This is a genomic window from Ruegeria sp. K11 (assembly GCF_056531905.1).
Genome location: NZ_JBQFMP010000011.1, coordinates 1 through 113,381, shown reverse-complemented (window position 1 = coordinate 113,381; position 113,381 = coordinate 1). Strand labels below are relative to the sequence as shown.

General features: G+C 58.2%; 112 protein-coding genes (1 of these 112 running past the window's edge). 77 read left to right on the top strand and 35 right to left on the bottom strand.

Annotated features, from left to right (window positions below):
- The 8 genes from ACR0K4_RS17600 to ACR0K4_RS17565 form a co-directional block, all read left to right on the top strand.
- Positions 1–1,008 carry the 3' portion of a hypothetical protein gene (locus ACR0K4_RS17600; protein ID WP_480855012.1) on the top strand. The gene continues 117 nt to the left of window position 1, outside the view, so only the last 1,008 of its 1,125 coding nucleotides appear in the window; its start codon lies off the left edge, out of view; it ends in the stop codon at positions 1,006–1,008.
- On the top strand, positions 1,009–1,329 hold the full coding sequence (locus ACR0K4_RS17595; RefSeq protein WP_480855011.1) for a hypothetical protein: 321 nt from the start codon (positions 1,009–1,011) through the stop codon (positions 1,327–1,329).
- 4 nt (positions 1,330–1,333) lie between these two features.
- Positions 1,334–3,265 (top strand): AAA family ATPase, encoded by a 1,932-nt coding sequence (locus ACR0K4_RS17590; protein ID WP_480855010.1) that lies wholly within the window; start codon positions 1,334–1,336, stop codon positions 3,263–3,265.
- Positions 3,262–3,597 (top strand): hypothetical protein, encoded by a 336-nt coding sequence (locus ACR0K4_RS17585; protein ID WP_480855008.1) that lies wholly within the window; start codon positions 3,262–3,264, stop codon positions 3,595–3,597. Before ACR0K4_RS17590 ends, ACR0K4_RS17585 begins: the two co-directional genes overlap by 4 nt.
- Positions 3,594–3,887, top strand: a complete 294-nt coding sequence (locus ACR0K4_RS17580; RefSeq protein WP_480855007.1) for a hypothetical protein — start codon at positions 3,594–3,596, stop codon at positions 3,885–3,887. The genes ACR0K4_RS17585 and ACR0K4_RS17580 overlap by 4 nt, the downstream gene beginning before the upstream one ends.
- Positions 3,888–4,219: 332 nt before the next feature.
- Positions 4,220–5,557: a DUF6638 family protein gene (locus ACR0K4_RS17575; RefSeq protein ID WP_480855006.1), complete on the top strand. Its 1,338-nt coding sequence runs from the start codon at positions 4,220–4,222 to the stop codon at positions 5,555–5,557.
- Positions 5,558–5,824: a hypothetical protein gene (locus ACR0K4_RS17570; protein WP_480855005.1), complete on the top strand. Its 267-nt coding sequence runs from the start codon at positions 5,558–5,560 to the stop codon at positions 5,822–5,824.
- Between the two features lie 11 nt (positions 5,825–5,835).
- On the top strand, positions 5,836–6,480 hold the full coding sequence (locus ACR0K4_RS17565) for a DUF1523 family protein (RefSeq protein ID WP_480521691.1): 645 nt from the start codon (positions 5,836–5,838) through the stop codon (positions 6,478–6,480).
- A 42-nt stretch (positions 6,481–6,522) separates the two neighbouring features.
- Here the strand turns inward: ACR0K4_RS17565 and ACR0K4_RS17560 are convergent, their stop codons facing one another.
- The 6 genes from ACR0K4_RS17560 to ACR0K4_RS17535 form a co-directional block, all read right to left on the bottom strand.
- On the bottom strand, positions 6,523–7,617 hold the full coding sequence (locus ACR0K4_RS17560; protein ID WP_480855004.1) for a flagellar basal body P-ring protein FlgI: 1,095 nt from the start codon (positions 7,615–7,617) through the stop codon (positions 6,523–6,525).
- Positions 7,614–8,621 carry a flagellin gene (locus ACR0K4_RS17555; protein WP_480855003.1) on the bottom strand — a complete coding sequence of 336 codons (1,008 nt, stop codon included), beginning with the start codon at positions 8,619–8,621 and terminating at the stop codon, positions 7,614–7,616. The genes ACR0K4_RS17560 and ACR0K4_RS17555 overlap by 4 nt, the downstream gene beginning before the upstream one ends.
- Before the next feature lie 2 nt (positions 8,622–8,623).
- Positions 8,624–10,075 (bottom strand): flagellar hook-associated protein FlgK, encoded by a 1,452-nt coding sequence (flgK, locus tag ACR0K4_RS17550; protein WP_480855002.1) that lies wholly within the window; start codon positions 10,073–10,075, stop codon positions 8,624–8,626.
- A gap of 33 nt (positions 10,076–10,108) precedes the next feature.
- Positions 10,109–11,404: a flagellar hook protein FlgE gene (locus tag ACR0K4_RS17545; protein WP_480521695.1), complete on the bottom strand. Its 1,296-nt coding sequence runs from the start codon at positions 11,402–11,404 to the stop codon at positions 10,109–10,111.
- Between the two features lie 98 nt (positions 11,405–11,502).
- Entirely contained in the window at positions 11,503–12,339 is an 837-nt protein-coding gene (locus ACR0K4_RS17540; RefSeq protein WP_480855001.1) for a flagellar motor protein MotB, read from the bottom strand.
- Between the two features lie 86 nt (positions 12,340–12,425).
- Positions 12,426–13,763 (bottom strand): FliI/YscN family ATPase, encoded by a 1,338-nt coding sequence (locus tag ACR0K4_RS17535; protein WP_480855000.1) that lies wholly within the window; start codon positions 13,761–13,763, stop codon positions 12,426–12,428.
- An 87-nt stretch (positions 13,764–13,850) separates the two neighbouring features.
- Between ACR0K4_RS17535 and ACR0K4_RS17530 the strand changes: the two genes are divergently transcribed.
- From ACR0K4_RS17530 to ACR0K4_RS17490, 9 genes are read left to right on the top strand one after another with little or no spacing between them, the layout of a single operon-like run.
- Complete coding sequence (locus tag ACR0K4_RS17530; protein ID WP_480855044.1) at positions 13,851–14,237, top strand: FlgB family protein; 387 nt, start codon at positions 13,851–13,853, stop codon at positions 14,235–14,237.
- A gap of 12 nt (positions 14,238–14,249) precedes the next feature.
- Positions 14,250–14,636 (top strand): flagellar basal body rod protein FlgC, encoded by a 387-nt coding sequence (gene flgC, locus ACR0K4_RS17525; protein WP_480854999.1) that lies wholly within the window; start codon positions 14,250–14,252, stop codon positions 14,634–14,636.
- 11 nt (positions 14,637–14,647) lie between these two features.
- On the top strand, positions 14,648–14,938 hold the full coding sequence (gene fliE / locus ACR0K4_RS17520) for a flagellar hook-basal body complex protein FliE (RefSeq protein WP_480854998.1): 291 nt from the start codon (positions 14,648–14,650) through the stop codon (positions 14,936–14,938).
- Positions 14,939–14,942: 4 nt separating this feature from the next.
- A complete protein-coding gene (locus ACR0K4_RS17515) occupies positions 14,943–15,215 on the top strand; it encodes a flagellar biosynthetic protein FliQ (protein ID WP_480854997.1) in 273 nt (90 codons plus the stop codon).
- Positions 15,215–15,925 (top strand): flagellar hook-basal body complex protein, encoded by a 711-nt coding sequence (locus tag ACR0K4_RS17510; protein ID WP_480854996.1) that lies wholly within the window; start codon positions 15,215–15,217, stop codon positions 15,923–15,925. Before ACR0K4_RS17515 ends, ACR0K4_RS17510 begins: the two co-directional genes overlap by 1 nt.
- A gap of 21 nt (positions 15,926–15,946) precedes the next feature.
- Entirely contained in the window at positions 15,947–16,732 is a 786-nt protein-coding gene (gene flgG / locus ACR0K4_RS17505) for a flagellar basal-body rod protein FlgG (protein ID WP_480854995.1), read from the top strand.
- The gene (flgA, locus tag ACR0K4_RS17500; RefSeq protein ID WP_480854994.1) at positions 16,732–17,145 is read left to right on the top strand and encodes a flagellar basal body P-ring formation chaperone FlgA; all 414 of its coding nucleotides are present in this window, start codon (positions 16,732–16,734) and stop codon (positions 17,143–17,145) included. The genes flgG and flgA overlap by 1 nt, the downstream gene beginning before the upstream one ends.
- An 8-nt stretch (positions 17,146–17,153) precedes the next feature.
- Positions 17,154–17,876, top strand: a complete 723-nt coding sequence (gene flgH / locus ACR0K4_RS17495) for a flagellar basal body L-ring protein FlgH (RefSeq protein ID WP_480854993.1) — start codon at positions 17,154–17,156, stop codon at positions 17,874–17,876.
- Positions 17,877–17,885: 9 nt separating this feature from the next.
- Positions 17,886–18,395 carry a flagellar basal body-associated FliL family protein gene (locus ACR0K4_RS17490; protein ID WP_480854992.1) on the top strand — a complete coding sequence of 170 codons (510 nt, stop codon included), beginning with the start codon at positions 17,886–17,888 and terminating at the stop codon, positions 18,393–18,395.
- Between the two features lie 40 nt (positions 18,396–18,435).
- Here ACR0K4_RS17490 and ACR0K4_RS17485 read toward each other — a convergent pair whose 3' ends face one another.
- The 8 genes from ACR0K4_RS17485 to ACR0K4_RS17450 all read right to left on the bottom strand — a co-directional run bounded on the left by ACR0K4_RS17485 (position 18,436) and on the right by ACR0K4_RS17450 (position 25,560).
- Positions 18,436–18,804: a hypothetical protein gene (locus ACR0K4_RS17485; RefSeq protein WP_480854991.1), complete on the bottom strand. Its 369-nt coding sequence runs from the start codon at positions 18,802–18,804 to the stop codon at positions 18,436–18,438.
- Positions 18,801–19,889 carry a flagellar type III secretion system protein FlhB gene (gene flhB, locus ACR0K4_RS17480; protein ID WP_480854990.1) on the bottom strand — a complete coding sequence of 363 codons (1,089 nt, stop codon included), beginning with the start codon at positions 19,887–19,889 and terminating at the stop codon, positions 18,801–18,803. The genes ACR0K4_RS17485 and flhB overlap by 4 nt, the downstream gene beginning before the upstream one ends.
- Positions 19,886–20,659 (bottom strand): flagellar biosynthetic protein FliR, encoded by a 774-nt coding sequence (locus ACR0K4_RS17475; RefSeq protein ID WP_480854989.1) that lies wholly within the window; start codon positions 20,657–20,659, stop codon positions 19,886–19,888. Before ACR0K4_RS17475 ends, flhB begins: the two co-directional genes overlap by 4 nt.
- Complete coding sequence (flhA, locus tag ACR0K4_RS17470) at positions 20,656–22,692, bottom strand: flagellar biosynthesis protein FlhA (RefSeq protein ID WP_480855043.1); 2,037 nt, start codon at positions 22,690–22,692, stop codon at positions 20,656–20,658. The genes ACR0K4_RS17475 and flhA overlap by 4 nt, the downstream gene beginning before the upstream one ends.
- A gap of 60 nt (positions 22,693–22,752) precedes the next feature.
- On the bottom strand, positions 22,753–23,358 hold the full coding sequence (locus ACR0K4_RS17465; RefSeq protein ID WP_480854988.1) for a transglycosylase SLT domain-containing protein: 606 nt from the start codon (positions 23,356–23,358) through the stop codon (positions 22,753–22,755).
- Positions 23,359–23,500: 142 nt separating this feature from the next.
- On the bottom strand, positions 23,501–23,929 hold the full coding sequence (locus ACR0K4_RS17460) for an Lrp/AsnC family transcriptional regulator (RefSeq protein WP_480521710.1): 429 nt from the start codon (positions 23,927–23,929) through the stop codon (positions 23,501–23,503).
- Between the two features lie 56 nt (positions 23,930–23,985).
- On the bottom strand, positions 23,986–25,305 hold the full coding sequence (locus tag ACR0K4_RS17455; RefSeq protein WP_480854987.1) for an MFS transporter: 1,320 nt from the start codon (positions 25,303–25,305) through the stop codon (positions 23,986–23,988).
- 3 nt (positions 25,306–25,308) lie between these two features.
- Entirely contained in the window at positions 25,309–25,560 is a 252-nt protein-coding gene (locus ACR0K4_RS17450) for a metal-sensing transcriptional repressor (protein ID WP_480854986.1), read from the bottom strand.
- A 132-nt stretch (positions 25,561–25,692) separates the two neighbouring features.
- Between ACR0K4_RS17450 and ACR0K4_RS17445 the strand changes: the two genes are divergently transcribed.
- The 7 genes from ACR0K4_RS17445 (at position 25,693) to ACR0K4_RS17415 (ending at position 30,476) form a co-directional block, all read left to right on the top strand.
- The gene (locus ACR0K4_RS17445) at positions 25,693–26,307 is read left to right on the top strand and encodes a ribonuclease D (RefSeq protein ID WP_480854985.1); all 615 of its coding nucleotides are present in this window, start codon (positions 25,693–25,695) and stop codon (positions 26,305–26,307) included.
- Positions 26,304–27,272 (top strand): KpsF/GutQ family sugar-phosphate isomerase, encoded by a 969-nt coding sequence (locus ACR0K4_RS17440; protein ID WP_480854984.1) that lies wholly within the window; start codon positions 26,304–26,306, stop codon positions 27,270–27,272. The genes ACR0K4_RS17445 and ACR0K4_RS17440 overlap by 4 nt, the downstream gene beginning before the upstream one ends.
- 9 nt (positions 27,273–27,281) lie before the next feature.
- Positions 27,282–27,881 carry an LPS export ABC transporter periplasmic protein LptC gene (locus tag ACR0K4_RS17435; protein ID WP_480521715.1) on the top strand — a complete coding sequence of 200 codons (600 nt, stop codon included), beginning with the start codon at positions 27,282–27,284 and terminating at the stop codon, positions 27,879–27,881.
- 3 nt (positions 27,882–27,884) lie between these two features.
- On the top strand, positions 27,885–28,376 hold the full coding sequence (locus ACR0K4_RS17430) for an LptA/OstA family protein (RefSeq protein WP_480521716.1): 492 nt from the start codon (positions 27,885–27,887) through the stop codon (positions 28,374–28,376).
- The gene (gene lptB / locus ACR0K4_RS17425) at positions 28,376–29,134 is read left to right on the top strand and encodes an LPS export ABC transporter ATP-binding protein (RefSeq protein ID WP_480521717.1); all 759 of its coding nucleotides are present in this window, start codon (positions 28,376–28,378) and stop codon (positions 29,132–29,134) included. Before ACR0K4_RS17430 ends, lptB begins: the two co-directional genes overlap by 1 nt.
- Positions 29,135–29,387: 253 nt before the next feature.
- Positions 29,388–29,951 carry a ribosome hibernation-promoting factor, HPF/YfiA family gene (gene hpf / locus ACR0K4_RS17420; RefSeq protein WP_480521718.1) on the top strand — a complete coding sequence of 188 codons (564 nt, stop codon included), beginning with the start codon at positions 29,388–29,390 and terminating at the stop codon, positions 29,949–29,951.
- Between the two features lie 60 nt (positions 29,952–30,011).
- Entirely contained in the window at positions 30,012–30,476 is a 465-nt protein-coding gene (locus tag ACR0K4_RS17415; RefSeq protein WP_480521719.1) for a PTS sugar transporter subunit IIA, read from the top strand.
- A 55-nt stretch (positions 30,477–30,531) separates the two neighbouring features.
- Here the strand turns inward: ACR0K4_RS17415 and dalA are convergent, their stop codons facing one another.
- Positions 30,532–31,047, bottom strand: coding sequence for a divisome-associated lipoprotein DalA (gene dalA / locus ACR0K4_RS17410; RefSeq protein ID WP_480521720.1), 516 nt, complete (start codon positions 31,045–31,047; stop codon positions 30,532–30,534).
- A gap of 169 nt (positions 31,048–31,216) precedes the next feature.
- Between dalA and ACR0K4_RS17405 the strand changes: the two genes are divergently transcribed.
- Together ACR0K4_RS17405 and ACR0K4_RS17400 are read left to right on the top strand one after the other, a co-directional pair.
- On the top strand, positions 31,217–31,816 hold the full coding sequence (locus ACR0K4_RS17405) for a L,D-transpeptidase (RefSeq protein ID WP_480854983.1): 600 nt from the start codon (positions 31,217–31,219) through the stop codon (positions 31,814–31,816).
- A gap of 140 nt (positions 31,817–31,956) precedes the next feature.
- On the top strand, positions 31,957–32,139 hold the full coding sequence (locus ACR0K4_RS17400; RefSeq protein WP_005979327.1) for a hypothetical protein: 183 nt from the start codon (positions 31,957–31,959) through the stop codon (positions 32,137–32,139).
- Positions 32,140–32,214: 75 nt separating this feature from the next.
- Here the strand turns inward: ACR0K4_RS17400 and hemH are convergent, their stop codons facing one another.
- Positions 32,215–33,264: a ferrochelatase gene (hemH, locus tag ACR0K4_RS17395; protein ID WP_480854982.1), complete on the bottom strand. Its 1,050-nt coding sequence runs from the start codon at positions 33,262–33,264 to the stop codon at positions 32,215–32,217.
- Positions 33,265–33,320: 56 nt separating this feature from the next.
- Complete coding sequence (locus tag ACR0K4_RS17390) at positions 33,321–34,151, bottom strand: methyltransferase domain-containing protein (protein ID WP_480854981.1); 831 nt, start codon at positions 34,149–34,151, stop codon at positions 33,321–33,323.
- On the opposite strand from ACR0K4_RS17390, the gene ACR0K4_RS17385 reads away from it, so the two are divergent.
- From ACR0K4_RS17385 to ACR0K4_RS17370, 4 genes are read left to right on the top strand one after another with little or no spacing between them, the layout of a single operon-like run.
- The gene (locus ACR0K4_RS17385) at positions 34,150–34,896 is read left to right on the top strand and encodes a ComF family protein (protein WP_480521724.1); all 747 of its coding nucleotides are present in this window, start codon (positions 34,150–34,152) and stop codon (positions 34,894–34,896) included. The two genes, ACR0K4_RS17390 and ACR0K4_RS17385, sit on opposite strands and share 2 nt — an antisense overlap.
- A 37-nt stretch (positions 34,897–34,933) precedes the next feature.
- Positions 34,934–35,191 (top strand): glutaredoxin 3, encoded by a 258-nt coding sequence (gene grxC, locus ACR0K4_RS17380; RefSeq protein WP_170657874.1) that lies wholly within the window; start codon positions 34,934–34,936, stop codon positions 35,189–35,191.
- A complete protein-coding gene (locus tag ACR0K4_RS17375; RefSeq protein WP_480521725.1) occupies positions 35,188–36,018 on the top strand; it encodes a carbon-nitrogen hydrolase family protein in 831 nt (276 codons plus the stop codon). The genes grxC and ACR0K4_RS17375 overlap by 4 nt, the downstream gene beginning before the upstream one ends.
- 14 nt (positions 36,019–36,032) lie before the next feature.
- Positions 36,033–36,473 carry a MarR family winged helix-turn-helix transcriptional regulator gene (locus ACR0K4_RS17370; protein ID WP_480521726.1) on the top strand — a complete coding sequence of 147 codons (441 nt, stop codon included), beginning with the start codon at positions 36,033–36,035 and terminating at the stop codon, positions 36,471–36,473.
- A 2-nt stretch (positions 36,474–36,475) separates the two neighbouring features.
- On the opposite strand, the gene ubiG is transcribed toward ACR0K4_RS17370, so the two are convergent.
- Positions 36,476–37,222, bottom strand: coding sequence for a bifunctional 2-polyprenyl-6-hydroxyphenol methylase/3-demethylubiquinol 3-O-methyltransferase UbiG (gene ubiG, locus ACR0K4_RS17365; protein ID WP_480521727.1), 747 nt, complete (start codon positions 37,220–37,222; stop codon positions 36,476–36,478).
- 49 nt (positions 37,223–37,271) lie between these two features.
- Between ubiG and pip the strand changes: the two genes are divergently transcribed.
- From pip to ACR0K4_RS17330, 7 genes are all read left to right on the top strand, one after another.
- Positions 37,272–38,249, top strand: a complete 978-nt coding sequence (pip, locus tag ACR0K4_RS17360; protein ID WP_480521728.1) for a prolyl aminopeptidase — start codon at positions 37,272–37,274, stop codon at positions 38,247–38,249.
- The gene (locus ACR0K4_RS17355; RefSeq protein WP_480854980.1) at positions 38,246–39,064 is read left to right on the top strand and encodes an ABC transporter substrate-binding protein; all 819 of its coding nucleotides are present in this window, start codon (positions 38,246–38,248) and stop codon (positions 39,062–39,064) included. The genes pip and ACR0K4_RS17355 overlap by 4 nt, the downstream gene beginning before the upstream one ends.
- Positions 39,065–39,223: 159 nt before the next feature.
- Positions 39,224–39,814, top strand: a complete 591-nt coding sequence (gene rimP, locus ACR0K4_RS17350) for a ribosome maturation factor RimP (protein WP_170740538.1) — start codon at positions 39,224–39,226, stop codon at positions 39,812–39,814.
- Positions 39,814–41,427, top strand: coding sequence for a transcription termination factor NusA (nusA, locus tag ACR0K4_RS17345; RefSeq protein ID WP_480854978.1), 1,614 nt, complete (start codon positions 39,814–39,816; stop codon positions 41,425–41,427). The genes rimP and nusA overlap by 1 nt, the downstream gene beginning before the upstream one ends.
- 22 nt (positions 41,428–41,449) lie before the next feature.
- Complete coding sequence (locus tag ACR0K4_RS17340) at positions 41,450–42,073, top strand: RNA-binding protein (protein WP_480854977.1); 624 nt, start codon at positions 41,450–41,452, stop codon at positions 42,071–42,073.
- 8 nt (positions 42,074–42,081) lie between these two features.
- Positions 42,082–44,553 carry a translation initiation factor IF-2 gene (gene infB, locus ACR0K4_RS17335; RefSeq protein ID WP_480854975.1) on the top strand — a complete coding sequence of 824 codons (2,472 nt, stop codon included), beginning with the start codon at positions 42,082–42,084 and terminating at the stop codon, positions 44,551–44,553.
- A gap of 261 nt (positions 44,554–44,814) precedes the next feature.
- On the top strand, positions 44,815–45,963 hold the full coding sequence (locus ACR0K4_RS17330; RefSeq protein WP_480854974.1) for a DMP19 family protein: 1,149 nt from the start codon (positions 44,815–44,817) through the stop codon (positions 45,961–45,963).
- A 191-nt stretch (positions 45,964–46,154) separates the two neighbouring features.
- On the opposite strand, the gene ACR0K4_RS17325 is transcribed toward ACR0K4_RS17330, so the two are convergent.
- From ACR0K4_RS17325 to ACR0K4_RS17300, 6 genes are all read right to left on the bottom strand, one after another.
- Positions 46,155–46,982: an alpha/beta hydrolase gene (locus tag ACR0K4_RS17325; protein WP_480854972.1), complete on the bottom strand. Its 828-nt coding sequence runs from the start codon at positions 46,980–46,982 to the stop codon at positions 46,155–46,157.
- A gap of 3 nt (positions 46,983–46,985) precedes the next feature.
- Positions 46,986–47,867 (bottom strand): tryptophan 2,3-dioxygenase, encoded by an 882-nt coding sequence (locus ACR0K4_RS17320; protein ID WP_480854970.1) that lies wholly within the window; start codon positions 47,865–47,867, stop codon positions 46,986–46,988.
- A 62-nt stretch (positions 47,868–47,929) separates the two neighbouring features.
- Positions 47,930–48,958, bottom strand: a complete 1,029-nt coding sequence (gene tdh, locus ACR0K4_RS17315) for an L-threonine 3-dehydrogenase (protein ID WP_480521780.1) — start codon at positions 48,956–48,958, stop codon at positions 47,930–47,932.
- A 19-nt stretch (positions 48,959–48,977) separates the two neighbouring features.
- Complete coding sequence (locus tag ACR0K4_RS17310) at positions 48,978–49,928, bottom strand: PLP-dependent cysteine synthase family protein (RefSeq protein WP_480854968.1); 951 nt, start codon at positions 49,926–49,928, stop codon at positions 48,978–48,980.
- The gene (locus tag ACR0K4_RS17305) at positions 49,925–51,112 is read right to left on the bottom strand and encodes a glycine C-acetyltransferase (RefSeq protein ID WP_480854966.1); all 1,188 of its coding nucleotides are present in this window, start codon (positions 51,110–51,112) and stop codon (positions 49,925–49,927) included. Before ACR0K4_RS17305 ends, ACR0K4_RS17310 begins: the two co-directional genes overlap by 4 nt.
- A gap of 110 nt (positions 51,113–51,222) precedes the next feature.
- The gene (locus ACR0K4_RS17300) at positions 51,223–51,786 is read right to left on the bottom strand and encodes a helix-turn-helix domain-containing protein (protein ID WP_480854965.1); all 564 of its coding nucleotides are present in this window, start codon (positions 51,784–51,786) and stop codon (positions 51,223–51,225) included.
- Positions 51,787–51,902: 116 nt separating this feature from the next.
- Between ACR0K4_RS17300 and ACR0K4_RS17295 the strand changes: the two genes are divergently transcribed.
- Positions 51,903–53,078, top strand: a complete 1,176-nt coding sequence (locus tag ACR0K4_RS17295; RefSeq protein WP_480521739.1) for an acetyl-CoA C-acyltransferase family protein — start codon at positions 51,903–51,905, stop codon at positions 53,076–53,078.
- 100 nt (positions 53,079–53,178) lie between these two features.
- On the opposite strand, the gene ubiB is transcribed toward ACR0K4_RS17295, so the two are convergent.
- Positions 53,179–54,708 carry a 2-polyprenylphenol 6-hydroxylase gene (gene ubiB, locus ACR0K4_RS17290; RefSeq protein WP_480521740.1) on the bottom strand — a complete coding sequence of 510 codons (1,530 nt, stop codon included), beginning with the start codon at positions 54,706–54,708 and terminating at the stop codon, positions 53,179–53,181.
- Entirely contained in the window at positions 54,709–55,461 is a 753-nt protein-coding gene (gene ubiE / locus ACR0K4_RS17285) for a bifunctional demethylmenaquinone methyltransferase/2-methoxy-6-polyprenyl-1,4-benzoquinol methylase UbiE (protein ID WP_480521741.1), read from the bottom strand.
- Between the two features lie 86 nt (positions 55,462–55,547).
- On the opposite strand from ubiE, the gene mutM reads away from it, so the two are divergent.
- From mutM to recF, 6 genes are all read left to right on the top strand, one after another.
- On the top strand, positions 55,548–56,399 hold the full coding sequence (gene mutM / locus ACR0K4_RS17280) for a bifunctional DNA-formamidopyrimidine glycosylase/DNA-(apurinic or apyrimidinic site) lyase (protein ID WP_480854964.1): 852 nt from the start codon (positions 55,548–55,550) through the stop codon (positions 56,397–56,399).
- Between the two features lie 66 nt (positions 56,400–56,465).
- Entirely contained in the window at positions 56,466–57,242 is a 777-nt protein-coding gene (locus tag ACR0K4_RS17275; protein ID WP_480854963.1) for an enoyl-CoA hydratase, read from the top strand.
- Between the two features lie 229 nt (positions 57,243–57,471).
- Positions 57,472–57,735 (top strand): 30S ribosomal protein S20, encoded by a 264-nt coding sequence (gene rpsT / locus ACR0K4_RS17270; protein WP_039541017.1) that lies wholly within the window; start codon positions 57,472–57,474, stop codon positions 57,733–57,735.
- A gap of 556 nt (positions 57,736–58,291) precedes the next feature.
- Positions 58,292–59,677 (top strand): chromosomal replication initiator protein DnaA, encoded by a 1,386-nt coding sequence (gene dnaA / locus ACR0K4_RS17265; protein WP_480854962.1) that lies wholly within the window; start codon positions 58,292–58,294, stop codon positions 59,675–59,677.
- A gap of 227 nt (positions 59,678–59,904) precedes the next feature.
- On the top strand, positions 59,905–61,026 hold the full coding sequence (gene dnaN / locus ACR0K4_RS17260; protein WP_480854961.1) for a DNA polymerase III subunit beta: 1,122 nt from the start codon (positions 59,905–59,907) through the stop codon (positions 61,024–61,026).
- Positions 61,027–61,119: 93 nt separating this feature from the next.
- Entirely contained in the window at positions 61,120–62,214 is a 1,095-nt protein-coding gene (recF, locus tag ACR0K4_RS17255; RefSeq protein WP_480854959.1) for a DNA replication/repair protein RecF, read from the top strand.
- Here recF and ACR0K4_RS17250 read toward each other — a convergent pair.
- Positions 62,211–62,777 (bottom strand): carboxymuconolactone decarboxylase family protein, encoded by a 567-nt coding sequence (locus ACR0K4_RS17250; RefSeq protein WP_480521747.1) that lies wholly within the window; start codon positions 62,775–62,777, stop codon positions 62,211–62,213. The genes recF and ACR0K4_RS17250 overlap by 4 nt on opposite strands.
- Positions 62,778–62,877: 100 nt before the next feature.
- Here ACR0K4_RS17250 and ACR0K4_RS17245 point away from each other — a divergent pair, with 100 nt between their 5' ends.
- From ACR0K4_RS17245 to ACR0K4_RS17215, 7 genes are all read left to right on the top strand, one after another.
- Positions 62,878–63,450, top strand: a complete 573-nt coding sequence (locus tag ACR0K4_RS17245; protein WP_480521748.1) for a TetR/AcrR family transcriptional regulator — start codon at positions 62,878–62,880, stop codon at positions 63,448–63,450.
- 125 nt (positions 63,451–63,575) lie between these two features.
- Positions 63,576–65,993, top strand: a complete 2,418-nt coding sequence (gene gyrB, locus ACR0K4_RS17240) for a DNA topoisomerase (ATP-hydrolyzing) subunit B (RefSeq protein WP_480854958.1) — start codon at positions 63,576–63,578, stop codon at positions 65,991–65,993.
- A gap of 494 nt (positions 65,994–66,487) precedes the next feature.
- Positions 66,488–69,793 carry an ATP-binding protein gene (locus tag ACR0K4_RS17235; RefSeq protein ID WP_480854957.1) on the top strand — a complete coding sequence of 1,102 codons (3,306 nt, stop codon included), beginning with the start codon at positions 66,488–66,490 and terminating at the stop codon, positions 69,791–69,793.
- 412 nt (positions 69,794–70,205) lie between these two features.
- A complete protein-coding gene (locus ACR0K4_RS17230; protein WP_480854956.1) occupies positions 70,206–72,116 on the top strand; it encodes an extracellular solute-binding protein in 1,911 nt (636 codons plus the stop codon).
- 1 nt (position 72,117) lies between these two features.
- A complete protein-coding gene (locus ACR0K4_RS17225; RefSeq protein ID WP_480854955.1) occupies positions 72,118–73,212 on the top strand; it encodes a microcin C ABC transporter permease YejB in 1,095 nt (364 codons plus the stop codon).
- Positions 73,213–74,319 carry an ABC transporter permease gene (locus tag ACR0K4_RS17220; RefSeq protein WP_480854954.1) on the top strand — a complete coding sequence of 369 codons (1,107 nt, stop codon included), beginning with the start codon at positions 73,213–73,215 and terminating at the stop codon, positions 74,317–74,319.
- The gene (locus tag ACR0K4_RS17215) at positions 74,316–75,893 is read left to right on the top strand and encodes an ABC transporter ATP-binding protein (RefSeq protein WP_480854953.1); all 1,578 of its coding nucleotides are present in this window, start codon (positions 74,316–74,318) and stop codon (positions 75,891–75,893) included. Before ACR0K4_RS17220 ends, ACR0K4_RS17215 begins: the two co-directional genes overlap by 4 nt.
- Before the next feature lie 28 nt (positions 75,894–75,921).
- Here ACR0K4_RS17215 and ACR0K4_RS17210 read toward each other — a convergent pair whose 3' ends face one another.
- The 3 genes from ACR0K4_RS17210 to hemN form a co-directional block, all read right to left on the bottom strand.
- Complete coding sequence (locus ACR0K4_RS17210; RefSeq protein ID WP_480854952.1) at positions 75,922–76,407, bottom strand: DUF995 domain-containing protein; 486 nt, start codon at positions 76,405–76,407, stop codon at positions 75,922–75,924.
- An 83-nt stretch (positions 76,408–76,490) separates the two neighbouring features.
- Positions 76,491–78,425: an elongation factor G gene (locus ACR0K4_RS17205; protein ID WP_480854951.1), complete on the bottom strand. Its 1,935-nt coding sequence runs from the start codon at positions 78,423–78,425 to the stop codon at positions 76,491–76,493.
- A 214-nt stretch (positions 78,426–78,639) separates the two neighbouring features.
- Positions 78,640–79,995, bottom strand: a complete 1,356-nt coding sequence (hemN, locus tag ACR0K4_RS17200; RefSeq protein WP_480854950.1) for an oxygen-independent coproporphyrinogen III oxidase — start codon at positions 79,993–79,995, stop codon at positions 78,640–78,642.
- A 61-nt stretch (positions 79,996–80,056) separates the two neighbouring features.
- On the opposite strand from hemN, the gene fnrL reads away from it, so the two are divergent.
- Together fnrL and ACR0K4_RS17190 are read left to right on the top strand one after the other, a co-directional pair.
- Complete coding sequence (fnrL, locus tag ACR0K4_RS17195) at positions 80,057–80,800, top strand: transcriptional regulator FnrL (RefSeq protein WP_480521758.1); 744 nt, start codon at positions 80,057–80,059, stop codon at positions 80,798–80,800.
- Positions 80,801–80,845: 45 nt separating this feature from the next.
- Positions 80,846–81,100 (top strand): GlsB/YeaQ/YmgE family stress response membrane protein, encoded by a 255-nt coding sequence (locus ACR0K4_RS17190; RefSeq protein WP_480521759.1) that lies wholly within the window; start codon positions 80,846–80,848, stop codon positions 81,098–81,100.
- A 54-nt stretch (positions 81,101–81,154) separates the two neighbouring features.
- On the opposite strand, the gene ACR0K4_RS17185 is transcribed toward ACR0K4_RS17190, so the two are convergent.
- The gene (locus ACR0K4_RS17185; RefSeq protein ID WP_480521760.1) at positions 81,155–81,994 is read right to left on the bottom strand and encodes a universal stress protein; all 840 of its coding nucleotides are present in this window, start codon (positions 81,992–81,994) and stop codon (positions 81,155–81,157) included.
- 191 nt (positions 81,995–82,185) lie between these two features.
- Here ACR0K4_RS17185 and ccoN point away from each other — a divergent pair, with 191 nt between their 5' ends.
- Genes ccoN through ccoP form a run of 4 tightly spaced genes read left to right on the top strand, consistent with a single transcriptional unit; the run spans position 82,186 to position 85,593 of the window.
- Positions 82,186–83,793 (top strand): cytochrome-c oxidase, cbb3-type subunit I, encoded by a 1,608-nt coding sequence (gene ccoN, locus ACR0K4_RS17180; RefSeq protein WP_480521761.1) that lies wholly within the window; start codon positions 82,186–82,188, stop codon positions 83,791–83,793.
- Positions 83,794–83,807: 14 nt separating this feature from the next.
- Positions 83,808–84,536 (top strand): cytochrome-c oxidase, cbb3-type subunit II, encoded by a 729-nt coding sequence (gene ccoO / locus ACR0K4_RS17175; RefSeq protein WP_480854949.1) that lies wholly within the window; start codon positions 83,808–83,810, stop codon positions 84,534–84,536.
- Positions 84,537–84,547: 11 nt separating this feature from the next.
- Positions 84,548–84,733: a cbb3-type cytochrome c oxidase subunit 3 gene (locus tag ACR0K4_RS17170; protein WP_170656127.1), complete on the top strand. Its 186-nt coding sequence runs from the start codon at positions 84,548–84,550 to the stop codon at positions 84,731–84,733.
- The gene (ccoP, locus tag ACR0K4_RS17165) at positions 84,730–85,593 is read left to right on the top strand and encodes a cytochrome-c oxidase, cbb3-type subunit III (RefSeq protein ID WP_480854948.1); all 864 of its coding nucleotides are present in this window, start codon (positions 84,730–84,732) and stop codon (positions 85,591–85,593) included. Before ACR0K4_RS17170 ends, ccoP begins: the two co-directional genes overlap by 4 nt.
- Before the next feature lie 153 nt (positions 85,594–85,746).
- On the opposite strand, the gene ACR0K4_RS17160 is transcribed toward ccoP, so the two are convergent.
- The gene (locus tag ACR0K4_RS17160; RefSeq protein WP_480521764.1) at positions 85,747–85,905 is read right to left on the bottom strand and encodes a hypothetical protein; all 159 of its coding nucleotides are present in this window, start codon (positions 85,903–85,905) and stop codon (positions 85,747–85,749) included.
- Positions 85,906–86,005: 100 nt separating this feature from the next.
- On the opposite strand from ACR0K4_RS17160, the gene ACR0K4_RS17155 reads away from it, so the two are divergent.
- The 10 genes from ACR0K4_RS17155 (at position 86,006) to rplA (ending at position 94,709) form a co-directional block, all read left to right on the top strand.
- A complete protein-coding gene (locus tag ACR0K4_RS17155; RefSeq protein ID WP_480521765.1) occupies positions 86,006–86,881 on the top strand; it encodes a LysR family transcriptional regulator in 876 nt (291 codons plus the stop codon).
- A 102-nt stretch (positions 86,882–86,983) separates the two neighbouring features.
- Positions 86,984–88,411 carry a cytochrome c oxidase accessory protein CcoG gene (gene ccoG, locus ACR0K4_RS17150; protein WP_480854947.1) on the top strand — a complete coding sequence of 476 codons (1,428 nt, stop codon included), beginning with the start codon at positions 86,984–86,986 and terminating at the stop codon, positions 88,409–88,411.
- A gap of 2 nt (positions 88,412–88,413) precedes the next feature.
- Complete coding sequence (locus ACR0K4_RS17145; RefSeq protein ID WP_480854946.1) at positions 88,414–88,872, top strand: FixH family protein; 459 nt, start codon at positions 88,414–88,416, stop codon at positions 88,870–88,872.
- Positions 88,873–88,875: 3 nt separating this feature from the next.
- Positions 88,876–91,053, top strand: a complete 2,178-nt coding sequence (locus ACR0K4_RS17140; RefSeq protein WP_480854945.1) for a heavy metal translocating P-type ATPase — start codon at positions 88,876–88,878, stop codon at positions 91,051–91,053.
- Between the two features lie 4 nt (positions 91,054–91,057).
- Positions 91,058–91,216 (top strand): cbb3-type cytochrome oxidase assembly protein CcoS, encoded by a 159-nt coding sequence (gene ccoS / locus ACR0K4_RS17135; protein WP_058272490.1) that lies wholly within the window; start codon positions 91,058–91,060, stop codon positions 91,214–91,216.
- Between the two features lie 68 nt (positions 91,217–91,284).
- Complete coding sequence (secE, locus tag ACR0K4_RS17130) at positions 91,285–91,482, top strand: preprotein translocase subunit SecE (RefSeq protein ID WP_170350969.1); 198 nt, start codon at positions 91,285–91,287, stop codon at positions 91,480–91,482.
- A 190-nt stretch (positions 91,483–91,672) separates the two neighbouring features.
- Positions 91,673–92,206: a transcription termination/antitermination protein NusG gene (nusG, locus tag ACR0K4_RS17125; protein WP_170355307.1), complete on the top strand. Its 534-nt coding sequence runs from the start codon at positions 91,673–91,675 to the stop codon at positions 92,204–92,206.
- 185 nt (positions 92,207–92,391) lie between these two features.
- Entirely contained in the window at positions 92,392–93,327 is a 936-nt protein-coding gene (locus tag ACR0K4_RS17120) for a homocysteine S-methyltransferase family protein (protein WP_480521769.1), read from the top strand.
- Between the two features lie 232 nt (positions 93,328–93,559).
- Positions 93,560–94,009, top strand: a complete 450-nt coding sequence (gene rplK / locus ACR0K4_RS17115; protein ID WP_113791694.1) for a 50S ribosomal protein L11 — start codon at positions 93,560–93,562, stop codon at positions 94,007–94,009.
- A 1-nt stretch (position 94,010) separates the two neighbouring features.
- Positions 94,011–94,709 carry a 50S ribosomal protein L1 gene (gene rplA / locus ACR0K4_RS17110; protein ID WP_170656105.1) on the top strand — a complete coding sequence of 233 codons (699 nt, stop codon included), beginning with the start codon at positions 94,011–94,013 and terminating at the stop codon, positions 94,707–94,709.
- A 48-nt stretch (positions 94,710–94,757) separates the two neighbouring features.
- Here rplA and ACR0K4_RS17105 read toward each other — a convergent pair whose 3' ends face one another.
- Positions 94,758–96,506, bottom strand: coding sequence for an LTA synthase family protein (locus ACR0K4_RS17105; RefSeq protein WP_480854944.1), 1,749 nt, complete (start codon positions 96,504–96,506; stop codon positions 94,758–94,760).
- A 509-nt stretch (positions 96,507–97,015) separates the two neighbouring features.
- Here ACR0K4_RS17105 and rplJ point away from each other — a divergent pair.
- From rplJ to rpoC, 5 genes are all read left to right on the top strand, one after another.
- Positions 97,016–97,534, top strand: a complete 519-nt coding sequence (rplJ, locus tag ACR0K4_RS17100; RefSeq protein WP_209252870.1) for a 50S ribosomal protein L10 — start codon at positions 97,016–97,018, stop codon at positions 97,532–97,534.
- A gap of 79 nt (positions 97,535–97,613) precedes the next feature.
- Positions 97,614–97,988 carry a 50S ribosomal protein L7/L12 gene (gene rplL, locus ACR0K4_RS17095; protein ID WP_010441182.1) on the top strand — a complete coding sequence of 125 codons (375 nt, stop codon included), beginning with the start codon at positions 97,614–97,616 and terminating at the stop codon, positions 97,986–97,988.
- A gap of 250 nt (positions 97,989–98,238) precedes the next feature.
- Positions 98,239–102,375, top strand: a complete 4,137-nt coding sequence (gene rpoB / locus ACR0K4_RS17090) for a DNA-directed RNA polymerase subunit beta (protein WP_480854943.1) — start codon at positions 98,239–98,241, stop codon at positions 102,373–102,375.
- Positions 102,372–102,728, top strand: coding sequence for a hypothetical protein (locus ACR0K4_RS17085; protein ID WP_480854942.1), 357 nt, complete (start codon positions 102,372–102,374; stop codon positions 102,726–102,728). The genes rpoB and ACR0K4_RS17085 overlap by 4 nt, the downstream gene beginning before the upstream one ends.
- Before the next feature lie 3 nt (positions 102,729–102,731).
- Positions 102,732–106,973 carry a DNA-directed RNA polymerase subunit beta' gene (rpoC, locus tag ACR0K4_RS17080; protein ID WP_480521772.1) on the top strand — a complete coding sequence of 1,414 codons (4,242 nt, stop codon included), beginning with the start codon at positions 102,732–102,734 and terminating at the stop codon, positions 106,971–106,973.
- A 112-nt stretch (positions 106,974–107,085) separates the two neighbouring features.
- Here the strand turns inward: rpoC and ACR0K4_RS17075 are convergent, their stop codons facing one another.
- A complete protein-coding gene (locus ACR0K4_RS17075) occupies positions 107,086–108,009 on the bottom strand; it encodes an adenylate/guanylate cyclase domain-containing protein (protein ID WP_480854941.1) in 924 nt (307 codons plus the stop codon).
- A 160-nt stretch (positions 108,010–108,169) separates the two neighbouring features.
- Here ACR0K4_RS17075 and ACR0K4_RS17070 point away from each other — a divergent pair, with 160 nt between their 5' ends.
- Entirely contained in the window at positions 108,170–109,039 is an 870-nt protein-coding gene (locus tag ACR0K4_RS17070) for a DMT family transporter (protein ID WP_480854940.1), read from the top strand.
- On the opposite strand, the gene ACR0K4_RS17065 is transcribed toward ACR0K4_RS17070, so the two are convergent.
- A complete protein-coding gene (locus ACR0K4_RS17065) occupies positions 109,024–109,839 on the bottom strand; it encodes a putative rhamnosyl transferase (protein ID WP_480854939.1) in 816 nt (271 codons plus the stop codon). The two genes, ACR0K4_RS17070 and ACR0K4_RS17065, sit on opposite strands and share 16 nt — an antisense overlap.
- 397 nt (positions 109,840–110,236) lie before the next feature.
- On the opposite strand from ACR0K4_RS17065, the gene rpsL reads away from it, so the two are divergent.
- From rpsL to ACR0K4_RS17045, 4 genes are all read left to right on the top strand, one after another.
- Entirely contained in the window at positions 110,237–110,608 is a 372-nt protein-coding gene (rpsL, locus tag ACR0K4_RS17060; protein ID WP_005621086.1) for a 30S ribosomal protein S12, read from the top strand.
- 15 nt (positions 110,609–110,623) lie between these two features.
- A complete protein-coding gene (gene rpsG, locus ACR0K4_RS17055) occupies positions 110,624–111,094 on the top strand; it encodes a 30S ribosomal protein S7 (protein ID WP_170446863.1) in 471 nt (156 codons plus the stop codon).
- Positions 111,095–111,112: 18 nt separating this feature from the next.
- Positions 111,113–113,230, top strand: coding sequence for an elongation factor G (gene fusA, locus ACR0K4_RS17050; protein ID WP_480854938.1), 2,118 nt, complete (start codon positions 111,113–111,115; stop codon positions 113,228–113,230).
- 60 nt (positions 113,231–113,290) lie between these two features.
- Positions 113,291–113,381, top strand: a 91-nt coding sequence (locus ACR0K4_RS17045) for a GTP-binding protein (RefSeq protein WP_036223564.1), incomplete at its 3' end; no start/stop codon positions are given.

Sequence of the window (113,381 nt, the reverse complement as noted above, 5' to 3'; positions counted from 1 at the left end):
ATGGAAGCGGAGGGCGCGATCAGCAAGCAAGAGGTGCGGATCGTGTCGCGGTATCTCTCGGGGTTGCTCTACACCTTCCGCGCACTCAGCATGAAATACCTGCTGGTCGGGCGTGATACGGGGCGGTTCTTTGGCAGCCTCGCCATGGACAAGCGCGACAGCGGGTTTCCCGTGGCGACCGAGTTGCTGACCATGGCCAATGACGCGCAGCAGGCGCAGGTGCATCTTGCGAATATGCCCTCGGAGGATGATCTGAAAACCGACATGGTGCGGACGATCATTGGCGATCAGGAAATACCCACCAAGCTGCAATTCGCTCTGTCTCAAAGGCTCTACTACGAGGAATTGTTGAAAGGTCAGCTGTTCTGGGCGCGCAACGATCCCGAGTGCCACTGGATCGGGAATGAGGGTGAACGGCGCAAGTTCATGATCCACTGGGCGGTCTATGACAGCCAGATCAATCTGCCGGTCATCTACCTGATGCAGTTGGAGGACAGCGGTAAGACGGCCCTGCCCAAAGACCAACGTCGCTGGCCGGAGGTGCAGGCGCATCTGATGGCGCAATCCTTGGGCGGGCTGAAACTGGTAACGATTGCCAAGGGCTTTGATCAGGATTTCGACGACCTGCACCCCAAACACCTGCGTCGCATTCATGTGGGGCCGATGTATTCCTCGGCGTTCACGGAGCAATCCGGCCCCTTGCGGCAGGTGTTGGAAGGTGCCCAAGCGCCAGAGGGTCAGGACTGGGCACTGGCATGGACCACCGAAGAGCTGGAAAGCGAAGATGTCATCGAGGAACGCGCCGGGTGGTTCTCGACTGTTGAGCGCGAGATTTTTGCTTTGGATCCGTTTGGTGGGCAGGGGGCTGAAACCGGGGCAACACGCACCCGGCGATCGATCATCCTGCCTCAGCGTCCGTTTCAGGTTCTGGCCGAGCGTGACCCGCCGGGCTTTGGTGACGTGCGCAAGTTTGTGGTCAGCAAAACGGGGCAGGTGTTGAGGTATTGAATGACAAAGGCGGTAACAACTCTTGTTTTGTTTCTAACCGTTGCAGCTTGTGGTTTGGACGGCGCCGTCCAACGCAACTGGTTCTTTGAGAACAGCGAGGCCGGCACTTCCGCTGACGAACTGCGAAAAATGCTGGATAAGCGCGGCATCCCATTGGAGTACGCGGAGGCAATTGAATTGCACGGTGACGCTATTCCAGCAGGTTCTGAGTGCTATCAGATACCCCCGGTAAACTTGGGCGGTTACTATCTTGCCTGCTTTACCGCTGATGAGAGCGGACACGTGAAGAGCCATAAGTTTTTCAACTATACCTATTGGTGAGAAGATGAGTTTGACGTCAGATCAGATGGAATTGCGGGAAGACGATATTCGCAAGCATTACCCGGCGGCGACGGCCTTGTTGAACGGTTTCGAGCATGCGCCGCGTATTGCCGAACCGGTTGAGGCGGTCGTCGAGCGATCTTCGGGTGTTTCGACGGGACGGCGATTTCGATCCACGACTCCGGGTCTGGTGACGCGGCGCACGGCGCGCGCCGATGGGGTGCATCTGGTTGAGCGGATCGAGGCGTCAGACGATGGGGATACCTTGGTCTCAGCGCCGCAGGCCACCACACAACAAGCCATTCGGCGCGCGATTGCCATCGCTCTGGCCTTGGCCGAGGCTTATGCGGAGCAAACTGCGCTGGCCGACCTGAAGCGCGCCAATCTGGCGGGGGATTTGCCCGCTGCGCGCAAGAGCGAGTTTTCGGAATTGCTGACGGCTGAGGCTTTGATCACGTTGCACGTGTTCGGAAATGCGTTGGCCTATTTGATGTCGTCGCATTTGGGGGAAACCACGGTTGATATCGGTGAGATCGAAGAGGTTCTGACCGACAACGGCCAACTTGCCTTGCACGGTGCTTTGTGGGAGCTGGATCAGGTGTTGGCAAAACACGCACCCGATGATGCGCATCTGATTGCCGCCACCAGCGCCTATGCCGAGCAACTGATGGAAAAGGCCGCCCTGCGCGCGAAGTCCGCTGGCCATCTGGCCCCGTTCCAGAACGCCGCTTGGCATATCGAGGCCGATGACCTGACGATCCGCGGTTTCGAACCGGCTTCAAAGGCGAAATCCACCACCCTCACCATGACGTTCAAGAAACCGAACGAGGTGGTGGGCAACCATATCGCCAAGTATCAGGCGATGAAGCTGGCCAAAATGCTGATGGCCTATGACTTCGACCGTCGCCTGAATCCGTTCGCAGAACTCGGCGGGTTCATTTTCACCTTCATGGGCGACGGCAAACCGGGCACGGGCAAGACCACCCTGATCCAGATGATGGCCGCACTGATCAACGACTATTGCCAGAACGCGGGCTATCCGTTCCGCTATCAGAACCTGAGCACCGACAATATCGACAGCTATCAGGGCAAATCCGGTCAGAACGCGAAGGCGTTTATCAACACGATCATCGACCCCTCGGTTATCGGGTTTGGCACCATCGACGATATCGACCAATTGGCGGGTAAACGCGGCGACCGGCAATCGTCAGCCGGGCAGCTGGAAATCACCGCCGTGCTGATGGAGAGTTTTGCCGGCGCCAACACCGTCGTGCGCGGCAACTGCACCTTTGGCATGTTCTCGAACTATCCCGAGAATGTCGACGACGCCCTGCGCCAGCGGGCGGGCGCGCGGTTCCTGGTGGACGGGCCGCAAACGCGCGAGGATTACATCGACATCCTGCACCTGCTGATGGGCCGCAACCACGACATCCCGCTGGGCGACCACGACGCCTATGCCGCGCAGGAGATCAAAAAGGCAGTCGTGGCCAGTTTCGAAAGCCATTCGCGCCCGCATGAGGATGCTCTGTTGCAGGTCTATGACCGGGTGTCGGGCGAGATCGGCCAGATGGACACCATCGCAAAGCTGGGCACCTACCTCAAGGCGATCCAGCAGGCGGATGAGCGGTTCACCGGTCGCGCGATCAAGAACATCACCGACGCGGTCAAGGTCCGTGCGATGGATTTCGAGCTGCCCGACGAATGGATGGAAAACCCCGACCTGTTCCTGTTCCGCGACTACGACACCAAGAAGGCCATGATCGAGGACCTACGCCAGCCGATCACGGTCGAGATGGTGATGCAGGAAATCAACCGCTACGTCGACAGCGAATTCCGTTATGCCGACAAAAGCGACGAGGTCGCCATCGAAAACGCGGTGCGCGAGATGGGGCGGATGGAAGAGGCCAAGCGGCGCTATCTGGAGGGCAAGGGGTGACCGGCGGACTGCTCCTGATCTTTGCAAGCCTGATCGGCGCTTGCATCTTCTTCGGTAGGGCCGTCGCGCGCCGTCGCCCGCCATCCGGATGGGCTTTTGCCATGCTCACGCTGATCATCTTTGCGGTCACCTATATCTGGAGTTCCCTGTTCGAGATCTGGATGAACGGCGCATCCATCTTGCGCCCGGTCTCGCTGCTCCACGCCTTTGGTCCCGGTGAAATGCCTTCACATTTCCTTGGTCGCGCGTTGTTCTGGTTTGTCCCCGCAATGATCTTGGCCGCAGGCGCGTATGCAACAACGCGCCATTGGTCAAAGGAGGCAAAGACATGACGTTGACACTTGCGATCACCGGTTTGGCACTCGTTCTGGGTTTCATCTTGCCTGTACGCTGGGGCGTGTTCGGCTTTCTGGGCGCAGTGGCGGTGCTGTTTCTGACCCAGTTCGGCGTGAACACAGGCGGCGGGTTTGAGGGCACGACATGGGAGGAAACGCTGATCCTGTTCGAAGGCAGTGTGGTATCTTACATCGGGTTCAACTTGCAGATCACAGCGCGGGCGTTTGCGTTGCCGTTGTTGGTGCTGGCGGTTGTGGTTGTCGGTCGGTTTGCTAGGAGTTATTGAGTGCTTGATATCCTCTACCTGATTACTTGTGCTCTCCTTGCCTATTCGGGCATCAAGTTTGTCTTATGGGTGATCAGGCGCAGTTTACCTGTACCTTTGGGTGGCTTCATGTGGCTCCGGTTCTTTTTTTGGTGGACCGCTAGTTTAGGCATCGCAGTTGCAGTGTATTATGGTTTGATTGCCATATGTGGCTGGGTGCTTTTTGACACTTGGGGGTTAAGCGAAAGGTTAGAACCTTCTGTGGTATTGGTTGGAGGTCTCATATTATCAGCGTCCTACTGGGTTGGACTGGTCAAGGGAATTGACCTGCAAGTCACGCATAGGTGGTCAGAATGATCCGCCTCATCAAAAGAGGCCTGATGTTTGGCAATCTCGTGCACATCTCCAGCCCGGCCTTGGTCGAGCGGTATAACCGCGCGTTGCAGCATCTGGCAGGCAAGACCACGGCGCTGACGGATTTCCATGTCGATATCTCGGGCTATTCGCCAGAGGTGGGGATTGAGCTGGAGGATGAGCTCTACCTCAACCCCAATGGGGTCAACCGGCAGTTCATCCTGCTGACGATCGAGCAGAAACGCGCACCTCTGCTGAACGTCAAGTTTTCGACCTCGCGCGACATCCTGCGCGACTTCATCGAGATGAACGAAGCGCAGCTGTTTGCCCTGACCGCCACGGATGCGGTGGCGGGAGAACTGGTGAACTCTGTCTTCAAACTGACCGCACCTGCCGACCTGCTGAACCTGCGCAAGATTGAAATTGAGGCCGACACGGTGGGCGGCACCCTGCGCAAATCGACGCAGCTGGCGGGTATGGTCGAGCGGTTCAAAACTGAAGAAGACGCCTGGTTCGACGACGTGCTGATCGCAAATATGATCGAGACAGCCAGGGAAACTGGTGATGTCGTGCGCAACCCGGTGCGCCTGCGCCATACCGCGTTTGTCCAACCGAATTTCTGGACGGCGCATTACGGGGGGCTCTACCTGTTTCCGGATTTGGATCATCCGACCGCGATTTTCATGGGCGACCGGCCAGATGATTTGCCGTTTGACCATGTCATTGGCAAATCACAGCAAAACAAGATTGCCAATTTCCTCAGTTCAAACAACCTGACCGAGACCATAATCGAGGCGCGTGGCGTGGACTCTGCAGCAATCCTGCAGCAGAAGATGGATTTCCTGACCATCGCGGCCGCCGCGGATGCTGATGTTGATCTGTCGGGGCTGGATCGCACCGATATGCGCCGTCTTGCCCGCAACCATTCGGACCACTTGCCCGACGCCTATCACGGGTTGGCGCAGCTGCAACGCTGGGCCCGGGACGGGGGGGCGTGGCCGCGCATCACCTCGGATCATCCGGCCTATTTCTATACGCTGCGCGCTGCCGATACACCGAACCGCGATCTCGTGAATATGCTGTTGGCCGAGATGGCCCCGCTGGACCCCCGCCAGATGTTCATTTGCCATAAAGAACTATTCTACAGCACATACGCCAAGTGGCCCGAGGCCAAAAAAGCCTATGTTGCCGACTTCCTTGTGCGCGAGTATCAGGTGGACAAAGCCGGTGCTCGGGCGGCGTTGTTCGGGCATGAGCAGGATATGGACGGGAATGATCGCATCAGCGATGCGGTGATCACACGTGTCGGGCCATGGGGCGCAGTAGGTAGAGTTTGAATGTTCGTCGCACTTCGTTTTCTTATCCCATTGATGGTCGTTCTGACGGTGATTTATGGCGCCGTTTCGATCTATTCCCGTTGGGTACGACGCGGTAAGCTGATCGCGCATTGGGAGAAAAAAGGAATGGTCGGGGATCGCGATGCTTTTGTTCAACGCGGTCTCAGGAAATATGACGGATCATTTCGCCGAAAGCTGATCCTGGGGATCTATGTCGTGCCCCTTGGCCTGATCATGATCCTGATTTATGTATCGAATTTCATGTGAGGGCATTGCCTATGCGCTATATCAAATGGGCCATTATCATCCTGTTCTGGGGAAGTGTCGCCTCGGTTCTGAATTACACGTTGCCGCAGCATGATATTGTCCGAATTTCAGATACTTATGAAAAGCGGATCGATCCGGGCGAAAACAGCATCTTCTGGTCGTCACAGGATGTGGGCAGCAACCCAAACACGCCCAACCGGGATGTATTTTTTATTCAAACCCGGAAGGCCAATGGCAAAGTCATGGTCTACAGAAACGAAGACACGGGTTGGGGTTGGCCGCCTTACTTCAAGCTGAACTCCTCTAACCTGCAGGCCGAGGCGGCTGATCTGAAGTCAGCCGAAGTCAGCCCACGATGGGTGGTTGTCCGGCATTATGGCTGGCGGAGCGAGTTTCTGTCGATCTTTCCGAATGCCGTGAAAATCTGGCAGGTCGATACGCCCGATCATCGCATCATTCCCTGGTTCAATATCATTTTCCTGACGGTTTTCTTTGCCCTGCTATGGGCCCTTTGGGTGCGCTGGCGCAGGTTCCGCGAAGCCCGGATCGATCCGATGATCGAAAACGTAGAAGACAGCCTTTATGCGGCTGGCGACGCGGTGGAAGAACAGGGCACCAAGGCGCGACGCTGGCTGGACAGTTGGAAATCAAAATAACCCCAGTCGCCGTTTGTGTGCCTGATCCCCGTGGGAAATGCCCTAGCGAACGACAAATTCTGCGTGCAGAGCACCAGCCGCCTTGATGGTTTTCAGAATGTCGATCATATCGCGGGGGGACACGCCAAGCGCATTCAGACCTGCCACCACTTCGGACAGGGTCGTTGCATCGGGGATTTCCGCAAGCCCGGTGCCTTCCTCCTCTTCGATGCCGGCAATTGTGCGGGGCACGACAACAGTTTCGCCCTGTGCGAACGGGTTGGGTTGCACCGCAATTGGTGCCTCCTCAACTGTAAGGGTCAGATTGCCCTGTGAGACAGCCACACGTGAAATGCGCACATCCTGCCCCATAACGATGGTGCCAGAGCGTTGATCCACAACCACGCGCGCCTTGCTTTCCGGCTCAATCAGGATGTTCTCGATGCGACCGATTGCATGGGCCGTGGACAGGGCCTGAGTCGCTTGGATATTGAGTTCAACGGTTCCTGAGTCGCGCATGATTGCAACGGGACGGTTGAATTCGGTGTTGATCGCAACCTCAATACGGCCCGCCGTTGTGAAATCCGGTTCCCGCAAGGCCAGACGCATTTGTGTCAGATCGGCAAGTTCGAAACCGACTTCGCGTTCGACCCGCGCACCCGACGGGATCACACCCGAGGTGGGCACGCCGCGAACTACCGAAGCGGCCTCTCCCTCCGCCGCTGCGCCGCCGGCCAGAACAGTGCCCTGCGCAACCGCGTATATCTGGCCATCGGCGGCATTCAGAGGAGTCATAATGAGGGTCCCGCCCAGCAAGCCCTTGGAGTCTCCGATGGCAGAAACGGTCACATCGATTTGCCCGCCAACCCGTGCGAAGGGTGGCAGACTGGCCGTAACCAGAACAGCCGCTACATTCTTGGGTCGAAAATCCTCTCCGTTCACGTTTACGCCCAATCGTTCGAGGATATTGGTCATGATTTCCTCGGTAAAAGGAGAGTTTCTCAGCCCGTCCCCTGTTCCGTTCAGGCCGACCACCAGCCCATAGCCGACAAGGTCGTTGCCCCGAACACCATCGAAATCCACCAGATCCTTCAACCGAATTGCTCCGGCATGCGCCAGGCAGGGTAGCAGGAAAAACAGGAACACCAGAAGTCTCATCTCAGGAAATTCACCAGTGAAAGGTTGGCATTGCGCACTGTGACCGCGTAGAGGCTTTCCAGCTGGAACTGTACCGTTTGCAACCGTGCGGCGGTTTCATACGGATCAGCAGCAATCAATTCGTTACGTGCGAACTCCATGCTGGTGCGGGCCGCTGTGTTGCGCGTGTCTGCTTGCTCGATACGCGCCTCTGCGGTCCCGATCTCGCCGCGAAGTTTGACGAGCTCGTCTGTCGCGCCAGCGAGATCAACGCCGAGATCTTTGAACAATGCAATTCGCTGGGACGGAGGGAAACCCAGGGCAGCATCAGCGACAAGCGCGGTAAGGGCGACGTCACGGATCGCGGGTTTTATCGCTGGATCAAGGGCCGTTATTGGAAGATCAATCTGTTCCCCGTCCGAAATCTGCATCGGGGCCAGAGCATTTGCCGACCCACCATAGATAACCGCGTCAAACTTGGCCGGATCGTTCATCCAGTTATCGGCGGCCTGACGGATCGCGCTGGTCGTGACCAACCCGGTCAGTTCGGATTGTAGCGAGCTCAAAATGCTGTCCGCATCCGGTAAGGGCGAGACATCGGTCGCCGTCCCTGAAAAAAGGCTTCGCCCGCCCGTGCGGGCGTTGAGGGCGGACACCATCGTATCCAACTGATTGCGTGCCTGAACCGAGGCTTGTTGATGAGTAACCGCCTGGTTCGATGTTCCGAAAGACAACAAATCTGCCGACATATCCGAGGTCGATTCTGCAATAGTCTTCACGCTTGTCTGCATCGCTTCGGTAAACAGTCGCGCTTCGGTTGTGGCGATCGCATAGGCGTCCAGCCGTTCCAAACCGCGATCCAGCTCAAGCAGATAGGCGTAATCGCCACCTAATCGGCCCGAGATATCCTGAACCCGCCCTGTCGACATTTCATGAGACAGGGTTTCGATCTGAGTTTTGATGTCAGTGCTGCGCGCGCGCAGGGTCAAACCACGCGCCAGATCGCCGATGGAAGTCAGTGTCATGTTCAAAGCCTCAGCAAAGTGTCCAAAAGTTCATCAACCACGGCGACAATTCTGGCGTTTGCGGCGTAGGATTGTTCAATTAGTATCAACCGCTGAAGCTCGGCATCGCTATCAACACCTTGCTCTGCTTCAATCTTTTGCATTTGCAGCTGAGCGTTTGCGGCAAACGCCCTGCGCTCCGTCGCCGTATGGGCTTTGGCTCCCGCGTACGACTGCAGCGCCTGAAACAGATCGGACATTCGCATATCTCCGGTCCCCAGGCCGGGCCCAGAAATTGGTCGTGCGGTCGTGAGAATTGCGCCAAATGCCTGCAGCTGGGCGGCGGTCCCGGGGTCGCCCGGGCCTGTGGCCCCCAGTCCGGTACGCAGCCGCCAGCTGTCACCGCCTTGATTGGGAACGACAATCGTATTCACTTCGATCCTTGATGCCAGACCGGGAGGCGCGAGGGGATCGAACCGGGTGCCGCGATCGGTGAAAAGACCAGGATCCGAAGGCAAGGCTGTCGGGTCCAGACCCGGGGTTTCAAATCGTTCGATCAGATCGCGCGCGACGGTATCCAGATTAATCTGAGCCTCGACGGCCAGTTCGTCGCGTATTTCGAACTGCGCGGCCAGCGCGCCACCTCGAATCTGCGCGAAATCTCCACTGACACGCACGGGCTGACCGTTGAGCGAAAGACCCGACAGCAAACCGTTAGCGACCGTCAAATGGGGTTTGGTGTCCCCGGTGGTCGAGAATGCGAACTCGGCGGCAGTGCCTTCCAGAAGGATCAAGCCGCCATCGGAATAAAGTGACACCTGATTGTTGTCGCGGGCCACCACATTGACCGGAATCAACGTATTGATCTGATCGATCAGCCTTTGACGCTGATCCAGCATTGCGCCGACATCTCCGCCGGAATTCTGAACGGCGACGATACGGGCATTCAGATTCTCGACATCTTGCAGAGTCTCATTCAAAGACGCCACCTGAGTGCCAATCGTCCGATCCGCGTCCGAGCGCACGTGCCGCAAGCCATCGGAGGCTTTGTTTAGTGCGATACTGACCTCTTGTGCCGCCTGGACGGCCTGATCCAGACGCTGGGCCGAATCTGGAAGGCTTGCAGCCGTTATCAGACTGCTCTCGAACGTCGCCAAGCGCGAAGATACCGAGGCCGGGTCGTCCGCGGTTCCAACCAGCTTTTCGAAGCCGACATAAAAATCCGACATCACGCTGGCATGTGAGAGTTCTGCGTCCGTTTCACGCCGGTTCGCAACCAGTACAGGATCCTGATGTCTGGTGATGCCGACAATTCGTACGCCATTGCCCGAAACCGTGCTGGTCGTCAGTTCCAGCGTGCGGCGGGCGTAACCTGGCGTCAGAGCATTTGCGATGTTGCCTGAAACAACCGCAGCCCCCCGGCTGGCGGCGTTCAGGCCACCTATGGCGTTGTTCAGCGCGGTTGAAATGCTCATTGAAAGGCTCCTTTCTGCAGGTCAGCGCGGCGATCAGCGTTTGATATTGGTGGTTTCTTGCAGCATCTCGTCCACTGTCTGGATGACCTTTGCGCTGGAGGAATAAGCGCGCTGTGTTTGGATCATCGAAGTCAGTTCCGTGGCCACGTCGGTTGTTGATTCTTCGCGCGCAAATGAAATCAGATCACCGGTCGGGCCTTCGCCTGCGTTCCACAGAAAGAACGTCCCACTTTCGCGTGACGGTGCGTAGGTTTGACTGTCCAGTGCAGTCAGCCCGTTCGGATTTGGCACATCGGCAAGAGGAATCTGGAACATGCGACGGCTGACACCGGTATCGTAGAAGGCGTAGACATATCCGTTCTCATCCACCTGCACGCTTGTCATCGTGCCTACGGCGGAGCCGTCGCGCGTGATGGAAACGGGGGCGAACGTATCCGAAAGCTGGGTAATGCCATCGGAATCCCCGATCTGGCCGATGTTGATCTCCATGGGTCCGCCTGCAACGTTGACCACGACACTGCCGGTCACCGGATCATATGCCCCGCCCGATATCGCCGTGACACTGGCTAATGTTCCCCCGGATGCACGGCTGTTGGTGAAGGTTAACGTGTATTCACCTATGATCGCCCCGCCCGACGCGGAATCGCGCAGGGTCATGGTCCAGGTGTTGCTGGACCCCGTTGCCGGCACTGTGGGCGTTAACTCGATATCCACGCTTTCCGACTTGCCCAGATTGTCAAAATACTCGACCGAAAGCGGTTGAATGTCGCCAGGAGCGCCGGCGTCGGTGGCAGTGGCGGGCAGATTCATGCGCAGGTTCATCTGGGTCGTTGGCGCCCCGGACAATTGGTTGACGCTCAGCTGGATCGGTTCCAGGGCGGCTGGCGTGTCGCGGGGCACCGACGGGATCGAGCCGTCAGGTGCGGCGCGCCATCCCAGCAGAACCAGACCTGATTCCGTGACAAGATAGCCTTCCTCATTCGTACGAAAGGACCCGGTTGTGGTCAGCAGCATCTCATTCGAACCGCCCGCGATTTGCGAACTGGGCCGTACGGGCAGCATTCCGCGTCCGCGTACGGCCAGATCAGTGGAATTGTTCGTCGTCACCAATGACCCGCGCTGGTCGATCAGGCGCTGGCTGGTGGTTCTGACACCACCGGCCGAATAGCTGCCACCCTGACCAGAGGTGACCATGGAATGAAAATCCGTTTCGACCCGCTTGTATCCAAAGGTTGAGGAATTGGCGATGTTGTCCGAGATCGAGGCCAGCCGGTTGGCATTGGCCTTCAGCGCCGCCACACCGGCATTCAGCGAAGAGGAAATGGTCATTGGCGCGCCTTTCTGTTGCGTCACTTATCGGTGCAACAGCTAACGCGTTGGGTCTTAACAGCGGGCTAACATCTAAAATCCGTCCAATATTAAGAGGGTTAAGGGTTGCGAAGAAAGACGATCTCGATCCGGTTGTTGCGTACAGCCATGGGGTTTGGAACGGACAATTCCCGGTCAGCATGGCCGGTGACACGGGCCATGCGATGATCCGGAATGCCCTTGTTTTCAAGAATTTTGCGCACGACAAGCGCACGCTTTGTCGACAGCGCCCAAACCGGTTTTTCCGCCAGAACAACCGGAGCAGAGCGGACATGGCCTTCGACCGAAATGGCATTGGTCACCAGATCCGAGGAACGGGCTACCAAAAGAATCAGCGCCCGCATCATCTGCGTTGGTTTGTCGGAATCTGGCTCGAACAGCGGCTGATCCTCGGTGTCGAACAGCTCGACCACCAATCCTTCGTCTGTGACGCGGGTGACAATATGCTTGCGCAGCTTGTCAGACACCATGCTCTCTCCGGTTCGGCCAAGGAGGTGTGCTTCGAGTGTCGAAAAGTCCTCGGAAATCTTTTTGCCGCCCTGATCATTCACACCGATTGATCCACGCGCCTGTTGCGCGCGGGTTGGACTGCGGTTGCTCGCTCCCGATCCGTCCATCACCATGGTTTTTTCCGAGAACATGTTGTCGCCGCCAAAGGCCCCGTCGCCCCCGCCTGACACGGGATTCACGGGAATGGTCGGCGAGAAGTAATCTGCCAAACCTTTGCGTTGTTTTTCCGTCGTTGCGTTCAGCAGCCACATCAACATGAAGAACGCCATCATGGCCGTGACAAAGTCTGCATACGCGACCTTCCACGCACCACCGTGATGACCATCGCCACCCGTTACACGCTTCTTCTTGATGATGATCGGCGCCGCATTGGATTGCGCACCCATCTCCACCACCTTTTCTATCACCCGAAAACAGGAGTAACCGGGCAGGTCTTAAGGCGGGTTTAACGTTTAAAACTGTCTCGATTTCTTCAGACGGGCAACTTGGTGCCAGCGCGCCGCAGAATCAACTGCAAACGGTTGAAGCTATTTTGAATGTCGTCTGTTTCCGCCTTGCCGAAAAAGGCGTCCAATTCATCATGCACGCGCACTGCCTGGTCCAGAAGCGGGTCTGACCCCTCGGTGTATAGCCCTGCTTTGATCATCACCTCGGATTGTTCGTAACTTCCGACCAGTTTGCGGGTTTCCGTAATCATCCGGTTTTCGTCCTCGGTCGCGGCACCAGGCAGGCTGCGCGAGACGGAGCGGCTGAGGTCGATGGCAGGAAACCGGCCACGTTCAGCGATTTCGCGGCTCAGGACAATATGCCCGTCCAGCACGCCGCGCAGAATGTCGGCGATCGGTTCTTCCATGTCCGATCCGGCGACCAGAACGCTGAAAACGGCGGTGATATCGCCCTGATTGGCAATGCCGGGGCCAGCACGTTCGCACAAGTTGGCGATGAGTGGCGTGACGGAAGGCGGGAAGCCGCGCAACGATGAAGTTTCGCCCATGGCGACGGCGATTTCGCGATGTGCCTCGGCAAATCGGGTGACGGAATCCGCCAGAAACAGGACATTCAGTCCCTGATCACGAAGATATTCCGCAACTGACATCGCCGACCAGGCGCACCGCCTGCGCGCCAGCGCTGACTGATCCGAGGTTGCCGCCACGACAACCGCGCGTTTCAGCCCGTCTGCGCCCAATGCGTGTTCGACAAACTCATTCACCTCACGCCCGCGCTCTCCGATCAGCGCAACGACGACGACTTCGGCCTGTACCGACCGTGCCAGCGTGGCAAGCAAGGTGGATTTTCCGACGCCAGAGCCAGCAAACAGGCCGATCCTTTGTCCCTGAACAAGGGGCAGCAAAGTATTGAGCATGGCCAGCCCGGTCTCAATCCTCTTGCCCAGTGGTTTGCGCGCAACGGCAGGTGGTGGGGGGGTCATGATGTCTCGATCTTGGGTGCCGGGTAGCAAAGGCTTGCCATCCAGCGGTTTGCCAAAAGGGTCGACCACGCGCCCCAACCAGTGCATCCCCGGCGCAAAGGCAGGCGTATGCTCGAGAATCACCTGATCGCCAAGACACACTCCGTCGGCCGCCGCCGCTGGCAGCATGTGAATGTATTTTGCTTCGACTTGGAGAACCTCTCCGGCCAGATCGGGCCCTGTGCGGCGGCGTAGGGTCAAGTGATCTCCGATGCGCGCATGACCTTCCAGCCCTTCAATTTCTATGGCTCCACGTCCGACGCCGGACACACGGCCCGTGTGATGCACGGCGGAAAGCCGGTCGAGTTGGCATTTCAGAAGAATCGGATCGAGAGCGGACATCTTTAGGTCTCCAGAGAGTTTCTGAAAACGGTTTCTAAAGGAATCGGGGTTAAGCCTTGATTGAAATTGATCGAGGGAGAAGCCCCGATGTTCTATGACCTGAACGTCTTCAAGACAGCGTACGCAATGGCAACCCATGCCGGACAACGGCAGGCGGTGATTGCGCGCAACATGGCCAATGCGGATACGCCGGGCTATCAACCCCGCGATCTTGAGGCTTTTCAGAAGGCCTTCGAAAAGTCTGGCCGCGAATCCGGCATGATCTCCACGCGGATGGGGCATTTGAATGGATCCGTCGCCACCCGCCCCTGGACAGAATATGAGGCTACGCCCTCAGGTGATCCAAACGGAAACGGTGTCTCGTTGGAAGAGGAGATGCTGAAAGCGGTCGAAGTCAAACGTCAGCATGACCGCGCGCTGGCGATCTACAAGTCTTCCATCGGCATTCTGCGCACCTCTTTGGGCCGGGCATAAGGAAGGGATGACATGAGCGATTTTTCCCATTCCCTTACCGCGTCGGCCAGCGCATTGCGTGCGCAGGCCTCGCGCTTGCGACATGTGTCGGAAAACATCTCGAACGCCGACACGCCCGGTTATCGGCGTAAGACCGTACCTTTTGAGTCGATCGAAAGAGAGGGGCGCGAGATTGTGCAGGCCGGGCAGGTAAAGCTGGATCGTCGCGCGCTTTCTCGGATCTACGACCCCGGCCATGCGATGGCGGATGAGACCGGCCACTACCGCGGCTCGAACGTCGATCTGATGATCGAGATCGCTGACGCGCGAGAAGCGCAGCGCAGCTACGAGGCCAATCTCAAGATGTTCGACCAGACACGCCAGATGTCGTCGAGCCTGATGGAACTTCTCAGAAAATAAAGGACACCAGAATGGATATCCGAGCCCTTAATGCTGCTCAGAATTATGCCGGCGCGCGCCCTGCGACGCAGGCCGATCCTGGTCACGCCGGACTGTCGCAAGGGACGCGTTCGGCTTTTCAGGATTTTGCCGCAACGCTGAAACAGTCTGAACAGATGTCGCAGGCCGCGATGACGGGGCAAGCCGATCCCCATGCGCTGGTTCAGGCGCTGGCACAAACCGAACTGGCTGTGGAAACGGCCGTAATCGTACGCAACAAGGTTGTCGAGGCGTATCAGGAAATCTTGCGGATGCCGGTCTGACAGGATGCTGGGCGAAGGACTTTTCTATGACATCGTGCGTCAGGCGCTGTGGGTCGCGGTGATCACTTCGGTCCCCATTCTGACCGTGGCGCTGGTATCGGGACTGGTTGTCGGCCTGTTTCAGGCCCTGACCTCGGTGCAGGAGATGACGCTGACCTTCGTGCCAAAGCTGATCGCCATCGTCGTCGTGTTTTGGATTTCGATGGGTTTCATGACCCAGACACTGGTCACGTTCTTCACTACCACCCTCATCCCCTTGATCGCCGGAGGTCGCTGATGGATACCGCCTATACAACTTTGTCCCGCCAGACGGGTCTGATGAATGAAATGCGGCTGGTCGCCAATAACATCGCCAATGCCAATACCACCGGGTATCGTCAGCAAGGGCTGGTTTTTTCTGAATTCGTCCGGGATATGCCGGGTAATCCCTCCCTCTCCATGGCGCGGGCCGAGGCGCGAAATACCTCGTTGCAACAAGGCGTGCTGACCGAGACCGGAGGGCAGTTCGATTTTGCCATCGAAGGCGATGGTTTTTTCATGGTTGAGACACCGGATGGCAACCGTCTTACCCGCGCGGGGGCTTTTTCGCCAAGCGCCGAAGGCGATCTGGTCACCATGGATGGCCATCGGGTTCTGGATAGCAATGGCGCGCCTGTTTTCATCCCGCCCGACGCGGCCTCGATCGATGTGGGCACGGACGGCACGCTCAGTGTCGAGGGGCAGGCGCTGGGCCAGATCGGGGTCTATCGCGTGGCTGAACCGTCAACACTGGTGCGCGAAGGCAGCACGCAGTTCCGGGCCGACGGGGACATTGCGCCGGTCGATAACCCGCTGGTTGTGCACCGGTTCCTGGAGGGGTCGAACGTAAACGCAATCGGACAGGTCACGCGGCTGGTCGAGATCCAGCGCGCGTACGAGCTGGGCCAGAGTTTTCTGGAGACAGAAGACGAACGCCTGCGCGGAGCCCTCAAGGCGCTGATGCGCTGATTTAGGAACGGAGGATTTGACATGCGAGCTTTGAAAATTGCAGCGACGGGCATGACGGCGCAGCAGATGCGGGTTGAGACGATCTCGAACAACCTGGCGAACATGAACACCACCGGTTACAACGCGCGCCGGGCCGAGTTTGCGGATTTGCATTATCAGCAGATGGCGCGGGCCGGAACGGTGAATGCCAATGATGGCACTGTATTGCCAACCGGTATTCAACTGGGTCTGGGTGTCCGGCCGGCCGCTGTCACTGTGAATCTGGAACAGGGGGCTTTGTCCGCGACAGGCAGCGATCTGGATATCGCAATCGAGGGGCGCGGGTACTTGGAAGTGACGATGCCCAATGGTCAGTCTGCGTTTACCCGTGATGGCAGTCTGAAACGCTCTGCGGAAGGTCTGATTGTGACGTCCGATGGGTTTGCCGTGGCCCCGGAAGTCACCATTCCGGATGACGCACGGTCCATTTCGATCAATGCAGCGGGTGAGGTCTATGCCTATTTCGACGACACCGCGGAAGGTCAGTTGTTGGGTGAGTTGACACTGGCCAGTTTTTCGAACGCCAAAGGCCTGGAGGCGGTTGGGAATAACCTGTTCAAGGAAACCGAAGCCTCTGGCACACCCACAACAGGTACACCCGGTGAGGATGGGTTGGGCACATTGCGGCAGGGGTATCTTGAGGACAGCTCGGTCGATGCCGTACGCGAAGTGACAGAGTTGATCGAGGCGCAGCGCGGATATGAGATGAATGCCAAGGTCATATCCGCTGTCGATCAGATGATGGGTGCAACAACGCAGGTGCGCTGATGCGGGGACTGATTCTGATACTCATCATGGCTCCGGCCATTTTACAGGCCGAAATCGTCGTGCCCAATCGCACAATTCGCGCCAAAGAGGTGATTGCCGCTGCAGACCTGGTGGTCAAAGACATGTCTGCAACCGGCGCCATCCGCGACGCTGCCCGGCTGGTTGGCCAGGAGGCGCGGATTGCGCTTTATCCGGGTCGACCAATTCGCCCATCCGATGTCCGCCCCCCGGCGATTGTCGATCGCAATGATCTGGTCACACTGGTTTTTGTTAGACGCCCGATATCCATCAAAACCGAAGGTCGCGCGCTGGGACGGGGGGCAGAAGGCGAGAGAATTCGGGTGATGAATCTGTCCTCTCGCACGACCGTGACCGGGGTTGTCCGCCCGGACGGGCAGATAGAGGTAAAGTGATGCGAAACATGACAAAAACCATCTTGATGGGAGTTGTGACCCTGTCTGCCTGCGGTCGCCTGGATCATCTGGGGAAGCCGCCCAGCCTGACACCCAATACGGAATCGCCTGAACATGTGGCAATGCTTTGGCCGGGCCTGCCGCTTCACGCGCAATCTCAGCGTACGGTCGATCAATCATCGCTTTGGCGTGGGGGGCAGCACTCTTTGCTCGGAGACCAGCGGGCGATGAAGAAAGGGGACATTCTGACTGTGGTGATCGAGCTGGATGAAAAGGCCGAAATCTCAAATGACACCAACCGCTCACGTTCGGGATCCGAGAGTCTGGAGGTGCCAGGCTTGTTTGGCCTGCCGCAGCGGGCAGCCGAACGTTTGCCAGATGGTGCTTCGCTGGATGATGCGGTCTCCATCGACTCATCCTCGGTCAGCAAAGGCAAAGGGTCGGTCAAACGGAAGGAGAAGCTGACCTTAAGGGTTGCGGCAACCGTCGTTGACGTGCTGCCCAACGGGGTGCTTTCGATAACCGGGTCACAAGAGTTGCGGGTTAACTTCGAACTCCGCGAGCTGTTGGTGGCCGGATACGTCCGCCCCGAGGATATCTCGCGCCAGAATGAGATCACCTATGACAAGATCGCCTCGGCGCGGGTGTCATATGGTGGGCGTGGTCAAATCAGCGACGTTCAGCAGCCCCGATACGGGCAACAAATCCTTGATAGCCTGCTGCCATTTTAAGGTGTTGTAATGATTAAGAAGCTTCTGCCTGTTGTGTTGCTTGTCGCAGGGCTTGCAGCTGGTGTGGGTGCAGGTATCGTGCTTGCCCCGAAGGACGGCACAAAGGCTGATCCGCCCACGGTTTCCGCTAAGGAGAAACCTGGCGAAAGCACATCCAAGGACGATAGTATCAAGAAATCCATGGATGAGTCTGGTGCCCATGATTACTTCAAATTGTCCAAGCAATTTGTTGTGCCAGTCGTGGAACATGATCGGATTTCGGCGCTGGTCACGATGTCGCTGAGTCTGGAGACCCGACCAGGATTGGAGGAAGAAATCTACAAGATCGAACCCAAGCTGAGGGATGGATTCCTTCAGGTATTGTTCGATCACGCCAATACCGGTGGGTTTGATGGCGCGTTCACCGAGTCCGGCAATCTTGAGACCTTGCGCCGGTCGCTGTTGGACGTGGCCAAACAGGATATGGGTGACGATGTCTCGGGTGTTCTGATCATGAGTGTCAGCCGTCAGGATACCTGAAACGGCTGGCGTATCGCTGTCATTCGCATGATCCTGCTTGTCAGGTGTTTCCCAGCCGGTCTTTGGGACGGGTTTTCTCTGCCAGAGAAGCCACGGCCTGTTTTCGCCCGAAGGTCTGGCGCAGCGTGTCCAACGCATCCAGCTTTTGCGCCCGCGCGCGCGCGAGTTCGATATTCAGCCTCCGACGTGCCGTGGCCTCCCAAGTGTGCCACATCAAGTCCGCACCGGTCAGGAGGTATTCCTGCGATTGCGCCTCTGCGGTCCGAACCTCTGCCATCTGACTGTCCAATTGCGCCAGCTGTCCGAGAATGCGGGCTTCGTCGAGCAGGATCGGACGTAATCGTTCGTATTCGCGCTGAAACGCCAGTTCAGTCACTTTTGCAAGTTTGGACAATTGTTTCTGGGTCACGACACTTGCTCCTTGGCGCGTTTTCGCATCGCTTCGGCAAAACGAATGGCGGCGGCAACGGGGCGGTAATAGGCTTCGTCAATCTCATCTCCAATTTCGACCGTTGCGTGCAGAGCACGCGCTGTTGGTGGGTCAGAATGGATCGGAACGCCTGCGTCACTGGCCTTGGTCCGGATCGCTGCGGCCACCTCATCCACGCCTTTTGCAACGCAGACGGGGGCTGTTCCGGTGGCGCGGGACCATTTCAGGGCGACAGCGAAATGGGTTGGGTTGACAATCACAACGTCAGCCGCGGGAACTTTGGCCATCATTTGGTTGCTGGCGATGTCCTGTGCGCGCTGACGCCGTTGTTGTTTGACATGTGGGTCGCCTTCGGAATCTTTGGTTTCATCCTGAAGCTCTTTCCGCGACATTCGGTTTTTGCGCAGGTGTTCAGCATGTTGCCAAAGGTAATCGATCAGACCAATTGCCAGTGCAACAAGCGTGACGATGAACAAAAAACGCAAAAGCAGGGTTATCATGAGCAGTATTGACGACCGGGCAGGAGCCGCGCTGGCCGTGAGAATCTCGGGCAGGTTCCAGTGGAGATACAAGGCCAGGCAGGCGCTGTAGACCAAAAGCTTGACGCTGCTCTTGGCAAACTCGAACAATCCGCCGCGCCCGAATTTGTTTTTGGCATTCGAGATCAGAGAGATACGCGAGGCACGCGGTTTCAACTTTTCCGGCGCGAAGATCAAGGCACGTTGCGCGATCAGATTGAGCAGAACTGCAAGGGCCGGAAGTACAAATAAGGATGCGATGGGTACGAGAGCTGACAAAAACAGGCCCCCGACCACACCCGTCGATGGGCCCGAGATCAGAAGGGTTCCGATTTCGTCGGACCGATCGATCAAGACCACAAATGACGTGCCCAGACTGCTGACCATGTGATGCCCCGCCAGCAGAAGCGCAACCAGTACTCCTGCATACGCGGCCACGACTGAAAGGTCGTTAGACTTGGCCACTTCGCCTTTCTTGCGTGCTTTTTCGAGTTTCTGAGGTGTTGCTTCAAAGGACTTGTCGCTGTCGTCGTCCTGCGTGCTCATGGTCCGACCTCAATCGGATTCAACAGAAAGGTCGAAGAGGCGTCAAACCAAACCGATAACACCAGCGGCGCCCCCGCGAATAACAGGAACAATCCCGCGAAAGTTATTGCCGGGGCGCCAACAAAGGCCACCATCAGTTGCGGCATCGCGCGATTGATCACGCCAAGCGCCAAATTGTAGATCAGCGAGGCGATGACAAACGGAGTGGCCAGCGCAAATGCCAATCCGAAACTGCGGGCGACTTGCTGAACGCCCCATTGTGACAGATTCGACGCGGTGGGCAGCACGCCCATCGGCAGCAGAGTATAGCTGTGGATCAGAAACTGAGCGGCGCGCACGTGCAGCCCCATCGACGCGGTCAGCGCCAATCCCGCCATGGTCAGAAAATACCCCATGGCCGGAACCGGTTCCGTCGCTGCGCCCCCAAGGATTTGTGACAATGAGGTTGCCTGCGCGGCTATCGAGCCTGCGGTTTGCAATGCGAGAACAAACAAGCGCAGCCCGATGCCAAGAGCCAATCCAACCAGAATCTCGGTTCCGATCAGGCGAAGGCTGACGTCAAAGCCATAGGAAGGGGCCGGGCCAGAGATCGCAGGCGCAACAATCAGGGTAAAGGCAGTCGCCACGCCGAATTTCACGCGCGTCGGGATGCTGCGTTCCCCAAAAGCGGGCATCAGCGAGACGATGGCCGAGACCCGCAAAAAAACGGCAAAACCAAGCCACAAACCTTCGCCGAGTTGCGGCAATAGAGCGGTTGGCAGACTGATCACGCGGGCACCGTTCCAACCAAAGCGGGTCGCGCGTCCAGCCCGATCTCTTCGAAGGAAAGAACCGGATTGGCCACGCCACGAGCCTGCATGATCGTGCGCAACAATCTGCGGCGGCGGGTAGAGGTCACAACCGCAGGGAACAGGCCGTGGTCGGCCGATTGCGCGACCGTCGTGCTTACGCCATCCGCCAGTTTGTTGAACAAATTGGGCGGCAGTGCCACGTCCAACGAGGCATTTGGGGCATCAATCTGGTAGGTTGCAAAGGTATCTTCCCACTCTGGTGCTAGCTGGATGAGAGGGATCGAGCCGTCTTCGCGCTTCATGTCGGCGATCAGTTGGAAGCCCAGCCTTTGGCGCACCAATTCACAGATACCTTCGGGTTGGGTCGTGGTCAGCCGCGCTTCGGCAACCGTTTCAAGGATCAGCGCCATATTCCGGATCGATACTTTTTCATCCAGCAGTAGCCGCAGCACAGCGTGCAAGGTGTCGATCGGAACCTTGTCGGGTATGAGTTCGTCCAGCAGTTTACGGTTGGCCTCAGCCCTTGTCGGATCGCTTAGCCGCGTCATCTCGGACAGAAGGCGTCGCAGGGATTTCAGCGTTAGCAGGCGCGAGAAGTTCTGTTTGATGATCTCCAACAGGTGTGTCGCCAGAATTTCGGGCGGGGTGACAATCGTGGCCCCGTTCAGCGCAGCGGCTTCCTGATCCTTGGGCAGAATCCAGCGGGCCGGAGCGCCGTAGACAGGTTCAGTGACATCATTGCCATCCGGAAGCAGGTCATGGCCATCCTGCACCAGCGCCAGAACCAGATCAGAGTTCAGAACTCCCCGGGCCTGTTCCACACCCTGAACCTTGATCACATAAGTTCCCGTAGGCAGGTCAGCGCGGTCGGTCAGACGGATTTCGGGCAGAATCAAACCAAAACTGGATGCCACATATGTCCGCATATTGGCGATCCGTGCATCCAGCCCGGTGCCCGGATTCAGGACCATGCTCACCAGATCGGGCGCGAATTCCAGATGCACGTCATCCAGGTCCAGAATGTCTCCGATCGCTTGTGGCGTGGAGTGATCGCTGACGGGACTAGGGGTTTCGGCGGCGACGGCCTGTGCCTTTTGTTTCTTCAAGCCGCTGTGGGCGGCAAAGCCCAGAACTCCGGCCCCCAATATGAACGGGACAAAGGGCAACCCGGGCACCAGTGCAAACAGGATCATCAGCACTGACACCGCGCCCAATGCAGCTGGATGCCGCCCCAACTGCGCAAAGATCGCACTGTCCGTGGCGCCCTGAGTGCCTCCGCGCGCCAGCAGCAATGCAGATGCGATCGAGATAATTACCGCCGGAATTTGCGAAACCAGCCCATCGCCCACCGTCAGGATTGCGTAGGTTTCGAATGCGGACCCCACCGGCATCCCGTGCACGATCACGCCCATAACAAGACCCATTACAAGGTTCAACAAAGTGATCAGTAGGCCGGCAACCGCATCGCCTTTGACGAATTTAGATGCTCCGTCCAACGAGCCGAAGAACGTGGTTTCCTGCTGTTCCCGTTCACGACGCTCTTTCGCCTGTTGGTGGTCGATGGCCCCGGCCGACATATCGCTGTCGATGGCCAGTTGTTTGCCGGGCATTCCGTCCAGCGCAAACCGAGCGCCCACCTCAGCCATACGGGTTGCGCCTTTGGTGATGACCATGAAATTCACGATCAGCAGCACACCGAACACAACCAGCCCCAGAAAAATACTGCCGCCCATGACAAACTTGGCGAACCCTTCGATCACATTGCCCGCAGCGCTGGTTCCCGTATGCCCCTGCCCGATGATCAGCTTGGTGGACGACACGTTAAGCGACAGTCGCAACATCAGGGACGCCAGAAGGATGGTCGGGAAGGAAGAGAAATCCAAAGGTCGTTCTATGAACAACGTCAGGGTGAAAATAAGGATCGCCAGCGCAAAGGAGGTGGCCAGGCCGATATCCAACACCCAGGCGGGCATCGGCAGGATCATCATCACGATGACTGCCATCAAAGCCATCGCCAGCAAAACCGTGGGGGAAAAGAGCGCGCGAATATCGATCCGGGGCACCTGGGCCTCCTAGTTGATGGGGATGAAAGGGACGGTGCGTTTGTTATCTGGAACCAGTGACCCCAAAGCGGTGGGCCGGGCATCTGCTTGCAACGGGATCAGCGGGTTCGGCCGGGCCAGTATGATTTCGGTATTTTCCAGTGGGTTTGCGCCGGGTGAGTCCAACCCGGCCAGAACATTCCGGAACCGCTCGGTGTACCGTTGTGCAAGTGATTGCGTTCGCGAATGGTACGCACCGGCAGCAGCGGGCCACGAGCCGAGCTCTGCGTAGAGTTGCCTCAGAAATCGCGCTGCATATGTTGCATTTTCGTCCGGGTCGAACATGGCGTCGATGGATCGAAAAGCCTGCCCGTGCCAGCGATAGTTGATCTGGAAACAGCCCACATCAAAACTGCGCGCGCCGGTTCTGAAAACATCGAAGAGGTATGTCTTCGCCTCTGCCTCGGTCTTAAACCAGAACCCTTTGCCCTCAAGATTGACGGTCCAGGGCCAGGGTTCAAACTGTCCGCCCTGTGTTCTTCCGGTTTCCACCCGGGAAATCGCGCGAAGAACGTTCAACGGGACGTTTTCGGCCCGAGCCGCCCGCTCGGCCGCGCGATCGCATGGATTTGTCATTGCCCAAGCGCCTGACGCTGTGAAAACCAGCGTCACCGCGGCAAGCGATTGAAATGTAAGGTTCTGCATTCTGCCAACCCGGGGATTCTGACATCGTCCCGCAACGCTAGCCGGTTTTCGGTTTACAGACCGTTAGCGACGTCTATGTCCTGTCGATCTTTCGACCGAACACAACGCTTGTGTTGGTGCGCAAAACCCCGGGTATCTTGGCCAATTCGTCCACCAGAATATCCAGATCTTCCAGCCGTGGAGCCTCGGCAGTCAGCAACAGGTCAAAGTCGCCGTTGATCGAGAGGCACAGCCTAACTTCGGGATAGGCTTCGAGGCGTTTGATGATGCGGGTGGTCTCTTTCTGCTGGACTTCGAGCAAGACAATCACCTGAACCTTGGGCGTGTCTTCGGTTTCGCCGAGCACCACCGAGTATCCCTGAATGACGCCCCGCTCCTCCATCCGGTGAATGCGTTCGTGTACGGTTGTGCGCGCAACCCCAAGCGTGGCAGCGATGCGTGTGGTCGAGGCGCGGGCATTGTGCTGAAGGGCGGCGATAATGCGACGGTCGAGCGGGTCCATTTAAGCTCCGGTTCAGGCTGGTGTCGCCCTGATTTTGGTCGGTTTGGCTGTCGCGCTCAAGACAGGCGCGGGAAATTCGGGTGCAGATCGTCGATCACGATGGGATGCGCATGTGGCGCGGGCCCAGAAAGATGCGGATGCGTTCGGGGCAGATCGGGATGATCGTGGATAATGGCACCTTGCGTGGGGCGCGGCCACACGATCAGGCTAAGGCCAAGGCCGAGAACGGCGGCAGTCGCCATGCTGGCTAGTGCCACGGTCGTGCCGAACTGCGTCATGAGCCAGCCGGCCAGAGGGTAAAGGAACAGCCAGCATCCGTGGGACAAGGTGAACTGAGCGGCAAACACAGCTGGTCGATCCTCGGGATGGGCCGAACGTGTCAGAAGGCGGCCCGAAGGCGTCAGCGTGGCGGCATATCCAAACCCGACCAGAGCCCAGGTCCCGGTCAGTGTCGCCAAAGACGGAGGTATTACCGCCGAAAGGGCTGCGGCCAAGGACATGACTCCGGTGGCTATCGTGGCGCCGCTCAGCATCACGCGGCGATCCGGGAAACGCTCCAATATCCGGGGCAGCGCAAATGCCGCCAGCATCGAACCGCCGCCGAACCCGGCCAGCGCGATGGCCACGGCGCTTTCCGACAGGCCCATCTGCGCGCGCACGATCACCACCGTGTTGACGATGACCATCGCGCTCAGCGCCGCCGCCGTCCAACTCAATGCCAGCAGGCCACGCAAGCGCGGTGTTTTCAGGTAGATGCGGATGCCCCGTGTTGTGCGATCGTAGATGCCACGCCTCTGGGTGGGTTTTGGCGATGGCAACGTGACCGATACCACCAGTATGGCAGAGGCCACAAACCCCAGGCAGGTTCCCCAGAACAGGTTGTCGAAGCTGACAATCAGCAATAACGCCGCCGCCAGCATCGGGCTGAGCAGGCTTTCCAGATCATACGCCAGACGGGACAGAGACAATGCCTTGGTATATTCCTGCTCATCGGTCAGAACATCCGGGATGGTTGCCTGAAAAGCCGGGGTAAACCCGGCCGAGGCCGATTGCAGCACGAATATCAGCACATAGACTTGCCAGACCTCGGTGACGAAGGGCAGACACAGGGCAACAAGAGCCCGCACCAGATCCAGCGCCACCAGCATACGCCGCCGGTCCAACCGTTCAGCAAAAGCCGCGGCCAGAGGCGCAATCGTGACATAGGCCACCATTTTGATGGTCAGCGCCGTGCCCAAAACCAGGCCCGCAGCCCCTCCGGCCAGGTCGAAGGCCAGCAACCCGAGCGCCACTGTGGCCAGCCCCGTTCCGGTCAGGGCAACCACCTGCGCGGCCAGCAGATGGCGATATGTGCGGTTTTTCAGAACGCTGAACATGTCTCAGAGATACTTTGTTATTTCTTTGAAACCCTCAACCTCTTCACCTTGGGAAGACAGGCAGTGGTCGATGTGGTCATGTATCAGCGCGCGTTTCGCGTTGGTAATCGCTTTTTCCACGGCAAAAAGCTGTTGCGCGATATCTGCGCAGGGGGCCTGGTTGTCGAGCATGTCGATAACCTTGGCCAGATGACCATGGGCACGCTTCAGCCGCGCCGTGATCTGCGTATGCGCCTGGTGAGGGTTGGTTTTCATTTCTTATCCCTATCCTCCCCATGGGGATATCGTCAAGCAAGTATGGGGGTCGCGTGTGCGGCGAAGAGACGGCGTTGAGTTTGTGAACGAAACCTCCTATTTCGGGGTCAAGACCGGACAAAGGAATGTCGCGTGGCGAACCATTTATACAAGAACGATCTGCCGGACGGGCTGGATCTGGGGCCTGTTGTGGCCATCGATTGCGAGACGATGGGGCTGAACCCGCATCGTGATCGCCTGTGCGTCATCCAGATGTCGGGCGGGGATGGCAACAGTCACATCGTTCAGGTGGAAAAGGGGCAGAAGACGGCACCCAATCTGTGTGCGATGCTCGAGAATCCCGAAGTTCTGAAATTATTCCACTTTGGCCGCTTCGATATTGCTGCCATGTATCACACGTTCGGAGCGCTCGCGGCACCCGTCTATTGCACCAAGATCGCCAGCCGTCTGGTGCGGACCTATACGGATCGGCACGGGCTGCGAAACCTGTGTCAGGAACTGATCGGTGTCGATATTTCGAAACAGCAGCAGATGAGCGATTGGGGCGCCGAATCCCTGACAGATGCGCAGTTGGAATACGCGGCTTCGGATGTTTTGTATCTGCATCGGCTGCGGGACGAATTGAACCTCAGACTGGCTCGTGAAGATAGGACTGACGTCGCGCAGGCTTGTTTTGAATTCCTGCCGACCCGCGCGAAACTGGACCTGGCTGGTTGGCCTGAAACGGATATCTTTGCACACTCATGACCGACAACGAATCATTTCTGAAAACCGCCCGACAGGTTGTGACCGACGAAGCCCGGGCACTGGATGTTCTGGCCGACAGTCTGGATGATCATTTTGCCGAGGCAGTTCATCTTGTTCTGCAGGCGACGGGTCGCCTTATTGTAAGCGGAATCGGGAAATCCGGGCATATCGGGCACAAGATCGCGGCGACCTTGGCCAGCACGGGCACCCCCGCTTATTTCGTGCATCCTGCCGAGGCAAGCCATGGTGATCTGGGCATGGTGTCGAAAGGTGATGTCGTCCTCGCCATCTCGAATTCGGGCGAAGCGCCGGAACTTGCCAACCTGCTCGCCTTTACGCGCCGGTTCGACATCCCTCTGATCGGATTGTCGAGCAAACCAGAAAGCACGCTGATGACGCAGGCGGATGTCCATCTGCTGATCCCGTCTCTGGGTGAAGCCTGCGGGTATGGCATAGTGCCCTCGATCTCGACCACGCTGACTTTGGCGATGGGTGATGCGTTGGCAATCGCGCTCATGAAATATCGCGACTTCAAACCAGAAAACTTCCGAGACTTTCATCCCGGCGGGAAGCTCGGAGCACAGCTGAGCAAAGTGCGCGACCTGATGCACAGGGACACCCCAGTGGTTCCATCCGGCACCCCCATGAGCGAGGCGCTTTTGGTAATGAGTCAAAAGGGCTTTGGTGTCGTCGGTGTTGAAAACGAAGATCATCGTATGCTGGGCATTGTGACCGACGGTGACCTTCGGCGGCATATGGACGGGCTGCTGAACCTGACGGTCGATCAGGTCATGACCACAAATCCCCGCACCATCGGCCCGGACGAGCTTGCCGAGGGCGCGGTGTCGCTCATGACGATGCAAGATCCCAAGATCACCTGCCTTTTTGTCATCGACCCGGAAAAAGACGGCCGCGCCGAGGGTATTCTGCACATTCATGACTGCCTGCGGGCTGGTTTGGGATAGGGGGCTGACGTGGATCGTTATTCCCGCATGGTGCAGTTCCTCAAGGTTCTGCTGCCGCTTGCGGCGATATTGCTGCTGTCCACGGTCTTTCTGCTTTCGCGCAGTGTCGACACCAATGTGAATGTCCCGTTTTCGGGTCAGGAAATCGATGAGCGCCTGTCCAATCAGGTCGTCACCCGCCCAAACTACAAGGGCGTGACCCGGGATGGGGAAGAGATTCAGGTTGTCGCGCGCCAGGCGCGTCAGGGGGCCGAGGCCACTGACCCGACCGCTTCCGAGTTGCAGGGCCGGTTCGGATTGCGCAACGGCGGTGAAATCACGCTGGAATCCAATTCCGGCAGAATTCGCCCCGACAAGGGCACTGCAACCTTTGTCGGCGATGTGGTGATCACCACAGCCGATGGAATTCAGGTGACGACCGATCTGTTGAATACGTCACTTAACGAGATCCGTGGGGATACGCCCGGTCAGATCAATGGCACCGGCCCCATCGGTGATTTTACAGCCGGACGAATGACATTCGGAACGGAAAAAAAGGACGGACCCGTCCATATTCTTTTTACAGATGGCGTGAAGCTGATATACGAACCTCAGAAAGCAGAAAGATAACCTGTGTATGATTTCCGTGTAGCCCTTGTTTGTATTGCCCTGACTCTGTCCGCTCTGCCATCGCTGGCGCAAGAGGCGCAGGTCGCCTTTGGGGCGGTCAAGGCCGACCCGACGCAGCCGGTCGAAGTGACGTCCGAGTCGCTGAATGTGAATCAAGAGGATGGCTCGGCCGAATTTCTGGGCAATGTCATCGTCATCCAGGGCGAAATGCGTCTTACGGCGGAACGCGTGCTGGTGATTTACAATCAGGAACAATCGGCGATTGAGCGGATGGAGGCCACCGAGAATGTCGTTCTGGTCAGCCCTCCGGATGCGGCGGAAGGGGATTGGGCGGAATACACCATTGATACCGGCGTCATCGAGATGCGGGGCAATGTCTTGCTGACGCAGGGGCCCAGTGTCATCAGTGGCGATCAGATGACCGCGAACCTGACCACGGGCACCGCGACGATGACGGGTAACGTCAAAACCATCCTGCAGCAGGGGCAGAACTGATGGCACGCCCAAAGCTCTCGGTGGCCGAAGGGTCCTCGGGCCTGCGGATCGAGAAGCTGCGCAAATCCTATCGCAAGAAAACGGTCATCCGCGATGTCTCGATGACGCTGGATCGCTCAGAAGTGGTTGCGTTGCTGGGGCCGAACGGATCAGGCAAGACGACGACCTTCTATTCCGTGGCCGGGCTGGTGTTCCCCGAGGCGGGAACCGTCACCATTGATGGCCAGACCGTCACGACCCTGCCGATGTACCGCCGCGCCCGCTTGGGAATTGGCTATCTGCCACAGGAGATGTCAATCTTTCGCGGCATGAGCGTGGAAGACAACATCGCCGCTGTACTGGATATCACCGTCGATCACGCCCATCGCCGCAAGGAACGTCTGGAAGAGCTGCTTTCGGACTTCTCGATCGAACATTTGCGCCGCGCCCCGGCGCTGGCCTTGTCCGGCGGAGAGCGCCGCCGGGTCGAAATCGCGCGCTGCCTTGCAGCGGACCCGAAATACCTGCTGTTAGATGAACCTTTTGCGGGTGTTGATCCGATCAGCGTTGGCGATATCCGGCATCTGGTGGCCGATCTGAAAAAACGAGGTATCGGTGTCTTGATTACCGACCACAATGTGCGCGAAACGCTTGAGATCGTGGATCGCGCCTACATTCTGCATGACGGACAGGTCCTGATGTCCGGAACCCCCGACGAGGTTGTCGAAAACGAAAATGTACGCCGTGTCTATCTGGGCGAAAATTTCAGGATTTCATGAGGTTGCGCAGAATTGCGTCGGCTGCATGGCGGAAATCGCGTATATACACGGCTGTTTTGATTGACTTTTCCGCTGTGTCTTGCCTCAATTGGTTCATGGCATTTCTACGGTTCCAACCTGGATCGGATGGCTCCTTCATCGAAGGGCCGGGACGGGGACAACCGCAGCATATGTCGCGACCCCCCACCCGATAAAAAACAGGCGCATCTATTCGGATGACGTCAATAAGGGTGTGAATTGTGAAGGAGATCACATGCGTTACCAAATCAGCGGAAAACAGATCGACATCGGCGCGGCTCTGCAGACTCACGTGCAGACCGAACTGGGCGAGGTCGTTGGCAAATATGCCCAGCGACCGACAGATGCCAATGTCGTCTTTTCCCGTTCGGCGCATGAATATGTATGCGAAACCACCGTCCATCTGTCGACCGGTCTGACGGCGCAGGCCAAGGCCCATGCCACCGAGATTTACGCGGCCTTCGAGGGATGCTGTGACAAGATGGAAACACAGTTGCGGCGTTACAAACGTCGCCTGAAGGACCATCACAAGGATCGGTCCGAACCGGTTGAACTCTTTGGTGCGTCGTCTTATATCCTCGCCTCTGACGAATCGGATACAGCGGACGAGCCCGATTCTCTGCAGCCTATGATTGTGGCAGAGATGGAGACTAAGATTCCGTCGCTGAGTGTCGGTGAAGCTGTTATGCAGATGGAACTGGCCGGTGCCCCGGTGCTGGTGTTTCGAAATGAGAACAAGGATGGGTTGAATGTCGTATACCGTCGCGAGGACGGCAATATCGGCTGGATCGATCCTTAACAGGCAGGAAATTTTGGCCCGTCCCCGTGACAGTCGGGGGCGGCGCGCAGGAGCAAATCAATGGAGCTTTCGAGCATTCTAAAGCCCGAAGCGGTGCGCGTGTTGTCCGCGGCTTCCAGTAAAAAACGTTTGTTTCAGGAAATTGGCGATGTTGCTGCCGTAACTCTGGGTCTGGATGCGCAAACTGTCGTCGACAGTTTGCTCGAGCGTGAGAGTCTTGGTCCAACTGGCGTCGGGCACGGCGTAGCCTTGCCACACGCGCGCCTGACCGAGCTTGAGGCAGTGACCGGTGTATTCGTCATGCTGGAAAAGCCGATTGATTTCGGTGCGGTTGACCGCCAGCCCGTCGACATTGCGTTTTCCCTGTTCGCACCCGAAGAGGCCGGTGTCGATCATCTGAAGGCACTGGCACTGGTGTCACGCACGTTGCGCGAGCAGTCGGTCTGCGCAAAGCTGCGCGCCAACCCTGATCCGGTCAAGCTGTATGCAATACTGACCGAAGCGCAATCGGTTCAGGCCGCTTAACGCCGAAACAAAAAAGCCCCCGGTTTTCGGGGGCTTTTACGGGTGGCGACCGAGATCAGCCGCCGGTTCCCATCTCCAGCGTCCACCAGATTTTCCCGCCGTTTTCCTGGTGCCAGGCGAATCCCATTTGTGTCGCTTTCGGGTCCATGATGACCGACCGGGGCCCGGGCTCCTGCATCCACGCGGCGAGGGTTTCGGTCTCGGTTTCAAAGGTTTCCGAGATTGCCTCGCCCAGGAACGTGCCGAAATACCCAACGCGGGCAACCCGATCTATCGGTGACGAGCCGTCTGAACCAAAGTGCCACGGACGGTTCTGACGGGCCATGTCCTTGGAGTGGGTCGCGGCCGCCGCGTTGAGTTGTGCGTTCAATTGCACCGGCTGCAACCCGGAGGCCTGACGCAACGCATTGACAGAATCCAACATGCGAAACTGCAGTTTTTCGGGGTTGCCCCGGATCTTGTAAACCGTCGGCAGCGGTCTGCCATCCGCCCCCAACGTGCTGGTGCGCGAATCGGTACATGCCGCCAGCGCGACAAGACAAATCAGGATCAGGGAAAAAATGCGTGTCATGATGGGCCTTAAATCTGAGTTAACACGGGAAATACCTTGCCTCAGGGCGCAGGGCAAATGCCCATTGGGTCCGCCTTGCATGATTTTGCCGGTTTGATTTGCGACTGAAGCATTCTGGCCATAGAATGCCTCAGATTTCGCTTCTTTTCTTATCAAAGGACCACACATCATGGTCAATAAACTCATACTCGTTCCGTCGCGCCGAGGATTTATGGCAGGCGCTGCCGCGAGTCTGGCGTCTCCGGCGATCGCGCAATACATCCCCGGAGACCCATTGCGTCCCGCGCCCGAGCCGGAAGCACCGGTGCGCCGCAACGTGTCGGGATTCCGGGCGCAGGACTGGCAGCCTTACTTTTCGAACACAAAAAACGGGGCCATTCTGGTCGATACCGTGTCACGGGCGCTGCATTATTGGTCAGAAGATGAATCTGTCTATAAACTCTACCCCTCATCGGTGCCTTTGACCGAAGAACTGACCAGACGCGGACGCACCAGTGTTATCCGCAAGGTCGAAGGCCCAAGCTGGTCGCCGACCCCTTCAATGAAAAAGCGAAATCCGGAATGGCCGGATCATATTCCGCCGGGCCCCGATAACCCGTTGGGAACACACGCTTTGTACCTTAGCTGGAAGTACTACCGCATACACGGTACCCATGACACGCGCAAAATCGGACGTCGGTCCTCGAATGGCTGCATCGGTCTGTTCAACGAAGATATCGCCGAGCTTTTCGCGATGGCCGAGGTTGGCACGCAAGTGTTGCTAATTTGACGACATTTTCGCGCACGAACCCGCTTGTTTCGTAAGTAATAATTGCATTCCATCAGGATAGCTGATTAGAAAAAAACACGAGGTAAGTCTTAGATGTGCGGTTTCGCCAAATGAAACCGTGCAAATTCTGGAGGTTAATTATGAAGAAACTCGTTCTCGCCGCCGCACTGACCGCTGCTGCTTCGACTGCGTATGCTGGCAACCTGGAAGAGCCGGTTGTTGAAGCACCTGTCGTTGTTGAAGAGACTCAGGGTTCGTCGCAGGGCATCATCCTGCCGCTGATCCTGCTGGTCGTTGTTGCTGCTGCTGTTGCCGCAGGCTAATTCGACGAGCGATATCAAAAGAAAAGGCGGTGGGGCAATCCACCGCCTTTTTTCGTTCCCGGATGAAGGGCCGGATCAGTCCAGCCAGCCTTTCAAATTGTTCTCGATCACCTTGCTTAGCGCGGCAATGTGCGAATCATCATCGTTGAGGCATGGGATATAGGTGAAGGTCTCGCCGCCTGCTTCTTCAAAGCTTTCCTTGATCTCTTCGTTGATCTCTTCCAGCGTCTCGATGCAATCGGCTGAGAACGCGGGCGCGATGACGGCGATATTCTTTTTGCCCTGACGGGCCAGGTCGGCGACGTGATCTACCGTATAGGGTTTCAGCCACTCTTCGGGGCCAAATCGTGATTGGAAGGTGGACACCAGTTGATCGTCTGACCAGCCCAGCCGCTCTTTCAGCAGCCGTGTCGTTTTAGCACACTGGCAATGATAGGGATCGCCTTGCTGCAAATACCGTTCCGGCATGCCGTGGTAAGAACAGACCAGAATGTCCGGCTTTGTGTCCATCTTGGCATACGCGGCCTCGACAGATCCGGCCAGTGCATCGATATAGGCGGGCTCATCGAAATAGGCGGGTACCGTGCGGCTGGCAGGCTGCCAGGCTTCCTCCATCAGGGCGCGGAAAAACTGATCGTTGGCGGTGGCGGTCGTAGCTCCGGCATATTGCGGGTACAGCGGAAAAAACAGGATGCGGTCACAACCAGCGGCAACCATCTCGCGCACTTTGGATTTGGTTGACGGGTTGCCATAGCGCATACAGAAATCAACCATAACCTGACCGCCATAGCGGGCTTTCATCGCGTCACGCAACTTGGCCGTCTGGTCCTTTGTAATGGTCATCAAGGGGCTTTCGCCCTTGTCATGATTCCAGATCGATTTGTAGGCTTCGCCCGAGCTGAAGGGGCGTTTGCTCAGGATGATGCCCTGCAGGATTGGCTGCCATTTCCACTTTGGGTAGTCGATCACGCGCTGATCGGACAGGAACTCGTTCAGGTAGCGGCGCATCGGCCAATAGGTATAGTCGTCGGGGGTGCCCAGATTGGCCAGCAGAATGCCGACGCGGCCCATTTTGACCTTCGGATGGTCGGCAGGCGCATGAGCGGGGCGGAGGGCGTCAAACATATCGTGCTTCCTGAAAGTTTGCGTTCTGGGCTGAGATAAACGGAATTGGTGCGCCGTCAATCGGACAGTTTGCCTTCTTTGGTGCCCAGAGCGTCCGCAAGTCGTATTTGTGCCGATCCGGGACGCAACGGTTTTTGCTGACTGGCATCCGGCGACCAGCCGGTCAGGCAGATCAGGTCGAACGTGGCCGTCAACCGCCCGCTGGCTGCGCTGAAATGCTCGGAATAGATTTGCTGGGCCCGATCAAAAACCTGTCGCCGTGTCAGATGCTTCACACGCGCCGACAGGCAGTTGCTTTCACCCATGGCGCGCAAGTCATGCATCAGGTGCGACAGGTCGCGGTACTCTGCCGTCAGGCGCGCCGTGTCCGCCACAGGCAGCGCCAGCCCGGCGCGTTGCAACAAACCGCCCAAGTCGCGCAGCTCGGCCATCGGGGCGATGCGAGGGCTGAGCCCGCCGGTGACCTCGATCTCGGCTTGTCCGAGTGACGCGCGCAGCTCATTCAGCGTCTCGCCGCCCAGACAGATCACCAGCAACAGCCCGTCGGGGCGCAATGCACGGTGGCATTGAATCAATTGACCGACCGGGTCATTTGCCCAATGCAGCCCCATGGCATGAATCACCAGATCATGCGCGCCGGGGGTCAGCGCCAGCACCTCATCATCCCTTACGACCTGTGCCGTAGGAAACACACCCTGCCAGATTTGCGGGAAGGGGGTCACCACACCCGGTGCCGTAAAGGATTTGTTTACCATCAACAACCGATCCTGCACTTCGTCGATGGCAGCATGGTGCAGAAACAGGGCGTCATCCCGTGCGCGGGTGCGGTGCAGGGCAAGAGCTGGGCGATCAAACAGTGAGGGTGTGTTGGACTCGGGCAGTTTCATGAGGCGCAGTTACCGCAAATGGCCGCGGATTCAAACTGCGATAAAGCTGATCTACCCACCGCGATGCATGGGGTGTGGCGCGTTGACTGAATCCGATTTCGGTCTGTGCGGGTCCTGCTGGCGCGATACGCCGTTTATTGGTGGAGTGGTTTGCGAAAGTTGCGGGATACCCTTGCCGGGTGAGGCCGACGGGTATCGCACCGAATGCGATGACTGCATGAAATCGCCGCGCCCCTGGGCCGATGGACGTTCTGCCCTTTTATATGGCGGCAAGGCGCGGGCTTTGATCCTGGCGCTGAAACACGGCGACCGACCGGAACTGGCCCGCCCGGCGGCGCAGTGGATGGCGCTCGCCGGGCGAGACCTGTTGCGCGACGATGTGCTGATCGCTCCGGTGCCGCTGCATTGGTCGCGCCTGCTGAAACGGCGGTATAACCAATCGGCTCTGCTGGTCAGGCAACTGGGGCGGTTGACGGGGCTTGAGATATGCCCGGACTTATTGACCCGGCGGATAAGAACACCGGTTCTGGACGGTAAGACCGCGAAGGAACGTGCCGAGGTGCTGGAAAAGGCGATTGCGGTACATCCCGGACGCAAACACCGGATGCGGGGTCGGGATGTGGTGCTGGTGGACGACGTGATGACCTCGGGCGCGACGCTGACGGCCTGCGCCCGTGTTTGCAAAGAGGCAGGGGCAAATCATATTTTCGTGTTGACCCTAGCGCGCGTTGCCAAGGATGCCTAATTCCCGGAAGATCACGCGAAACCCGAAGGGACGGATTATGAAACCGGTAGAAATCTATACCTCACCGCTATGCGGCTTTTGCCACGCGGCCAAGCGGCTGCTGAAACAGAAGGGCGTCGAGTTCAAAGAGGTCGATGTGCTGATGCATCCCAAACGCAAGCCTGAGATGATTAAACGCGCGGGTGGCAAACGCACCGTGCCGCAGATTTTTATTGGCGCGCAGCATGTGGGCGGCTGTGATGACCTCTATGAACTGGACCGCCAAGGCAAGCTGGACCGCCTGCTGGCGGCATGAAGACAGCCCTGCTGCAGATCACCGCGTCGGACGATCCGGCCGAAAATCTGGACATGGTGCGCGACCTGATGGCCCAGGCGGCTGATCAGGGCGCGCGCTTTATCCTGACGCCTGAGGTGACGAATTGTGTCTCCACCAGCACCACACGGCAGCGCGCGGTTCTGCAGTTTGAGGAAGACGACTTCACGCTAGCGGGCCTGCGCGATCAGGCCGCTGCGCTGGGCGTCTGGCTGCTGATCGGCTCGCTGGCGGTCAAGACCCATGACACCGATGGGCGCTTTGCCAATCGCTGTTTCATGATCGACCCGCAGGGGCAGATCGTGGCGCGCTATGACAAGATCCATATGTTCGATGTGCAGGTCACTGAAACCGAGACCTTTCGCGAATCGAAGAACTACCGCCCCGGCGACCGGGCTGTGATTGCCGAAACCGAATTCGGCAAGGTCGGCCTCACCATCTGTTACGATATCCGCTTTCCGCATCTTTACGCTGCGTTGGCGCAGGCCGGTGCGCGAATCCTGACGGTCCCGGCGGCGTTTTCGCCGGTGACAGGGGCCGCGCATTGGGAATCGCTGTTGCGCGCGCGGGCGATTGAGACCGGCTGTTGGGTTCTGGCCCCGGCCCAGACCGGAGAGCACCCGAAAACGCGCGGCAAGACGCGGTACACCTATGGTCACAGCATGGTTGTCGCCCCGTGGGGAGAGGTGCTGATCGACGCAGGTACCGATCCGGGCATTCACATTTTCGATTTGGATGATAGTTCTGTGTCCGAGGCGCGCCGCCGGGTGCCCTCGCTGACCCATGTGCGGGCCTTCGACGGCCCCTGAACCAGAACCGGACTATGGCAGACGATACCAATGCCCTTGCGGTCACGCTGTTCAGCGAGATCCTGACCGCCGACCAATTGTTGCGCAACCGGCTGAGCCGGGTGCTGCCCAAGGGCATGGAAATCTCGCATTTTTCGGTGCTGAACCATCTTGTGTATGTGGGCGACGAACGCACCCCGGCCCAACTGGCCAGCACCTTCCACGTCACGCGCGGAGCAATGACCAACACCTTGGCCAAGCTGGAATGGGCCGGCTACATCCACATCCGCCCCGACTGGGACGATGCCCGCCGCAAGATGGTCGCCATCAGCCCCGCCGGCCGCCGCGCGCGCGATCAGGCGATTTCTTCGATTGCGCCGCTGATCAACCGAGTGGTCGGAGAGCTAGGGCTCGAGCGGGTCCGCAGCACGTTGCCCGTACTGCGGGATTTGCGGTTGCAGTTGGAGGGGGAGTAGCCTCAGGCGGGTTTCACACTCGCCGTCACATAGTTCACGCTCAAATCCCGATCCGAGATCGACCAACTCCAGAGGATCGGGTTGAACACGAACCCCTTGCGGTCCACCGGCTCCAGCCCGGCTTGGCGTAGCAGGTCGAACAGCTCATCGGGCGTGATGAACTTGTTCCACTCATGCGTGCCGCGGGGTAGCCAGCGCATGACGACCTCGGCCCCGAAAATGGCCATCGCATAGGATTTCGGGTTGCGGTTGATGGTGGAACACACCTGCAACCCGCCGGGTTTCAGCAAGTGTTGCGTGGCGGTGAGATAACCAAGTGGATCGGCCACATGCTCGACCACCTCCATGTTCAGCACCACATCAAACTGTTCACCCGCGGCGGCCATATCCTCGGCGGTGGTGTGGCGATAGTCGATCTGTAGGCCCGATTGTTCCGCATGGATGCGGGCGACGGGTAGGTTGCGTTCGGCGGCGTCAGCACCCACGACCGTCGCGCCCAAGCGTGCCATCGGTTCGCTCAGCAGCCCGCCGCCACAGCCGATATCCAGCAGGCGCAGGCCCTCGAAGGGGTTCGGAGCGGTCAGGTCGCGGTCAAACTCACCCGCGATTTGCTGGGTGATATAGTCCAGACGACAGGGGTTCAGCATGTGCAGCGGCTTGAATTTCCCGTGAGGATCCCACCATTCCGCCGCCATCGCCTCAAATTTTGCGATCTCGGACGGGTCAACCGTGTTCGGATGCGCTTGCATTCCTGTCTCCGTATGCTCTTTTACGTCTTAAGGACTATATAGGGCCATAATGGACAAGTACCCGGACCAAAAGCGCGCAGTTCAATATCTGTACCCGCCGATCGATCCTTTCGATCAGCGCATGGTCGATGTTGGCGACGGGCATCGTATCTATGTGGAACAATGCGGCAATCCTGATGGGATACCGGTGGTGATTCTGCATGGTGGGCCGGGGGGTGGCTGCAGCCCGGCGATGCGGCGGTATTTTGATCCGCGCCATTACCGGGTGATTCTGTTCGATCAGCGCGGCTGCGGGCGGTCGCGGCCCACGGCCTCGGTCGAGAACAACACGACATGGGATCTTGTGGCGGATATTGAGCGGCTGCGGGTCCTGTTCGATATCGACGAATGGATCGCCTTTGGCGGCAGCTGGGGCGCGACGCTGGCCCTGATCTATGCGCAGACGCATCCCGACCGGGTCAGCCGGTTGGTGCTGCGCGGCGTGTTTCTGGCCACGCAGGCCGAGCTGGATTGGTTCTATGGCGGCGGCGCGGGCAAGTTCTGGCCCGAGCAATGGGCCAAGTTCACCTCGCTTCTGTCTGAGGGCGAGATGGGCGACACCATCGCCGCGTATCACAAGCGCCTGTTTTCCGGCGACCGCGCAACCGAGGTTCTTTATGCCCGCGCCTGGTCGCATTGGGAGAACGCTCTGGCCTCGATCCACACGAACGGGTCGGTGGGGGAAAGCCCGGGGGAATATGCGCGGACCTTCGCGCGGTTGGAGAATCACTATTTCACCAACAAGGCGTTTCTGGAAAAGGACGGTCAGATTCTGGACCAGATGGATCGGATCGCCCATATCCCCGGACATATCGTGCAAGGCCGGTATGACATGATCTGCCCGCCTCAGGCCGCGTGGTCGCTGGCTGAGCGTTGGCCGAATGTCGAGCTTAAAATGGTCCGCCATGCAGGTCACGCATTGTCTGAACCCGGCATCAGCGCCGAACTGGTCCGCATCATGGACCGTGTAGCCGAGGAGAGCGCATGACCCGGATCGACCGCCGTGCTCTGTTTGCTTCGGGTGCCGCCGCTGCACTGCTGGCGGCCACGGGGGCTTCGCTGGCGGATACGCCCAAGACAGGCGGCACGTTGCGTCTGGCGGTGCCGCGCGATGACAGTCTGGACCGGGTGGCGCGCGGTGCGGTGTTTGACACCCTGACCGAAATTGCGCCAGACGGTACCCTGCGCGGAGAGCTTGCGTCGGGTTGGCAAACCGACGAACGGGCGCGGGTCTGGAGTTTCGATCTGCGCGACGATGCCCGGTTCCATGATGGCGCTGCCTTGAATGTTCAGGATGTGATCGCCGTTTTGCACGACGTTGGCCGGGCCGAGGCACTGGGCCCCAACCGCTTCCGTATGGAACTCGCCGAGGCGAATCCGGGCCTGCCCTTCCTGCTGGCCGACAGCCGGTTTGTTATCACGCGCGCCGGGCAGGACGTCTCACCGCTGCACGAGGCCAACGGCACCGGCAGCTACAAGGTCGAGCGGGCCGAGGATTCGCGTCATTTCCTGGGTCGCAGGGTTGAGGATCATTACAAAACCGGGCAGGCCGGATGGGCGGACCGTTTCGAGGTGATCGTCATCCCCGATCTGCACGTCCGGGCCGAGGCTTTGCGCGATGGTTACGTGGACGTCGCGGCGTTGCCTGACGCGGATGGTCTGAAAGATCAACGCGGTCTGCGCTTCCATCCAAGTCAGGCCGATATGTCGCTGGCCGTGGCCGCGCATGTCGGGATGCCACGGCAGATCGGCAAAGCCACGCTGGATGACGGACGCATCGCGGAACGGTGGTGGCTGGCCTGATTTAGATCACGTTTTACGCCGGGGGTTGCAGACTCGGGAACTCCTGCGTATATGCATCTGCAACAGCGGCGCGTTGGACTTCTGGTCCAAGGCTCCACCGGAAAATACGACGGGCCGCGCGCCCGTTTTTTTGTGCCCGATTGAAGGGTAGAGACCCGAATGACAAACGACCTGATAGCCAAAGCTGCCATCGACCGGCGACTGGCCGAGATCATCACCCCCGTGATCGAAGATCTGGGGTATGAACTCGTCCGCATCCGTTTGATGAGCGGCAAGCAGACCACGCTGCAGATCATGGCTGACAAGCCTGATGGCGGTATTGAGGTGGATGACTGCGCCGAGATTTCCAACGCCGTCAGCGCCACTTTGGATGTCGAGGATCCGATATTGGACGCCTATACGCTGGAAGTGTCCAGCCCCGGCATCGACCGCCCGCTGACCCGTCTCAAGGACTTTGAGACCTTCGAAGGCTATGAGGCCAAGATCGAAACCGCCGAGTTGATCGATGGTCGCCGCCGCTTCAAGGGTGAATTGGCCGGGATCGAAGGGGATGAGGTTCTGATCAACATCCCCGAGGGGGACGAGACGATCACCATCGGTCTGCAGTTCGACTGGCTAAGTGACGCCAAGCTGGTGCTGACCGATGACCTGATCAAGGAAATGCTGCGCCAGCGCAAAGACGCAGGTTCCTTAAACGAAAACGCTTTCGACGAGATTGAGACCGAAGGGTCCGAAGAGGAGACGAACTGATGGCAATCACCTCAGCCAACCAGCTGGAGCTGCTGCAGACCGCCGAGGCCGTGGCCCGCGAAAAGATGATCGACCCCGGTCTGGTTGTCGAAGCGATGGAGGAATCGCTCGCTCGTGCCGCCAAGAGCCGCTATGGCGCGGAAATGGACATCCGCGTGTCCATCGACCGCAAGACCGGCAAAGCGACATTCACCCGCGTCCGCACCGTGGTCGAGGATGAAGAGCTTGAGAACTACCAGTCCGAGTTCACCGTCGAACAGGCCAAGCAGTACATGGAAAACCCGGAGGTCGGCGACGTCTTCGTGGAAGAAGTCCCGCCGGTCGAAATGGGCCGGATTGCCGCCCAATCCGCAAAGCAGGTGATCCTGCAGAAGGTTCGCGAAGCCGAGCGGGATCGTCAGTACGAAGAATTCAAGGATCGCGCAGGCACCATCATCAACGGTGCGGTCAAACGCGAAGAGTTTGGCAATGTCATCGTCGATCTGGGCGGTGCCGAGGCCGTTCTGCGCCGCAATGACAAGATCGGTCGCGAAAGCTATCGCCCCAACGATCGTGTGCGCGCGTATATCAAGGAAGTGCGTCGCGAGGTTCGTGGCCACCAGATCTTCCTGTCGCGCACAGCGCCGGAATTCATGGCCGAGCTGTTTAAGATGGAAGTGCCGGAAATCTATGACGGCATCATCGAGGTCAAGGCCGTGGCCCGTGACCCTGGCTCGCGCGCGAAGATTGCCGTGATTTCCTATGATGGCTCGATTGATCCCGTCGGTGCCTGCGTTGGTATGCGCGGCAGCCGCGTGCAGGCTGTCGTGAACGAGCTGCAAGGTGAGAAAATCGACATCATCCCATGGAACGAAGATCAGCCGACCTTCCTTGTGAACGCTCTGCAACCCGCCGAGGTCTCCAAGGTGGTTCTGGACGAAGAGGCCGGCAAGATCGAAGTTGTGGTGCCCGAGGAACAGCTATCGCTGGCAATCGGTCGCCGCGGTCAGAACGTTCGTCTGGCCAGCCAGCTGACCGGTCTGGACATCGACATCATGACCGAGGCCGAAGAATCGGCGCGTCGCCAGAAAGAATTCGAGGCCCGCACCCAGCTGTTCATGGAAACGTTGGATCTGGACGAGTTCTTCGCCCAGTTGCTGGTCTCGGAAGGCTTCACCAACCTTGAAGAGGTGGCCTATGTCGAGATTGACGAACTGCTGGTCATCGACGGTGTCGACGAAGGCACCGCGCAGGAGTTGCAGACCCGCGCGCGCGAATTCCTGGAAGCGCAGGCCAAGGCCGCGCTTGATGCGGCGCGTGCATTGGGGGCCGAGGACAGCCTTATTGACTTTGAAGGCCTGACGCCCCAGATGGTAGAGGCGCTGGCCAAGGACGACGTGAAGACGCTGGAAGACTTCGCAACCTGCGCCGACTGGGAACTGGCCGGTGGCTGGACCACAGTTGATGGCGAGCGCATCAAGGATGATGGTGTTCTGGAACCTTTCGGCGTGACGCTGGAAGAAGCTCAGGACTTGGTCATGACGGCGCGCATCATGTTGGGCTGGGTTGATCCGGCTGAACTTGAGCAGGCCGAGGAAGACGGCGAAGCGACCGGCGAGGAGGTCGAGGCCTGATCTCAGGCCTCGGGTGGCGCACATGGGTCGCGGTGGCGTCCATAAGGATCGGTCCGAAGGGCCTGAGCGCAAGTGCATTGCCACGGGCGAGGTTCAGCCCAAATACGGGCTGATCCGCTTTGTGACGGGGCCGGATGGTCAGGTCTATCCGGATGTCGCGGCTAAACTGCCGGGGCGCGGGGTTTATGTGGCGGCGGATCGCGCCGCGCTGGACAAGGCCGTTGGCAAGAAACTGTTCTCGCGCGGGTTCAAGGCGCAGGTGAGCGCGTCGAAGGACCTGACGGATGAGGTCGAAAAACAGATCGCGCGCCGTGTGGTTGAATTGCTCAGCCTGGCGCGCAAGTCCGGTGACGCGGTTGCCGGGTATGAAAAGGTCAAGACGTGGCTGGACCGGGAAGAAGCAAGCGTGCTGATTCAGGCCAGCGATGGGTCGGGGCGCGGCAAGTCGAAACTAAGTACGCCGCACTTCGGTAAGTATATCGGCTGGCTGACTGCGGATGAGCTTGGGGCAGCATTTGGGCGCCAAACCGTGATTCATGCGGCCTTGGCCTCTGGCGGACTCGCCAAACGTGTTGTAGAGGAAGCGCAGCGCCTGTGTGGCTTGCGCGAAAAGGATGACGGCGGCAAGGGCCGCGCGGAAGGGTAAGAAGCTTTATGAGCGATACTGACGGCAAAAAGACATTGGGTCTTCGTGGCGGGGCACGCCCCGGAAATGTGAAACAGAGTTTCAGCCACGGACGCACCAAGAATGTCGTGGTGGAAACCAAACGCAAACGCGTGGTGGTCCCCAAGCCGGGTGCCGGAAAGCCGAGCGGCGGTGCAACGCCTTCGGGTGATCCGTCGCGCCGTCCTGCCGGGATTTCCGACGCCGAGATGAACCGCCGCCTGAAGGCCCTGCAAGCCGCCAAGGCGCGTGAGGCCGAAGAGACCGCCGCCCGTGAGGCGGAAGAAAAGGCGCGTGAAGAAGAACGCGCCCGTCGTCGAGCCGAGCAAGAGGCCAAAGAGCGCGAGCAGCGCGAGGCTGAAGAAAAAGCCCGTGCCAAGGCCGAAGAAGAACGCAAGCGCGTTGAGGCAGAAGAAGCTGCCAAACGTGCTGCTGCGGCCCCCGCGCCGGAAGAGCCTAAAGCCGCACGCGCACCAGCCAACAAACCGGCCCCCGCAGCGACCCCGCGCAAGCAGGATCGCGAGCGTGAACAGCGTGGTCGCGGTAAAGGCCGTGACGACAACCGCCGCTCGGGCAAGCTGACACTTGGTCAGGCCACCGGCGGCGAAGGCAACCGCCAACGCTCGATGGCAGCCATGAAGCGCAAGCAGGAGCGTGCGCGCCAGAAAGCCATGGGTGGCACGGTCGAGCGGGAAAAGGTGATCCGCGACGTGCAACTGCCCGAGGCGATCATGGTCTCGGAACTGGCCAACCGTATGGCCGAGCGCGTGGCTGACGTTGTCAAATCGCTGATGCAGATGGGCATGATGGTTACGCAAAACCAGACCATCGACGCAGACACCGCCGAACTGATTATCGAAGAATTCGGCCACAAGGTCACCCGCGTCTCCGATTCGGACGTGGAAGACGTCATCAAAGAGGTCGAAGACAGCGAAGACGATCTGCAGCCGCGTCCGCCGGTCATCACCATCATGGGTCACGTTGACCACGGTAAGACCTCTCTGCTGGATGCGATCCGCGACGCCCGCGTTGTGGCGGGCGAGGCCGGTGGCATCACCCAGCATATCGGTGCCTATCAGGTGAAAACCGATGGCGGCACCACGCTGACCTTCCTGGATACGCCGGGCCACGCGGCCTTTACCTCGATGCGCTCGCGCGGGGCTCAGGTCACGGATATCGTGGTTCTGGTTGTTGCGGCTGATGACGCGGTGATGCCGCAGACGATTGAGGCGATCAACCACGCCAAAGCGGCCGGAGTGCCGATGATCGTGGCGATCAACAAGGTTGATAAGCCTGATGCGAATCCGGACAAGGTCCGTACCGACCTGCTGCAGCACGAAGTCATCGTCGAGAAAATGTCGGGTGAGGTTCAGGACGTCGAAGTCTCTGCCATCACCGGTCAGGGCCTTGATGAACTGCTGGAAGCCATCGCGCTGCAGGCCGAGATACTGGAACTGAAAGCAAACCCTGACCGCGCTGCCCAAGGTGCCGTGATCGAGGCGCAGCTGGATGTGGGCCGCGGCCCCGTGGCCACCGTTCTGGTTCAGAACGGCACGCTGCGTCAGGGCGATATCTTCGTTGTGGGTGAGCAATACGGTAAGGTCCGTGCGCTGATCAACGACAAGGGTGATCGCGTCAAAGAAGCTGGCCCCTCGGTTCCGGTCGAGGTTCTGGGTCTCAACGGTACGCCCGAGGCCGGCGACGTTCTGAACGTCACTGAGACCGAAGCCCAAGCCCGTGAGATCGCCGCCTATCGTGAGCAAGCCGCCAAGGACAAACGCGCCGCCGCCGGTGCCGCGACCACCCTTGAGCAGCTGATGCAGAAGGCCAAGGAAGACGAAAACGTCACCGAGCTGCCGATTCTGATGAAAGCCGACGTTCAGGGTTCTGCCGAAGCTATCGTTCAGGCGATGGAGAAGATCGGCAATGACGAGGTGCGTGTGCGCGTGCTGCATTCGGGCGTGGGTGCGATCACCGAGACGGATGTCGGTCTGGCCGAAGCCTCCGGCGCGCCGATCTTCGGGTTCAACGTCCGTGCCAATGCCTCGGCGCGGAACACCGCGAACCAGAAGGGTGTCGAGATCCGCTATTACTCGGTGATCTATGACCTCGTGGACGACGTCAAAGCCGCCGCATCCGGCCTGCTGAGCGCCGAGATTCGCGAAAAGTTCATCGGTTACGCCGAAATCCGCGAAGTCTTCAAGGTCACCGGCGTCGGCAAGGTTGCTGGCTGTCTGGTCACCGAAGGCGTTGCCCGCCGCTCTGCAGGCGTCCGTCTGCTGCGCGACAACGTGGTGATCCACGAAGGCACGCTGAAGACCCTGAAACGCTTCAAGGACGAAGTGACCGAGGTCCAGTCGGGTCAGGAATGCGGTATGGCATTCGAGAACTACGACGATATCCGAGCCGGTGACGTGATCGAGATTTTCGAGCGCGAAGAAGTCACCCGCACGCTGGACTGATACGGGTTTAAATTAAAACAGGAAGCAGCGGCTCAATTGGGCCGCTGTTTTTAGTTGTGAAGCCTTGCGGCCTTTGATTTTCGAGATTTAGTTTGAAAGTCAATATCTTATAGGTTTGACGGTCTTTGGTGTTTCATCCGTTGCCTTGGAGCCCAATGGATGCACTTTTTTGCGGTACCGCCATATTCGCTCCACAATTCATTCGCCCTATAGGTGATGTGCCGTCACTTGATTCAATGTTTCGTTTAGGAAGACTAAGAGATGCTTCGCAATCTTTTTAAATCCCGCCAGCACCGCCATGAGATATTTGTTCCTGCATCAGTGCTCGCAAAGGACGCGAAAGAATACGCTTTTGTTGGCTCAGTTGTCAGTTGGGTGAACGCTGTGCGTGATCGGGGTGCCTACTCCGCCAATGAGATCGTGGAGGAGGCTCAAGAAGCATACAATGCCGACTATTACTACGCACAGGTATGCAATGGGGGTCATTCCCAATTCCGGCACAATTCACAGATGGACCCTATGACGCTGGCTTATGCGCAGAATGGCTTGAAAAACGCAGGCCTGTCGGAGCTGGCGGCATGTTTGGATGCGCTTATCGAAGCCCCAGAGATGGAAGGCGCCGTCTTGGAAGCGCTGGATTCCCGGTTTTTTGCGTCCTATTCGGACTACCACAAACGGATCAATGCCTGGCTTCAGCCGCGCGTGCATGTGGTGCCGGATGGGGATTACCCCGCGAAATTGGAACAATTCCTGAAACTGGACGGAGCCCGAGGTCAACGTTTTCGGGACCGCGAAGCTGTGGGCCTTCAGGCCAAGATTGAGAATGCTCAACTCGCGGGCTACGCACAGGTAGCATATGAGGTTACGGGTGGCCTATTCCTTGGTGTGCGTCCTGGTAGTTTTGCAAGCGTTTTTGGCCAGCAAACAGTGATCTGGGGTATCCCTGTGCGTACCGAGCAGAAAGAAGAAATCGTCTTCAACGGGATGGATGTGGCCGAGAGGTTTCTGCTTGTCCCGAAAATGCCGAAAGAGACTGTGGAAACAGAAGAGCAGCTACTAGCACTGTTTAACTCTGGTCGCAATTTAAAGAAGGAAGTCGTAGACCAATACTGCGAACTTGCACGAAAAGAGCGTCTGGGCCTGATCGCTGCGCTCTTGCTTGACATGGCGCCTGATCTGTCATCCCAGGATGTTGTCGCCCTGCACCTGATGATCGACAATGACCCTGAAAGAAAAGGGCGCTATGTGGCGATCCACTGCGCAAGTCACAACAGGCCTTTCGTCCTACGTATCGATGATTCCAAAACGATGATCATCAGCTTGGCTGACAAGGCGGCCATAGCTGTCTTGAGCAATCGCGAGGTAAAGAAAGCGCTGCGTCAGTTCGATGCTCGGAATCGTGTACACTAACTTTTCTGGTTTTGAAGGGGTGCAAGTTCCAAGACTGCCTCTGACGCAAGCAAATATCAGTTGCATCGCAAGCCGCCCCCGGAGTTTGAGCTCGAATCAGATATTTTCCGGGGCTGCTACGGCTCTACGTTCGTAGGGCTTGAGTCGGTTTGTGAAACCAGGGTCAGATTTGTCTGAGGTCAAACCCCCGACTACTGCGATCCCGCCAGGAACGTGCCCGGATGCATGATGATGTCGAAATGCTGCATTCCCTTTTGCAGATCGAAACTAACCGAATGCCCGCCTTTGCGCAGCAGCTCGGCGTAGTCCCGGCTTTGGCGGATAAACTCGGGCGTGTCGCGCTCGGCGACTGTCACCCGGTATCGTGGGCCGGGGGCGGGCAGGTGCAGGATCGGGGACAGATCATGTATCTCAACCGGAGTCAGCTGCAAGGGATCGTTCACCGGCGTCAGGCTGATTGGCTCCAGATCATATACTCCGCTGATCAGGATAACGTCGCGCACACGCAGCCCAGCACGGGCCAGCGCATCAGCCGAAGTCGCCATGACCATACTTGCCAGATGTCCGCCTGCGCTGTGGCCTGACAGGGTGATGCGGGTCGGGTCGAATCCTAAATCAAACGCGTTGTCGGCCAGCCACAACAAGGCCTTGCGGCATTCCGCAATCATGTCGCCGATGCGCGCATCCGGGGCGAGCGTGTAGTTCAGTGTGGCAAAGGACTGTTCAGCCTCGATAATGGCGGGGGCGACCATCGCCGATTCCCGCTGACTGAGGGCCTGCCAGTACCCGCCGTGGATAAACACATGCAGCGGGGCGCCAGCGCCTTTTGCAGGAAAGAAATCCAGAACTTGTGCCGGACCGTCGCCATATGCCAGATTTTCGCGGCATTTCATCTGCGCCCGGTGTTGTGCACTCAGCGCGGCGTAACTTTCAACATAGGGTGTCAGATCGCCGCCAATCATCGATCGCGGAGAGTATTCCTGATCCAGTTCATCCTGTGTGAAACCCCGATACAACATGGCTTACTCCTGTTCGGAATACATCAGTTCAGTGCGCATGTCGTACAGATCATGGAAAAAGCGCAAATCCAAGGCTTTGCGCAGGAAAGACACGCCGCTGGACCCTCCGGTGCCGGGTTGATTGCCGATCACCCGTTCGACCGCCGTGACGTGATCGAAGCGCCAACGCTGGAACAGCGACTCGACGTCCATTAGCTTTTCGGCCAGCGCATAAAGGTCCCAGTATGTCCCGGTGTTGCGGAACACCTCGACCCAGATTTTCACAATCCGCGGATCGCCGGAATAGGGCATGGCATAGTTGCGTTCAAGCAGGTCCTGAGGCACATCGAAACCCTGTCGCGCCAACATGTGCAGCACCTCGTCATAAAGCGAGGGTTTGGTCAGCGCGGCGTTCAGCAGACCCATGATTTCAGGGTCATGCTCGTGCACTTTCAGGGTCGAGGCATCCTTGTTGCCCAGAATGAATTCGATCTGACGGTAGCCATAGCTTTGGAATCCCGAGGAATTGCCCAGCGCCTGCCGAAAGGTCATGTAATCGGCTGGCGTCATGGTCAGCAAGGTTTCCCACGCGGCGATCAATTGTCTCTGGATGGCTTTGATCCGGTCGAGATTCTTCATCGCCGGGCCAAACTCGTCCTGTTGCAGAAAGCGGCGCACCTCGACCAACTGGTGATGCATCAGTTTCAGCCACAACTCGCTGACCTGATGGATGATGATGAACAGCATCTCGTCCGGTTGCGCCGGATCCTGAAAGGTCTTTTGCAGGTTCAGCAGCGTCTTGAGCTGAAGAAAATCGCCATAGCTTTTACGGTGCGTTTCCGCGAAATCGGTGACCAGAGAATCCTCGATTCCGCGTTCCAGAAACCGGTCTGTCTTGTCGCTCATGTGGCCTCTTTGACGTGCAGTTAACATCTGTGTATGGCCTGCTTTTGCAACTTTCCAGTGCCTTACGTCCAGTCCAACACCACTTTGCCGGATTGGCCGGATTTCATCGCCGCAAAGCCCTGTGCGAAATCGTCGACCCCGAACCGGTGCGTGATCACGCGGGTGACGTCCAGACCATTTTGCAACATGGCGATCATCTTGTACCAGGTCTCGAACATCTCGCGCCCGTAGACGCCTTTGATGGTGATCGCCTTGAATACGATGCGCGACCAGTCGACGGGGGATTTGCCCGGCGGAATCCCCAGCAGCGCGATCTTTCCGCCCATTACCAACGCCTCGACCATCTGGTCCAGTGCGGCCTGAGAGCCCGACATCTCAAGCCCCACATCAAAACCCTGCGACATACCCAACGCGACGATGACGTCCTGCAGGTCTTCTTTCGAAACATCGACCGTGCGCACGGTTGGCACCACATGCTCGGCTAGCGACAGGCGGTCAGGGTTGATGTCCGTGATCACCACATGCCGCGCCCCAGCGTGGCGAGCGACGGCGGCGGCCATGATGCCGATGGGGCCGGCGCCGGTGATCAGCACATCCTCGCCCAGCAGATCAAAACTAAGCGCTGTGTGCACGGCATTGCCCAGCGGATCGAGGATGGCTCCGATCTCGTCCGGAATATCGTCGGGCAGCGGTACAACGTTGAAGGCGGGCAGTTTCAGGTATTGCGCAAACGCGCCCTGTTCATTGACCCCGATCCCGCGCGTGCCGGGATCGAGATGGAATTTGCCCGCCCGGCTCTGACGGCTGTCATTGGTGATCAGGTGCCCCTCGCCGGAACACCGCTGGCCGATCTCAAGCCCGGTCACGTTGCGGCCCATTTCGACGATCTCCCCGGCGAATTCGTGCCCGGTGATCGTCGGCACGGGGACCGTCGCGGCGGCCCACTCGTCCCAGTTCCAGATATGAATATCGGTGCCGCAGATGCCGGTTTTATGGATGCGGATCAGAACCTCGTCGGGTCCGATTTCCGGGACCGGGGCCTGAATCATCCACAACCCCTCTTTGGGATGAGATTTTTCAAGGGCTTTCATGGTGTTGGGTCGCATCAGATCACTCCCACAAATCGGTGGACAGGTATTTCAGCCCGCTGTCACACATTACAATGGCGACGCAGCCGCCTTTTTCGGGTCCGCGCAGAAGATCGATGGCTGCGGAAAGATTGGCGCCTGCGGAATAGCCCGCGAATATCCCCTCGGCCCGGGCCAGCAACCGGGTACCTTCGCGCGCGGCGTCGCCGGACACCGACATATGGCCAGCCAACGTGGTTCCGTTCAGATGAACAAGGTCTCCCATAGCATATCCACCGCCCTGGATGGGATGATCGGGGGTACTGATGGTCTCTCCGGCCAATGCGCGTGCGCCTTCGGGCTCGACAGCGTAACAGCGCACGCCAAGGGGCGTTAGATAAGCGGCCGCCCCGGCCAGCGTACCGCCGGACCCGGCAAAGTCGCAAAAGGATGTGACGCTGCCACCGGACTGTTCCCAGATCTCAGGCCCCGTACCGGCGGCATGCGCCTTTGGGTTTCCTGCGTGACCGAACTGATCGGCGCGAAACGCCCGGCGTTCGGTCGTGATACGCTGTGCGGCGGCGTCGACCAAAGCCAGATCGACCCCCGAGACTTCGCCGGGTTTGCTGCCTTCGGCTTGCGGAACGATGACAACCTCGGCCCCGAGGGCGCGCATCATGCGCGCACGCTCGACCGAGTTGCCTGCGCTCATCACCGCCACGAACGGGTGCCCCAGAATGCCGCAGACAATCGCCAGCCCGGTGCCCATATTGCCCGATGTCAGCTCGACCACCGTCTGGCCGGGCGACAACGTGCCATCCGCGCGGGCCAGTTCAATTATGGATTTAGCGGCGCGGTCCTTTTTGGAGAAACCGGGCAACAGATAGTCCAGCTTGGCCAGAATGCGCCCGTCCAGATCGAGATGTTGGCAAATACGGGTAAGATCGACGAGGGGCGTGTTGCCAATCGCGTCGATGACGGACGGCAAGATCATGCGATTACGCCCAGGTCTTTGCCGACCTTGCCGAACGCGGCCAGCGCACGGTCCAACTCGTTACGCGTCAGGGCGGCGTTCATCTGGGTTCTGATCCGCGCCTGTCCGCGCGGGACCACGGGGAAGAAAAAGCCCGAGACATAGACACCTTCCTCAAACAGTTTGGCGGCCATGTCCTGCGCCAGTTGCGCCTCGCCAAGCATCACCGGAATAATAGGGTGTTCCCCGGGCAGCAGGTCGAACCCCAGTTTCTCCAAACCGGCGCGCCAGTATTTGGCGTTGCCGAACAGTTGCGCGCGCAGCATGTCGCCCTCTTCCACCAGTCGGATCGCTTCCAATCCGGCTGCGACGATGGATGGCGGCAGCGAGTTCGAGAACAGGTAGGGCCGCGCCCGCTGCCGCAGCAGGTCGATCACTGGTTGCGGCCCGGCGATATAGCCGCCGATTGCCCCCCCCAGTGCCTTGCCCAAGGTTCCCGTCAGAATGTCCACATCGACGTCGAAATGATCCGGCGTGCCCGCGCCGCGCGGCCCCATGAAGCCGGTGGCGTGACAGTCATCGACCATGACGATGGCGTCGTATTTGTCGGCCAACTCGCGGATTTTTGGCAGGTTGGCCAGATAGCCATCCATCGAGAAAACGCCATCAGTGGCGATCATGATGTGCCGCGCGCCGTCCTCGCGCGCCTGTTTCAGCCAGGCTTCGAGATCGTTCATGTCGTTGTTCAGATAGCGATAGCGCTTGGCTTTGCACAACCGTATCCCGTCGATGATCGAGGCGTGGTTCAGGCTGTCCGAGATGATGGCGTCTTCGGGTCCCAGAAGGGGTTCGAACAACCCGCCATTGGCGTCGAAACAGGCGGCGAACAGGATCGCGTCGTCCTTGTTCAGGAACTTTGCCAGGCGCTGTTCCAACTCTCGGTGAATGTCCTGGGTGCCGCAGATGAAACGGACCGAGGCCATGCCGAAGCCTTTGGGTTCCATCGCACCCTTGGCTGCGTCGATCAACGCCGGGTGGTCGGCCAATCCCAGATAGTTGTTGGCGCACAGGTTGATGACCTGCCGGTCGCCCACTGTGATCTCTCCGCCCTGAGGCGAGGTGATCATTCGTTCGCGTTTGTAAAGACCCTCGGCTTCGATCTGCGCGAGTGTGTCCGAGATATGGGACAGGAATGCATCTGCCATGGCGGCCTCCGTTTACCTGAGTCGTGCATCTAACATAACGGAGGTAATTCCCAAATAGGGGAATTACAGTATGAAGGAAAAATATCCGTGAAGATGGATTTTTACGGATGTCAGGCGTTCTTGACGATCAGGAAGACCCGCGCCGGTTCGGCGGCGGATATGGAATGAGCGATGTCCGCAGCATAGCGGGCGGTGTCACCTTGGCCAAGTTCAGAGACCGCTGTTCCGGATGTGACGCGAACCGACCCTTCCAGCACAGTCAGTTGTTCGCGCGCGCCACGGGCATGAGGTTGACTGTTCAAAGCACCGCCAGCGTCGAACTGAATGTCATAGATCTCGTGCCCGCCCGCTTCTTCGGGTGGCGACAGGATGCGGATCCTGCATCTCTGGCCCATATTGTCGATGCTTGGCACTTCGGATTTTTGCAATACCTCGATCCGATCTGTGGATTTTGAGTCTTCGAGCAGACCCGCGAAATCCACCTGCAAGGCGCGGGTCAGGTTCCACAGGGTCGAGATGGTCGGGCTGCTCTCGCCGCGCTCGATCTGACTGACCATTGAACGAGACACGCCGCTGAGGTTGGCAACAGCTTCTAAAGACAGCCCCTTTGCGCGGCGCGCCTCTTTCAGGCGGGCGGGCAAGCGGTTCAGGATATCGTCTGTGTTTTCCGTCATGACGGAAAACACATGTGCGAGGCACACCGGTTTGTCAATTCCGGGCGTGACAGAGAGTCCAATATGCAACTTATGCTGCAAGTGCATAATGCGCGCAAATTCAGGAGGAGTAAGACATGACTGACGTAGTGATTCTGGACGGTGCACGGACCGCCATCGGAACATTTGGCGGCGCTTTGGCATCCACTGCACCTATTGATCTGGCGACTGTTGCCACCGAGGCGGCGCTGGAGCGGTCCGGGGTCGAAGGCGGTCAGATCGGGCATGTTGTCTTCGGTCATGTCATCAACACCGAGCCGCGCGACATGTACCTGTCGCGGGCAGCGGCAAAACAAGCCGGTATCCCTGACGAGACACCCGCGATGAATGTGAACCGCCTGTGCGGGTCCGGGGCGCAGGCAATTGTTTCGGCAACGCAGTCTCTGATGCTGGGGGATGCGGATTTCGCTCTTGCTGGCGGTGCGGAAAGCATGTCGCGCGGACCTTACATCATGCAGCAGGCACGCTGGGGCGCAAAGATGGGCGATATCAAATCGCTGGACATGATGGTCGGTGCCCTGAACTGCCCGTTTGGGACGGGGCATATGGGTGTCACAGCCGAAAACGTGGCGGACGAGCATCAGATTACCCGCGAGCAGATGGATGAGTTTGCTGTGGTCAGCCAGACTCGGGCCGCGGCGGCGATCGAGGCGGGGTATTTCCAAAGCCAGATCACGCCGGTTCAGGTCAAGGTCAAGCGCGACATGGTCGATTTCATGGTGGATGAGCACCCCAAAGCGACCACCGCAGAGGTGTTGGCCGGTCTGCGCCCGGTCTTCAAGAAAGAGGGTCGCGTGACAGCGGGCAATGCCTCGGGAATCAATGATGGTGCGGCGGCGATGGTGCTTGCGACTGCGGATGCGGCCGAAAAGGCAGGTTTAAAGCCCAAAGCACGCATTCTGGGTTATGCTCATGCCGGTGTACGCCCCGAGGTGATGGGGATCGGGCCCGTTCCAGCAGTTCAGAACCTGTTGGCCAAGACTGGCTTGTCGATTTCGGATTTTGACGTGATTGAAAGCAATGAAGCCTTTGCGGCGCAGGCGTTGGCGGTGAACAAGGAATTGGGTCTTGACGCAGCCAGAGTGAACCCCAATGGGGGCGCAATTGCCCTGGGTCATCCGGTCGGCGCGACCGGTGCCATTATCACGCTGAAAGCGCTGTACGAACTTGAACGCACCGGTGGCTCCAAAGGGCTGGTCACCATGTGCATAGGTGGTGGTCAGGGCATCGCAATCGCTATCGAGCGGCTCTGATCCGGGATCGGGTAACGGGGGGCTGTCTGCCCCCCATCGCGCCTGGTGGCGCGATTCCCCCCGAGGATATTTTTGGCCAGATGAAGCTGCGGGCTTGTGATTAACTGAGAGCGACAAGCAGGGCCGTGACTGTGGCGCCGACCAGGGCGCCTATGGCGGCAGGCCATATCACTTGCGACAGTCGGGCGCCTTGGGGCTCATCCTTCAAGGTTTGGGAAATCAAGGCGCTTTCGACCAACCCGGGCAGACGAGGGCCGAAGCGGGCCAGGACCAGCGCGGTTTTGCCCAGATCGTGCAGGGCCGCGCGGGGGCCGATGGATTTCTTGATGTAGTCCTCGACGACCGGGCGAGCGACTTCCCAGATGTTCATGTGAGGGTCAAGCGAGCGCGCGACGCCTTCGACCACCACCATCGTGCGTTGCAGCAGGATCAGTTCTGTGCGGGTTTCCATGCCGAAGCGTTCGGTAACCTCGAACAGGTAGTTCAGCAGGCGGCCCATCGAGATGTGGGTGGCATCCATGCCGAAGATCGGCTCTCCCACGGCGCGCAGGGCGCGGGCGAATTCGTCCACGTCTTGATTGGCGGGGACGTAACCGGCTTCGAAATGCACCTCGGCCACACGTTTATAGTCGCGGCGGATGAAGCCGAAGAGGATCTCGGCATAGACCCGGCGGGTATATTCGTCGATATGGCCCATGATGCCATAGTCATAGGCGATGATGTCTCCGTTCGCGGCGACCTTGAGGTTGCCCTGATGCATGTCGGCGTGGAAATAGCCATCGCGCAGGGCATGCAGCAGGAACAGGCGCAGGACGCGTTCCGCCAGATCGCGGCGGTTGTGGCCGGCGGCGTCCAGTGCATCGTTGTCGCCCAGTGGAATGCCGTCCGCCCAGCTGAGCGTCATGACGCGGCGCGCGGACAGGGACCAGACCACGGGGGGCAGCCAGAAGCCTGCGTCGTCCTTGGTGTTGGCGGCGTATTCCGAGGCGGCGGCGCTTTCCAGACGCAGGTCAAGCTCGCCGCGCACTACGCCGTCGAAATGCTCGATCACCTCCATCGGGCGCAGGCGGCGTGCGCCGGGGGCGCAGAGGGAAACGATGCGAGCAGCGAAATAAAAGGCGTCGACGTCCTTGCGGAAGGCACGCTCGATGCCGGGGCGCAGGACTTTGACGGCGACATCCTCGCCTGTGCTGGTTAGCTTGGCCTTGTGGACCTGTGCGATTGAGGCGGCGGCGATGGGTTCGCTGAAATCGCTGAAGATTTCTGACACCGGTTGGCCTAGCTCCCGTTCGACCTCTGCCATGGCTTCGGCCTTCGAGAAGGGCGGCAGTTTGTCCTGCAGCACACGCAATTGCGCGGCCAGTTCGTCGCCGACCACATCGGGGCGGGTCGAGAGCACCTGACCGAATTTGATATAGGCCGGTCCCAGCGCGGTCAGCGCGCGGGTTGCGGGCGGCATCTCGGGGTCGCCCTTGTAGCCGAGCCATTGGAAGGGTTTGCCCAAGCTATGCGCCACGATGCGCAGGGTGCGGGGCGCTTCGAACGCGTCCAGCACCACGTTCATGGCACCGGTGCGCTCCAAAGTGGCACCCGTGCGTATCAGGCGGATGATGTTGTGAGGGCCACGCATCTAGATTTTCCAGCCGGAATGCAGCGCGGCGATGCCCATGCTCAGGTTGCGGTATTTGGCGTTTTCGAATCCGGCGGTGCGGACCATCGACAGGAAAGTGTCCTGATCGGGGAAGTTGCGGATCGACTCGACCAGATACTGATAGCTGTCGTAATCGTTGGCGATCAGCTTGCCCATGCGCGGGATGACGTTGAAGCTGTAGAGGTCGTAAAGTTTCTGCAACCCGTCATTGGGCAGCTGGCTGAATTCCAGCACCATCAGGCGGCCACCGGGTTTCAGCACACGGTAAGCCTCGTTCAGCGCCTCTTGCGGGCGAGTCACGTTCCGGATGCCGAAGGAGATTGTGTAGACGTCGAATGTGTTGTCCTCGAACGGCAGGGCCATCGCGTCGCCCACCACCCAGTTCAGGCTGTCGGCCATCTGGTCGGCCTCAGCCCGTTGGCGGCCTTCGACCAGCATCGGCTCGGTCAGGTCCAGAACGGTGGCGTGGCCGTGGCCTGCTCGTTTGAGGAAGCGAAAGGAGATGTCTCCGGTGCCGCCCGCCACATCCAGCAGACGCTGCCCGGGGCGCGGGGCCAACCAGTCCATCATCGCGTCTTTCCAGACCCGGTGGATGCCCATCGACATGACATCGTTCATCACGTCGTATTTCGAGGCGACCGAGTTGAATACGCCCTGCACGCGCCCGGCCTTTTCAGCCTCGCGCACGGTTTCGAACCCGAAATGAGTGGTCTTGTCGCTGTTGTCGGACATTTGCCTTGCCGTTCGTCGAATTTCGCCTCTGTTATAGGGCCAAGAGAGGCGGGCACAATGCGGCCCTTTGGAATAGGAGCCATCTAATGCCCGAATTGCCCGAGGTCGAGACAGTAAGACGCGGCCTGTCCCCGGCGATGGAGGGGGTGGTGATCGAACGGGCAGATGTGAACCGGCCCGATCTGCGCTGGCCCTTTCCCGCGCGGATGGCCGAGCGGCTGACCGGGCAGCAGGTTCAGCGGCTGCGGCGGCGGTCGAAATACATCTTGGCCGATCTCAGCAGCGGTGAAACCCTTTTGATCCATCTGGGCATGTCCGGGCGGATGACGGTGTCTGGTGACCCTCTGGGGCAGTTCGTGCATGATCATCCGGCGGCGCAAAAGCATGACCATGTGGTGTTCCACATGGCCAACGGTGCGCGCGTCACCTTCAACGATCCACGCCGGTTCGGAGCGATGGATTTGCTTCCCACAGCCACGGCTGAGCAGCACAAGCTGCTCTCGGTCTTGGGGCCGGAGCCTTTGGGGAACGACTTTCATGAACAACACCTGATCGATGCGTTCAAAGGCAAGAACTCCCCGGTCAAATCGGCGCTTCTGGATCAGGGAATCGTTGCCGGTCTGGGCAATATCTACGTTTGCGAGGCGCTTTATCGCGGCAAGGTGTCGCCACGTCGCAAGGCCGGGCAGATTTCTGCGCCGCGCGTTGCGGCACTTGTGCCGATCATCCGGCAGGTGCTGCAGGATGCCATCGAGGCTGGCGGTTCGTCGCTGCGGGATTTCCGTCAAGCCGATGGAGAACTTGGATATTTTCAGCACCGCTTCGACGTCTACGCGCGCGAAGGTGAACCCTGCCGGACCGAAGGATGCGGCGCGTCGATCAAGAGAATCACCCAGTCCGGTCGCTCATCCTTCTACTGTGCGCAATGCCAAAGATAGCTTGATCCAGCTTTTGCGCGTGATAATGAATCGTATCTGAACGGAACAACCGGAAGCTTACACCTCATGGCTTTTGAGACGATCATCGTCGAAATTGAAGACCACGTCGCCCTCATCAAACTCGACAGACCCGACGCAATGAACGCGCTGAACACCCAGCTGTTGGGTGAGCTTTGCGAGGCGTTGGAGGATGCCGACAAGAACGACAAGGTGCGCTGCATGGTCATCACCGGCTCGGAAAAGGCTTTCGCTGCTGGCGCGGATATCAAAGAGATGTCCGAGATGAGCTTTGTTGACGTCTTCGACATAAACCTGTTTGCGGATGCCAATGATCGCATCTCGGCCATTCGCAAGCCGATCATTGCGGCCGTGGCAGGCTATGCGCTGGGTGGCGGGTGCGAGTTGGCGATGTTGTGCGACTTCATCATCGCCGCCGATACCGCCAAGTTCGGTCAGCCCGAGATCAATCTGGGCGTCATTGCCGGGTTGGGTGGCAGCCAGCGCCTGACCCGTTTCGTGGGCAAGTCCAAATCGATGGATATGAACCTGACCGGGCGTTTTATGGATGCTGAAGAAGCCGAACGTGCCGGGCTGGTCAGCCGTGTGGTCCCCGCAAAGAAACTGATCGAAGAGGCGACCGGTGCCGCCCAGAAGATTGCGGAGAAATCCCAGATCTCGACCCTGGCGGCAAAAGAGGCGGTGAACCGCAGCTATGAGCTGCCGCTGAGCGAGGGCATGCTGTTTGAACGGCGCGTGTTCCATTCGATGTTCGCCACCGAGGATCAGAAAGAGGGCATGGCCGCGTTTCTGGAAAAACGCGCCGCGCAGTTCCGCGACAAGTAAGCAGCCTTCACGAGGGGCAACCGGGCGGGCTTTTGCCCGCCTTTTTCTTGCCGGATCCGCACAGTCAAGATTCCGCTTGGCAAACCCGCACAACTTGGATAGTAAGCGCCGTCATACATGCGCGTGCGGCCCGCCTGGCCCGACTCACACTCGTGATTTCTGATCCGGTGCGGATAATTCCCGTGGCGCGCAACCCAAGATAACCGTACCGAACAAAGGTCAGAGACACATGGCAAATTCGCCCCAGGCAAAGAAACGCGCCCGTCAGAACGAAAAGCGTTTCGCCGTAAACAAAGCGCGCCGTTCGCGCATCCGCACCTATCTGCGTAAAGTTGAAGAAGCGATCGCATCCGGCGACAAGGACGCGGCCACCGCAGCCCTGCGCGCCGCTCAGCCCGAGCTGATGCGCGGCGTCACCAAAGGTGTCTTCCACAAGAACACCGCAGCCCGCAAAATGTCGCGCCTGTCGGCCCGCGTCAAAGCGCTGGGCTAAGCAGTACGTGACCCATGGTCACGTCAGCAAAGCTGAATTATTTTGAAAGGCGTCGCCCCGTGCGGCGCCTTTTCTAATGTTGCCGGAAAGTCGCGCCTTCACGAAACCGAGAGATTCTTTCGGGTCCAGACACGAGTCAATATCAGAGTTTCGTTGCCGCAACCGCCGACCTGTTGTTACCACTGATATCAGCGATTCACTCGCTTGGGGGGACAGGCGGTTTCTGCGTTCCAACTGACGGGCATCAGTTGATCCGGAGACGAATGTTCGTTCGCTGGCTTTCGAGCCGGCTGGCGACCTGCAAAAGGTACCGGGCTGCCCGGATACCCGAGCCCTGTCGGAAATTGGGATTTGGACCTGTGGCCCGGCTTTTCGGGACATGTCTTGTTGCGGGACGATGTCTGCGCTGCAGTGTGCTGAATTTCCAAGTTGTACCCGCCAGACCATTGGTCTGGCGAAACGGTACCCTTGTGCGTGAACGTCATACACCCGGGAAACCGGGCCATATTGCATAAGGCCGAAGGGCCAATAAAGAATGGGATGCGTGAGGCGCTGGATGACACAAGAGAAATGGGGACAACTGCGAAGCAAGTTGATCAAGGCTGTTGGACAAAACAATTACACCACCTGGATCGAACCTCTGGAGTTCAAAGAGCTTCAGGACGGGGTGGCCGTGTTTTCTGCGCCGACGAACTTTATGGGCAATTACGTCAGTCAGAACTTTGCCGACCATATTCTCTATGAGCTGAAAACATCCGGTGAAACCGTGCAACGATTGGCGTTTCGCACGGCGGCCAACTCCTCGGCGCGCCCTGCCGCCACACGCGCGCCTGTGCAGGACCCTGTCACAGAACCGAGCCCTGCTCTGGCAGCCGATACAGGCGCGAGTGCGCTGGAATCGCTTCAGGCGGCGCCTTTGGATGCGCGTTTTACCTTTGACAGTTTCGTTGTGGGCAAGCCCAATGAATTGGCCCATGCCGCAGCCCGCCGTGTGTCCGAGGGCGGTCCGGTCACATTCAATCCGCTGGTGCTGTATGGCGGTGTCGGTCTGGGTAAGACCCACCTGATGCACGCCATCGCTTGGGAGCTGAAGACCAAACACCCCGAACTGAATGTGCTGTATCTGTCGGCAGAGCAATTCATGTATCGCTTTGTGCAGGCCTTGCGTGAACGCCGGATGATGGATTTCAAACACCTGTTCCGGTCGGTCGATGTGCTGATGGTGGATGACGTGCAATTCATCGCAGGCAAAGATTCCACGCAGGAAGAGTTCTTTCATACGTTCAACGCGCTTGTGGATCAGAACAAGCAGATCATTATTTCTGCCGACCGTGCGCCGGGTGAGATCAAGGATCTGGAAGATCGCGTGAAGTCCCGCTTGCAATGTGGCCTTGTGGTCGACCTGCACCCCACCGATTATGAGCTGCGGTTGGGTATCCTGCAAAACAAGGTGCAGCACTACAGCGCCACCTATCCGGACCTCAGCATCGCGGATGGCGTTCTGGAATTTCTCGCGCAGCGTATCTCGACCAATGTGCGGGTGCTTGAGGGGGCTCTGACCCGGTTGTTTGCCTTTGCCTCGCTGGTCGGGCGCGAGATCGACATGGAGCTGACTCAGGATTGCCTGGCGGATGTGCTGCGTATGTCCGAGCGCAAGATCACGGTCGAGGAGATTCAGCGCAAAGTGTCCGAGTACTACAATATCCGTCTGTCGGACATCGTCGGCCCTAAGCGGCTGCGCTCTTATGCCCGCCCGCGTCAGATCGCGATGTATCTGTGCAAGCAGTTGACCAGCCGGTCGTTGCCCGAGATCGGTCGGCGGTTCGGTGGCCGTGACCATACGACGGTCATGCACGGCGTTAAACGCATTGAAGAGCTGAAGCTGACAGATGGCCAGATTGCGGAGGATGTCGAGATCCTGCGTCGCGCTCTCGAAGCCTGAGTTTTTAGTCGGGTGTTTTTGCTATGCCCCGGGCCGACAGGTCTGGGGCGTTCGCTTGTGCGCTATCGCCCACAATCTGCAGTGATCTGTGTCAGATAGACCACGCGACCCTTGACGCACCGGTCAATCCGGCTGAGAAATCGATAGAAAGTCCTTGTGCCTCGGGGCAGAGCCGCTAACGTGCCAGTCCCGCCCATTTCGGCACGAAAGTCAAAGGAATTGAGGGTATGAAGATCAGCATCGAACGCGGCACCCTTCTCAAGGCCGTTTCGCAGGCCCAATCTGTTGTCGAACGTCGCAATACGATCCCGATACTTGCCAACGTTTTGATCGAGGCCGAAGGCGATCAGGCTCAGTTCCGTGCCACCGATCTGGATATCGAAGTGGTGGACAAGGCCCCGGCACAGGTGGAAAAGGCTGGCGCAACAACGGTGGCTGCGACCACGTTGCATGAAATCGTCCGCAAGTTGCCGGACGGTGCGCTGGTCACCCTGACCGCGGACAGTGCGGCGGGGCGTCTGACGGTCGAGGCCGGGCGGTCGAACTTTTCGCTGGCGACCTTGCCGAAAGAGGATTTCCCGGTCATGGCCTCCTCGGAATACCAGTCGAATTTCAAAGCGCCTGCTGCGCTGCTTCGGCGGCTGTTTGACAAATCCAAATTTGCCATTTCGACAGAAGAGACGCGGTACTATCTGAATGGCGTCTATATGCATGTGGCTGACGGATCAGATGGCGGAAAAGTACTGCGCTGTGTGGCCACGGATGGCCACCGTTTGGCGCGTATCGATGCTGATTTGCCGGAAGGAGCAACAGACATGCCGGGTGTTATTGTCCCCCGCAAAACCGTGGGCGAGTTGCGTAAGCTGCTGGATGATGACGAGATGGAGATCGCGGTTTCGGTCAGCGAAACCAAGGTGCGGTTCGCGACGCCTGACATAACGCTGACGTCCAAGGTAATCGATGGCACATTTCCGGACTATACACGCGTTATTCCGCAGGGGAACACGCGTCAGCTGGAAGTGGATGCGGCTGAGTTCGCTCAGGCCGTGGATCGGGTTGCGACCGTGTCCTCCGAGCGGTCGCGAGCGGTAAAGCTGCAACTGGATGCGGACAAGCTGGTGCTGTCGGTCAATGCGCCCGACAGCGGCGCCGCCGAGGAAGAGCTGGCTGTTGCTTATGGCGACGAGCGGCTGGAGATCGGGTTCAACGCAAAGTACCTGTTGGAGATTGCGTCTCAGGTGGATCGTGAGAATGCGGTGTTTCTGTTCAATTCCGCAGGTGACCCAACCCTGATGCGCGAAGGCAATGATCAGAGCGCGGTTTACGTTGTCATGCCGATGCGCGTCTGATCGCGCTGACGCGCGATGCCTCCCCTAACGGCGGCAAAGCCGCCTGCCGGGCAGAGGGACGGGAGTATTTTTGAAAAGATGAAGGGAGGGGTCATGGGATTGGCCCTGACCGAGCTTACGGTCTCGCATTTTCGGTCTCATAAGCTGGCGCGGTTGTCTTTGGATGGGCGACCGGTGGCGATACATGGGCCAAACGGGGCCGGGAAGACCAATATTCTTGAAGCGGTGTCGTTGTTTTCGCCCGGTCGCGGGATGCGGCGGGCCAGCGCGGCGGAGATGACCCGGCGGCCCGAGGCCTTGGGCTGGAAGCTGTCGGGACTGTTGCAGGCGCAAGGGCAGGCCTATGAGATCGAGACATGGTCCGAAGGCGGCGCGGCGCGGCAGGTTCGGATTGATGAGAAGGCGGCCAGTCAGATTGATCTGGGCAAGCTTGCGCGGGTGGTCTGGCTGATCCCGTCGATGGATCGGCTGTGGATCGAGGGGGCAGAGGGGCGGCGGCGGTTTCTGGACCGCATTGCGCTGAGCTTTGATCCTTCGCACGCCGAGGCGTCTCTGACCTATGAAAAAGCCATGCGGGAACGCAACCGCCTGCTGAAAGAGCAGGTGCGGGATGCGCATTGGTATGCAGCGCTAGAGGCGCAGATGGCCGAGATGGGGCACCGCATTCATGCGTCCCGTCTGGCGGCGTTGGAGCATTTGCGTACGGCGCAGGATCAGGCGGAAACGGCGTTTCCCTCTGCCGAGCTAGAGTTGGTGCAGTCTGAGGGTGCGATGCCGGAGACTGCGGGCGACTTGCGCGAGGCGTTGAATGAAAGCCGGTTTCGGGACCTGGCGGCGGGGCGCACGTTGGTGGGGCCGCATCGGTCGGATTTATTTGGCGTCTTTGCGGCCAAGGGCGTACCTGCCAAGGATTGCTCGACCGGAGAACAGAAGGCGCTGCTGGTCTCGTTGATCCTGTCGAATGCGCGGGCTTTGGCGGGGATGGTCGGCGCCCCGCCGATCGTGCTGCTGGACGAGGTGGCGGCCCATCTCGATGCCGAGCGACGTGCGGCGCTCTATGACGAGATTTGCGCGCTGGGCGCTCAGGCCTGGATGACGGGCACCGGGCCTGAGCTGTTTGAAGAATTGGAGGGTCGGGCCCAGACGCTGACTGTCACTGACAGCGGTGAAGGCTCGGTCGTGGCTTAGGCAGGCTCGCCGACTTTGCGTTCCCACAGGAAGCCGCGCATCACTTCGTCGACCGGGGTTTGTGCCATGTGGTTGACGTAATTCGACATGGTTTTCTGCGCCAGCCCCAACACCACGTCCAGAACTGCCCGATGAGAGTAACCTGCGTCAAAGAAGGCCTGCAGCTGCGCGTCTGTGACATTGCCGCGGCTCTGCATCAGTTGCAGGGTAAAGCTGCGCAATGCTTCAAGTTTGGCGGAAGGGAGCGGGGTTTCATTGCGCAACGCCTCGGTGATATCATCCGACACCTTCATCATCTTGGCGATGCCGGTATGGGCGGGAACGCAGTAGTGGCACTCGTTTTCCACGTTGATGGTCTGCCAGACGACGGTTTTTTCGTCGTTGTCGAAATCGGTTTGTAAGAACAGGTGGTGCAGCAGCTGATAGGCCTCAAGATGTTGCGGGCTTTCGGACATCACCTTGTGCAGGCCGGGCAGACGGCCAAAGGCGGCCTGCGATTTCTCCAGCAGCGGTTTGGATCCTTCTGGGGCGGTTTCGAGGTCGTGGGAGGGGAAATTTGCCATATCAAAACTCCTGTTTCTGGCGCGATGAGTCGTATTTAGGCTTTCTTGAGCGATCACTCAAGTATATATTTGAGCAAACGTTCAAAAATTGGTGACGCTGATGCCTCGCAAACCCTCATACGACCGCGATGCGCTGATCGGGCAGGCGCGGGATATCTTCTGGCGACAGGGTTGGGCTGGGACATCGTTGAAAGACCTGGAGCGGGAGTTGAAGCTGAAGCCCGGAAGTTTCTATGCGGCTTTTGGGTCCAAGGATGCGCTGTATGCGCTGGCGCTGGAGAAATACGCCGAAGAGGGGGTGGCGCGTTTGATGGCGCTGGCGGATGATCTGGGGCCGCTTGGCGCGCTCAAGGCGCAGCCGGGCATTGTTGTGGCTGGATCGGGCGCACCGGCCAAGGCTTGTATGCTGGCCAAAACCTATGCCGAGCTCTGGGCAAGAGATCATGAGCTTGCGGCCCTTGCCAGCACGCATTTGGCCGAGATGATGACTTGTTTTTCGACCCTTTTCCAACAAGCCCAACAACGTGGCGAGATCGGGGCGTCGAGCGATCCGGATCGTCTCGCGGCGCGGTATCAGTCTGACCTTCTGGGCTTGCGGTTGTCGGCGGAACGCAAGGATGTGGATGCGCAACAGATCGCTGCAGATATCGCCGCCGATCTGGATCGATTGTAGCCGGTTGGAGAGCGGTTTCCAAAACGGTTGGAAAGCACGGTTGGGAACACAAAATGTTGGGGGACCGCGTGACATTCCCCACCAGAGAACGTATAAGTTACCAAAATAATATAGGTACTGACTGAATGTCCGAAGACACACAGGCTCCACAGGAATACGGCGCTGATTCCATAAAAGTTCTCAAAGGGTTGGAGGCCGTTCGTAAGCGCCCCGGCATGTATATCGGGGATACGGATGATGGCTCGGGTCTGCACCATATGGTGTACGAGGTCGTGGACAACGGAATTGATGAGGCGCTGGCCGGTCATGCCGATCATGTGACGGTGAAAATCCACGCCGATTCCAGCGTGTCAGTCAGCGATAACGGGCGTGGAATTCCCGTGGACATTCACCCCGAAGAGGGTGTCTCGGCTGCGGAAGTCATCATGACCCAACTACACGCGGGCGGGAAGTTCGACAGCAACTCGTACAAAGTGTCGGGCGGACTGCACGGCGTGGGCGTTTCGGTGGTGAATGCGCTGTCCGATTGGCTGGAGCTGCGCATCTGGCGTGCCGGCAAGGAACACGTGGCCCGGTTCGAAGGCGGCGAGACGGCCGAGCATCTGAAGGTGGTCGGGGATTGCGGTGATCAGACGGGAACCGAGGTGCGGTTCCTGGCCTCGACCAACACATTCTCGAACCTCGAATATTCTTTCGAGACGCTGGAGAAGCGCCTGCGCGAACTGGCGTTCCTGAACTCGGGCGTGCGGATTATCCTGATCGACGAACGCCCCGCAGAACGGTTGGAAACCGAGCTGTTTTATGAGGGCGGGGTCAAAGAGTTCGTTAAATATCTCGACCGGTCGAAAACCCCGGCCATGCCCGAACCGATCTACATCAAAGGCGAACGTGACGATATCGGCGTTGAAATCGCCATGTGGTGGAATGACAGCTACCACGAGACGGTGCTACCCTTCACCAACAACATCCCTCAGCGGGACGGTGGGACGCATGTGGCGGGGTTCCGGGGCGCTCTGACCCGGACGATCAACAACTATGCGCAATCCAGCGGGATCGCGAAAAAGGAAAAGGTCAGCTTTACCGGCGATGACGCGCGCGAAGGTCTGACCTGTGTGTTGTCGGTCAAGGTGCCCGATCCCAAGTTCTCGTCCCAGACCAAGGACAAGCTGGTGTCGTCCGAGGTGCGTCCGGCTGTTGAGGGCCTGATGAACGAAAAGCTGGCCGAATGGTTCGAGGAAAACCCGAGCGAAGCCAAGGGGATCGTCGGCAAGATCATCGAGGCCGCGCTGGCCCGAGAGGCCGCGCGCAAGGCCCGCGAGTTGACCCGCCGCAAGACGGCGATGGATGTGAACTATCTGGCGGGTAAGCTGAAAGATTGTTCCGAGAAAGACCCGTCCAAAACCGAAGTTTTCCTCGTCGAGGGTGACTCGGCTGGTGGGTCCGCGCAGACGGGTCGGGACCGGCTGACGCAGGCCGTATTGCCCTTGCGCGGGAAAATCCTGAACGTGGAACGGGCTCGGTTTGACCGGATGCTGTCGTCGCAGGAAATCGGCAATCTGGTCATGGCGCTGGGCACCGGCATTGGCCGGGACGAGTTCAACATCGAAAAACTGCGCTACCACAAGATCGTTATCATGACCGACGCGGACGTGGACGGCGCGCATATCCGAACCTTGCTGCTGACCTTCTTCTACCGCCAAATGCCAAAGCTGATCGAGGGCGGGTATCTCTATATCGCACAACCGCCGCTTTATAAGGTTTCGCGCGGAAAATCAGAGGTTTATCTCAAGGATCAGGCTGCTCTGGATGACTACCTGATCAATCAAGGGGTCGAGGGCGCGGTGCTGAAACTGGGCTCGGGCGAGGAGATCATCGGGCAAGACCTGACCCGTGTGGTCGATGAGGCGCGGCAATTGAAGCGCGTACTGGACGCCTTCCCAACGCATTATCCGCGCCATATTCTGGAACAGGCCGCCGTTGCAGGCGCTTTCGTTCCGGGGGCGGTCGATGCCGACCTGCAAGGTGTGGCCGACAAGGTCGCTGCCCGCCTCGACCTGATTGCGCTTGAATATGAGCGCGGTTGGCAGGGTCGCATCACCCAGGACCACGGCATCCGTCTGGCTCGCATCCTGCGTGGCGTTGAAGAGGTCCGCACGCTGGACGGCCCCATGCTGCGTTCGGGCGAGGCGCGCAAGACCGGCAGCTTTACCCAAAGCCTGCAAGAGGTCTACAACTCGCCCGCAACCCTGATCCGCCGGGATCGGTCGCAGGCCATCCACGGGCCTTTGGATTTGCTGCGCGCCATTCTTGAGGAAGGTGAAAAGGGCCTGTCTCTGCAACGTTACAAGGGTTTGGGTGAGATGAACCCGGACCAGCTTTGGGAAACCACACTGGACCCGGACGCCCGTACACTCTTGCAGGTGCGCGTTAACGACATGGTCGAGGCCGACGATTTATTCACCAAACTGATGGGCGACGTCGTCGAACCCCGCCGCGAATTCATTCAGCAAAATGCGCTGAGCGTCGAGAACCTGGATTTTTAGGCTCATGTACGATTGCCCAAAAACGTTCGCGAACCTACTGTGGCCAGTTTTTTGGTTTTGGGAGTAGCTACAACTGACACCGACGCATTCTTGCAATAAGAATGGTCCAAACTTCGCTTGAAATTTCTCGCTGCAGATACGAGAGATACAATAGCCCGCGGCCAAAGCAGACAATCATCCACATACTTGGTAAGGGCTCAGTTATTTCCTCAAATCTAAGAGCTTGCCGAGGCTGGTATGCTGCGGCGAATTCGCGTTGGATGAAAGACAGGTCTCAAACCGCTTGCCTGGATATGACGCTGTGTTCAGCAAAACGCTAAGAGAGCTGTTGAATGCCTTGACCTGGCACCAAACGGTAGCTTCATTGAAAAAGAACATGACCTTATAGTTCGACAAATGAGCCACCGGTTATTTGGCGGATTAAGTTAACAAGGAGATGCTTGCTGTTAGAGCGCATGTAGAGATCATGTTGCTACCGCAAGCAAAACTTATTGATGTCCGATACAGCGTCCTGGCTAAAGAAAAATGGGTTGTCCAAGTATGCTGCTGCTTTTGCTGAACACGAGGTCGAATTCGGCGAACTGTCTGAATTAACTGACGCAGACCTTGTCGTCATCGGCCTCCCTCTGGGCCCGCGGAGGCGTTTCCTGAAAGCCGTTCGCGCCAGGTCGGAAAATGGGTTGCACCCGCCCGTCATATCCGGCGGTCCCGAGATCGTGGCGGAGCGGCGACAGCTTACGGTCATGTTTATCGATCTCGTTGGGTCAACGGAAATAGCGCAACGCGTTGATCCGGAGGATCTGGCCGATGTTCTGCGACTTTTCAAAGAAACCTGCGCCACGGCTGTTGCTGCGTTTGATGGCCATATTGCCAGCTATTATGGCGACGGGATCATGGTATTTTTTGGATTTCCACATGCGCATGAAGACGATGCCGAACGGGCCATTCGCGCGGGCCTGCGGATCATCGATGAGGTTCCGGCTATCCGAACCCACGCGAAACTCAATGTTCGAATAGGGATTGCAACCGGATTGGTCGTCGTCGGCGATCTGCGGGGCGAAAAAATGTTCGAAGACGGCACGGCGATGGGCGAGACGCCCAATCTGGCGGCACGCCTTCAGGCAATGGCGGACCCGGGCACAATGATCGTCGCCCCAACCACTCATCAGTTGGCCGGAGATGCTTTCGAGTATGTCCTGCGAGGCGCGTTCAAGCTCAAGGGCTTTGTCAAAGAAGTCGAAGGTTGGCAAGTGACCGAGGCACGAGAGACGGTCAGCCGCTTTATGGCGATAGATGACGTGATGCTCAAACCGTTGATCGGGCGAACGGCCGAACTGGATGACCTGAACCACAAGTGGGACCTTGCCAATAGTGGCCAGGGGCAAGTTGTGCTGGTGTCAGGTGAACCAGGCATTGGCAAGTCGCGCCTGATTGAAGAATTTAGGCAGAACATTTCGGAGTTGCTCCACAAACAAGCGCGGTATCAGTGTTCTCCATACCATTTTGCGACCACACTCTATCCCGTTATTCGGCGTCTCGAAGGGGCCGCTGGTCTTCGATCCGACGAGCCAAATGACGTCAAGCTTGAAAAAATCCGCGCCGTATTGAGTGATAAATCCGACGAAGCGTTGAAATTGGTGGCATCGCTTTTGTCGATACCCTTCGAAGATCGTCTGGGGCCTTTGGATTCGACACCACAACAGATCATGGATCAATCTCTGGATTTGTTGCTGAACAATCTGTCGTCCGAGGCCACGGATCATCCGGTTCTTGTCCTGTTTGAAGATGCACATTGGGTTGATCCGACGACCAAGCTGCTGCTGGATCGCATCGTGGCCCGAATTCGTCATCTTCCCGTGCTTGTCATCATCACATTCCGGCCCGAGTTTGATCCGGGTTGGACGCTGCAGTCGAACCTTAAAAAGGTCGTTTTGAAACCGTTGGATTTTCAGCATGTCAAAAACATCGTGGACGAGGTCGCCAAGGGCGAGGCGATCGCCGATGAGATGTACGATCTGGTCGCGGCAAGATCGGATGGTGTGCCGCTATACGTAGAAGAGGTGACTAAGGACCTCCTTGAATCGGGCCTCCTGATCAAGGGTAGGGACACCTACACGCTGGGTGGGGCATCGCCGGCAAATTCTGTTCCGAGCACCTTGCATGATGCACTGATGGCGCGCCTGGACCGCTTGAGCTCGGCCAAAGAGGTCGCACAGATCGGCGCTGTTATTGGGCCTCAATTTACCTATCCGTTGATTTCAAAGGTGGCTGGCATCAGCGACAAAGCGTTGCGTGCCAATCTGGATCTTTTGGTAGAGGCAGGCATCGTTTCAGTTGATCGGACCGCCGATTTTGAAACGTTCAGCTATTGCCACGCTCTCATTCGTGACACTGCCTATAATAGTCTGCTGAAACGGGAGCGGCGAATTCTGCACGCGGGTGTCGCGCAACATCTGGGTGATGTGTCAGTACACACTGGTGATGCAAGCCCGGAAATTCTGGCGCACCATTACACTATGGCGGGCATGAACAAGGAAGCCGTCGATTATCGATACCTTGCAGGTCAGCGGGCAGTCCAGCGATCTGCCAATACGGAAGCAAGCACCCAATTGTCCCTTGCGATAGAGCAGCTTTGGAAGCTCGATCAGAGTGTTGAAAGGGACAGAAGGGAAATCGAGATTCAGGTTCTCAAAGCTGGTGTTCTACGATCGACTGCGGGAATCGCTGCCGATGAAACCGGTTCCGTTTACGCAAGAATACGTGACTTATGCGAGCGTGTCGGAGAAACGGAGCAACTGTTCCCGGTTCTCAATGGATTGTATTCCTTTCATTTGGTGCGTGCAGAATATGATTTGGCCAGAACTGTTGCAGCGCAATTGCTGAAGTTGGCGACATCAACGCGTGAAACGCAGCATCAGATGGTCGCACATCGCGCGATGGGTGCGGTACTGTTCCATATCGGAGAGCTGAGACCGGCCCACAAGCATTTGAGCACAGCGCTGGACCTCTACAGCCGGGAGCGCGATGGGCATCTGGCCTTCATTCACGGTTCGGATCATGCGGCCATCACCTCATGTTTTCTGAGTTTGGCTGTCTGGATGCAGGGAGACCCGGACAAAGCCTTGGATATCCAAAATCGAGCTGTGGCTGGTGCAAAAGAGCTGGAGCACGCACACAGCATCGCACAGTCTTTGACCTATCTATGCATGCTTCACCTACTGCGTCGTGAGCCAGATAAAGTGCTGGAAGTGGTAGAACAGCTTGAAGAGCTGTCCATTAAACACTCCTTCGGATTCATGAAATTGACCGCGAGCCTGTGGCGAAGTTGGGTGAACGCCGATGTCTCGCCAAATCAGGAAACGATCAGCGCATTACACGAAGCGTCGATCGCGTGGTGGGAAAGTGGTGCAGGAAACTACAAACCGTTCTTCTTAACTTTAGTTGCCGAGCTCACTCTGAAAATAGGTGACCGTGAAGGGGCCTTGAGCTTGTTGGCTCAGGCGCGTGAGCAACAGCATTCGACAAATGAAGGGTGGGCCCGATCCGAGACGCTTCGAGTCTACGCGCTCGCACGTTGCGAGAACGAGCTGGCGGAAAAGGAATTTCTTGAAGCTTTGGCCGCTGCCAGAGAGCAGAACGCAAAGATGTTTGAACTCCGAACGTCGGTAGATTACGCAGAGCAATGCAAACTGTTTGGGCAGATGCAAAGGGCAATATCTGATCTTCGTACTGCTTTGAATGGGATTGCAGGAGGTGAGTCTACGATCGATGTGACGGATGCATCCAAGCTCCTGGATTGAAGACCACTAAACTAAACCTCATATTTTTCCAGGCATCCTGATCTACTCCCCAAAACTCCCGCGCTGCATGTCAAGTGTTGGAAGTTCGGCTGCAAAACGCGTGCAATAACAACGTGAGCCGCGCAATAGCGAGCTTTCTGTGTAGTATGAAACGCATCGTGGGGTGTACTTGAAAACGCGGCCGAGATTTCGGGTATCCAGAAAGATCGCGCACCAAATTCAGTAACCAGATATGCCTTTTGTTTTACCCATTAGGCAATTTGGACGGTGATAACCGCTTCACGGACACTGATTTTTGTATAAGAAGAACTTCACAAAGCGTTCACGCATTCTAAACTTGAAACTGGCACTGCTGGCTTTTTAGCTGGCGCATACGAAGATCAATGACGTCAACGACCCAGAGGATGAGCATATGAAACCCCTCCTGCCCGCACTGCGTATTTCGTCTCTTCGGCCCTGGGTGACAGGGTTTGGTGTTTCGGCGATGCTGGCGCTTTGGGCCGGAAGCGGGGCGATTGCGGCAGAAGACAAGATCACCCGCAGCCATGGCTATTCCTATTTTGGCAACCTCGACTATTCCGCTGATTACCCGCATCTGGATTACGTCAACCCGGATGCGCCAAAAGGTGGACAGTTGTCGCTGGCCGGATCTGGCACATTTGACTCGTTGAATCCCTATTCACGCAAAGGGCGGGCCGGGGCGCTGACAACGCTGCAATATGACTCGCTGATCGACAGCACAGCAGACAGTGTCGGGCAGTATTATGGCGTGTTGGCCGAAAGCATGGAGTATGATGAAGGACGCAACTATGTGATTTTTTACATGCGTCCCGAAGCGACCTTTTGGGACGGAACGCCGGTGACGGCCGAGGATGTGGTTTACAGCCACCGTTTGTTCATTGAACAGGGCCTGCCTTCATATGCGCAAGCCGTGGGCCGCATGGTCCAAAACGCCGAGGCGCTGGATGATCACATCGTCAAATTCAGTTTCAGCCCCGAAGTAACCCGTCGCGGACTGATCGAGACCGTCGGCTCAACCCCTGTGTTTTCCAAGGCCTGGTTCGAAGCGGATGAAAGCCGTCGTCTGGATGAACCCCGGCTTGAGGTGGCAATTGGTTCGGGGCCTTATAAGCTGGACAGCTACGACATCAACCGCCGGATCGTTTACAAGCGACGTGATGATTACTGGGGGCAGGACCTGCCGATCAATGTGGGTCGTAACAATTATGATGTTATCCGGGTCGAGTATTTCGCCGATCAGACAGCGGCGTTCGAAGGATTCAAGGCCGGTGAATACACCATGCGGATCGAAAGCGACCCCAAGCTTTGGGCGTCAAGCTATGACTTCCCGAAACTGAACGAAGGCACGGTTGTACAAGACGAGATTGCGGATGGCAGCCCGCCCACGCCATCGGGATTTGTTTTCAATCTGGGCAAACCGCAATTTGCCGACAAAAACGTCCGCAAAGCCATTGCGCTGGCGTTCAACTTTGAATGGGCCAACGAGTCGCTGATGTTTGGACTGAACACTCCACGCAGTTCGTTTGTGCAGGGCACGCATCTTGAGGCCACCGGCGCACCTGAAGGAGCCGAGCTGGCATTTCTGCAAACTTTGGGCGACGTTGTTCCGCCAGAGGTGCTCAGTGAACCGGCGCTGGTGACTCATGAATCCAATCCGGCACGTCTAAATGACCGTCGCAACCTGCGCAAGGCGTCGAAACTTCTGGATGAGGCCGGCTGGCCGGTCGGAGACGGGAATCTGCGCCGCAACGCGGAAGGCCAGACTTTGAAAGTCAACATCCCTTATGCATCCAGTATTCCGACATCGACCGCGACGATGATCGAGACTTTTGTGCAGAATTTGCAATCCATCGGTGTAGATGCCTCGGCGGAAAAGGTGGATCCGTCACAGTTCACCCTGCGCCGCCGCGAGCGGGATTATGACATGGTGTATTCGACACGTTACGGATCATTCCTGTCCACCGGTGGCGGTCTGAGCCAGATGTATGGCTCGGAAGAGGCAGCGTTCAGCCTGTTCAACCCGGCCGGTCTGGCCAGCCCTTTGGTGGACGCGGTGATCGAAGCGTCCTTTGATACCACAAATCAGGCGGAACAGGATGCGGCCCTTATGGCGTTGGACCGCGTGTTGCGTTATGAGTTCTTCGTCATACCGGACGGGTATGTCGCGGATTACTGGACAGCCTATTACGACATGTATGAATACCCCGAAAACCTGCCGCCCTTCACGCTCGGCTATCTGGACCTGTGGTGGGTGAACCCCGAAAAAGAGGCCGCTTTGAAAGCGAAAGGCGCGCTGCGATAATATGGGCGCCTATATTCTAAGACGCCTGTTGCTGGTCATTCCGACCCTTCTTGGCATCATGATCGTCAATTTCACTTTGGTGCAGTTCGTGCCGGGTGGACCGATTGAGCAGATTATCGCGCAGATCGAAGGTCAAGGCGACGTGTTTGCGGGTTTCGCGGGCAGTGGCGATGCGGGTGCTGCCGCAGAACCCGCCGGTGGAGGGTTCGACGACAAATATGTCGGTGCGCGCGGCCTGCCGCCCGAGTTCATTGCTGAGCTTGAGAAAGAGTTCGGGTTCGACAAACCACCGTTGGAGCGGTTCCTGTCGATGATGGGCAACTACCTGACGCTGGATTTTGGCGAGAGTTATTTCCGCTCGATCAGCGTGATTGATCTGGTGCTGGAAAAGATGCCTGTGTCGATCTCGCTGGGTCTTTGGTCCACGCTGATCGCCTATCTGGTGTCGATCCCGCTGGGTATTCGCAAGGCGATCAAGGATGGCTCGACCTTTGATACCTGGACCAGCGGAGCGATCATTGTCGCCTATGCCATTCCCGGTTTCCTGTTCGCCATTCTGTTGTTGGTGCTTTTTGCTGGCGGATCCTACTGGCAAATTTTCCCGCTGCGGGGCCTGACCTCGGACAATTGGGAGAGCCTCAGCCTGTTCGGTAAGATTGCCGATTATTTCTGGCACATCGCGCTGCCGATTATCGCGCTAACCATCTCGGCCTTTGCGACGCTGACGCTGCTGACCAAGAACTCGTTTCTGGATGAGATCAAGAAACAATACGTCATGACCGCCCGCGCCAAGGGGCTGAGCGAGCGTAAGGTTCTGTATGGCCATGTCTTCCGCAACGCGATGCTGATCGTGATTGCGGGCTTTCCGGCGGTGTTCATCGGCGTGTTCTTTGGCGGGTCTATCATCATTGAGACCATCTTTTCGCTGGATGGTCTGGGCCGTCTGGGCTTCGAGGCCGCCGTGGCGCGTGATTATCCGGTGATTTTCGGCACGCTGTTTATCTTTGGCCTGATGGGGCTGGTCGTCGGCATCATCAGCGACCTGATGTATGTGCTGGTCGACCCCCGCATCGATTTCGAAAAGCGGGAGGGATAAATGGCGCTTTCCCCCCTCAACCAGCGCCGCTGGCGCAACTTTCGGCGCAATGGTCGGGCGTTCTGGTCGCTGATAATCTTCTCGGTGCTGTTCGGCCTGTCGCTGTTTGCTGAGTTCATCGCCAACGACAAGCCGATCCTCGTGAAGTACCGGGGCGATCTTTATATGCCGGTCTTCAAATTCTATGCCGAGACCGAGTTCGGCGGGGATTTCCAGACCGAAGCCATCTATCGCGACCCCGAGGTCATGTGCCTGATCGACAGCGGTGGTCTGGACCAATGTTTCGATGACCCGGAAGGTATCGTTGATGAGATCAAGGCGGGCACGTTCGAAGCCGAAGGGTTCGAACGCGGTTGGGCCATCTGGCCTCTGATCCCCTATTCCTTCAACACCAGCGTGGATCGCCCCGGGGCCGCGCCTCTGCCGCCCAACGGTCAGAACCTGCTGGGCACCGATGACACCAAACGCGACGTGCTGGCCCGGGTGATCTATGGCTTCCGCCTGTCGATCCTGTTCACGCTGATCGTCACCGGGGCAGCCAGTCTGATCGGCATCTTCGCCGGGGCCATTCAGGGCTTTTTCGGCGGCTGGCTGGATCTGATCTTCCAACGCATCATCGAAATCTGGTCGTCCACGCCCTCGCTCTATGTCATCATCATCATGTTCGCGATTCTGGGGCGAAGTTTCTGGCTGCTGGTCATCCTGATGATCCTGTTCAGCTGGACCGGATTGGTGGGCGTTGTCCGCGCCGAATTCCTGCGCGCGCGGAACCTTGAATATGTCCGCGCCGCGCGGGCGCTGGGTGTGGGCAACATGACCATCATGTTCCGCCACATGCTGCCCAACGCGATGGTGGCCACACTGACCTTCATGCCCTTCATCGTCACCGGCACCATCGGCGGGTTGGCCTCGCTGGACTTCCTTGGCTTTGGCCTGCCATCGTCAGCCCCGTCGCTGGGGGAACTGACCTTGCAGGCGAAACAGAACCTGCAGGCGCCGTGGCTGGCCTTCACCGCCTTCTTCACCTTTGCCATCATGCTGTCGCTGCTGGTCTTCATCTTCGAAGGCGTGCGCGATGCGTTTGATCCCAGAAAGACCTTTTCATGAGCCTGTTGGATGTGAACAACCTCAAGGTCTCGTTCCGGCAGGACGGGCAGGTGTCGGCGGCGGTCAAAGGCGTGTCCTTCACCGTGGATCGGGGTGAGACGGTGGCGTTGGTGGGCGAATCCGGCTCGGGCAAATCCGTGACCGCGCTCAGCACCGTGTCGTTGTTGGGCGACAGTGCGATTGTCGAAGGGTCCGTTACTTATGACGGGCAAGAGTTGATCGGCGCATCCGACGACAAGTTGATGGATGTGCGCGGCAACGATATCAGCTTTATCTTTCAGGAGCCGATGACCTCTCTCAACCCGCTGCACACGATCCAGAAGCAGATGGCGGAATCGCTGGCGCTGCATCAGAATGTTTCCGGGGATGCCGCGCGGGATCGGATTATCGAGTTGCTCACCAAGGTCGGCATTCGTGATCCTCAGGATCGGCTGGACAGCTATCCGCATCAACTGTCAGGCGGGCAGCGACAGCGGGTGATGATCGCCATGGCGCTGGCCAACAAGCCCGACATCCTGATCGCGGATGAGCCCACGACCGCGCTGGACGTGACCATTCAGGCACAGATTCTGGAGCTGCTTGCCGAGCTGCAAAAATCCGCGAATATGGGGATGCTGTTCATCACCCATGACCTTGGAATTGTACGCCGGATAGCCGACCGGGTCTGCGTGATGAAAGACGGCGAGATTGTCGAAACCGGTGTCACCACCGACATTTTCGACAATCCTCAACACCCCTATACACAAAAGCTGCTGGCGGCAGAGCCTTCTGGACACCCCGATCCGGTGGCGACCGACGCCGAAGAGGTCGCCCGCACCGATCATCTGAAGGTCTGGTTCCCGATCCAGCGCGGGTTTCTGAAACGCACCGTCGGCCATGTGAAAGCGGTAAATGACGCGACGCTCAGCGTCCGTGCAGGAGAGACGCTGGGCATTGTCGGCGAAAGCGGCTCGGGCAAGACGACGCTTGCCTTGGCCATCATGCGGCTGATCGCGTCCGAGGGCGGGATCACCTTCCGCGATCAGGACGTGCGTCGTTGGTCCACGCGTGAGTTGCGGCGACTGCGCAAGGATATGCAGATCGTGTTTCAGGACCCGTTCGGCAGCCTCAGCCCGCGTATGACCTGCATGCAGATCATTGCCGAAGGGCTGGCGATCCATAAAATCGACCCCCACCGCGCCCCTCGTGAGCTTGTGGCCGAAGTCATGACCGAGGTGGGTCTGGACCCCGAGGCGATGGATCGCTATCCGCACGAGTTCTCAGGCGGGCAGCGCCAACGGATTGCAATCGCGCGCGCCATGGTTCTGCGCCCCAAACTGTTGGTGCTTGACGAGCCCACCAGTGCGCTGGACATGACGGTGCAGGTGCAGATCGTCGATCTGCTGCGCGATCTGCAGCGAAAATACGGGCTGGCCTATCTGTTCATCAGCCACGACCTCAAGGTTGTGCGCGCTATGTCCCACAACGTCATCGTCATGCGCAACGGCGACGTGATCGAAATGGGCAAAGCCGAAGACCTGTTCGAAAATGCCCAAACCGACTACACTCGCGAACTGATTGCAGCGGCGGGATAGGGCGGGTCTGACCCCGCCCTAAAAGGCATTAAAGGCCCAGATCTTTCGAAATCTTGTTGAATTTCGATTTGGCTGCGTCCCCGTTGACCTGTTTTTCCGGTTTGTGCCGGTACCACTCGGTCTTGTCGGGCATGTATCTTTCCCAAATCTGACCATCCGGCGCGGTCACGAATTCCCAGCATTCCTCGTAGGGGTCGGACTTGGTCTGTCCATTTTCGGACCAATACCATGTGGTCTCGTTACAAAGCCGCCCCCGCGTGGTGACAAACCACTTACCGATTCCGACCGCGTCACCCTTTTTGTTGATGCCCTTGTACTGCCCGCCCGGACCCCAATAGGCATGGCCACCACCGTTCCAGTTCGACGTCTTGCCATTATAGAGTTGGGCGATGACCTGCGGGTCGGTCTTCTTGGCCCCTTTGGGTTTGCCCTTGGCGGCGGCTTGGCCCGCCCCCGCAGCGATCAGGGCGCAAATTGCCAGCGCTCGAAACGCTGTGTTTGAAATTGTCATCATAAACTCTCCTACAAAAAATGGGCTGAAATAGCCCGAAACAACCTAGGCCCCTGAATGCCCGGGGCCCAGGATTACGGATCAGGTCAGTGCGAATGCGCCAGTTTTTCTTTGTTCTGGGCATTTGGCACAGGCCCGCGCAATTCTTCGTAATGATCAAAGCTCAGCTTGACCCAGCCGGTGCCGCGCGTGGCACTGGCCAGGGTCCGGTGTAACTCGTCTTCGGCGACAGCGGGCAGTTGGGCGTTGAAAATCTCCCATCCCGAAGCGTTGGGATTGCCTTCGAAACCCAGAACCTGCCCTTGCAGAGAGCTGATGGTTGGCACCAGATCACCCACGAAGTCCGAGGGCAAGTGGATCTCGGCAGTCAGAATCGGCTGCAGGACAACGGGTTTCGCCTGCGGCAATGCCTCGCGCACCGCGTTCTTGCCTGCGGTGCGGAACGCATAGTCCGAGCTGTCGACATTGTGGTGTTTGCCGTCGCTAAGCGTGACTTTGACATCGACCACGGGAAAGCCTTCGGGGCCTTGTTCCAACGCGTCCTTGGCACCGTGCTCGACAGACGGGATATAGTTGCGGGGCACCACGCCGCCCTTGACGATCTCTTCGAACTGAAAGCCCGACCCGCGTGGCATCGGAGCGATTGTGATCACCACATCCGCGAATTGTCCCGCACCGCCCGATTGCTTACGGTGCCTATGGCGGTGCTCGATCGGCGCGCGGATGGTTTCGCGATAGGCGGTTTCGACCGCGTCGGTTGCGATCTCGATCCCGAAATCCTCGGCCAGTTTGGCGGCGACCCGGCGCATATGCTGCGGCCCTTGCGAGCCCAGCACCGCGTGACCGCTGAGCTCATCCTGTTGCAGATGCAGGCCCGGGTCGATCTCGACCAGACGGGTCAGCGCGTTTGACAGACGCACGTCATCGCGTTCATGCGCCGGCATCACCACCTGCCGGTGCGCTGCCGGGTGTGATGAGGCCCATTCCGGCAGCGGCGTCGCCGTGCTGCTGTCATAGAGATTGCCGGGATTGAGGTGGTCGGATTTCACCGCCAGCCCAATCTGCCCGGCCTCCAGCGCGCCAATCTGCGTCTTGGCGTCCAGCGTGGTCAGATTGCCGACCGTCTCGCCGCCCAGATCAGCGTGGGCTTTGACGCCCTCGCCCAGACCGCGCAGGACGGTGATCTTGCCGATATGTTTCTTCACATCCGCGAAACCGGCAATGGCACGCGCGTTTTCGGCGGCCTCGTCACGCCCTGCGGCGATGTCGAACTCGGGCGCTTCGTGGCGCAGGGCTTTCATCAGCCGGGTCAGGCCGTTGCCATGGCTGGCGGCCCCAAGACAGGCCGGAATCAGCTGGTGGTTCTGCAGGACTTGCGCCGCCAGATCATAGACCTCGGCGCTGGGGGGCTGCTTGTCTTCGATCAACTGCTCCAGCAGGTGATCGTCGAAATCCGACAGGGTCTCCAGCAACTCGGTGCGTGCTTCTTGTTCGCGATCTTCGACCGACTGCGGCAGTTCGATCAGGGCCGAGGGCTGCCCTTCCTGATACTTCCACGCCCGTTCCGAGATCAGATCGACCGCGCCGATGATCGTGTCGCCTTCGCGGATGGGAACCTGCCGCAGCGCGATGTGATGGGTGCAGTAGGTTTGCAGCGCCGAGATGATGTCACGGATACGCCCGTTGGGATTGTCCATGCGGTTGATGAACAGGAAACAGGGGATGCCAGCCTCTTCCACCAGCCGCAGATAGGGCGCACACAGAACGGCGGCATCCGGGTCCGGCGGTACAACCACCACAGCCGCGTCAGATATGGCCATGGCGGGGCCGACATAGGCCAGATTGTCGCCGCCCCCGTCCACATCAATGGCGCACCACGGTTCGTCCAAATAAGAAAAACCGTGCAAATGCACGGTTCCGGACACATCAAATGTTGTCGGCCGGGCGTCGAGGCGGCTGATGGCCTCGACCAGGGTTGTTTTGCCCGATTGGCTGGGGCCGAGGACGGTGAAAACGCGCATGGGTGCTGTCCCTCTTTCAGTTGCAATTTGGCTGCACGAAAGGGGTTGTCGAACGCGGATGCGTCGGCACGGTCTGTCTGGTACTCGGCCTGCCTCGGGCGGCGGAGAGATGCGGCTCTCCACCGCTCAAGTGTGGAGAATATCAGAGGCGGGCGTCAAGCCCCTCATGCAGGTTTGAGGTGAACCGGTCGAGTGGCCGACCGGTTCAAATAGGTCATATTGCCGAGCTGTGCCCCGCCTTGCTTAGGTCATAGGTGTCAAAGCTGCGGGCGATCATACGGGTCAGTGCGCGGGCTTCGGGCGGGATGAACAGGCCCTTGTCGGTGATGTTCAGCAGGTTCTCGAACGCTGCATTGGCCGAAAGATACATCTGCTGCAACTCGCTGGCCGAGATGTCGTGGTCTCTCAGAATCTCGGCGGTGTCGATCTGGAAATCGCACATCAGGGCCTCGATCAGGCGTGAACGCAGAATGTCCTGCCCTTTGAACAGATGTCCGCGTGCCGTCGAGAACTGACCATCGCGAATGGATTTGGTATACGCGGACGTAGCTGACGCGTTCTGCGCATAGCCCTGTGGAAACCGAGAGATCGAGCTTGCGCCCAGACCGACCAGAACGTCTGCCTGATCGTCGGTATAGCCCTGAAAATTCCGCTTGAGCTGTCCCGCCTGCAGCGCCCGTGTCAGGCCGTCTTCCTGCGTGGCGAAGTGGTCAATGCCAATTTCTGCGTATTTGTCCCACAGGAACAGGCGTCGCGCCGTTTCGAACAGCTCCAACCGTTGTTCCGGCGTTGGAAGGGCGTCTGACGGGATCATCTGCTGCCGCTTTGCCATCCATGGCACATGTGCATAGCCGTACAGTGCCACGCGATCCGGTGTCAGCGACAACAACTTTTGCACACTTTCCGTCATGCGCGCCTTGGTCTGATGTGGCAGACCGTAAAGGATGTCGGCATTCAGGCTGGTGATGCCGCGGGCGCGGATCATGTCCACGGCCTTGCGAGTGACGTCATATCCCTGAATGCGGCCGATGACTTTCTGGATTTCATCATCGAAATCCTGAACTCCGATCGAAGCGCGGTTCATTCCGGCTTCTGCAAGCGCATCAAGACGGGCCTCATCGATCTCATTCGGATCAATTTCGACCGAGAACTCGGCGTCCGGGCCCAGCGGCACCACGTCGAGGATGCGCGCGGCCAAATCGCGCATCAGGTCGGGATTCAGCAGCGTTGGCGTGCCGCCGCCCCAATGCAGACGCGACAGTGTCACGCCTTCGGGCAGGCGCGCCGCCAGCAGGTCCAGCTCGGCCTTGAGCACATCCACATAGGCAACCACCGGATTGTCGGTCTGCGTGCCCTGTGTGCGGCAGGCGCAGAACCAGCACAGCCTGCGGCAGAAAGGAACGTGGACATAAAGCGAAATGGAGCTTCCGGGAGTGATTCCGGATATCCAGTTTCCAAACAGGTCGGGGCCCACATCGTTGCTGAAATGGGGGGCGGTTGGATAGCTTGTATAACGCGGAACCTTCGCGTCAAAAAGTCCAAGCCGCGCCAATTGTGGTTTGATTGTCATAGCGCTACGGCTATAACAGGGAATGGGTCTGTTCTTTGACCGAGATCAAGTGGACGCGCGAATGAACTTGAAAGCTTTACTGGAGCATGGCAACTGCGGCGACTGTCCGATCAGACATCGGGCAGTATGTGCGCATTGCGATGCTGACGAGCTGGAAGAGCTTGAAGGCATTAAATATTATCGCAGCTTCGAAGCTGGTCAGACTGTCATCTGGTCTGGTGATCCGATGAATTTTGTCGGCTCTGTCGTGTCCGGAATCGCCTCGTTGACGCAAACGATGGAAGATGGCCGCACGCAGATGGTAGGGCTGTTGCTGCCCAGCGATTTTGTGGGCCGTCCGGGGCGCGATTCTGCGCCTTATGACGTGATCGCGACCACCGATCTGGTCATGTGCTGTTTCCGCAAGAAGCCGTTCGAAGAGCTGATGATGAGTACGCCGCATATCGCGCAGCGCCTGCTTGAAATGACGCTGGATGAACTGGATGCGGCGCGTGAATGGATGCTGGTTCTGGGTCGCAAAACTGCCCGTGAGAAAATCGCCAGCCTGCTGTCGATCATCGCGCGTCGTGATGCGTCCATCGCCAAGTCCGGCATGTCCGGCCCCATTGTGTTTGACCTGCCTCTGACCCGCGAGGCGATGGCCGATTACCTGGGTCTGACGCTTGAAACAGTCAGCCGCCAGATTTCAGCTTTGAAAAAAGATCAGGTCATTGCTCTGGAAGGCAAGCGCCACGTCACAATCCCGGATATGGGGCGCCTGATGGAAGAGGCCGGTGACGACACAGACGGTGGATTTCTGGTCTGAGACCTGATCTGATCCGCGCAAGCCCAATGTGATCAGGAGTGTAGCATGGTATTCAGCAGCGTTTTGGCGATGCTTTTCATCGGCGCGATTGCCGGATGGCTGTCCGGGCGCATCATGGAAGGGCGCGGCTTCGGTCTGATCGGCAACATCATCGTCGGTGTTGTCGGCGCATTTCTGGCCGGTACAATCTTTCCCGCCTTGGGCTTTTCCGTCGGAGGTGGCTTCTTTTCTTCAGTCCTTTTCGCCACGATCGGTGCGGTGATCCTGTTGTTTGTGATCGGCTTGGTGCGCAGGGGTTAAACGAACCCAGCCGCCCTGACGACAGGGCAGCTGCTTCACTTTCATGCCCGCCGTTTAATGAGCCAGAAAGACGGGCACGGCGGATTGTTCCAGCATGTTGCGTGTCGCACCGCCCAGAATGGCCTCGCGGAAGCGCGAATGCCCATACGCCCCCATGACGATCATATCCGCCTCGGTATCCGCGGCGTGACGGTTGAGGATGTCCGATACACGGGTCATCGTCTTGCTAAGCACGTCAATCTCGCATTTGACGCCATGGCGCGCCAGCATTTGCGACAACATCCCACCCGGGTCCGAGCGATCCGGGCCATGCCGGGGCGGATCGATGACGACGATCCGCGCCAGATCGGCCTGTTTCAGGAAGGGCAGGGCGCAACGGATGGCACGCATGGCCTCGATGCTTTCGTTCCAGCCGATGATGACAGTACTGGGGCGCGAGATAGGGCGGGCGTCATCGGGAACCAGAAGAACCGGCGCGTGGCCCTCGAACATCGCAGCCTCGACAATCGGCTCAGCTTCGGCTTCACGATCCTTGCCATAGGGCAGGGGCAGCACTACCAGATCCGAGAATCGCGCCCGCCGGGCGACGTGGCGGCTGAGGTCAGCGATTTGCGCCACACCATTCTCGGCCGACCAGCGTATGTCCGATTTGCCCAGATAATCTTTTGCAAAAGCCAGCACCTCTTCGGCTTCGGCATTCGCCCGGCTCAGCGTTTCCTGCAGGATCAGTGCGTTGGCTCCGGCGTAATAATACCCGGTCTGGCTGCGATCAACGCCCAGGCACAAGGCCTCGGCATGGGCATCCTGCGCGTTGGCAAGCGTTACAAGCTGAGCAAGGGCCGCCTTGGACAGCTCGGTTTCGGTCATGACCGTGAGAAGAGATTTATACGCCATGTCGCCCTCATTCCATTGCACGCCGCTGCGTGATCCGCGCGCGTGTTCACCTAAGATACCTGTCACAGAAAACAGCGCCTTGTCTTGACACAGATCAAAGCAGCAAACCCGCCGTTTCTGCATTACAGCATTCAGTCAAAAGGGCTCTGCGCGACCGAAGAATCACGCGGGGCATGGCAAAGGGACGCAATATGTCAAATTACATCAAGCTGATCGTGCTTGGTCTGATCGCGATTTTTGCAGCGATCGGAACCAATTATGCACGCGATTTGGCGTATCAGGTGCATGCAATTCTGGTGATGTTGATCGCTATCGGATTGTTCATCTGGACGCTGAGAAACACAGATGAGCCAGATATTCTTGTAGATCGTTCAGGCGAGTACATGGATGGCGTGATCCGTTACGGGGTGATCGCAACCGCCTTTTGGGGCGTCGTCGGGTTCCTGGCAGGGACCTTCATTGCGTTCCAATTGGCCTTTCCGGTGCTGAACTTCGAATGGGCACAGGGCTATCTGAACTTTGGCCGTTTGCGCCCGCTGCACACCTCGGCGGTGATTTTTGCCTTTGGGGGCAACGCGCTGCTGGCCACCTCGTTCTATGTGGTTCAGCGCACCAGCGCCGCGCGCCTATGGGGCGGCAACCTCGCGTGGTTCGTGTTCTGGGGCTATCAGCTGTTCATCGTTCTGGCCGCGACCGGCTATGTTCTGGGCGGCACACAGTCCAAGGAATACGCGGAACCTGAATGGTACGTTGACCTGTGGCTGACCATTGTCTGGGTCGCGTATCTGGCCGTGTTCCTGGGCACCGTGGTCAAACGGAAAGAGCCCCACATCTACGTGGCAAACTGGTTCTATCTGGCGTTTATCGTCACCGTTGCGATGCTGCATGTTGTCAACAACCTGACCATCCCGGTCAGCATCTGGGGGTCGAAATCGGTTATCGTCTGGTCGGGCGTTCAAGACGCCATGATCCAGTGGTGGTACGGCCACAACGCTGTGGGCTTCTTCCTGACCGCCGGTTTCCTTGGCATGATGTACTACTTCATCCCGAAACAGGCCGAGCGTCCGGTCTTCAGTTACAAGCTGTCGATCATCCACTTCTGGGCGCTGATCTTCCTCTATATCTGGGCCGGTCCGCACCACCTGCACTATACCGCGCTGCCAGACTGGGCCTCGACGCTGGGCATGGTGTTCTCGGTCGTGCTGTGGATGCCTTCGTGGGGTGGTATGATCAACGGTCTGATGACCCTGTCGGGCGCATGGGACAAGCTGCGCACCGACCCGGTGATCCGGATGATGGTGATCTCGGTCGGCTTTTACGGCATGTCCACCTTTGAAGGCCCGATGATGTCGATCCGCGCCGTGAACTCGCTCAGCCACTATACCGACTGGACCATCGGCCACGTTCACTCGGGCGCTCTGGGCTGGAACGGTATGATCACCTTTGGTGCGCTGTATTTCCTGGTGCCTGTGCTGTGGAAGCGCGAGCGTCTGTACTCGCTTCAACTGGTCAGCTGGCACTTCTGGCTCGCGACCATTGGCATCGTGCTTTACGCCGCGTCGATGTGGGTGACCGGTATCATGGAAGGCCTGATGTGGCGCGAAGTGGATGCCAACGGCTTCCTGGTGAACTCGTTCGCCGACACTGTGGCGGCCAAATTCCCGATGTATGTGGTGCGTGCTCTGGGTGGCGTGATGTTCGTCGCTGGCTCGGTCATCATGTGCTACAACCTGTGGATGACTGTGCGGAAAGCGCCGGCCAAAGAGGCCAGCCTGACCGTCGCGGTCCCGGCTGAATAAGGAGGGCCGGAGCAATGGCAATTCTCGACAAACATAAAATCCTCGAGACCAACGCGACCCTCCTGCTGGTATTCAGCTTTTTGGTCGTAACCATCGGTGGCATCGTTCAGATCACCCCGCTGTTCTATCTTGAGAACACCATCGAAAAGGTGGAGGGCATGCGCCCCTACACCCCCTTGGAGATGGCAGGCCGTGAGATTTATCTGCGCGAAGGATGCTATGTCTGCCACAGCCAGATGATCCGCCCGATGCGGGATGAGGTCGAACGCTATGGCCACTACTCGCTGGCGGCTGAATCGATGTATGACCACCCGTTCCAGTGGGGGTCCAAGCGGACCGGGCCTGATCTGGCCCGCGTCGGTGGCCGCTATTCGGATGACTGGCATGTGCGCCACCTGCGCGATGCGCAGTCGGTGGTACCGGAATCGGTGATGCCAAAATACGGCTTTCTCGAAAACCGTAAGATGAGCGGCAAATATATCGGTGACATCATGAAGGCCAATGCGGTTGTGGGTACGCCCTATACCGAGGAAATGCTGGCCAATGCCGAGGCCGACTTCCGCGCGCAGGCCGACCCGGACAGCGATTTTGACGGGCTGCTGGAACGCTATGGCGACAAGGTCAACGTACGCAACTTCGACGGTCAGTCCGACCTGACCGAAGCGGACGCGCTGATCGCTTATCTGCAGATGCTGGGCACGCTGGTCGACTTCTCGACCTTCACCCCGGACGCAAGCCGCTGAGGGAGGGTGAGATGGAACTATACACACTTCTTCGACAGTTCGCGGACAGTTGGATGCTGCTGCTACTCTTTACCTTCTTCATCGGCATCGTGATCTGGGTTTTCCGCCCCGGTGCCAGCAAGGAATACAAAGACACCGCCAACATCCCCTTCCGGCATCAAGATAAACCCGCCGAATCCAAGGAGGCGCGGCCATGAGCAAGACACCCGAAAAACTGCCGGGCGATCCCAAGACAACCGGCCACAGCTGGGACGGTCTGGAAGAGTTCGACAACCCGATGCCGCGCTGGTGGCTGTGGACCTTCTACGCCACGATCTTCTGGGGCGTGATCTACACCATCATGTATCCCGCATGGCCGTTGGTTCAGTCCGCGACCGCAGGTGTGACCGGCTGGTCTTCGCGTGCCGAAGTGCAGCAGGATCTGGTGGCATTTCAGGAAACCAATGCGCCCCTGAACGCCAAGCTGGTGGAAACGCCGCTGGAAGAGGTCGCAGCCGATGCCGAGTTGCAGCAATACGCCGTCAACGCAGGCAGCGCGGTGTTCCGCACCTGGTGCGCACAATGCCACGGTTCGGGTGCGCAGGGGGCTCCGGGTTTCCCGAACCTGCTGGACGACGCTTGGTTGTGGGGCGGTTCGCTTGAGGATATCGAGTATTCGGTCGCCTATGGCATCCGCAACGAGGACAGCGACGATGCGCGTTATTCCGAGATGCCGGCCTTTGGCGAAATCCTCGAACATGACGAAATCACGCAAGTCGTCCAGTATGTCATGTCCCTGACCAACGCACAGACCGATGATGCGGTGGCCGAAGCTGGCAAAGTTGTTTTCGAAGACAACTGCGCGGCCTGCCATGGCGAGGACGGAACGGGCGACGTGTTTCAGGGTGCGCCGAACCTGACCGACGCGATCTGGCTCTATGGTGGCAGCGAAGAGGCTCTGACCGAGACGGTCACCAACAGCCGCTTCGGCGTCATGCCCGCATGGGAAAATCGTCTGACCGAGGCGCAAATTCGCGCCGTGACCGCTTATGTCCACCAGTTGGGTGGCGGTCAGTAAGGTCTGAAAAGAACACCTCCGGGCGGTCAACCGCCCGAAGGCTGAGGCACCGGCTGTTCCATCTGTTCGCGCGTTTCCAGAACGGCCGGTGCCGAATTTACCAAAAGATTTGTAAGGATGTGCCGCGGTCCAGAACCCGCGCATCGTCCACGTTCAAAGATTGTCCAGATCACCGGCGCGCGGATGTTCCTTCCACCAATGGCCCTCGGGCAACCAGCGTCTTTTGCGGCTGTCTGGTTTCTGGATGTCGCGAATATGCGGCGTATCAATCCGTGTGGCGGTCATGAAAGATCGGGCAAAAACGGTCAGCATGGTGTGCCTCCTGTATGATGGTGTTTCTGCCTAGAGGATTGACGTTCGGGCCGCGAAATGCGACTCAATAACTATTCCTTTGTGTAAGCGTGAATTACATATGGACTGGATTAACCTGCCACCTCTGACTGCGCTGCGCGCTTTTTCCGCCTTTGCCGAAAAGCGCAATGTGGTCGAGGCCGGTGCGGCGCTGAATGTCAGCCACGCTGCCATCAGTCAGCAGCTGCGCGCATTGGAAAAGCACCTTGGTGTCGCGCTGCTGGATCGTTCGGGGAAGGCGTTGACCCTGACCACCGACGGAGAGCATCTGGCCCGCGCCCTGCATCTGGGTTTTGGTGCGATTGAATCTGCGGTTCGCGATATCTCTCGATCCGGGGTCGAACGACCCGTACATGTTTCTCTGACGCCGTCTTTTGCCGCGTCCTGGCTAATGCCACGTTTGCCGATGTTTCGTGCTGCGCACCCGGAAATTGATCTGGTTCTGGATCCGTCACCCGAGGTGGTAGATTTGCGACCGGGCGGCGTGGATGTCGCAATCCGATATGGTGCAGGCCGGTGGACGGGTGTCGATGTCGATATGTTGCTGCAAACGCCAATGGTGATCGTCGCTGCGCCGCAGCTGCTGGGGGGCAAGACGGATTGGACTCCGACCGAACTGGCGCAATTGCCGTGGCTGGAAGAGATCGGAACAACCGAGGCAACCACTTGGCTGGCGCAGCATGATGCAGGTCCCGCGCGAGGGGCCGGGCGTACGGAATTGCCGGGCAATCTGGTGCTGGATGGATTGCGGGCAGGGCAAGGTGTCACGGTTACCGTGCGACATTTCGTCGAGCCTGATATCAAGGCGGGCCGGATCATCGAGCTGTATGCCGAGCCGGACACGCGCGGATACCACATTGTTACCGCAAAAACGCCCCTCAGACCCTCGGTTCGGGCATTTGTAGGTTGGTTGAAAAGGCTGGCACGCGCAGGTTGAGAAAAGATGTCTGTACGATGCGCGTTTTGACCCATGTCAAAGTCTCTGGGCTTGTGATCTGGAACAACACACACTCAGAAAAGCCAGATCTGGAGCCAGCCCGTGAGCGATTCCGACCCCGCCCCCAGTTTATACGCAGCAAGGGAACCGATTTTTCCCAGACGTGTGTCCGGTCCGTTCAGAAATCTGAAGTGGATCATCATGGCGGTGACGCTGGGCATCTACTACGTCACGCCCTGGATCAGATGGGATCGCGGTCCCAGCCTGCCTGATCAAGCGGTTCTGCTGGATCTGGCAAACCGGCGCTTTTACTTCTTCTGGATCGAAATCTGGCCGCATGAGTTCTATTTTGTTGCCGGCCTGTTGATCATGGCCGGGTTGGGCCTGTTCCTGTTTACCTCGGCGCTTGGACGTGTCTGGTGCGGCTATGCCTGTCCGCAAACGGTCTGGACCGACCTGTATATTCTGGTCGAACGCTGGATCGAGGGCGACCGCAACGCACGCCTGCGTCTGCATCGGCAGCAGAAGCTGGATTTCCGCAAAGCCCGGCTGCGGATAACGAAATGGGTGGTCTGGTTTCTGATCGGTCTGGCGACCGGCGGTGCCTGGGTGTTTTATTTCGCTGACGCGCCGACGCTGTTGCGCGAACTGGTGACCGGCAATGCACATCCGGTTGCCTATACGACCATGTTGATCCTGACCGGCACCACCTTCCTGTTCGGCGGCTTTGCCCGCGAACAGATCTGTATCTATGCCTGCCCCTGGCCGCGCATCCAGGCCGCGATGATGGACGAGGACACTCTGGTCGTCGGCTACCGTGAATGGCGCGGCGAGCCGCGTGGCAAGGGCAAACGGACGGCAGACAGTGATCTGGGCGATTGTATCGACTGCATGGCCTGCGTGAACGTTTGCCCCGTGGGCATCGACATCCGGGACGGCCAGCAACTGGAATGCATCACATGCGCGCTTTGTATCGACGCCTGTGACGATATGATGGCCAAGATCGGTAAGCCTCGCGGACTGATTGACTACATGGCGCTGAGTGATGAAACCCGCGAACGCGAAGGACATCCGCCCAAGAATGTCTGGAAACACATCCTGCGGCCGCGCACCATCATGTATACCGCGCTGTGGTCGCTGGTCGGGTTTGCCTTGCTGTTCGCGCTGTTCATACGCTCGGATATCGATCTGACCGTTGCGCCGGTGCGCAACCCGACATTCGTGACCCTGTCTGATGGAACGATCCGCAACACCTACGATGTACGCCTGCGCAACAAGCACGGCGAGGAGCGGCCCTTTAAACTGACACTGACCGGTGATCCCGCGTTGCAGATCGAAATTGAAGGGCTCGAAGGTGAGACTGTCAATGTGGCCGCAGATACGGCACAATTGACACGTGTCTATATCACTGCAGAGGGTGATACCGGCCCTGCTGGCGCGGACGTCACACCCCTGCGCATCTGGGTCGAAGACCTGAACAATGGCGAGCGAGCCTACAAGGACACCACGTTTAACGGACGGGGGAACTGACCATGGCAGAACGTCAATTCACAGGCAAACATGCTCTGGCGGTCTTTGTCGCGGCCTTCGGTGTTATTATCGGCGTGAATCTGGTGCTGGCCTACAGCGCGGTGAAAACCTTCCCTGGGCTGGAGGTCAAAAACTCCTACGTGGCCAGTCAGGAGTTCAACGAGCGTTTGAAGGAACAACAGTCGCTGGGCTGGGATATCCGGGCAGAGCTTTCGGGCGGGTTGCTGATCCTGCACATCACCGATCAGACGGGATCGCCTGTGCAAGTGGCCGAACTGCAGGCTATTGTTGGCCGCGCGACCCATGTGAAAGACGATTTTTCCCCTGATTTTACCTTTGATGGTCTGGCCTATGCCGCACCTGCTGCGCTGGGCAAGGGCAACTGGAACATCCGGTTGCTGGCCAGGGACAGGGACGGCAGCGAGTTTGCCCAGCGTATCCCGCTTTATGTGAAGGGATAGGCAATGACCGCGCAGCTTTCATCCGGCACCGCGGCTTGTCCCGGTTGCATCGCAACCCCGGCGGAACCGGTGCGTCCGATCCCTCAGGATGTGCAGATCGCGCTGTCGCTGCCGGGCATTCACTGCTCGGCCTGTATCGCGACGGTCGAGCGAGAGCTGAATGCCTCACCGGGTGTCGAGGATGCGCGGGTCAACCTGACGCTCAAACGCGCCATGATCAAAGGAGCGCCAGATCTGCGGGCCGCCGATCTGATTCCGGTGCTGGAACGCGCGGGTTACGAGGCCCATGAACTGGACCCCGGCGCGCTGTCGGCAACGCAATCCGACAAGGCGGGCCGCGATCTGCTGATGAGGCTGGCGGTGGCCGGTTTTGCCTCGATGAATGTGATGCTGCTTTCGGTGTCGGTCTGGTCCGGCGCATCAGACGCAACGCGCGATATGTTCCACTGGATATCCGCCGCAATTGCACTTCCGGCGATCGCGTTTTCCGCGCAGCCCTTCTTTACCAACGCCTGGAGTGCGCTGCGCGTCCGTCGCCTGAACATGGATGTGCCGATTGTGCTGGCGATCCTGCTGGCGCTGATGACATCCTTGTGGGAAACCGCACTTAGCGGCGAACACGCCTATTTTGACGCTGCTCTGACCCTGACCTTCTTCCTGTTGGCCGGGCGCTATCTGGACTATCGCACCCGCGCAGCGGCCCGTTCTGCAGCCGAGGAGTTAACCGCCCTGGAAGTGCCGCGCGCCATTCGGATCATGGATGGTTTCGAGGAAGAGGTTGCTGTTTCTTCCCTGAACGTGGGTGATCTGATCCTCGTACGCCCCGGCGGGCGCATGCCTGTGGACGGAGAGATTGTCTCGGGTCAATCGGAACTGGACCGGTCGCTGCTGACCGGTGAAACCCTGCCGGTGTTCGCCGAAACCGGGCAGGCCGTCAGCGCCGGAGAGGTCAACCTGACCGGTCCGCTGACCATCCGCGCGACGGCAGTGGGCGAGGACACCTCGCTGCACCGCATGGCCGATCTGGTGGCCATCGCGGAATCAGGCCGCTCGCGGTACACGTCGCTGGCGGACAAGGCGGCCAAGCTGTATGCGCCCGGCGTCCATATCCTGTCGGCCCTCAGTTTTCTGGGCTGGTACATCTATTCCGGCGATATCCGCACCGCTCTGAATATTGCCGCCGCAGTTTTGATCATCACCTGTCCCTGTGCCCTGGGTCTGGCCGTGCCTGCGGTGACCACGGCAGCCTCGGGGCGCTTGTTCCGCAAGGGGATGCTGATCAAACATTCCACGGCACTGGAACGTCTTGCCGAAGTTGATACCGTTGTCTTCGACAAGACCGGCACGCTGACTTCGGGCACGCCCGAACCGACCAATCTGGGCGATCATTCCCGTGCGGATCTTGAGGTGGCTTTGGCCTTGGCCGAATCTTCGTCTCACCCGCTGTCGATTGCACTTGCCAAAGCTGCGCGCGAGGCCGGGATCAAACCGGCGCGTCTGCAAGACATCACCGAGGTTCCCGGCTATGGAACGCAAGGGACATACCGAAACCAAACCGTCCGTCTGGGGCGCGCTGAGTGGACCGGTGCCGAACCCGGTGCGCAGACATCAGCCTGGCTGTCCATTGCAGGCCAGGCACCCCGCGCCTTCCTGTTCTCGGATACGTTGCGCGCAGGCGCGGCCGAGGCCGTTCAGGCCTTCCGCGACAGTGGAAAACAAGTCATCCTGATCTCAGGCGATACGCCGGGCGCGGTTGAGGCGCTGGCTAAAAAGCTGGGGATCGCAAACTGGATCGCCGAGGCCCTGCCGCAGGACAAGGCCAAACGCGTGCAGGCGCTCAGCGATCAGGGGCATCATGTTCTTATGGTTGGCGACGGGCTGAACGACACCGCTGCGCTGGCGGCGGCGCATGTGTCGATCTCTCCGGCCTCGGCGCTGGATGCGGCACGGGTGGCTTCCGATATTGTGTTGCTGGGCAGCGACCTGTCGCCCATCGCGGATGCCTGTGACACGGCGCGGAAGGCGACCAAACGGATTCGCGAGAATTTCCGCATCGCCACCGTGTACAACGTGATTGCCGTCCCGCTTGCGGTGGTCGGTCTGGCGACCCCTCTGATTGCGGCTTTGGCGATGTCGACCTCGTCGATCACCGTATCCCTGAATGCCCTGCGGCTGAGGTGACCTGATGGAAGTTCTGGCCTATCTCATACCGATTTCCCTGTTTTTGGGCGGGGTTGGCCTTGTGGCCTTTATCTACACGGTCCGGTCCAACCAGTATGACGACCCCGAGGGCGATGCCCGTCGCATCCTCAGCGACGAATGGGATGACAAACCCAAGTCCTGACAGCCCTTGAAATTGCCGCAATGCCCGGTTATGTCCGGCCCATCCGCTAGCAGAGAGAACACCGCCAAATGGCTACCATGAATCCGATCCAGTTCATTCAGCAGGTCCGCGCCGAAGTTGCAAAGGTCGTCTGGCCCACGCGCCGCGAAGTTCTGTTGACCACGGTCATGGTGTTCATCATGGCGGCGCTGACAGCCGTTTTCTTTGCGCTGGTCGATCTGGGCATTCGCGGTGGTCTGCAACTGATCCTGGGTGCGTTCAGCTAAGCCGGTTGGGGCAGGCCCTGACGGCACTGCCCTCTTGCACCTCAGGCGATGTGCTAGTAGGTGACGCGGGACTATTCGGAATGGGCGTGCGGCGATTCGGACCGCGCGCCGCTTTTTATTCCGGGTGACGTGACAGAATTTCAATGACGGGCGCAGTCGCGGCCCAAAGGCAAACAAGGACGACAGGTTCATGGCGAAACGGTGGTACTCGGTCAGCGTTCTTTCGAATTTCGAAAAGAAGATCGCAGAGCAGATCCGCACGTCGGTGGCAGAGCACGGCCTTGAAGACGATATCGACGAGGTTCTGGTGCCCACCGAAGAGGTGATCGAAGTGCGCCGGGGCAAGAAAGTCACCACCGAACGCCGTTTCATGCCCGGCTATGTGCTGGTGCATATGGAGATGTCGGATCAGGGCTATCACCTTGTGAACTCGATCAACCGGGTCACCGGTTTCCTTGGCCCGCAAGGCCGCCCGATGCCGATGCGCGATGCTGAGGTCAACCAGATCCTGAACCGTGTTCAGGAAGGCGAAGAAGCGCCCAAGCTGATGATCAGCTTCGAGGTCGGCGAAAAGGTCAAGGTCAACGACGGCCCGTTCGAGGATTTCGACGGCATGGTCGAAGGCGTGGACGACGAGAACCAGAAGCTGAAGGTCTCGGTGTCGATCTTTGGCCGCGAGACGCCGGTGGAGCTGGACTTTACGCAGGTTACCAAGCAGAGCTGAATAGCCTTATTCAAAGATGTACGAAGCCACGCAGCCCGGGTTGCGTGGCTTTTTCTGTTTAGCCTGCCGCGCCAAAGTGGGATTTGGCGCGGCAGTAGATTATCCAGAAACTTGACGAGCCCGAGAAAAAACTGCTGCATCGAAGATGAATTCGTCTCCGCCAATGTGGCAATGATCCAACGAAGATGTTCGAGGAGCGTAAAATGGCGCGGAAACTCCCACATGAAAGTGAAAAACACTTCCTTGTCTATGCGGGTACGGGTACGGACCTGATCTTCAATCACGGCATTGAGCTTCCGGGGTTTGCGTCTTTCCCATTGCTGGAGAAACCTGAAACGCGGGCCGTTTTGGCGCAGCAAATGCAGGAATTGGTTGAGTTGTCTGGGGATATGGGTGTGAGCTGCATACTCGACGCTCCTACCTGGATGGCAAATGCCGATCGGGCTGCGCCGTTGGGCTACGATGCAGAGAATCTCCGAAAAGTGAATAAAGACGCTGTTGCGTTGATGGACGAGGTACGCAATGCATCTGGTCGCGACGATGTCTTGGTTTCGGCTTGTATCGGTCCTAGATATGATCCCTATGCAGATATTCCTCCTATGCCAGTTGAGCAGGCACGCGAATACCATGGCGTGCAACTGTCGACCCTGAAAGAAACCAGTGTCGATCTGGTGACGGCTTATACGTTCAATCGCGTGAATGAGGCCGTTGGCTGTGTTCTGGCAGCGCAAGACTTCGATTTGCCAATCATCATGTCACTCGTTGTAGAAACTGACGGGTGTCTGGCTGACGGGACAAAGCTGACAGATGCCTTGAACCAAATCGAATTGGAAACAGACAGCGCAGCGCTCTTCTATATGGTGAATTGTGCGCACCCCGCGCACTTTGCGGACGCTCTGAAAAAACACCCAAGACTCAAAGGCGTAGTAGCCAACGCATCGCGCTGTTCGCATGCGGAACTGGATGAAGCTAAGGAATTGGACGAGGGTGATCCTGTTCAACTGGGTCAGGAGATTGCGCATGTTGTGCGGGACAATCCCTCTATTCGGGTGTTTGGCGGTTGTTGCGGAACGGACATGCGACACCTAAGGCAAATGGCGCTCAAAGTGGCCGATCTATGAACTGCGGGCTGTCGTCTGGTTCCTCCTACAATAGTGATGCCAGGGATCGATGCGGTCTTTTCCGATTGCAGCCCCAGCCACTTGCCAACCCCCTCATTCCCCTATAAACGCCGCCTCTATCGTCTTCGGGCGAGATTCTCTCGTGGGAGGTTGCAGGGATCGCGATCCCGGATCAGACCACGCAACATAAACCGGGTGGGACGCGTCCTGCCTACGTTGAAAGGAAAACCAAATGGCCAAGAAGCTTGCTGGTACGATGAAACTGCAGGTTCCTGCAGGTCAGGCGAACCCCTCGCCGCCAGTTGGCCCCGCACTGGGTCAGCGCGGCATCAACATCATGGAATTCTGCAAGGCGTTCAACGCCAAGACCGCAGACATGGAGCAAGGTGCCCCTTGCCCGACCGTGATCACCTATTATCAGGACAAGTCCTTCACCATGGACATCAAGACGCCGCCCGCGTCTTATTACCTGAAAAAAGCCGCTGGTCTGAAGCCGGTTGGCAAGCGCAACCGCCCCCGTGGCGCGGAAAACCCCGGTCGTGAGACCGTGGCCACCGTGACCACTAAGCAGGTTCGCGAAATCGCCGAAGCCAAAATGAAAGATCTGAACGCCAACGACGTCGAAGGCGCAATGCAGATCATCCTGGGCTCGGCCCGCTCTATGGGCATCGAGGTGAAGTAAGATGGCAAAACTCGGTAAACGTACCCGCGCTGCGCGCGAAGCTGTCGCCGGCAAGGAAAACCTGTCGGTGGACGAAGCAGTTGCCCTGGTCAAAGCCAACGCAACCTCGAAATTCGACGAGACCATCGAAATCGCGATGAACCTGGGTGTTGACACCCGTCACGCGGACCAGATGGTGCGCGGCGTTGTCGGCCTGCCCAACGGCACCGGCAAAGCGATGCGCGTCGCTGTTTTTGCGCGCGGCCCCAAGGCAGACGAAGCGAAAGAAGCTGGCGCGGATATCGTTGGCGCAGAAGACCTGATGGAAACCATTCAGGGCGGCACCATCGAATTCGATCGCTGCATTGCCACCCCGGACATGATGCCCATCGTCGGTCGTCTTGGTAAAGTTCTTGGTCCCCGTAACCTGATGCCCAACCCCAAGGTTGGCACCGTGACCATGGACGTGAAAGCGGCCGTGGAAGCAGCCAAGGGCGGTGAAGTTCAGTTCAAGGCGGAAAAAGGTGGCGTCGTGCACGCAGGCGTTGGCAAAGCGTCGTTTGACGAAGCCAAGCTGGCCGAAAACGTCCGCGCCTTTGTCTCGGCCGTTGCCAAGGCCAAGCCGTCTGGCGCCAAAGGCACCTACATGAAGAAAATCGCGCTAAGCTCGACCATGGGCCCCGGTGTGACTCTGGACGTCGCTGAAGCCTCGGGCGAATAAATCGACACCAGATGAATGAAAGAAGGCGGGATACACATCCCGCCTTTTTTATTCGTGGTCGAGAATGACGGTTTTTAACTGCGAAAAATACGCCTGACCTGCCAGAGTTCCGTTTGAAGGTTGGGTAAAGTCAACGACGTCTTGCCAATGTTCGCAGCCCAATTCGCGACCAGCGAGACACGCGAACATTTCCTTCCGTCCAGGGTCGTACCAGAAGATGCGACCGCTGAGTATATTGCCGAAAATGACCGGTTCGGATTCTTCAATCAATTGCTGCAGATCGGGACGGGTGGCATTTGTGGCCAGCTCAAGAATGATGTTCCGCGTGTCTTTGCTTGAGACGATCTTTTCAACGGATTGTTTGGAACCACTTGGATGAACGGCAATGAACGGGAGCCAATTCAGCAGAATCTCATTCTCCAATTGAGGGAGATTTGCAGTCTCGCGGGATTCATCTGACGTGAAAACGACAACTGTGTTTTCCAGAATACCACGCTGCTCAAGCGCCTCCATTAGTTCGCCGACGGCCTGATCGGCATATTTCAACGAGCGTAATCTGGCGGAAGGTACGTCCGGCAGAAAATCGTCCGGAACATTGTAAGGCGCATGTGTCCCAGTGGTCAGAGCAGCGATAAACCAAGGTTCGTCGGTACTCAGATTGTCGATATAATCGACAACGTTTCGAAACAGGGATCGATCGTCTATCCCCCATCCATTTCGGAGCACACCCGGACCTGCGGCCCAATCCGCATCACCGCGCAGGACTTCGAACCCAAGATCTTTGAGGTGCTGATCTTTCGACATGAATGCAAGGTTTGCACTTTGCAGAAAGGCTGTATGAAAGCCTGCATTCGCCAACACCGCTGGAAGAGAGACTTCCGCAATTTCAGAGTCTGCGGTCAAGTCATTCCACTTGCGCTCGCTGGAAACAAAGCTGGGCAGATCGCCGGTGAGTGTTGTGTACAAGCCATTTGACGTGATCAGTTGCGGCCCGATAAATCGGTCCAGGCGGATGTTATCTGTCGCCAGCCGGTTCAGGACGTCCATGTCAGCCATGGTCAGGCTGAAGTTCGACAAGCCTTCCAAATAAATGACGAGCACGTTCAATTGATCCGGACCCAACTCAATCACTGCCTCGCGTTGAAAGACCGAAGGCTCGAAATTTCGGTCAGAAGCCTCAAGCTTTGCATGACCGAGGGTCGGGAGCAGGGGGTGCGACTGAATCCAGCGAAGCTCATTTATTCGAAAGTTGTTCGGAATAAATACCAGAGCCGCGCAGCATAAAACGCCCCCAGCAGCAGCGCATGACTTGGACAACAGGGGCAGTCGCGCAGTTGCCAAAAGCGCGATCGCAATAAGCGAGAATATGACCCAGTTTTCTACGACGCTTGGGGTGAAATGCGCGTTTACAAACGTTGGGTCCGTAGCAAATCCCAAAAGGTCCAGATCTATGGCGGTTAGGTTGGTGTGGATGTGCTCAATATTTGAAGAATAAAAAAGGGCAAGAACCAGGATTGCGACAATCAAAAGCGCGACCGGAAGAAATGCAAATATCAGTGCGAACGTACCGCTGAACAATATGTCATTGGCTATTCCCAGCCAAAGCGAATGCGCCTTTTCCTCAAAGAATGCCGCAACGGGATCGAACCCGTCGTATGGATTGTATGTCCAGACATAGGATCGATCTATGAATTTTGTCAGGCCATAATAACGATGAAGCAGCGTGACGACCAAGATGCTTGCAAATATCGACCCGAAGCGCACTGCGCGTTCGCTTAGTATGGACGTTTCCTTCATATCTGCTGCTGCCCGTATCTTTTACTACTCTAGCTCACAACGGGGTTTCGATTTCAAGTGCCCGGCATGCCTGGCGGGTTCACGTGGCCGATAGGAAGGTCGATACGGCACGAGAACCAGCCGACAGGCGCATTGATCCATATCTTAAATGCCGAAAATGGCAGTTTCTGGGCGGTGGCCAGACTGTTCTCGGGACTCTGAAAACTCACCGCTTAAATGAAATGACAGAGCAATTTACCCCTTGGAAACCACAGCCATCTGCCCTAAGTAGACCTGCGGAACAAAGCGTGCGATTCGTCGTGCGCTTTATTTCGTTTCGTCCAAGACGGTGGGTGGTGCCATATGGCCCCTTAATTCCCTGCCTGAGACGGGTAAGACCAAAGAATTCTGAGGGTCACGATCCTCGGGCGCATTTTGGCCAATCCCGTAACAACGGACCTGAACGCCGGGGTTAACCCCTCGGCAAATATGAGCCGGGGTGAGATTTCGCCCCTAACTTGGAGAGAACTGTGGATAGAGCCCAGAAAGAGAAAGTGGTCGAGGAACTCGGCCAAATCTTCGAAAGCTCTGGCGTCGTAGTGGTTGCTCACTACGCCGGTCTGACAGTTGCCGAGATGCAGGACCTTCGCGCACGTGCTCGTGACGCGGGTGGTGCCGTGCGTGTTGCCAAGAACAGGCTCGCCAAAATCGCCCTTGAGGGTAAGCCGTGTGAAAGCATGGCCGACCTGCTGACAGGGATGACCGTTCTGACCTATTCCGAGGACCCCGTGGCAGCAGCCAAGGTGGCCGAGGACTTCGCCAAGGAGAACAAAAAGTTCGAAATCCTTGGCGGTGCAATGGGCGAGAACGCTCTGGACCGCAAAGGCGTCGAAACAGTTTCGAAAATGCCGTCTCGCGAGGAGCTTATTGCTTCGATCGTGGGCTGCATTGGCGCACCTGCTTCGAACATCGCCGGCGCGATTGGCGCACCTGCAAGCAATATCGCAAGCATCCTTTCCACCATCGAAGAGAAGGCGGAAGCTGCGTAAGCGGTTGGCACTGAATGATCTGCGTAGGGAATTGCCCCTGACGTTGGAACACACACTGTAAACGGAAAGAGCTGATAAAATGGCTGATCTGAAAGCACTCGCAGAAAGCATCGTGGGTCTGACCCTGCTGGAAGCACAAGAACTGAAAACCATCCTCAAAGACGAATACGGCATCGAGCCCGCAGCTGGCGGCGCCGTAATGGTTGCAGCCGGTGGCGACGCCGGTGGCGCAGCTGAGGAAGAAAAAACCGAATTCGACGTCGTTCTGAAGAACGCCGGCGCTTCGAAAATCAACGTGATCAAAGAAGTTCGCGGCATCACCGGTCTGGGCCTGAAAGAAGCCAAAGAACTGGTCGAAGCTGGCGGCAAGATCAAAGAAGGCGTGTCGAAAGACGAAGCCGAAGAAGTCAAAGGCAAGCTGGAAGCAGCTGGCGCCGAAGTCGAGCTGGCCTAAGCCAACCGACAGGTGCATCGCTGATGTGCCGGAAAATTTGGCTGGGTCCGGAGAAATCCGGGTCCAGCCGAACCTGTCTTAGAAAGGGCCTCATTTTCAGGGGCGTTTTCTAAGACACGGTTTTCGGATCGGGAGGCCGCCTTCGGGACGGTGGCCACGAATTGATCCGGACGTGTTGTCTCGATTGTGCAAGATGCCGGGGCCCGACGGTGTCTTTGCCCGCTGAGAACATCGAAAGGTGACATCTGACATGGCTCAAACGTTCCTTGGCCAGAAACGTCTTCGTAAATATTACGGCAAAATCCGCGAAGTTTTGGAAATGCCGAACCTCATTGAGGTCCAGAAATCTTCTTATGATCTTTTCCTGCGCTCCGGCGATGCAGAACAGCCCACAGACGGCGAAGGCATCAAAGGCGTGTTCCAGTCGGTTTTCCCGATCAAGGATTTCAACGAAACCTCTGTTCTGGAGTTCGTGAAATACGATCTGGAAAAACCCAAATACGACGTCGAAGAGTGTATGCAGCGCGACATGACCTACAGTGCGCCGCTCAAGGTCACTCTGCGTCTGATCGTGTTTGATGTCGATGAGGACACCGGCGCGAAATCGGTCAAGGACATCAAAGAACAGGACGTGTTCATGGGCGACATGCCCCTGATGACACCGAATGGTACCTTCATCGTGAACGGCACCGAGCGCGTGATCGTCAGCCAGATGCACCGCTCGCCCGGTGTGTTCTTTGACCACGACAAAGGCAAAACCCATTCCTCGGGCAAACTGCTGTTTGCCTGCCGCATCATCCCGTATCGCGGCAGCTGGCTGGACTTTGAGTTCGACGCCAAGGACATCGTCTTTGCCCGTATCGACCGTCGCCGGAAACTTCCTGTAACGACCCTGCTGTACGCGCTGGGTCTGGATCAGGAAGCGATCATGGACGCGTATTACAACACCGTGTCCTACAAGCTGGACAAGAAGAAAGGCTGGGTCACGCCCTTCTTCCCCGAGCGTGTGCGCGGCACCCGTCCGACTTACGATCTGATTGACGCGAAATCCGGTGAAGTGATTGCCGAAGCGGGCAAGAAAGTCACCCCGCGCGCGGTCAAGAAGCTGATCGACGAAGGTGCTGTCACCGACCTGCTGGTGCCCTTCGATAACATCGTCGGCAAATACGTCGCCAAGGACATCATCAACGAGGAAAACGGCGCGATCTATGTCGAAGCCGGCGATGAGCTGACCCTTGAGTATGACAAAGACGGCGACCTGATCGGTGGCACCGTCAAGGACCTGATGGATGCGGGCATCACCGACATCCCGGTTCTGGACATCGACAACGTCAACGTTGGCCCCTACATGCGCAACACCATGGCTCAGGACAAGAACCTGAACCGTGAAAGCGCGCTGATGGACATCTACCGCGTCATGCGTCCGGGCGAGCCGCCCACCGTCGAAGCGGCCTCGGCCCTGTTCGATACGCTGTTCTTCGACAGCGAGCGTTATGACCTGTCCGCCGTTGGCCGCGTGAAGATGAACATGCGTCTGGCTCTGGACGCGCCGGATACCCTGCGCACCCTGCGCCGCGAAGACATCGTGGCCTGCATCAAGGCGCTGGTGGAACTGCGTGACGGCAAAGGCGACGTGGACGATATCGACCACCTCGGCAACCGTCGTGTGCGTTCGGTCGGCGAACTGATGGAAAACCAGTACCGCGTTGGCCTGCTGCGCATGGAGCGCGCGATCAAAGAGCGTATGTCGTCGGTCGAGATCGACACCGTCATGCCGCAGGATCTGATCAACGCGAAACCGGCTGCGGCTGCTGTTCGTGAATTCTTCGGCTCGTCGCAGCTGTCGCAGTTCATGGACCAGACCAACCCGCTGTCGGAAGTCACCCACAAACGCCGCCTCTCGGCGCTTGGCCCCGGTGGTCTGACACGTGAGCGTGCGGGCTTTGAGGTGCGCGACGTACACCCGACCCACTATGGCCGGATGTGCCCGATTGAAACGCCGGAAGGTCCGAACATCGGTCTGATCAACTCGCTGGCCACCTTTGCCCGCGTGAACAAGTATGGCTTCATCGAAACACCCTACCGCGTCGTTAAAGACGCCGAGGTGACCGATGAGGTTCACTACATGTCCGCGACCGAGGAAATGCGTCACACCGTGGCGCAGGCGAACGCGACGCTGGATGCGGATGGCAAGTTCATCAACGATCTGGTGTCGACCCGTCAGGCCGGTGACTACACGCTTGCCCCGCGCGAGAATGTGGACCTGATCGACGTATCGCCGAAACAGCTGGTCTCGGTCGCTGCATCGCTGATCCCGTTCCTTGAAAATGACGACGCCAACCGCGCTCTGATGGGCTCGAACATGCAACGTCAGGCGGTTCCGCTGCTGCGCGCCGAAGCGCCGCTGGTCGGCACCGGGATCGAGGAAAAGGTTGCGATCGACTCAGGCGCTGCGATCCAGGCGAAACGCGCCGGTATCATCGACCAGGTCGATGCCCAGCGTATCGTTATCCGCGCCACCGAAGATCTGGAACTGGGCGATGCTGGCGTTGACATCTATCGTCTGCGCAAATTCCAGCGGTCTAACCAGAACACCTGCATCAACCAGCGTCCGCTGATCAAGGTGGGTGATACTGTCCAGAAGGGCGAGGTCATTGCCGATGGTCCGTCGACCGATATGGGTGAACTGGCCCTTGGTAAGAACGTGGTCGTCGCGTTCATGCCGTGGAACGGTTACAACTACGAAGACTCGATCCTGATCTCGGAACGTATCGCGCGTGACGACGTCTTTACCTCGGTCCATATCGAGGAATTCGAAGTCGCCGCCCGTGACACGAAGCTGGGCCCGGAAGAGATCACCCGCGACATCCCGAACGTCGGTGAAGAAGCGCTGCGCAACCTCGACGAGGCGGGCATCGTTTACATCGGCGCAGATGTTGAGCCGGGCGATATTCTGGTCGGCAAGATCACTCCGAAGGGCGAAAGCCCGATGACCCCGGAAGAAAAGCTGCTGCGCGCCATCTTTGGCGAAAAAGCATCTGACGTGCGCGACACTTCGCTGCGCGTGAAGCCGGGCGATTACGGTACGGTCGTTGAGGTTCGCGTCTTCAACCGTCACGGCGTCGAGAAAGACGAGCGTGCGTTGCAGATCGAGCGTGAGGAAGTCGAACGTCTGGCCCGTGACCGGGACGACGAGCTGGCGATCCTGGACCGCAACATCTATGCGCGTTTGCAGGGCCTGATCCTGGGTAAAACCGCTGTCAAAGGCCCGAAAGGCGTCAAGGCAGGGTCGGTGATCACCGAGGAACTGCTGGAAACCCTGACCCGTGGTCAGTGGTGGCAGCTGGCACTGGAAGGTGAGCAGGACGCACAGATCGTTGAGGCTCTGAACGAGCAATACGAAGTGCAAAAGCGTGCTCTGGACGCCCGTTTCGAAGACAAGGTCGAGAAAGTCCGTCGTGGCGACGACCTGCCGCCGGGTGTGATGAAGATGGTCAAAGTCTTCATCGCCGTGAAGCGCAAGCTGCAGCCGGGCGACAAGATGGCCGGTCGTCACGGGAACAAAGGTGTGATCTCCAAGGTTGTTCCGATGGAAGACATGCCGTTCCTGGCCGATGGTACACCGGTCGACTTCTGTCTGAACCCGCTGGGCGTGCCGTCGCGTATGAACGTTGGCCAGATCCTTGAAACCCACATGGGTTGGGCCGCACGTGGTCTGGGTCTGAACATCGATGAGGCTCTGGGTGAATACCGTCGGTCTGGCGATCTGACCCCGGTGCGCGAAGCGATGAAACTGGCCTATGGCGAGAATGTCTACGAAGAAGGCATCACTGGTCTGGACGAGGATGGCCTGATCGAGGCTGCGGGCAACGTGACTCGTGGTGTTCCGATCGCAACCCCGGTCTTCGACGGTGCCAAAGAGGCTGACGTCAACGACGCGCTGGTGCGTGCAGGCTTCTCGGAAAGCGGTCAGTCGGTTCTGTTCGACGGTCGCACCGGTGAGCAATTCGCGCGTCCGGTGACCGTTGGCATCAAGTACCTGCTGAAACTGCACCACCTTGTGGACGACAAAATCCACGCGCGTTCGACCGGGCCGTACAGCCTGGTTACCCAGCAGCCGCTGGGTGGTAAGGCGCAGTTCGGTGGTCAGCGCTTTGGTGAGATGGAGGTCTGGGCTCTGGAAGCTTACGGCGCCGCCTACACCCTGCAGGAGATGTTGACCGTGAAATCGGATGACGTCGCCGGCCGGACCAAAGTGTACGAGTCGATCGTCAAGGGCGAGGATAACTTTGAAGCGGGCGTACCGGAATCGTTCAACGTTCTGGTGAAAGAAGTCCGTGGCCTCGGCCTGAATATGGAACTCCTGGATGCGGAGGTGGATGAGTGAAAACGATCGCCGTCATGTCGGCTGTGTGCTTGTCCGTAGTTTCTTGCGGTAAGCCACAGTCGTTTGACGGAGAGTCGTATGAATTTCGCCCCGATCAGGATGGGTGGATTGCTGGGCACGATAACCCAAGCGTCACTCATCAGGTCCAGACCAGTTTTTCCTTCGGTGGAAGTACCGGCGATGCCAAGGAAAAACCTCTGATCGAAGCTATTTCGGACTTTTGCGGTTCAGACAGTGTGTTAACTGAAACAGATGTTGGCCTTGTCTCGCTTTCAACGCTGCATTGGGACGGAAATAACTCTTGGGGAACTATCACAACCTGGGGCTTCAACTGCCCTCAAGCACTTGGATAAAACATGAACCAGGAAATCACCAACAACCCGTTCAACCCGCTGACGCCGCCGAAGGTTTTCGACGAGATCAAGGTCTCGCTGGCGTCGCCCGAGCGGATTCTGTCTTGGTCCTATGGCGAGATCAAGAAACCCGAAACCATCAACTACCGGACGTTCAAGCCCGAGCGTGACGGTCTGTTCTGCGCGCGTATCTTTGGCCCGATCAAAGACTACGAGTGTCTGTGCGGCAAATATAAGCGGATGAAGTATCGCGGCGTTGTCTGCGAGAAATGCGGTGTTGAAGTCACCCTGCAGAAAGTCCGCCGCGAGCGTATGGGCCACATCGAACTGGCAGCGCCCGTAGCCCACATCTGGTTCCTGAAATCGCTGCCGTCCCGCATCGGTCTGATGCTGGACATGACGCTGCGCGATCTGGAACGCGTTCTGTACTTTGAAAACTACGTTGTCATCGAGCCCGGTCTGACCGACCTGACCTATGGCCAGATGCTGACCGAAGAAGAGTACATGGACGCGCAAGATGCCTATGGCATGGACGCGTTCACCGCGAATATTGGTGCGGAAGCCATCCGTGAGATGCTGGCCCAGATTGATCTGGAAGCCGAAGCCGAGCAGCTGCGCGCTGATCTGGCCGAAGCGACTGGTGAACTGAAGCCCAAGAAGATCATCAAGCGTCTGAAAGTTGTTGAATCCTTCCTCGAGTCAGGCAACCGGCCCGAATGGATGGTGATGACCGTGATCCCGGTCATTCCGCCGGAACTGCGTCCGCTGGTTCCGCTGGATGGTGGCCGTTTTGCGACTTCGGATCTGAATGATCTGTATCGCCGCGTCATCAACCGGAACAACCGTCTGAAGCGTCTGATCGAACTGCGCGCGCCTGACATCATCGTCCGCAACGAAAAGCGGATGCTGCAGGAATCTGTTGACGCTCTGTTCGACAACGGCCGTCGTGGCCGCGTGATCACCGGTGCCAACAAGCGTCCGCTGAAATCGCTGTCGGACATGCTGAAAGGTAAGCAGGGTCGCTTCCGTCAGAACCTTTTGGGTAAGCGCGTCGACTTCTCGGGCCGTTCGGTCATTGTGACCGGTCCGGAGCTTAAGCTGCACCAGTGTGGTCTGCCCAAAAAAATGGCGCTGGAGCTGTTCAAGCCGTTCATCTACTCGCGCCTTGAAGCCAAGGGTCTGTCTTCGACTGTTAAACAGGCGAAGAAACTGGTCGAGAAAGAGCGTCCCGAAGTGTGGGATATCCTCGATGAGGTGATCCGCGAACACCCTGTCATGCTGAACCGTGCGCCCACGCTGCACCGACTTGGCATTCAGGCGTTCGAGCCGGTCCTGATCGAAGGTAAAGCCATCCAGCTGCACCCGCTGGTCTGTTCGGCCTTTAACGCAGACTTCGACGGCGACCAGATGGCCGTTCACGTCCCGCTGAGCCTTGAGGCCCAGCTGGAAGCCCGTGTTCTGATGATGTCGACGAACAACGTTCTGTCGCCTGCAAACGGCGCGCCCATTATTGTCCCGTCGCAGGATATGATCCTGGGTCTGTACTATGTGACCCTGGAACGCGAAGGCATGCCGGGCGAAGGCAAGGTGTTTGGCTCGATCGAAGAAGTTCAGCACGCGCTGGACGCCGGTGAGGTGCATCTGCACACCAAGATCACCGCGCGGATCACGCAGATCGACGACGAAGGCAACGAAGTTCAGAAGCGCTATGAAACCACTCCGGGCCGTCTGCGTCTGGGTGCGTTGCTGCCGATGAACAACAAAGCGCCGTTCGAACTGGTCAACCGCCTGCTACGGAAGAAAGAAGTGCAGCAGGTGATCGACACTGTCTACCGCTATTGCGGTCAGAAAGAGTCGGTCATCTTCTGTGACCAGATCATGTCGATGGGCTTCAAAGAAGCGTTCAAGGCGGGCATCTCGTTCGGTAAGGACGACATGGTGATCCCCGACGACAAGTGGGGCATCGTCGATGACACCCGCGGTCAGGTGAAGGACTTTGAACAGCAGTACATGGACGGCCTGATCACTCAGGGCGAAAAGTACAACAAAGTTGTCGATGCCTGGTCGAAGTGTAACGACCGCGTCACCGAGGCGATGATGAGCACGATCTCGTCGTCGGATCGGGCAGAGGACGGGTCCGAGCAGGAACCAAACTCGGTCTACATGATGGCCCACTCGGGTGCGCGTGGCTCGGTCACTCAGATGAAACAGCTGGGCGGTATGCGCGGCCTGATGGCCAAGCCGAACGGTGACATCATCGAGACGCCGATCATCTCGAACTTTAAAGAAGGTCTGACCGTTCTCGAGTACTTCAACTCGACCCACGGTGCCCGTAAGGGTCTGTCGGATACCGCTCTGAAGACGGCGAACTCGGGTTACCTGACCCGTCGTCTGGTGGACGTGGCGCAGGACTGCATCGTTCGTGAGATCGACTGTGGCACCGAGCGTGCGATCACCGCCGAAGCAGCTGTGAACGATGGTGAGGTTGTCGCCTCGCTGGCCGAACGTGTGCTGGGCCGTGTCTCTGCCGACGACGTTCTGCGTCCCGGCACGGATGAGGTTCTGGTCGCTGCTGGTCAGTTGATTGACGAGCGCATGGCCGACACCATTGATGAGGCCGGTGTTGCCTCGATGCGCATCCGCTCGCCTCTGACCTGTGAGTCCGAGGAAGGCGTCTGTGCAACCTGCTACGGTCGTGACCTGGCCCGCGGTACCATGGTCAACACGGGTGAGGCTGTCGGCATCATCGCCGCCCAGTCCATTGGTGAACCCGGTACACAGCTGACAATGCGAACCTTCCACATCGGTGGTGTTGCTCAAGGTGGTCAGCAGTCGTTCCAGGAAGCCAGCCAGGAAGGTGTTGTTTCCTTCGAGAACCCGCAGATTCTGGTCAATGCCGCAGGCGAAAGCCTGGTCATGGGCCGGAACATGAAGCTGGTGATCAGCGACGAGCACGGCGAAGAGCGTGCCAGCCACAAGCTGGGTTACGGCTCCAAGCTGTTTGTCAAGGACGGCACCAAAGTGGCCCGTGGCGACAAGCTGTTCGAATGGGATCCCTACACCCTGCCGATCATCGCCGAGAAAGCCGGTACTGCGAAATACGTTGACCTTGTTTCGGGCCTCGCTGTCCGGGATGAGACCGATGATGCAACCGGTATGACCCAGAAGATCGTGATCGACTGGCGCGCCGCCCCCAAAGGCAGCGACCTCAAGCCCGAGATCATTCTGGTCGGTGAAGATGGCGAGCCGGTCCGCAATGACGCGGGCAACCCGGTTCACTATCCGATGTCGGTGGATGCGATCCTGTCGGTCGAAGATGGCCAGCAAATCGAAGCCGGTGACGTTGTCGCGCGTATCCCGCGTGAAGGCGCCAAGACCAAAGACATCACCGGTGGTCTGCCGCGTGTGGCCGAACTGTTCGAAGCCCGTCGTCCGAAAGATCACGCGATCATCGCAGAAGCCGATGGTTACGTGCGCTTTGGCCGCGACTACAAGAACAAGCGCCGCATCAGCATCGAACCGGCGGACGAGTCCATGGAGACCATCGAATACATGGTGCCCAAGGGCAAGCACATCCCGGTCGCCGAAGGGGACTTCATCCAGAAGGGTGAATACCTGATGGACGGTAACCCTGCCCCGCATGACATCCTGTCGATCATGGGTGTCGAAGCGCTGGCGGATTACATGATCGACGAGGTGCAGGACGTTTATCGTCTGCAGGGCGTGAAGATCAACGACAAGCACATCGAGGTCATCGTGCGCCAGATGCTGCAGAAGTGGGAGATCCTGGATTCAGGCGACACCACCCTGCTGAAAGGCGAGCATGTCGACAAGCAGGAGTTCGACGCGGCCAACGAGAAGACCATCTCGCGCGGCGGTCGTCCGGCTCAGGGCGAGCCGATCCTGTTGGGGATCACCAAAGCCTCGCTGCAGACGCGCTCGTTCATCTCGGCGGCGTCGTTCCAGGAAACCACCCGCGTTCTGACCGAAGCTTCGGTTCAGGGCAAGAAAGACAAACTGGTTGGCCTGAAAGAGAACGTCATCGTCGGCCGCCTGATCCCCGCCGGTACCGGTGGAGCGACCCAGGCCGTGCGTCAGGTTGCCCAGTCGCGCGACAATGTCGTCATTGAGGCGCGCAGGGAAGAGGCCGAAGCGGCCGCTGCTCTGGCCGCTCCGACGTTCGACGACGATATGGTCGGTGATGAGCTGGACGTTCTGGTGGAAACGCCGGAAAGCCGCGAGTAACTCGTGAAAACCGAAAAGTAGAGAAGGCTCCTGCAGGATTGCAGGGGCCTTTTTTTGTTGGCCTCCGATGCTCAATAGTGGTCGCATTGGACTAGAAGGTGACGGGCTTCATTCACACCCGCAGAACATGGGCTTTAACCGGATCCGCCTTGCCCTTGAGGTTAAGCGTGCGTTGTTCGGCTATTTCAGGCTTGTTGTTCAGGTGTTCATGGAAAGCTTCGGAATAAACCAGTTCTCGCGATCCAGCTTCTGCCTGAAAACGCGCGGCTATGTTGACCGTATCGCCGACTGCCGTGAAATCTTTGGCTGCGCCGGTCCGAATTGATCCCACGTTTGCAGTTCCCAAAGTCATGCCGACGCCGACATCAAGCGGGAGATTGCCGTTGTCCAAGCCCGTCACCAGCCTTTTTGCGGCCGCCAGCATCTTGTCTGCCGTATGTTCGCTCAGTGAGGGCAATGGCACAGGGTAGATCGCCATAATCTGATCGCCGATATATTCCACAATCGCGTCATCGCGGGTGATTTCTTGTGTCGCGACCTCATAGAACTGGGTCAACACGCGCGCCACCTCATCGGGCGCATGAGATTCAGACCACGCCGTAAAGCCCCGAAGATCGGCGAATAGAATTCCGACCTCAAGATTGATGGTAACGGCAGGCAAAGCTGTGAAGCAGCTTTGGCAAAAGTTCGGGTTTTTGGAAGAAGGCCTGATGCCCAGGACTTTTCCCAAACCTTCAAACGGCACGAGGCAAAATCTGCAACGCGGCGAAGAGGGCAGAAATCGTGTAATCGCCCGGACCCGACCAACAAATCCTGTCATGCACAGATTCAGGATAAGCGGATCCTCGTCCGAGGAAAGACGACTGACGATCCAAGCGTCGTGATTATAGATATACCAGACAAAAGCAGCGGTCAGCAGGATACACAGCAGCGCTCCGAGCAAAACCGAGTAGAGAACGGCCGAGATAATCGAAAGCGTCAGAATGAGAACGCCGACAAAGATTACTCCGATTTCAAACAGACGAGCGTTTCGCATCAACAGGTACCGGTTCGAACACGATCAGTATACACGACTTGTCTGTTTCTGCGTGCTTTGTTCTTTCGCTGATCGGTGAGGCCTTGTGAGCTCGGTGTCTTGACAAGAACGGACGTGATCTTGCCTATGTTTTTTATTTGGAAGCTTTGGAAGTCTTTGGATGACCCCGAATTTAAAGGGCGCCCTGCTGATGATGGGCAGCATGGCTGCGTTTACCGTCAACGATACGCTGGTCAAACTGGTCGGGCAGGAAATCCCGCTGTTTCAGCTTGTTGCAATGCGTGGCGCGCTTGCGTCTGTGCTGGTGTTCTTGCTGGCCAGGCATCTGGGGAGTTTGCATCTTAACTTCCCGCGTCATGACAAGTGGTTGGTGGCATTTCGCTGTGTCACCGAGCTGGCAGCCACGTTCTTTTTTCTCACCGCTCTGATGCACATGCCGCTTGCCAATGTGACGGCGGTTTTGCAGGCCTTGCCCCTGACAGTGACCCTGGGCGCGGCATTGTTTTTTGGAGAATCTATCGGTTGGCGGCGCATTGCGGCAATTGCGATGGGGTTCTCCGGGATGCTGCTGATTGTGCGTCCCGGCGCCGACGGGTTCAGCGTTTATGCCATCTATGTCCTGATTGCGGTCGTCGCGGTCACGGCTCGCGATCTGATCACGCGGCGTATGTCGGCGGATGTTCCGTCGATGGTGGTGACCTTGGCGACATCACTTTCGATTTCGTTGGCTGCGTTCGTTGCTTCGGTATTTCAGGGGTGGGTTGTCGTGCCGGTCACCTCGGGTGCGATGGTCGCCGGAGCTGCCGTATTTGTCCTGATGGGCTACTTGTTCAGCGTCATGGTCATGCGCGTGGGAGAAGTTGGTTTTGTCGCTCCGTTCCGGTACTCCAGCCTGCTATGGGCGCTGGGGCTGGGCTGGGTTGTGTTTGGTGACTGGCCCGATGCGATCACGCTGCTGGGGGCCGGTTTGGTCGTCGGCGCAGGGTTGTTTACCCTGTTCCGCGAACGCGCACGTCAAGCGGCGGTATGAACCTGACGAACATGCGCGGCGTCGATGGCGAAACGTGCCGAGAAGTCTTTCTGCATCTCCGGGGTCAAGGGGGCCAGCTGCGCCTTTTGCTTCTCTGCCCTGCGGGAATCGTTGAACCGGTTTAACGATCGCACCCACATAGGAACATCGGGGTAACTGATCACCGGCATGAAACGCCCGATCCGGTTATGAGAGAAGCTGATAATCGTGTGGGTGGATCCACCTGCAATGCACATCCCCAGCCCCACGCCCAACAGTGATTTGTAAACCTGCGCTGCCTTGATCCCCTCGGGGCCGAAACTGGCCAGATAGCCGTTGTTGAAATCGATCCCGATGGCCTGCCTTTGGTTCAGCAGCGCCTGACCATCGGATGCCGCTGCTCGCAAATGCTTGATGAAGTCCACGGAAACGGCATCGTCATCGTCATGGCGGAACTGAAGGCATGGTCGATCGGGACATGCACGCGCTTCGTGCAGAATGCGCTTCATGATCTGTCGATGTTTCAGGGTTGGATCAACCGGTTTCCGGATGATCCGGGCCTGGCTGATATTTGCGGTCAGATCATTGAGCCGCTCGAGCGCAGCATTTGGCAGACAGGTGCCGACAACGATCAGAAGCTCGAAATCCTCATCCGTTTGCGCGTGGAAGCTGGGCAATGTCGTGGATTCGAAAAGGCGAAACCGCTCTTCCAATCGTGCGGGGCTATAAAGATGGCGGCGGCGGGCTTCGACGGTGTCGTGTTCAATCTGAAAATCCCCCAGCGCAGGGAAGGAAAAGCGGCACAGGCCGATAACTTGCATGATTCACCCGTCAGAATTGGCTTGGCCAAACTATGCATATGCGCTTTCCGGCCTGCAACCGGGCTAGAGGGGTGGAACAGCATCAGATACGCTGATAAATCAGCGCTATCCGGCCTGAAGGGTATCAAGACCCGAGCGCTGTTGACACCGGCGCCGACTCCGCTTAATACGCGCGACATCTCGGTACCGGGGGCCGCCCCATAACCGATTTCAGTAATGAACTGGTCAAGGCCCGGACAGTTTTGTCGTTCGCGCCCTCTGATAACAAACCGCGACGTTCACCTCGGAATGGGAACGCTCGCGGGTTTTGCGCTTGTGGACGCATGAGTGCAGCGAATTTAACCGCACGCAACCCGCGTGCATGTCATGTGTGTTGCAAAACGGGGAAGAAACCGGAATGCCAACTATTCAACAGCTGATCCGCAAACCGCGGCAGCCCAAAGTAAAACGCTCGAAGTCCATGCACCTGGAGCAGTGCCCGCAGAAACGCGGCGTCTGCACACGTGTATATACAACCACACCGAAAAAGCCGAACTCGGCTATGCGTAAGGTTGCCAAGGTGCGCCTGACCAACGGGTTCGAGGTCATCTCTTACATCCCCGGTGAAAGCCACAACCTGCAGGAACACTCGGTTGTTCTGATCCGTGGCGGCCGTGTAAAAGACCTTCCAGGTGTGCGTTACCACATCCTGCGCGGTGTTCTGGATACTCAGGGCGTCAAAGACCGTAAGCAACGCCGTTCGAAATACGGCGCGAAGCGTCCCAAGTAAGAAGGAGAGGCTGATATGTCCCGTCGTCACGCCGCCGAAAAACGCGAAGTCCTGCCTGACGCCAAATTTGGCGACAAGGTTCTGACCAAATTCATGAACAACCTGATGATCGACGGCAAAAAGTCGGTCGCAGAGCGCATCGTTTACAACGCGTTTGACCGCGTTGAGACCAAGATCAAGCGCGCTCCTGTCGAAGTGTTCCACGAAGCGCTCGACAACATCAAACCGTCGGTCGAGGTTCGCTCGCGCCGGGTTGGTGGTGCAACCTATCAGGTTCCGGTCGAAGTCCGCCCCGAGCGCCGCGAAGCACTGGCCATCCGCTGGCTGATCACTGCTGCGCGCGGCCGCAACGAAAACACCATGGAAGAGCGCCTTGCAGGCGAGCTGCTGGACGCCGTTCAGTCCCGCGGTACTGCTGTGAAAAAGCGCGAAGACACCCACAAGATGGCCGAGGCGAACAAAGCCTTCAGCCACTACCGTTGGTAATTCAGAGGCTTATCAAAAATGGCACGCGAATATCCGCTCGAACTGTACCGTAACTTCGGTATCATGGCGCACATCGATGCAGGTAAGACCACCTGCTCGGAGCGTATCCTGTATTACACTGGTAAATCCCACAACATCGGTGAGGTGCACGATGGTGCAGCCACCATGGACTGGATGGAACAGGAGCAGGAACGCGGCATCACCATCACTTCGGCTGCGACCACCACCTTCTGGGAACGCACCGAAGACGGTCAGACCGCCGATACCCCCAAGCACCGCCTGAACATCATCGACACCCCCGGCCACGTTGACTTCACCATCGAAGTTGAACGCTCGCTGGCGGTTCTCGACGGTGCCGTTTGCGTTCTGGACGCAAACGCCGGTGTTGAGCCCCAGACCGAAACCGTGTGGCGTCAGGCTGACCGCTACAAGGTTCCGCGTATGGTTTTCGTCAACAAAATGGACAAGATCGGCGCAGACTTCTTCAACTGCGTTCGCATGATCGAAGACCGCACCGGCGCACGCGCTGTTCCGGTTGGTATTCCGATCGGCGCCGAATCCGAGCTGGAAGGTTTGATCGACCTTGTCACCATGGAAGAGTGGCTGTGGCAGGGCGAAGATCTGGGCGCAAGCTGGATCAAAGCACCGATCCGCGACAGCCTGAAAGACATGGCTGACGAATGGCGCGGCAAGATGATCGAAGCGGCCGTCGAAATGGACGACGACGCGATGATGGAATACCTGGAAGGCAATGAGCCCGACGTTACGACCCTGCGCGCCCTGCTGCGCAAAGGTACTCTGGACATCGCGTTCGTTCCGGTTCTGGGTGGCTCGGCGTTCAAGAACAAAGGCGTTCAGCCGCTGCTCAACGCTGTGATCGACTATCTGCCCAGCCCGCTGGACGTTGTCGATTACATGGGCTTCAAACCCGGCGACGAAGAAGAAGTTCGTGATATCGCACGTCGTGCCGATGACGACATGGCCTTCTCGGGTCTGGCGTTCAAAATCATGAACGACCCCTTCGTTGGCTCGCTGACCTTTACCCGGATCTACTCGGGCACCATGAACAAGGGTGACTCGATCCTGAACTCGACCAAAGGTAAGAAAGAGCGCATCGGTCGTATGATGATGATGCACTCGAACAACCGGGAAGAGATCGAAGAAGCGTTTGCAGGCGACATCATCGCGCTGGCGGGTCTGAAAGACACCACCACCGGTGACACCCTGTGTGATGCGAAGGATCCGGTGGTTCTGGAAACCATGACCTTCCCCGATCCGGTGATCGAGATCGCGGTTGAGCCCAAAACCAAGGGCGACCAGGAAAAGATGTCCCAGGGTCTGGCCCGTCTGGCCGCCGAAGACCCGTCTTTCCGCGTGGAAACTGATCTGGAATCGGGTCAGACCATCATGAAGGGCATGGGCGAACTTCACCTGGACATCCTGGTGGATCGTCTGAAGCGCGAGTTCAAGGTTGAGGCAAACATCGGTGCGCCGCAGGTGGCCTATCGCGAAACCATTGGTCACGAAGTTGAACATACCTACACCCACAAGAAACAGTCGGGTGGTTCGGGTCAGTTCGCCGAAGTCAAAATGGTCATCTCGCCGACAGAGCCTGCCGAAGGTTATTCGTTTGAAAGCCGCATCGTTGGTGGTGCTGTTCCGAAGGAATACATTCCGGGCGTTGAAAAAGGCATCAACTCGGTCATGGACAGCGGCCCGCTGGCTGGCTTCCCCGTGATCGACTTCAAGGTCGCCCTGCTGGACGGTAAGTTCCACGACGTTGACTCGAGCGTTCTGGCGTTCGAAATCGCGGCTCGTATGTGTATGCGTGAAGGCATGCGCAAAGCGGGCGCGAAACTGCTGGAACCGATCATGAAGGTCGAAGTGATCACCCCGGAAGAATATACCGGCGGTATCATCGGCGACCTGACCTCGCGTCGTGGCCAGGTGTCTGGTCAGGAACCGCGCGGCAACGCAATTGCGATTGATGCGTTCGTTCCGCTGGCGAACATGTTCGGCTACATCAACACCCTGCGTTCGATGTCGTCGGGCCGTGCCCAGTTCACCATGCAGTTCGACCACTACGATCCGGTTCCGCAGAACATCTCGGACGAGATTCAGGCGAAATACGCATAAGCGAAGATTTGAGGGAGCGTGGGTATCACGCTCCCTTCATTACCGAAAAAGGAGGCCATCATGGCAAAGGAAAAGTTTGAGCGTAATAAGCCGCACGTCAACATCGGTACGATTGGCCACGTTGACCACGGCAAGACCACGCTGACCGCAG

Bases quoted from the DNA above. Each gene is read 5' to 3' on its own strand.
- ACR0K4_RS17595 (WP_480855011.1), top strand. From the start codon at position 1,009: ATGACAAAGGCGGTAACAACTCTTGTTTTGTTTCTAACCGTTGCAGCT.
- ACR0K4_RS17590 (WP_480855010.1), top strand. From the start codon at position 1,334: ATGAGTTTGACGTCAGATCAGATGGAATTGCGGGAAGACGATATTCGC.
- ACR0K4_RS17580 (WP_480855007.1), top strand. From the start codon at position 3,594: ATGACGTTGACACTTGCGATCACCGGTTTGGCACTCGTTCTGGGTTTC.
- ACR0K4_RS17575 (WP_480855006.1), top strand. From the start codon at position 4,220: ATGATCCGCCTCATCAAAAGAGGCCTGATGTTTGGCAATCTCGTGCAC.
- ACR0K4_RS17570 (WP_480855005.1), top strand. From the start codon at position 5,558: ATGTTCGTCGCACTTCGTTTTCTTATCCCATTGATGGTCGTTCTGACG.
- ACR0K4_RS17565 (WP_480521691.1), top strand. From the start codon at position 5,836: ATGCGCTATATCAAATGGGCCATTATCATCCTGTTCTGGGGAAGTGTC.
- ACR0K4_RS17560 (WP_480855004.1), bottom strand. From the start codon at position 7,617: ATGAGACTTCTGGTGTTCCTGTTTTTCCTGCTACCCTGCCTGGCGCAT.
- ACR0K4_RS17555 (WP_480855003.1), bottom strand. From the start codon at position 8,621: ATGACACTGACTTCCATCGGCGATCTGGCGCGTGGTTTGACCCTGCGC.
- flgK (WP_480855002.1), bottom strand. From the start codon at position 10,075: ATGAGCATTTCAACCGCGCTGAACAACGCCATAGGTGGCCTGAACGCC.
- ACR0K4_RS17545 (WP_480521695.1), bottom strand. From the start codon at position 11,404: ATGACCATTTCCTCTTCGCTGAATGCCGGTGTGGCGGCGCTGAAGGCC.
- ACR0K4_RS17540 (WP_480855001.1), bottom strand. From the start codon at position 12,339: ATGGGTGCGCAATCCAATGCGGCGCCGATCATCATCAAGAAGAAGCGT.
- ACR0K4_RS17535 (WP_480855000.1), bottom strand. From the start codon at position 13,763: ATGTCCGCTCTCGATCCGATTCTTCTGAAATGCCAACTCGACCGGCTT.
- ACR0K4_RS17530 (WP_480855044.1), top strand. From the start codon at position 13,851: ATGTTCTATGACCTGAACGTCTTCAAGACAGCGTACGCAATGGCAACC.
- flgC (WP_480854999.1), top strand. From the start codon at position 14,250: ATGAGCGATTTTTCCCATTCCCTTACCGCGTCGGCCAGCGCATTGCGT.
- fliE (WP_480854998.1), top strand. From the start codon at position 14,648: ATGGATATCCGAGCCCTTAATGCTGCTCAGAATTATGCCGGCGCGCGC.
- ACR0K4_RS17515 (WP_480854997.1), top strand. From the start codon at position 14,943: ATGCTGGGCGAAGGACTTTTCTATGACATCGTGCGTCAGGCGCTGTGG.
- ACR0K4_RS17510 (WP_480854996.1), top strand. From the start codon at position 15,215: ATGGATACCGCCTATACAACTTTGTCCCGCCAGACGGGTCTGATGAAT.
- flgG (WP_480854995.1), top strand. From the start codon at position 15,947: ATGCGAGCTTTGAAAATTGCAGCGACGGGCATGACGGCGCAGCAGATG.
- flgA (WP_480854994.1), top strand. From the start codon at position 16,732: ATGCGGGGACTGATTCTGATACTCATCATGGCTCCGGCCATTTTACAG.
- flgH (WP_480854993.1), top strand. From the start codon at position 17,154: ATGACAAAAACCATCTTGATGGGAGTTGTGACCCTGTCTGCCTGCGGT.
- ACR0K4_RS17490 (WP_480854992.1), top strand. From the start codon at position 17,886: ATGATTAAGAAGCTTCTGCCTGTTGTGTTGCTTGTCGCAGGGCTTGCA.
- flhB (WP_480854990.1), bottom strand. From the start codon at position 19,889: ATGAGCACGCAGGACGACGACAGCGACAAGTCCTTTGAAGCAACACCT.
- flhA (WP_480855043.1), bottom strand. From the start codon at position 22,692: ATGGCTTTGATGGCAGTCATCGTGATGATGATCCTGCCGATGCCCGCC.
- ACR0K4_RS17465 (WP_480854988.1), bottom strand. From the start codon at position 23,358: ATGACAAATCCATGCGATCGCGCGGCCGAGCGGGCGGCTCGGGCCGAA.
- ACR0K4_RS17460 (WP_480521710.1), bottom strand. From the start codon at position 23,929: ATGGACCCGCTCGACCGTCGCATTATCGCCGCCCTTCAGCACAATGCC.
- ACR0K4_RS17455 (WP_480854987.1), bottom strand. From the start codon at position 25,305: ATGTTCAGCGTTCTGAAAAACCGCACATATCGCCATCTGCTGGCCGCG.
- ACR0K4_RS17450 (WP_480854986.1), bottom strand. From the start codon at position 25,560: ATGAAAACCAACCCTCACCAGGCGCATACGCAGATCACGGCGCGGCTG.
- ACR0K4_RS17440 (WP_480854984.1), top strand. From the start codon at position 26,304: ATGACCGACAACGAATCATTTCTGAAAACCGCCCGACAGGTTGTGACC.
- lptB (WP_480521717.1), top strand. From the start codon at position 28,376: ATGGCACGCCCAAAGCTCTCGGTGGCCGAAGGGTCCTCGGGCCTGCGG.
- hpf (WP_480521718.1), top strand. From the start codon at position 29,388: ATGCGTTACCAAATCAGCGGAAAACAGATCGACATCGGCGCGGCTCTG.
- ACR0K4_RS17415 (WP_480521719.1), top strand. From the start codon at position 30,012: ATGGAGCTTTCGAGCATTCTAAAGCCCGAAGCGGTGCGCGTGTTGTCC.
- dalA (WP_480521720.1), bottom strand. From the start codon at position 31,047: ATGACACGCATTTTTTCCCTGATCCTGATTTGTCTTGTCGCGCTGGCG.
- ACR0K4_RS17405 (WP_480854983.1), top strand. From the start codon at position 31,217: ATGGTCAATAAACTCATACTCGTTCCGTCGCGCCGAGGATTTATGGCA.
- ACR0K4_RS17400 (WP_005979327.1), top strand. From the start codon at position 31,957: ATGAAGAAACTCGTTCTCGCCGCCGCACTGACCGCTGCTGCTTCGACT.
- hemH (WP_480854982.1), bottom strand. From the start codon at position 33,264: ATGTTTGACGCCCTCCGCCCCGCTCATGCGCCTGCCGACCATCCGAAG.
- ACR0K4_RS17385 (WP_480521724.1), top strand. From the start codon at position 34,150: ATGAGGCGCAGTTACCGCAAATGGCCGCGGATTCAAACTGCGATAAAG.
- ACR0K4_RS17390 (WP_480854981.1), bottom strand. From the start codon at position 34,151: ATGAAACTGCCCGAGTCCAACACACCCTCACTGTTTGATCGCCCAGCT.
- grxC (WP_170657874.1), top strand. From the start codon at position 34,934: ATGAAACCGGTAGAAATCTATACCTCACCGCTATGCGGCTTTTGCCAC.
- ACR0K4_RS17375 (WP_480521725.1), top strand. From the start codon at position 35,188: ATGAAGACAGCCCTGCTGCAGATCACCGCGTCGGACGATCCGGCCGAA.
- ACR0K4_RS17370 (WP_480521726.1), top strand. From the start codon at position 36,033: ATGGCAGACGATACCAATGCCCTTGCGGTCACGCTGTTCAGCGAGATC.
- ubiG (WP_480521727.1), bottom strand. From the start codon at position 37,222: ATGCAAGCGCATCCGAACACGGTTGACCCGTCCGAGATCGCAAAATTT.
- pip (WP_480521728.1), top strand. From the start codon at position 37,272: ATGGACAAGTACCCGGACCAAAAGCGCGCAGTTCAATATCTGTACCCG.
- ACR0K4_RS17355 (WP_480854980.1), top strand. From the start codon at position 38,246: ATGACCCGGATCGACCGCCGTGCTCTGTTTGCTTCGGGTGCCGCCGCT.
- rimP (WP_170740538.1), top strand. From the start codon at position 39,224: ATGACAAACGACCTGATAGCCAAAGCTGCCATCGACCGGCGACTGGCC.
- nusA (WP_480854978.1), top strand. From the start codon at position 39,814: ATGGCAATCACCTCAGCCAACCAGCTGGAGCTGCTGCAGACCGCCGAG.
- ACR0K4_RS17340 (WP_480854977.1), top strand. From the start codon at position 41,450: ATGGGTCGCGGTGGCGTCCATAAGGATCGGTCCGAAGGGCCTGAGCGC.
- infB (WP_480854975.1), top strand. From the start codon at position 42,082: ATGAGCGATACTGACGGCAAAAAGACATTGGGTCTTCGTGGCGGGGCA.
- ACR0K4_RS17330 (WP_480854974.1), top strand. From the start codon at position 44,815: ATGCTTCGCAATCTTTTTAAATCCCGCCAGCACCGCCATGAGATATTT.
- ACR0K4_RS17325 (WP_480854972.1), bottom strand. From the start codon at position 46,982: ATGTTGTATCGGGGTTTCACACAGGATGAACTGGATCAGGAATACTCT.
- ACR0K4_RS17320 (WP_480854970.1), bottom strand. From the start codon at position 47,867: ATGAGCGACAAGACAGACCGGTTTCTGGAACGCGGAATCGAGGATTCT.
- tdh (WP_480521780.1), bottom strand. From the start codon at position 48,958: ATGAAAGCCCTTGAAAAATCTCATCCCAAAGAGGGGTTGTGGATGATT.
- ACR0K4_RS17310 (WP_480854968.1), bottom strand. From the start codon at position 49,928: ATGATCTTGCCGTCCGTCATCGACGCGATTGGCAACACGCCCCTCGTC.
- ACR0K4_RS17305 (WP_480854966.1), bottom strand. From the start codon at position 51,112: ATGGCAGATGCATTCCTGTCCCATATCTCGGACACACTCGCGCAGATC.
- ACR0K4_RS17300 (WP_480854965.1), bottom strand. From the start codon at position 51,786: ATGACGGAAAACACAGACGATATCCTGAACCGCTTGCCCGCCCGCCTG.
- ACR0K4_RS17295 (WP_480521739.1), top strand. From the start codon at position 51,903: ATGACTGACGTAGTGATTCTGGACGGTGCACGGACCGCCATCGGAACA.
- ubiB (WP_480521740.1), bottom strand. From the start codon at position 54,708: ATGCGTGGCCCTCACAACATCATCCGCCTGATACGCACGGGTGCCACT.
- ubiE (WP_480521741.1), bottom strand. From the start codon at position 55,461: ATGTCCGACAACAGCGACAAGACCACTCATTTCGGGTTCGAAACCGTG.
- mutM (WP_480854964.1), top strand. From the start codon at position 55,548: ATGCCCGAATTGCCCGAGGTCGAGACAGTAAGACGCGGCCTGTCCCCG.
- ACR0K4_RS17275 (WP_480854963.1), top strand. From the start codon at position 56,466: ATGGCTTTTGAGACGATCATCGTCGAAATTGAAGACCACGTCGCCCTC.
- rpsT (WP_039541017.1), top strand. From the start codon at position 57,472: ATGGCAAATTCGCCCCAGGCAAAGAAACGCGCCCGTCAGAACGAAAAG.
- dnaA (WP_480854962.1), top strand. From the start codon at position 58,292: ATGACACAAGAGAAATGGGGACAACTGCGAAGCAAGTTGATCAAGGCT.
- dnaN (WP_480854961.1), top strand. From the start codon at position 59,905: ATGAAGATCAGCATCGAACGCGGCACCCTTCTCAAGGCCGTTTCGCAG.
- recF (WP_480854959.1), top strand. From the start codon at position 61,120: ATGGGATTGGCCCTGACCGAGCTTACGGTCTCGCATTTTCGGTCTCAT.
- ACR0K4_RS17250 (WP_480521747.1), bottom strand. From the start codon at position 62,777: ATGGCAAATTTCCCCTCCCACGACCTCGAAACCGCCCCAGAAGGATCC.
- ACR0K4_RS17245 (WP_480521748.1), top strand. From the start codon at position 62,878: ATGCCTCGCAAACCCTCATACGACCGCGATGCGCTGATCGGGCAGGCG.
- gyrB (WP_480854958.1), top strand. From the start codon at position 63,576: ATGTCCGAAGACACACAGGCTCCACAGGAATACGGCGCTGATTCCATA.
- ACR0K4_RS17235 (WP_480854957.1), top strand. From the start codon at position 66,488: ATGTCCGATACAGCGTCCTGGCTAAAGAAAAATGGGTTGTCCAAGTAT.
- ACR0K4_RS17230 (WP_480854956.1), top strand. From the start codon at position 70,206: ATGAAACCCCTCCTGCCCGCACTGCGTATTTCGTCTCTTCGGCCCTGG.
- ACR0K4_RS17225 (WP_480854955.1), top strand. From the start codon at position 72,118: ATGGGCGCCTATATTCTAAGACGCCTGTTGCTGGTCATTCCGACCCTT.
- ACR0K4_RS17220 (WP_480854954.1), top strand. From the start codon at position 73,213: ATGGCGCTTTCCCCCCTCAACCAGCGCCGCTGGCGCAACTTTCGGCGC.
- ACR0K4_RS17215 (WP_480854953.1), top strand. From the start codon at position 74,316: ATGAGCCTGTTGGATGTGAACAACCTCAAGGTCTCGTTCCGGCAGGAC.
- ACR0K4_RS17210 (WP_480854952.1), bottom strand. From the start codon at position 76,407: ATGATGACAATTTCAAACACAGCGTTTCGAGCGCTGGCAATTTGCGCC.
- ACR0K4_RS17205 (WP_480854951.1), bottom strand. From the start codon at position 78,425: ATGCGCGTTTTCACCGTCCTCGGCCCCAGCCAATCGGGCAAAACAACC.
- hemN (WP_480854950.1), bottom strand. From the start codon at position 79,995: ATGACAATCAAACCACAATTGGCGCGGCTTGGACTTTTTGACGCGAAG.
- fnrL (WP_480521758.1), top strand. From the start codon at position 80,057: ATGAACTTGAAAGCTTTACTGGAGCATGGCAACTGCGGCGACTGTCCG.
- ACR0K4_RS17190 (WP_480521759.1), top strand. From the start codon at position 80,846: ATGGTATTCAGCAGCGTTTTGGCGATGCTTTTCATCGGCGCGATTGCC.
- ACR0K4_RS17185 (WP_480521760.1), bottom strand. From the start codon at position 81,994: ATGGCGTATAAATCTCTTCTCACGGTCATGACCGAAACCGAGCTGTCC.
- ccoN (WP_480521761.1), top strand. From the start codon at position 82,186: ATGTCAAATTACATCAAGCTGATCGTGCTTGGTCTGATCGCGATTTTT.
- ccoO (WP_480854949.1), top strand. From the start codon at position 83,808: ATGGCAATTCTCGACAAACATAAAATCCTCGAGACCAACGCGACCCTC.
- ACR0K4_RS17170 (WP_170656127.1), top strand. From the start codon at position 84,548: ATGGAACTATACACACTTCTTCGACAGTTCGCGGACAGTTGGATGCTG.
- ccoP (WP_480854948.1), top strand. From the start codon at position 84,730: ATGAGCAAGACACCCGAAAAACTGCCGGGCGATCCCAAGACAACCGGC.
- ACR0K4_RS17160 (WP_480521764.1), bottom strand. From the start codon at position 85,905: ATGCTGACCGTTTTTGCCCGATCTTTCATGACCGCCACACGGATTGAT.
- ACR0K4_RS17155 (WP_480521765.1), top strand. From the start codon at position 86,006: ATGGACTGGATTAACCTGCCACCTCTGACTGCGCTGCGCGCTTTTTCC.
- ACR0K4_RS17145 (WP_480854946.1), top strand. From the start codon at position 88,414: ATGGCAGAACGTCAATTCACAGGCAAACATGCTCTGGCGGTCTTTGTC.
- ACR0K4_RS17140 (WP_480854945.1), top strand. From the start codon at position 88,876: ATGACCGCGCAGCTTTCATCCGGCACCGCGGCTTGTCCCGGTTGCATC.
- ccoS (WP_058272490.1), top strand. From the start codon at position 91,058: ATGGAAGTTCTGGCCTATCTCATACCGATTTCCCTGTTTTTGGGCGGG.
- secE (WP_170350969.1), top strand. From the start codon at position 91,285: ATGGCTACCATGAATCCGATCCAGTTCATTCAGCAGGTCCGCGCCGAA.
- nusG (WP_170355307.1), top strand. From the start codon at position 91,673: ATGGCGAAACGGTGGTACTCGGTCAGCGTTCTTTCGAATTTCGAAAAG.
- ACR0K4_RS17120 (WP_480521769.1), top strand. From the start codon at position 92,392: ATGTTCGAGGAGCGTAAAATGGCGCGGAAACTCCCACATGAAAGTGAA.
- rplK (WP_113791694.1), top strand. From the start codon at position 93,560: ATGGCCAAGAAGCTTGCTGGTACGATGAAACTGCAGGTTCCTGCAGGT.
- rplA (WP_170656105.1), top strand. From the start codon at position 94,011: ATGGCAAAACTCGGTAAACGTACCCGCGCTGCGCGCGAAGCTGTCGCC.
- ACR0K4_RS17105 (WP_480854944.1), bottom strand. From the start codon at position 96,506: ATGAAGGAAACGTCCATACTAAGCGAACGCGCAGTGCGCTTCGGGTCG.
- rplL (WP_010441182.1), top strand. From the start codon at position 97,614: ATGGCTGATCTGAAAGCACTCGCAGAAAGCATCGTGGGTCTGACCCTG.
- rpoB (WP_480854943.1), top strand. From the start codon at position 98,239: ATGGCTCAAACGTTCCTTGGCCAGAAACGTCTTCGTAAATATTACGGC.
- rpoC (WP_480521772.1), top strand. From the start codon at position 102,732: ATGAACCAGGAAATCACCAACAACCCGTTCAACCCGCTGACGCCGCCG.
- ACR0K4_RS17075 (WP_480854941.1), bottom strand. From the start codon at position 108,009: ATGCGAAACGCTCGTCTGTTTGAAATCGGAGTAATCTTTGTCGGCGTT.
- ACR0K4_RS17070 (WP_480854940.1), top strand. From the start codon at position 108,170: ATGACCCCGAATTTAAAGGGCGCCCTGCTGATGATGGGCAGCATGGCT.
- ACR0K4_RS17065 (WP_480854939.1), bottom strand. From the start codon at position 109,839: ATGCAAGTTATCGGCCTGTGCCGCTTTTCCTTCCCTGCGCTGGGGGAT.
- rpsL (WP_005621086.1), top strand. From the start codon at position 110,237: ATGCCAACTATTCAACAGCTGATCCGCAAACCGCGGCAGCCCAAAGTA.
- rpsG (WP_170446863.1), top strand. From the start codon at position 110,624: ATGTCCCGTCGTCACGCCGCCGAAAAACGCGAAGTCCTGCCTGACGCC.
- fusA (WP_480854938.1), top strand. From the start codon at position 111,113: ATGGCACGCGAATATCCGCTCGAACTGTACCGTAACTTCGGTATCATG.